The organism is Streptomyces monticola (genome assembly GCF_042665355.1).
In the GTDB taxonomy this organism is placed as follows: domain Bacteria; phylum Actinomycetota; class Actinomycetes; order Streptomycetales; family Streptomycetaceae; genus Streptomyces; species Streptomyces monticola.
The window spans coordinates 1-113,391 of sequence record NZ_JBHTCF010000024.1 but is presented as its reverse complement, the minus strand read 5'-3'; the positions used below and the strand labels follow the sequence as shown (position 1 = coordinate 113,391).

Annotated in this window: 98 protein-coding genes (1 of these 98 only partly in view); 42 read left to right on the top strand and 56 right to left on the bottom strand. The window is 71.6% G+C overall.

The genetic code is table 11. The features are described from left to right. A protein-coding gene (locus ACFQVC_RS36965) for a PhzF family phenazine biosynthesis isomerase (RefSeq protein ID WP_381839081.1) crosses the window boundary here: on the bottom strand, nucleotides 1-288 show its 5' portion. Its footprint begins 582 nt before the window's first position; the window shows 288 of its 870 coding nt (coding positions 1-288); the start codon lies at nucleotides 286-288; its stop codon lies beyond the left edge, outside the window. A 235-nt stretch (nucleotides 289-523) separates the two neighbouring features. Further along, the gene (locus tag ACFQVC_RS36960) at nucleotides 524-1,288 is read right to left on the bottom strand and encodes an SDR family oxidoreductase (RefSeq protein ID WP_381839078.1); all 765 of its coding nucleotides are present in this window, start codon (nucleotides 1,286-1,288) and stop codon (nucleotides 524-526) included. Between the two features lie 133 nt (nucleotides 1,289-1,421). On the opposite strand from ACFQVC_RS36960, the gene ACFQVC_RS36955 reads away from it, so the two are divergent. Further along, nucleotides 1,422-3,101 carry an alkaline phosphatase D family protein gene (locus ACFQVC_RS36955; RefSeq protein ID WP_381839075.1) on the top strand — a complete coding sequence of 560 codons (1,680 nt, stop codon included), beginning with the start codon at nucleotides 1,422-1,424 and terminating at the stop codon, nucleotides 3,099-3,101. 58 nt (nucleotides 3,102-3,159) lie between these two features. Here ACFQVC_RS36955 and ACFQVC_RS36950 read toward each other — a convergent pair whose 3' ends face one another. Beyond that, nucleotides 3,160-4,143, bottom strand: coding sequence for a Gfo/Idh/MocA family protein (locus ACFQVC_RS36950; protein ID WP_381839072.1), 984 nt, complete (start codon nucleotides 4,141-4,143; stop codon nucleotides 3,160-3,162). 180 nt (nucleotides 4,144-4,323) lie between these two features. Between ACFQVC_RS36950 and ACFQVC_RS36945 the strand changes: the two genes are divergently transcribed. The 3 genes from ACFQVC_RS36945 (at nucleotide 4,324) to ACFQVC_RS36935 (ending at nucleotide 7,810) form a co-directional block, all read left to right on the top strand. Beyond that, nucleotides 4,324-5,622, top strand: a complete 1,299-nt coding sequence (locus ACFQVC_RS36945) for a Bcr/CflA family multidrug efflux MFS transporter (protein ID WP_381839123.1) — start codon at nucleotides 4,324-4,326, stop codon at nucleotides 5,620-5,622. Then, nucleotides 5,541-6,728, top strand: a complete 1,188-nt coding sequence (locus tag ACFQVC_RS36940; RefSeq protein WP_381839069.1) for a serine hydrolase domain-containing protein — start codon at nucleotides 5,541-5,543, stop codon at nucleotides 6,726-6,728. The genes ACFQVC_RS36945 and ACFQVC_RS36940 overlap by 82 nt, the downstream gene beginning before the upstream one ends. 80 nt (nucleotides 6,729-6,808) lie before the next feature. Then, nucleotides 6,809-7,810: a small ribosomal subunit Rsm22 family protein gene (locus ACFQVC_RS36935; RefSeq protein WP_381839066.1), complete on the top strand. Its 1,002-nt coding sequence runs from the start codon at nucleotides 6,809-6,811 to the stop codon at nucleotides 7,808-7,810. Between the two features lie 195 nt (nucleotides 7,811-8,005). Here ACFQVC_RS36935 and ddaH read toward each other — a convergent pair whose 3' ends face one another. Then, nucleotides 8,006-8,845 carry a dimethylargininase gene (gene ddaH / locus ACFQVC_RS36930; protein WP_381839063.1) on the bottom strand — a complete coding sequence of 280 codons (840 nt, stop codon included), beginning with the start codon at nucleotides 8,843-8,845 and terminating at the stop codon, nucleotides 8,006-8,008. A gap of 125 nt (nucleotides 8,846-8,970) precedes the next feature. Then, entirely contained in the window at nucleotides 8,971-9,153 is a 183-nt protein-coding gene (locus tag ACFQVC_RS36925) for a DUF6243 family protein (RefSeq protein WP_381839060.1), read from the bottom strand. 141 nt (nucleotides 9,154-9,294) lie between these two features. Here ACFQVC_RS36925 and ACFQVC_RS36920 point away from each other — a divergent pair, with 141 nt between their 5' ends. Further along, the gene (locus ACFQVC_RS36920; protein ID WP_381839057.1) at nucleotides 9,295-9,930 is read left to right on the top strand and encodes a TetR/AcrR family transcriptional regulator; all 636 of its coding nucleotides are present in this window, start codon (nucleotides 9,295-9,297) and stop codon (nucleotides 9,928-9,930) included. 38 nt (nucleotides 9,931-9,968) lie between these two features. Here ACFQVC_RS36920 and ACFQVC_RS36915 read toward each other — a convergent pair whose 3' ends face one another. Continuing rightward, nucleotides 9,969-10,847, bottom strand: a complete 879-nt coding sequence (locus tag ACFQVC_RS36915) for a glycerophosphodiester phosphodiesterase (RefSeq protein ID WP_381839054.1) — start codon at nucleotides 10,845-10,847, stop codon at nucleotides 9,969-9,971. Nucleotides 10,848-11,000: 153 nt separating this feature from the next. Between ACFQVC_RS36915 and ACFQVC_RS36910 the strand changes: the two genes are divergently transcribed. Further along, nucleotides 11,001-11,732, top strand: a complete 732-nt coding sequence (locus ACFQVC_RS36910; protein WP_381839051.1) for a bifunctional DNA primase/polymerase — start codon at nucleotides 11,001-11,003, stop codon at nucleotides 11,730-11,732. A 200-nt stretch (nucleotides 11,733-11,932) separates the two neighbouring features. Here ACFQVC_RS36910 and ACFQVC_RS36905 read toward each other — a convergent pair whose 3' ends face one another. From ACFQVC_RS36905 to ACFQVC_RS36875, 7 genes are all read right to left on the bottom strand, one after another. After that, nucleotides 11,933-12,910, bottom strand: coding sequence for an SCO2278 family lipoprotein (locus ACFQVC_RS36905; RefSeq protein WP_381839120.1), 978 nt, complete (start codon nucleotides 12,908-12,910; stop codon nucleotides 11,933-11,935). After that, nucleotides 12,798-13,763: an iron uptake transporter permease EfeU gene (gene efeU / locus ACFQVC_RS36900; protein ID WP_381839048.1), complete on the bottom strand. Its 966-nt coding sequence runs from the start codon at nucleotides 13,761-13,763 to the stop codon at nucleotides 12,798-12,800. The genes ACFQVC_RS36905 and efeU overlap by 113 nt, the downstream gene beginning before the upstream one ends. 9 nt (nucleotides 13,764-13,772) lie before the next feature. Beyond that, nucleotides 13,773-15,029, bottom strand: a complete 1,257-nt coding sequence (gene efeB / locus ACFQVC_RS36895) for an iron uptake transporter deferrochelatase/peroxidase subunit (RefSeq protein WP_381839045.1) — start codon at nucleotides 15,027-15,029, stop codon at nucleotides 13,773-13,775. A gap of 60 nt (nucleotides 15,030-15,089) precedes the next feature. Further along, nucleotides 15,090-16,250: an iron uptake system protein EfeO gene (gene efeO, locus ACFQVC_RS36890; protein WP_381839042.1), complete on the bottom strand. Its 1,161-nt coding sequence runs from the start codon at nucleotides 16,248-16,250 to the stop codon at nucleotides 15,090-15,092. 318 nt (nucleotides 16,251-16,568) lie between these two features. Further along, complete coding sequence (locus ACFQVC_RS36885) at nucleotides 16,569-17,420, bottom strand: heme ABC transporter ATP-binding protein (RefSeq protein WP_381839039.1); 852 nt, start codon at nucleotides 17,418-17,420, stop codon at nucleotides 16,569-16,571. Next, complete coding sequence (locus tag ACFQVC_RS36880) at nucleotides 17,417-18,520, bottom strand: FecCD family ABC transporter permease (protein WP_381839036.1); 1,104 nt, start codon at nucleotides 18,518-18,520, stop codon at nucleotides 17,417-17,419. The genes ACFQVC_RS36885 and ACFQVC_RS36880 overlap by 4 nt, the downstream gene beginning before the upstream one ends. Further along, on the bottom strand, nucleotides 18,517-19,548 hold the full coding sequence (locus ACFQVC_RS36875) for a heme/hemin ABC transporter substrate-binding protein (protein WP_381839033.1): 1,032 nt from the start codon (nucleotides 19,546-19,548) through the stop codon (nucleotides 18,517-18,519). Before ACFQVC_RS36875 ends, ACFQVC_RS36880 begins: the two co-directional genes overlap by 4 nt. A gap of 164 nt (nucleotides 19,549-19,712) precedes the next feature. Between ACFQVC_RS36875 and ACFQVC_RS36870 the strand changes: the two genes are divergently transcribed. The 3 genes from ACFQVC_RS36870 (at nucleotide 19,713) to ACFQVC_RS36860 (ending at nucleotide 23,343) form a co-directional block, all read left to right on the top strand. Beyond that, on the top strand, nucleotides 19,713-21,140 hold the full coding sequence (locus ACFQVC_RS36870) for an HtaA domain-containing protein (RefSeq protein ID WP_381839030.1): 1,428 nt from the start codon (nucleotides 19,713-19,715) through the stop codon (nucleotides 21,138-21,140). Nucleotides 21,141-21,142: 2 nt separating this feature from the next. Further along, a complete protein-coding gene (locus ACFQVC_RS36865) occupies nucleotides 21,143-22,597 on the top strand; it encodes an HtaA domain-containing protein (protein WP_381839027.1) in 1,455 nt (484 codons plus the stop codon). Between the two features lie 80 nt (nucleotides 22,598-22,677). Next, nucleotides 22,678-23,343 (top strand): PhzF family phenazine biosynthesis protein, encoded by a 666-nt coding sequence (locus ACFQVC_RS36860; protein WP_381839024.1) that lies wholly within the window; start codon nucleotides 22,678-22,680, stop codon nucleotides 23,341-23,343. Between the two features lie 25 nt (nucleotides 23,344-23,368). Here the strand turns inward: ACFQVC_RS36860 and ACFQVC_RS36855 are convergent, their stop codons facing one another. Continuing rightward, nucleotides 23,369-24,025 carry a biliverdin-producing heme oxygenase gene (locus ACFQVC_RS36855; RefSeq protein WP_381839021.1) on the bottom strand — a complete coding sequence of 219 codons (657 nt, stop codon included), beginning with the start codon at nucleotides 24,023-24,025 and terminating at the stop codon, nucleotides 23,369-23,371. A 113-nt stretch (nucleotides 24,026-24,138) separates the two neighbouring features. Then, nucleotides 24,139-24,996, bottom strand: a complete 858-nt coding sequence (gene map / locus ACFQVC_RS36850; protein WP_381839018.1) for a type I methionyl aminopeptidase — start codon at nucleotides 24,994-24,996, stop codon at nucleotides 24,139-24,141. Nucleotides 24,997-25,064: 68 nt separating this feature from the next. Here map and ACFQVC_RS36845 point away from each other — a divergent pair, with 68 nt between their 5' ends. Then, entirely contained in the window at nucleotides 25,065-25,295 is a 231-nt protein-coding gene (locus tag ACFQVC_RS36845) for a hypothetical protein (protein WP_381839015.1), read from the top strand. Between the two features lie 116 nt (nucleotides 25,296-25,411). Here the strand turns inward: ACFQVC_RS36845 and ACFQVC_RS36840 are convergent, their stop codons facing one another. Beyond that, nucleotides 25,412-26,029, bottom strand: coding sequence for a hypothetical protein (locus ACFQVC_RS36840; RefSeq protein ID WP_381839012.1), 618 nt, complete (start codon nucleotides 26,027-26,029; stop codon nucleotides 25,412-25,414). Nucleotides 26,030-26,309: 280 nt separating this feature from the next. On the opposite strand from ACFQVC_RS36840, the gene ACFQVC_RS36835 reads away from it, so the two are divergent. The 3 genes from ACFQVC_RS36835 (at nucleotide 26,310) to ACFQVC_RS36825 (ending at nucleotide 28,426) form a co-directional block, all read left to right on the top strand. Then, on the top strand, nucleotides 26,310-27,386 hold the full coding sequence (locus tag ACFQVC_RS36835; protein WP_381839009.1) for a sialidase family protein: 1,077 nt from the start codon (nucleotides 26,310-26,312) through the stop codon (nucleotides 27,384-27,386). A gap of 36 nt (nucleotides 27,387-27,422) precedes the next feature. Continuing rightward, the gene (npdG, locus tag ACFQVC_RS36830) at nucleotides 27,423-28,133 is read left to right on the top strand and encodes an NADPH-dependent F420 reductase (RefSeq protein ID WP_381839006.1); all 711 of its coding nucleotides are present in this window, start codon (nucleotides 27,423-27,425) and stop codon (nucleotides 28,131-28,133) included. 104 nt (nucleotides 28,134-28,237) lie between these two features. Beyond that, nucleotides 28,238-28,426: a hypothetical protein gene (locus ACFQVC_RS36825; protein ID WP_381839003.1), complete on the top strand. Its 189-nt coding sequence runs from the start codon at nucleotides 28,238-28,240 to the stop codon at nucleotides 28,424-28,426. A gap of 9 nt (nucleotides 28,427-28,435) precedes the next feature. Here the strand turns inward: ACFQVC_RS36825 and ACFQVC_RS36820 are convergent, their stop codons facing one another. Next, a complete protein-coding gene (locus ACFQVC_RS36820) occupies nucleotides 28,436-29,230 on the bottom strand; it encodes a site-2 protease family protein (RefSeq protein ID WP_381839000.1) in 795 nt (264 codons plus the stop codon). Between the two features lie 645 nt (nucleotides 29,231-29,875). Here ACFQVC_RS36820 and ACFQVC_RS36815 point away from each other — a divergent pair. Further along, nucleotides 29,876-33,322: an AfsR/SARP family transcriptional regulator gene (locus ACFQVC_RS36815; RefSeq protein WP_381838997.1), complete on the top strand. Its 3,447-nt coding sequence runs from the start codon at nucleotides 29,876-29,878 to the stop codon at nucleotides 33,320-33,322. Between the two features lie 58 nt (nucleotides 33,323-33,380). Here the strand turns inward: ACFQVC_RS36815 and ACFQVC_RS36810 are convergent, their stop codons facing one another. From ACFQVC_RS36810 to panB, 3 genes are all read right to left on the bottom strand, one after another. Beyond that, entirely contained in the window at nucleotides 33,381-34,214 is an 834-nt protein-coding gene (locus ACFQVC_RS36810; RefSeq protein ID WP_381838994.1) for an ABC transporter permease, read from the bottom strand. Next, entirely contained in the window at nucleotides 34,211-35,239 is a 1,029-nt protein-coding gene (locus ACFQVC_RS36805) for an ATP-binding cassette domain-containing protein (protein WP_381838990.1), read from the bottom strand. Before ACFQVC_RS36805 ends, ACFQVC_RS36810 begins: the two co-directional genes overlap by 4 nt. A 119-nt stretch (nucleotides 35,240-35,358) precedes the next feature. Then, on the bottom strand, nucleotides 35,359-36,249 hold the full coding sequence (gene panB, locus ACFQVC_RS36800; protein WP_381838987.1) for a 3-methyl-2-oxobutanoate hydroxymethyltransferase: 891 nt from the start codon (nucleotides 36,247-36,249) through the stop codon (nucleotides 35,359-35,361). A 367-nt stretch (nucleotides 36,250-36,616) separates the two neighbouring features. On the opposite strand from panB, the gene ACFQVC_RS36795 reads away from it, so the two are divergent. Next, on the top strand, nucleotides 36,617-37,636 hold the full coding sequence (locus ACFQVC_RS36795; protein ID WP_381838984.1) for an endonuclease/exonuclease/phosphatase family protein: 1,020 nt from the start codon (nucleotides 36,617-36,619) through the stop codon (nucleotides 37,634-37,636). 289 nt (nucleotides 37,637-37,925) lie between these two features. Continuing rightward, on the top strand, nucleotides 37,926-39,128 hold the full coding sequence (locus ACFQVC_RS36790) for an MFS transporter (RefSeq protein ID WP_381838981.1): 1,203 nt from the start codon (nucleotides 37,926-37,928) through the stop codon (nucleotides 39,126-39,128). 91 nt (nucleotides 39,129-39,219) lie between these two features. Here the strand turns inward: ACFQVC_RS36790 and ACFQVC_RS36785 are convergent, their stop codons facing one another. The 4 genes from ACFQVC_RS36785 to ACFQVC_RS36770 form a co-directional block, all read right to left on the bottom strand. After that, a complete protein-coding gene (locus ACFQVC_RS36785) occupies nucleotides 39,220-40,974 on the bottom strand; it encodes an NAD+ synthase (protein WP_381838978.1) in 1,755 nt (584 codons plus the stop codon). A gap of 242 nt (nucleotides 40,975-41,216) precedes the next feature. Continuing rightward, a complete protein-coding gene (locus ACFQVC_RS36780; protein WP_381838975.1) occupies nucleotides 41,217-42,158 on the bottom strand; it encodes a DUF4190 domain-containing protein in 942 nt (313 codons plus the stop codon). Nucleotides 42,159-42,371: 213 nt separating this feature from the next. After that, nucleotides 42,372-44,033 carry a multicopper oxidase family protein gene (locus tag ACFQVC_RS36775; RefSeq protein WP_381838973.1) on the bottom strand — a complete coding sequence of 554 codons (1,662 nt, stop codon included), beginning with the start codon at nucleotides 44,031-44,033 and terminating at the stop codon, nucleotides 42,372-42,374. A 128-nt stretch (nucleotides 44,034-44,161) separates the two neighbouring features. Further along, nucleotides 44,162-44,833 (bottom strand): hypothetical protein, encoded by a 672-nt coding sequence (locus ACFQVC_RS36770; RefSeq protein WP_381838971.1) that lies wholly within the window; start codon nucleotides 44,831-44,833, stop codon nucleotides 44,162-44,164. Between the two features lie 85 nt (nucleotides 44,834-44,918). Between ACFQVC_RS36770 and ACFQVC_RS36765 the strand changes: the two genes are divergently transcribed. The 4 genes from ACFQVC_RS36765 (at nucleotide 44,919) to ACFQVC_RS36750 (ending at nucleotide 49,124) form a co-directional block, all read left to right on the top strand. Next, nucleotides 44,919-46,346 (top strand): glutamate/gamma-aminobutyrate antiporter GadC, encoded by a 1,428-nt coding sequence (locus ACFQVC_RS36765; protein WP_381838969.1) that lies wholly within the window; start codon nucleotides 44,919-44,921, stop codon nucleotides 46,344-46,346. A 193-nt stretch (nucleotides 46,347-46,539) separates the two neighbouring features. Continuing rightward, complete coding sequence (locus ACFQVC_RS36760; RefSeq protein WP_381838967.1) at nucleotides 46,540-47,241, top strand: DUF998 domain-containing protein; 702 nt, start codon at nucleotides 46,540-46,542, stop codon at nucleotides 47,239-47,241. Further along, nucleotides 47,238-48,068, top strand: coding sequence for an alpha/beta fold hydrolase (locus ACFQVC_RS36755; protein WP_381838966.1), 831 nt, complete (start codon nucleotides 47,238-47,240; stop codon nucleotides 48,066-48,068). The genes ACFQVC_RS36760 and ACFQVC_RS36755 overlap by 4 nt, the downstream gene beginning before the upstream one ends. A gap of 54 nt (nucleotides 48,069-48,122) precedes the next feature. After that, a complete protein-coding gene (locus ACFQVC_RS36750; protein WP_381838964.1) occupies nucleotides 48,123-49,124 on the top strand; it encodes a hydroxyacid dehydrogenase in 1,002 nt (333 codons plus the stop codon). 249 nt (nucleotides 49,125-49,373) lie between these two features. Here the strand turns inward: ACFQVC_RS36750 and ACFQVC_RS36745 are convergent, their stop codons facing one another. Both ACFQVC_RS36745 and ACFQVC_RS36740 read right to left on the bottom strand, forming a co-directional pair. Beyond that, nucleotides 49,374-49,997, bottom strand: a complete 624-nt coding sequence (locus tag ACFQVC_RS36745) for a DUF305 domain-containing protein (protein WP_381838962.1) — start codon at nucleotides 49,995-49,997, stop codon at nucleotides 49,374-49,376. Nucleotides 49,998-50,017: 20 nt separating this feature from the next. After that, the gene (locus ACFQVC_RS36740; RefSeq protein WP_381838960.1) at nucleotides 50,018-50,710 is read right to left on the bottom strand and encodes a DUF3105 domain-containing protein; all 693 of its coding nucleotides are present in this window, start codon (nucleotides 50,708-50,710) and stop codon (nucleotides 50,018-50,020) included. Between the two features lie 189 nt (nucleotides 50,711-50,899). Here ACFQVC_RS36740 and glnA (ACFQVC_RS36735) point away from each other — a divergent pair, with 189 nt between their 5' ends. Continuing rightward, nucleotides 50,900-52,261, top strand: a complete 1,362-nt coding sequence (gene glnA / locus ACFQVC_RS36735) for a type I glutamate--ammonia ligase (protein WP_381838958.1) — start codon at nucleotides 50,900-50,902, stop codon at nucleotides 52,259-52,261. Between the two features lie 109 nt (nucleotides 52,262-52,370). Here glnA (ACFQVC_RS36735) and ACFQVC_RS36730 read toward each other — a convergent pair whose 3' ends face one another. After that, nucleotides 52,371-52,793 (bottom strand): VOC family protein, encoded by a 423-nt coding sequence (locus ACFQVC_RS36730; protein WP_381839117.1) that lies wholly within the window; start codon nucleotides 52,791-52,793, stop codon nucleotides 52,371-52,373. A gap of 191 nt (nucleotides 52,794-52,984) precedes the next feature. On the opposite strand from ACFQVC_RS36730, the gene ACFQVC_RS36725 reads away from it, so the two are divergent. Next, nucleotides 52,985-55,993: a bifunctional [glutamine synthetase] adenylyltransferase/[glutamine synthetase]-adenylyl-L-tyrosine phosphorylase gene (locus ACFQVC_RS36725; RefSeq protein WP_381838956.1), complete on the top strand. Its 3,009-nt coding sequence runs from the start codon at nucleotides 52,985-52,987 to the stop codon at nucleotides 55,991-55,993. Nucleotides 55,994-56,054: 61 nt separating this feature from the next. Here the strand turns inward: ACFQVC_RS36725 and ACFQVC_RS36720 are convergent, their stop codons facing one another. From ACFQVC_RS36720 to ACFQVC_RS36710, 3 genes are all read right to left on the bottom strand, one after another. Then, nucleotides 56,055-56,939 (bottom strand): phosphatase PAP2 family protein, encoded by an 885-nt coding sequence (locus ACFQVC_RS36720; RefSeq protein WP_381838954.1) that lies wholly within the window; start codon nucleotides 56,937-56,939, stop codon nucleotides 56,055-56,057. Nucleotides 56,940-57,032: 93 nt separating this feature from the next. After that, nucleotides 57,033-58,058 (bottom strand): LacI family DNA-binding transcriptional regulator, encoded by a 1,026-nt coding sequence (locus tag ACFQVC_RS36715; RefSeq protein WP_381838952.1) that lies wholly within the window; start codon nucleotides 58,056-58,058, stop codon nucleotides 57,033-57,035. A gap of 25 nt (nucleotides 58,059-58,083) precedes the next feature. Further along, on the bottom strand, nucleotides 58,084-59,691 hold the full coding sequence (locus ACFQVC_RS36710; protein ID WP_381838951.1) for a glycoside hydrolase family 13 protein: 1,608 nt from the start codon (nucleotides 59,689-59,691) through the stop codon (nucleotides 58,084-58,086). A gap of 322 nt (nucleotides 59,692-60,013) precedes the next feature. On the opposite strand from ACFQVC_RS36710, the gene ACFQVC_RS36705 reads away from it, so the two are divergent. Next, entirely contained in the window at nucleotides 60,014-61,645 is a 1,632-nt protein-coding gene (locus tag ACFQVC_RS36705; RefSeq protein ID WP_381838949.1) for a SpoIIE family protein phosphatase, read from the top strand. Between the two features lie 38 nt (nucleotides 61,646-61,683). Here the strand turns inward: ACFQVC_RS36705 and ACFQVC_RS36700 are convergent, their stop codons facing one another. The 6 genes from ACFQVC_RS36700 to ACFQVC_RS36675 all read right to left on the bottom strand — a co-directional run bounded on the left by ACFQVC_RS36700 (nucleotide 61,684) and on the right by ACFQVC_RS36675 (nucleotide 70,503). Then, on the bottom strand, nucleotides 61,684-62,205 hold the full coding sequence (locus ACFQVC_RS36700; protein ID WP_381838947.1) for a GNAT family N-acetyltransferase: 522 nt from the start codon (nucleotides 62,203-62,205) through the stop codon (nucleotides 61,684-61,686). 63 nt (nucleotides 62,206-62,268) lie between these two features. Beyond that, nucleotides 62,269-62,967: a TetR/AcrR family transcriptional regulator gene (locus ACFQVC_RS36695; RefSeq protein WP_381838945.1), complete on the bottom strand. Its 699-nt coding sequence runs from the start codon at nucleotides 62,965-62,967 to the stop codon at nucleotides 62,269-62,271. Between the two features lie 114 nt (nucleotides 62,968-63,081). After that, a complete protein-coding gene (locus tag ACFQVC_RS36690; protein ID WP_381838943.1) occupies nucleotides 63,082-64,158 on the bottom strand; it encodes a PDR/VanB family oxidoreductase in 1,077 nt (358 codons plus the stop codon). Between the two features lies 1 nt (nucleotide 64,159). Then, on the bottom strand, nucleotides 64,160-65,092 hold the full coding sequence (locus tag ACFQVC_RS36685; protein ID WP_381838941.1) for a metal-dependent hydrolase: 933 nt from the start codon (nucleotides 65,090-65,092) through the stop codon (nucleotides 64,160-64,162). A gap of 90 nt (nucleotides 65,093-65,182) precedes the next feature. Then, a complete protein-coding gene (locus tag ACFQVC_RS36680; RefSeq protein WP_381838940.1) occupies nucleotides 65,183-67,117 on the bottom strand; it encodes a hypothetical protein in 1,935 nt (644 codons plus the stop codon). A 260-nt stretch (nucleotides 67,118-67,377) separates the two neighbouring features. Next, entirely contained in the window at nucleotides 67,378-70,503 is a 3,126-nt protein-coding gene (locus tag ACFQVC_RS36675; RefSeq protein ID WP_381838938.1) for an alpha-N-acetylglucosaminidase, read from the bottom strand. Between the two features lie 114 nt (nucleotides 70,504-70,617). Here ACFQVC_RS36675 and ACFQVC_RS36670 point away from each other — a divergent pair, with 114 nt between their 5' ends. Then, nucleotides 70,618-71,052: a hypothetical protein gene (locus ACFQVC_RS36670; protein ID WP_381838936.1), complete on the top strand. Its 435-nt coding sequence runs from the start codon at nucleotides 70,618-70,620 to the stop codon at nucleotides 71,050-71,052. 47 nt (nucleotides 71,053-71,099) lie between these two features. Here ACFQVC_RS36670 and ACFQVC_RS36665 read toward each other — a convergent pair whose 3' ends face one another. The 4 genes from ACFQVC_RS36665 to ACFQVC_RS36650 all read right to left on the bottom strand — a co-directional run bounded on the left by ACFQVC_RS36665 (nucleotide 71,100) and on the right by ACFQVC_RS36650 (nucleotide 75,614). Then, entirely contained in the window at nucleotides 71,100-72,524 is a 1,425-nt protein-coding gene (locus tag ACFQVC_RS36665) for a DUF1996 domain-containing protein (RefSeq protein WP_381838934.1), read from the bottom strand. A 64-nt stretch (nucleotides 72,525-72,588) separates the two neighbouring features. Beyond that, nucleotides 72,589-73,239 (bottom strand): response regulator transcription factor, encoded by a 651-nt coding sequence (locus tag ACFQVC_RS36660; RefSeq protein ID WP_381838932.1) that lies wholly within the window; start codon nucleotides 73,237-73,239, stop codon nucleotides 72,589-72,591. Beyond that, nucleotides 73,224-74,492 carry a sensor histidine kinase gene (locus ACFQVC_RS36655; RefSeq protein ID WP_381838930.1) on the bottom strand — a complete coding sequence of 423 codons (1,269 nt, stop codon included), beginning with the start codon at nucleotides 74,490-74,492 and terminating at the stop codon, nucleotides 73,224-73,226. Before ACFQVC_RS36655 ends, ACFQVC_RS36660 begins: the two co-directional genes overlap by 16 nt. Nucleotides 74,493-74,624: 132 nt before the next feature. Next, nucleotides 74,625-75,614, bottom strand: coding sequence for an NAD-dependent epimerase/dehydratase family protein (locus ACFQVC_RS36650; RefSeq protein WP_381838928.1), 990 nt, complete (start codon nucleotides 75,612-75,614; stop codon nucleotides 74,625-74,627). A 209-nt stretch (nucleotides 75,615-75,823) separates the two neighbouring features. Between ACFQVC_RS36650 and ACFQVC_RS36645 the strand changes: the two genes are divergently transcribed. Further along, nucleotides 75,824-76,615 (top strand): hypothetical protein, encoded by a 792-nt coding sequence (locus tag ACFQVC_RS36645; protein ID WP_381838926.1) that lies wholly within the window; start codon nucleotides 75,824-75,826, stop codon nucleotides 76,613-76,615. A 161-nt stretch (nucleotides 76,616-76,776) separates the two neighbouring features. Continuing rightward, entirely contained in the window at nucleotides 76,777-78,216 is a 1,440-nt protein-coding gene (locus tag ACFQVC_RS36640; protein WP_381838924.1) for a PepSY-associated TM helix domain-containing protein, read from the top strand. A gap of 69 nt (nucleotides 78,217-78,285) precedes the next feature. On the opposite strand, the gene ACFQVC_RS36635 is transcribed toward ACFQVC_RS36640, so the two are convergent. After that, nucleotides 78,286-78,915, bottom strand: a complete 630-nt coding sequence (locus tag ACFQVC_RS36635) for a winged helix-turn-helix domain-containing protein (protein WP_381838922.1) — start codon at nucleotides 78,913-78,915, stop codon at nucleotides 78,286-78,288. Nucleotides 78,916-79,302: 387 nt separating this feature from the next. Beyond that, complete coding sequence (gene glnII, locus ACFQVC_RS36630) at nucleotides 79,303-80,334, bottom strand: glutamine synthetase (RefSeq protein ID WP_381838920.1); 1,032 nt, start codon at nucleotides 80,332-80,334, stop codon at nucleotides 79,303-79,305. Nucleotides 80,335-80,594: 260 nt separating this feature from the next. Between glnII and ACFQVC_RS36625 the strand changes: the two genes are divergently transcribed. Continuing rightward, nucleotides 80,595-81,524, top strand: a complete 930-nt coding sequence (locus ACFQVC_RS36625) for a Gfo/Idh/MocA family protein (RefSeq protein WP_381838918.1) — start codon at nucleotides 80,595-80,597, stop codon at nucleotides 81,522-81,524. A 116-nt stretch (nucleotides 81,525-81,640) separates the two neighbouring features. Here the strand turns inward: ACFQVC_RS36625 and ACFQVC_RS36620 are convergent, their stop codons facing one another. Then, complete coding sequence (locus ACFQVC_RS36620) at nucleotides 81,641-82,111, bottom strand: hypothetical protein (RefSeq protein WP_381838916.1); 471 nt, start codon at nucleotides 82,109-82,111, stop codon at nucleotides 81,641-81,643. Nucleotides 82,112-82,304: 193 nt separating this feature from the next. Beyond that, nucleotides 82,305-82,673 (bottom strand): arsenate reductase family protein, encoded by a 369-nt coding sequence (locus tag ACFQVC_RS36615; protein ID WP_381838914.1) that lies wholly within the window; start codon nucleotides 82,671-82,673, stop codon nucleotides 82,305-82,307. Between the two features lie 174 nt (nucleotides 82,674-82,847). Between ACFQVC_RS36615 and ACFQVC_RS36610 the strand changes: the two genes are divergently transcribed. The 8 genes from ACFQVC_RS36610 (at nucleotide 82,848) to ACFQVC_RS36575 (ending at nucleotide 90,692) form a co-directional block, all read left to right on the top strand. Beyond that, on the top strand, nucleotides 82,848-83,132 hold the full coding sequence (locus ACFQVC_RS36610; RefSeq protein ID WP_381838912.1) for a hypothetical protein: 285 nt from the start codon (nucleotides 82,848-82,850) through the stop codon (nucleotides 83,130-83,132). Between the two features lie 156 nt (nucleotides 83,133-83,288). Continuing rightward, nucleotides 83,289-84,341, top strand: a complete 1,053-nt coding sequence (locus ACFQVC_RS36605) for a fibronectin type III domain-containing protein (RefSeq protein ID WP_381838911.1) — start codon at nucleotides 83,289-83,291, stop codon at nucleotides 84,339-84,341. Nucleotides 84,342-84,413: 72 nt separating this feature from the next. Continuing rightward, the gene (locus tag ACFQVC_RS36600) at nucleotides 84,414-85,445 is read left to right on the top strand and encodes an asparaginase (RefSeq protein ID WP_381838909.1); all 1,032 of its coding nucleotides are present in this window, start codon (nucleotides 84,414-84,416) and stop codon (nucleotides 85,443-85,445) included. A 315-nt stretch (nucleotides 85,446-85,760) separates the two neighbouring features. Next, nucleotides 85,761-86,543, top strand: a complete 783-nt coding sequence (locus tag ACFQVC_RS36595; RefSeq protein WP_381838907.1) for an MHYT domain-containing protein — start codon at nucleotides 85,761-85,763, stop codon at nucleotides 86,541-86,543. 208 nt (nucleotides 86,544-86,751) lie between these two features. Continuing rightward, nucleotides 86,752-89,235, top strand: coding sequence for a sensor histidine kinase (locus ACFQVC_RS36590; RefSeq protein ID WP_381838905.1), 2,484 nt, complete (start codon nucleotides 86,752-86,754; stop codon nucleotides 89,233-89,235). After that, nucleotides 89,232-89,687, top strand: coding sequence for a roadblock/LC7 domain-containing protein (locus ACFQVC_RS36585; protein WP_381838903.1), 456 nt, complete (start codon nucleotides 89,232-89,234; stop codon nucleotides 89,685-89,687). Before ACFQVC_RS36590 ends, ACFQVC_RS36585 begins: the two co-directional genes overlap by 4 nt. Then, nucleotides 89,684-90,130, top strand: a complete 447-nt coding sequence (locus tag ACFQVC_RS36580; RefSeq protein WP_381838901.1) for a DUF742 domain-containing protein — start codon at nucleotides 89,684-89,686, stop codon at nucleotides 90,128-90,130. Before ACFQVC_RS36585 ends, ACFQVC_RS36580 begins: the two co-directional genes overlap by 4 nt. Then, nucleotides 90,111-90,692, top strand: a complete 582-nt coding sequence (locus ACFQVC_RS36575; protein ID WP_381838899.1) for a GTP-binding protein — start codon at nucleotides 90,111-90,113, stop codon at nucleotides 90,690-90,692. The genes ACFQVC_RS36580 and ACFQVC_RS36575 overlap by 20 nt, the downstream gene beginning before the upstream one ends. Nucleotides 90,693-90,904: 212 nt before the next feature. Here ACFQVC_RS36575 and glnA (ACFQVC_RS36570) read toward each other — a convergent pair whose 3' ends face one another. Further along, entirely contained in the window at nucleotides 90,905-92,314 is a 1,410-nt protein-coding gene (glnA, locus tag ACFQVC_RS36570) for a type I glutamate--ammonia ligase (RefSeq protein ID WP_381838897.1), read from the bottom strand. A gap of 235 nt (nucleotides 92,315-92,549) precedes the next feature. On the opposite strand from glnA (ACFQVC_RS36570), the gene ACFQVC_RS36565 reads away from it, so the two are divergent. Then, complete coding sequence (locus tag ACFQVC_RS36565) at nucleotides 92,550-93,017, top strand: RDD family protein (RefSeq protein ID WP_381838895.1); 468 nt, start codon at nucleotides 92,550-92,552, stop codon at nucleotides 93,015-93,017. A gap of 159 nt (nucleotides 93,018-93,176) precedes the next feature. Here the strand turns inward: ACFQVC_RS36565 and ACFQVC_RS36560 are convergent, their stop codons facing one another. The 4 genes from ACFQVC_RS36560 to lipB all read right to left on the bottom strand — a co-directional run bounded on the left by ACFQVC_RS36560 (nucleotide 93,177) and on the right by lipB (nucleotide 96,322). After that, the gene (locus ACFQVC_RS36560; RefSeq protein ID WP_381838893.1) at nucleotides 93,177-93,875 is read right to left on the bottom strand and encodes a DUF4191 domain-containing protein; all 699 of its coding nucleotides are present in this window, start codon (nucleotides 93,873-93,875) and stop codon (nucleotides 93,177-93,179) included. Nucleotides 93,876-93,905: 30 nt separating this feature from the next. Further along, nucleotides 93,906-94,109: an SCO2195 family GlnR-regulated protein gene (locus ACFQVC_RS36555; RefSeq protein ID WP_381838891.1), complete on the bottom strand. Its 204-nt coding sequence runs from the start codon at nucleotides 94,107-94,109 to the stop codon at nucleotides 93,906-93,908. A 296-nt stretch (nucleotides 94,110-94,405) separates the two neighbouring features. Beyond that, the gene (gene lipA, locus ACFQVC_RS36550; RefSeq protein ID WP_381838889.1) at nucleotides 94,406-95,371 is read right to left on the bottom strand and encodes a lipoyl synthase; all 966 of its coding nucleotides are present in this window, start codon (nucleotides 95,369-95,371) and stop codon (nucleotides 94,406-94,408) included. 144 nt (nucleotides 95,372-95,515) lie between these two features. Next, a complete protein-coding gene (gene lipB, locus ACFQVC_RS36545) occupies nucleotides 95,516-96,322 on the bottom strand; it encodes a lipoyl(octanoyl) transferase LipB (RefSeq protein ID WP_381838887.1) in 807 nt (268 codons plus the stop codon). Between the two features lie 253 nt (nucleotides 96,323-96,575). On the opposite strand from lipB, the gene ACFQVC_RS36540 reads away from it, so the two are divergent. Continuing rightward, the gene (locus ACFQVC_RS36540) at nucleotides 96,576-98,018 is read left to right on the top strand and encodes a regulator (protein WP_381838885.1); all 1,443 of its coding nucleotides are present in this window, start codon (nucleotides 96,576-96,578) and stop codon (nucleotides 98,016-98,018) included. 28 nt (nucleotides 98,019-98,046) lie between these two features. Here ACFQVC_RS36540 and ACFQVC_RS36535 read toward each other — a convergent pair whose 3' ends face one another. Further along, a complete protein-coding gene (locus tag ACFQVC_RS36535; RefSeq protein WP_381838883.1) occupies nucleotides 98,047-99,423 on the bottom strand; it encodes an NAD(P)/FAD-dependent oxidoreductase in 1,377 nt (458 codons plus the stop codon). 276 nt (nucleotides 99,424-99,699) lie between these two features. Then, on the bottom strand, nucleotides 99,700-100,605 hold the full coding sequence (locus tag ACFQVC_RS36530) for a TIGR01777 family oxidoreductase (protein WP_381838882.1): 906 nt from the start codon (nucleotides 100,603-100,605) through the stop codon (nucleotides 99,700-99,702). 203 nt (nucleotides 100,606-100,808) lie between these two features. Between ACFQVC_RS36530 and ACFQVC_RS36525 the strand changes: the two genes are divergently transcribed. Next, nucleotides 100,809-101,303, top strand: coding sequence for a GNAT family N-acetyltransferase (locus tag ACFQVC_RS36525; protein WP_381838880.1), 495 nt, complete (start codon nucleotides 100,809-100,811; stop codon nucleotides 101,301-101,303). Nucleotides 101,304-101,494: 191 nt separating this feature from the next. Further along, nucleotides 101,495-102,601 (top strand): PP2C family protein-serine/threonine phosphatase, encoded by a 1,107-nt coding sequence (locus ACFQVC_RS36520; RefSeq protein WP_381839114.1) that lies wholly within the window; start codon nucleotides 101,495-101,497, stop codon nucleotides 102,599-102,601. A gap of 172 nt (nucleotides 102,602-102,773) precedes the next feature. On the opposite strand, the gene ACFQVC_RS36515 is transcribed toward ACFQVC_RS36520, so the two are convergent. Beyond that, nucleotides 102,774-103,298, bottom strand: a complete 525-nt coding sequence (locus ACFQVC_RS36515) for a DUF4240 domain-containing protein (RefSeq protein WP_381839111.1) — start codon at nucleotides 103,296-103,298, stop codon at nucleotides 102,774-102,776. A 131-nt stretch (nucleotides 103,299-103,429) separates the two neighbouring features. Here ACFQVC_RS36515 and ACFQVC_RS36510 point away from each other — a divergent pair, with 131 nt between their 5' ends. Beyond that, on the top strand, nucleotides 103,430-104,350 hold the full coding sequence (locus ACFQVC_RS36510) for an SDR family oxidoreductase (protein ID WP_381838878.1): 921 nt from the start codon (nucleotides 103,430-103,432) through the stop codon (nucleotides 104,348-104,350). On the opposite strand, the gene ACFQVC_RS36505 is transcribed toward ACFQVC_RS36510, so the two are convergent. From ACFQVC_RS36505 to ACFQVC_RS36495, 3 genes are all read right to left on the bottom strand, one after another. Next, nucleotides 104,341-105,321 (bottom strand): helix-turn-helix transcriptional regulator, encoded by a 981-nt coding sequence (locus ACFQVC_RS36505; RefSeq protein ID WP_381838876.1) that lies wholly within the window; start codon nucleotides 105,319-105,321, stop codon nucleotides 104,341-104,343. The genes ACFQVC_RS36510 and ACFQVC_RS36505 overlap by 10 nt on opposite strands. A 114-nt stretch (nucleotides 105,322-105,435) precedes the next feature. After that, complete coding sequence (gene aceE / locus ACFQVC_RS36500; protein ID WP_381838874.1) at nucleotides 105,436-108,132, bottom strand: pyruvate dehydrogenase (acetyl-transferring), homodimeric type; 2,697 nt, start codon at nucleotides 108,130-108,132, stop codon at nucleotides 105,436-105,438. A gap of 422 nt (nucleotides 108,133-108,554) precedes the next feature. After that, nucleotides 108,555-109,178: a GntR family transcriptional regulator gene (locus ACFQVC_RS36495; RefSeq protein ID WP_381839108.1), complete on the bottom strand. Its 624-nt coding sequence runs from the start codon at nucleotides 109,176-109,178 to the stop codon at nucleotides 108,555-108,557. A 268-nt stretch (nucleotides 109,179-109,446) separates the two neighbouring features. Between ACFQVC_RS36495 and ACFQVC_RS36490 the strand changes: the two genes are divergently transcribed. Both ACFQVC_RS36490 and ACFQVC_RS36485 read left to right on the top strand, forming a co-directional pair. After that, nucleotides 109,447-110,511, top strand: a complete 1,065-nt coding sequence (locus ACFQVC_RS36490; protein ID WP_381838872.1) for a hypothetical protein — start codon at nucleotides 109,447-109,449, stop codon at nucleotides 110,509-110,511. Continuing rightward, entirely contained in the window at nucleotides 110,508-112,181 is a 1,674-nt protein-coding gene (locus tag ACFQVC_RS36485) for an ABC transporter substrate-binding protein (RefSeq protein WP_381838870.1), read from the top strand. The genes ACFQVC_RS36490 and ACFQVC_RS36485 overlap by 4 nt, the downstream gene beginning before the upstream one ends. A gap of 153 nt (nucleotides 112,182-112,334) precedes the next feature. Here ACFQVC_RS36485 and sucB read toward each other — a convergent pair. Continuing rightward, a partial coding sequence (gene sucB, locus ACFQVC_RS36480) for a 2-oxoglutarate dehydrogenase, E2 component, dihydrolipoamide succinyltransferase (protein WP_381838868.1) occupies nucleotides 112,335-113,391 on the bottom strand: 1,057 nt, incomplete at its 5' end.

The window sequence follows — 113,391 nt, the reverse complement described above, 5'->3', positions numbered from 1 at the left end:
CTTGAGCTGGGCCAGCGCGACGGCCGTGGCCACGGTGGCGTGACCGCAGAAGTTGACCTCGTCCTTCGGGCTGAAGAACCGCAGTGTGTACGCCCGTTCGCCGCCGGCCCCCGCGGGCGGCGGGGTCAGGAAGGCGGTCTCGCTGTAGCCGAGCTCGGCGGCGATCGCCAGCTGTGCGGCGTCATCGAGCCCGCCGGCGTCGAGCACCACCCCGGCGGGGTTGCCGCCCGCGGGATCGGCGGAAAAGGCGGTGTAACGGAGGACCCCGGAGCGGGTGCTTTGGTTCATGTCGCAGGTCAACACAGCCGCCCCGGAGGGCATTCCCGGGGAGCCCGGGGATCCGCCCGGACCCGGACCCGGTGCCGCTCGGCTGAGCGCCGCGGGCAGTCCGGTGCATCATCTGCGGGTGCGTCGTGGCTGGCCGCGCAGTTCCCCGCGCCCCTTTGGGGCACGACCACAGCGCACCGGCCCCGGCCCAGGGCTGCTCGCCGAGCAGAGCCCCCCGCCCCCGCCCCGCGCCCCCTCAACCCCGCCCGATATACGGCATGTTCGTCGCCAGTACCGTCGCGAACTGCACGTTCGCCTCAAGAGGCAGCTCCGCCATGTGGCGTACGGTGCGGGCCACGTCGGCCACGTCCATCACCGGCTCGACCGCCAGTTCTCCGTTGGCCTGGAGGATTCCGGTCTGCATCCGCTCCGTCATGTCCGTCGCGGCGTTGCCGATGTCGATCTGGCTCGCGGCGATCCGGTACGGCCGTCCGTCCAGGGACAGGGACTTCGTCAGACCCGTCATGGCGTGCTTGGTCGCGGTGTAGGCCACCGAGTGCGGGCGCGGCGTATGAGCGGAGATCGAACCGTTGTTGATGATCCGCCCGCCCTGCGGCGACTGGCCCTTCATCTGCCGGAAGGCGGCCTGGGCGCACAGGAACGCGCCGTTGAGGTTGGTGTCGACGACATGGCGCCAGGCGTCGTAGGCGAGCTCTTCGAGCGGCACCCCGCCGGGGCCGAACGTGCCCGCGTTGTTGAAGAGCAGATCGAGCCGGCCGAAGCGCTCGTGGGCGGCGGCGAAGAGGGCCTCGACCTCGCCCTGCCGGGCCACGTCCGTGCGTACGCACAGCGCCTCGGCCCCCTCCGCCACAGCGGCGGCGGCCGTCTCCTCCAGGGCCTCGGCGCGGCGGCCCGCCAGCGCCAGCGACCAGCCGCCGCGCGCCAGCTCCACGGCGACCGACCGGCCGATGCCGGAGCCCGCTCCCGTCACGATCGCGATCTTCGTTTGCACCTCGTTCATGGCCCCGCAGCGTACGGGACGCATGGCAACACAGCGCTCATCCGTCCGCCATACGACTGTTGTGTACGCGACAGTCCAGCGTCGTCCCGCGCCACTCCAATGCATCTGACAGCAACCGTCAGGGGAGGGGCCGATGACACCCGCAGCCATGGTCACAGCCAAGGGCGCAGTCCACCCGGTAGCCGGCCGAGCAGCCGGGCACGACCACGAACTCCGCGCCGCCGCCCGCCACTTGGGCCGCCGCCGCTTCCTCACCGTCACCGGCGCGGCCGCCGCCCTCGCCTTCGCCACCAACCTGCCGGGCACCGGCGCCGCGCACGCCGCCGAACTCGACGCCCAGCGCATCGCCGACGACCCGTTCACGATGGGTGTGGCCTCGGGCGACCCGCAGCCCGGCAATGTCGTCCTGTGGACCCGGCTCGCGCCGAAGCCGTACGAGGCCGACGGCGGCCTGCCCGCCGAGCGCGTCAGTGTGCGCTGGGAACTCGCCCACGACGCCCGCTTCCGCCGGATCGCCAGACGCGGCACGGCCACCGCGCACCCCGAGTTCGGCCACTCCGTGCACGTCGAGATCGACGGTCTGGAGACGGCCCGGGTCTACTACTACCGCTTCCGCGCCGGGAGTTGGATCAGCCCGGTGGGCCGCACCAGGACCGCCCCGGGCCGCGGCGCCCGGATATCGGCGCTCAAGCTCGGCGCCGTCTCCTGCCAGGCGTACCACGACGGCTACTTCACCGCGTACAAGCACCTGGCCGACGAGGACCTCGATGTCGTCTTCCACCTGGGCGACTATCTCTACGAGTACGCCGTGAACTCCGCCGGCGGCGCCCGCAACTACACCGACCGCGTGCTGCCCGCGCACTTCAACCGCGAGACCGTCACGCTCGACGACTACCGGATGCGCTACGGCCTCTACAAGTCCGACCCCGATCTGCGGGCCGCACACGCCGCGCACCCCTTCGTCGTCACCTGGGACGACCACGAGGCCGAGAACAACTACGCCGACGACATCCCCGAGGACGGCGGCCCCTCCGAGACGTTCCTGATCCGCAGGGCCGCGGCCTACCGCGCGTACTGGGAGAACCAGCCGCTGCGCCGCCCGCAGCGGCCCGAGGGCCCCGATATGCAGCTCTACCGGCGGCTGCACTGGGGCCGCCTGGCCCAGTTCGACATCCTCGACACCCGCCAGTACCGCTCCGACCAGGCCTACGGCGACAAGGCGCACGCGCCGGGCCCCGAGTCGGACGACCCGGCGCGCACCATCACCGGTGCCACTCAGGAGCGCTGGCTGCTCGACGGCTGGCGCACCTCGGACGCGCTGTGGAACGTCGTGCCCCAGCAAGTCGTCGTATCGCAGCGGAAGCTGGACCTGACCGCCGAGGCCAAGCTGTCCATGGACGCCTGGGACGGCTACCGCGCCTCCCGCACCCGGGTCCTGGACGGCGCCGCCGCGGCCGGGGCCGACAACCTCATGGTCCTCACCGGCGATGTGCACGTCGGCTATGCCTTCGACATCAAGAAGGACTTCGACGACCCGGACTCCAGGACCGTCGGCACGGAGATCGTCGCGACCTCCATCGCCAGCGGCAAGGACGGTGCCGAGAAGCCGCCCACCTGGGACACGTATATGAAGGCCAACCCGCACCTGAAGTTCTTCAACGGCCGCAGGGGCTATGTGACGGTGGCCCTCGGCACGGACGCGGCCCGCGCGGACTTCAGGACGGTGTCCGCGGTGACGACGCCGGGCGCGCCGGTCGCCACGGCGGCGTCCTTCGTGACGGAGGCGGGGAACCCGGGCCTCGAACCCGTGTAGCCGAACCGGTCGCCGCTCGTACGGTCACCGCCGCCTCGTACGGTCACCGCCGCCGCGGCTACTCGCCGGGATAGCGGACGCCGATGCGCTCCCGTACCGCATCGAGCGTCCGCATCACGGCGAGCGAACCGTCGAGCGGCACCAGGGGTGACTCCTTCTCGCCCGCCCGCAGACAGCGCATCACCTCCGCCGCCTCGTGCTTGAGGGAGTCGCGCAGCCCCTCGCCGACGAACTGCTCGGGCTCACGGCCGGGGCGGTGCAGGACGAAACGGTCCGGATAGAAGAAGCCGTACGGAATGTCGATGCGGCCCTGCGAGCCGGTGACGGAGGCGGTCACCGGGGTGGCCGCGTTGATCGAGCAGTGCAGCACGGCATGAGCACCGCTCTCCCAGGAGAGCAGCATGCCCGTCTGGAGATCGACGCCCTCCTCCGAGAGCTGTGCTCGCGCCGTCACACCCGACGGCTCCCCGAGCAGCAGCTGCGCGAACGACACCGGATACACCCCGAGGTCGAGCAGCGCGCCCCCGCCGACTGCCCGGTCGCGCAGCCGGTGCGAGGGCGGAAAAGGTCCGGCGAGCCCGAAGTCGGCCTGTACGGTGCGGACTTCACCGATCGCACCGTCCGCGATCAGATCCGCGAGGCGCCGCATCAGGGGGTGGCAGTACATCCACATGGCCTCCATCAGGAAGCCGCCGCGCGCGCGGGCGAGGTCCACGAGTTCCACGGCCTCGCGGGAGTTGAGCGTGAACGCCTTCTCGCAGAGCACCCCGCGGCCCGCCTCCAGGCAGAGCCCGGCCGCTTCCCGGTGCGCGGAGTGCGGGGCGGCAACGTACACCACGTCGACGTCCTCGTCCGCGGCGAGCGAGGCCCAGTCGCCGTACGCCCGGGGTATCCCGAACTTGTCGGCGAAGGCCTTCGCGGACGCGTCGGTGCGCGAGGCGACCGCGACCACATCGGCGTCCGACGGCATATCGAGCAGATCCGCCGTGAAGCGCTCGGCGATCCAGCCGGTCGCGAGGATTCCCCACCGCACACGTTCCATGTCGCACCTTTCGTGCTGTTCGTACCGTTCGATCCGGACCGTTCAAGTGGTCTCGCGTACCGCACGACTGGTCTTGACCACGCCGACGAGCTGAGAGCATAGAGAGCAGACGTGAACGAGCGGGAGGGGTTGAGGCACGTGACCGTGGTGGGCAGACGTTCCGGGGAGCGGAAGGGACGGATACCGGCCACGGTGGCGGGTGCGGGCACGGCCGGCGCCCGGCGCACCGGGCTCCTCACCACCTTCGTCCTGGGTGGCCTCACCGCCGTACCCCCGCTGTCCATGGACATGTATCTGCCGGCGCTGCCGGAGGTCACCCGCGCGCTCTCCGCACCCGCGGCCACCGTCCAGCTGACCCTCACCGCGTGCCTGGCGGGCATGGCGCTCGGGCAGCTCGTGGTCGGCCCGATGAGCGACAAGTGGGGGCGCCGCCGCCCCCTCCTCATCGGCCTGCTGATCTATATCGTCGCCACCGCGATCTGCGCCTTCGCCCCCAACGCCGAGCTGCTGATCGCCTTCCGGCTGCTCCAGGGCCTGGCGGGCTCGGCCGGGATAGTCATCGCACGGGCCGTGGTCCGCGACCTCTACGACGGCGTGGAGATGGCCAGGTTCTTCTCCACCCTGATGCTGATCTCCGGGGTCGCGCCGATCGTCGCGCCGCTGATCGGCGGCCAGGTGCTCCGCTTCACCGACTGGCGCGGCATCTTCGTCGTCCTCACCGTGATCGGGATCGCGCTCACCGCCCTGGTCTGGCGCCGTCTGCCCGAGACCCTGGCGCCCGAACGCCGGCACTCCGGCGGGGTCGGCGAGGCCCTGCGCACCATGCGCGGACTGCTCGCGGACCGGGTGTTCACCGGCTACATGCTGGCGGGCGGCTTCGCCTTCGCCGCGCTGTTCGCGTATATCTCCGCGTCGCCCTTCGTGGTCCAGGAGATCTACGGCGCGTCCCCGCAGACCTTCTCGCTGCTCTTCGGACTCAACTCCGTGGGCCTGATCACCGTCGGCCAGATCAACGGCAAGGTCCTGGTCGGCCGGGTCAGCCTCGACAAGGCCCTGACCGTCGGCCTGAGCGTGATCACGCTGGCCTCGGTGGCCCTGCTCCTGATGGCGTCCGGTGTCTTCGGCGACGTGGGTCTGGTCCCGATCGCGGCCGGACTGTTCGTCCTGATGTCCGCGATGGGCCTCGCGATGCCCAACACCAACGCGCTCGCTCTGATGCGTACCCCGCACGCCGCGGGCTCCGCCTCCGCGCTGCTCGGCACCTCGTCCTTCCTGGTCGGAGCGGTCGCCTCACCGCTCGTCGGCATCGCGGGCGAGGACACGGCGGTGCCGATGGCGGTCGTCCAGCTGGCCTGCGCTCTGGCAGCCGTCGGCTGTTTCGTGGGACTGTGCCGTCCTTGGCAGGTACGGCAGGCGGGCCAGGCGACCGGTACCGGGACCGGACGCGGCGGCGGGAGCGCGGAGGGAGCGGAGCACTGAGCCCATCAAGGCTGCGTACCGGCCCGCCCGAAAGGGCCGGACTCGACCCCGAGGAACTCTCCCTGCTCGTCGCTGAAGTGAGCGCCCTGCCGCAGTCGTGGTGCGCGGGCGCCGTCGTGCTCGCCGGACGCGGCCCCGTGATCGCCGTCGAGGAGACGGTGGGCTGGGCGGTACGGCATGTGTCGTACGAGGAGGAGCTGCCCGTGCACCGGCGCGTCCCGATGAGCGTCGGCACGCCCTTCGACCTGGCCTCGCTCACCAAGCTGTTCACCTCGGTCGCCGCGGTGCAGCAGATCGAGCGCGGCACCCTGGGCATCGACGCCCTCATCGGGGCGTACGCCCCGGAACTCACGGCCGCCGCCGCGCACCGCATCACCGTGCGCCAGCTGCTCACCCACACCTCGGGCCTGCGCCCCGAACTCCCGCTCTACGACTGCCCGGACGACGCCGCGCGCCTGCACGCCCTGCGTACGGAGGAGCCCGTCGCCGAGCCCGGCGGAACGTATCTCTACTCGGACCTGAACATGCTTCTGCTGCAGCAGGTCCTGGAGCGCATCACGGGCCGCCGTCTCGACCAGCTGATCCGCGAGGGCATCACCCGTCCGCTCGGCATGCGCAACACCGGCTTCGGCCCCTGTCCGTTCGCGGCCGCCACCGAGGACCAGCGAAGACCGTGGGGCAAGCTCGACCGGGGCATGGTCAGGGGAGTGGTGCACGACGAGAACGCCTACGCCCTCGGCGGTGTGGCCGGGCACGCGGGCCTGTTCTCCACGGCGCGCGACCTCGCGGTGTTCTGCCGCACGCTCCTGAACGGCGGGGCGTACGGCACCGCGCGCATCCTCGGGCCCGACTTCGTGGAGCTGCTCCTGCGCCCGCCGGGGCTCGGCTTCCGGGTCGACCAGGCCTGGTTCATGGGCGAGTTGGCGGGCCGCGGCGCCGCGGGGCACACCGGCTTCACCGGTACGTCCCTGGTCATGGACAAGGCCACGGACACGTTCCTGGTGCTCCTCGCCAACACCGTCCACCCGCGCCGCACCCCGCCGGACAACGCTCCACGGGCGGCGCTCGCGACCCATCTGAGCCGCGCGGTGACCAGGGCGGGGTGACCGGGGCGGGGTGAGCAGTGCTGGGGGAGCGGCCGTGAGGTGTGGCCGTGGCGCCGCCACCGGCAACCTAGAATCTCCGGGTGAACGCCCCCGCCTCCTCCGCCTCCTTCTCCCCGGCCGACGCACTCCGTGCGGGCCTCGCGGGACTGCTCGACGGGCTGCCGCCCAAGCAGGCCGCCCAGGCCGTGGACCGGCTGATCGCCAACTACCGGGGCCGGACCCCGACCGACGCCCCGGTCCTGCGCGACCGCTCGGACGTCGCGGCCTACGCGGCCTACCGGATGCCGGCCACGTTCGAGGCGGTACGGTCCGCGCTCGACGCCTTCGCGGACGCGGCCCCCGACGGCTGGGAGCCCGGCAGCCATGTCGACGTCGGCGGCGGCACGGGGGCGGCGACCTGGGCGGTGAGCGAGGTCTGGCGGCGGGAGCGGCCGGTCACCGTGCTCGACTGGGCCGAGCCCGCGCTCGCCCTGGGGCGTGAACTGGCCGCCGCCAACCCCCTGTTGGGTCAGGCGCGCTGGCAGCGCTCTCGTATCGGAGCGGCGCTCGACATCGAGAGCACCGACCTCGTGACCGTCTCGTATGTCCTCGGAGAGCTGACCGAGGCGGACCGGGCCTCGGTCGTCGAGGCCGCGGCCCGCGCCGCGCAGACCGTCGTGGTGATCGAACCCGGCACCCCCGACGGCTACACCCGGATCATCGAGGCCAGGGACCGCCTGATCGCCGCGGGCCTGCGGATCGCGGCCCCCTGCCCGCACAGCGCGGCCTGCCCCATCGAGCCCGGCAAGGACTGGTGCCACTTCTCGGCCCGGGTCAGCCGCTCCTCCCTGCACCGGCAGGTCAAGGGAGGCTCCTTGGCGTACGAGGACGAGAAGTTCAGCTATGTCGCCGCGACCCGGCTGCCGGCCAGGCCCGCCGAGTCACGCGTGGTGCGCAGGCCGCAGATCCGCAAGGGTCAGGTACTCCTCGACCTGTGCCTCACGGAAGGCGCCCTGACCCGCACCACGGTGACCAAGCGCCAGGGCCCCCTCTACAAGGCGTCCCGCGACGCCGACTGGGGCGACGGGTGGCCACCGGCCTGACGGTTTGCGCCGAGCCCCGAAGGGGCGCGGGGAACTGCGCGCCCAGCCACGACGCACCCGCAGGTGGCGAGGATGCGTGACGGCCGGGGCTGGTCGTGCCCCGTAAGGGGCGCGGTGAACTGCGCGCCCAGCCACGACGACGGGCCTGCGGGTGCCGGTCGCGACGCACCCGCAGGCCCGCACCCGCAGGGTGACTTACCGGGCTCCCCGCAGCGCGCCCCGCAGTTCCTGCGTACAGCACTTCACGCTGCCACCACCCTTCAGCAACTCGCCCAGGTCCATGCCGATGGGCTCGAAGCCGCGCTCCCTGAGAGGGCCGAACAGACCCACCGCGCCCTGTGGCAGCAGCACGTGGCGGCCGTCGGAGACCGCGTTGAGACCGAGCGCGGCGGCATCCGCCTCCTCGGCGATCAGGGCGTCGGGGAAGAGCCGGCGCAGCACCTCCCGGCTGCCGGGGGAGAAGGCGCCGGGGTAGTACATGACCTCGTCGGTCGCGTCGTCCAGAACGGCGAGGGCGGTGTCCAGGTGGTAGTAGCGGGGGTCGACCAGATCGAGCCCGATCACGGGGCGGCCGAAGAACTCCTGGGCCTCGCCGTGGGACAGCGGGCTGGCGCGGAAGCCGCGTCCGGCGAGGATCCAGGACGCGGTGACGGCGAAGTCCCCCTCACCTTCGTTGATGTGCGCGGGCTCATGCACCGCGGCCCCGGAAAAGCCGTGCGCACGAAACCAGTTGAGATGTTCCTCGGCCTCGGGGGCGCGCTCGCGGTAGGCGAAGCGGGCGCCGAGCACGAGGCCGTCGATCACGGTCGCACCATTGGCGGCGAAGACCATGTCGGGCAGTTCGGGGCGGGGTGTGAGCTCCTCGACGGTGTGGCCGAGCGAGCGATAGCGCTCCCTCAGGTCCTCCCACTGCGCGACGGCGAGCGGTACGTCGACGGGCTTGGCGGGATCCATCCACGGATTGATGGAGTACGTGACCTTGAAGTGTGCCGGTGGGCACATCAGGTAGCGCCGGGGTGTGGCGTGACGAGGCAATGAGGGCTCCTCACGGTCGGCAGGGGCTGCAGGGATTCAGCTGCCCGTGTGCTGCCCATGGTCCGACGTGAGGAGCCCTTCTGCGCGGTGGCGAACGGGTTGTTTTCCAGCCCGCTCACGCGCGTTCACGTGGTGCTGTCGGTCGTACGTCCTTCCTGCAGCCTGCGCAGCAGCTCACGCTTCTGCGCCTGCGGGCTGAGCCCGCTGCCCACCCGGCCGCCGCGGCCGCCGCCGCGCATCGCCTTGCGGGAGAGATTGCGTCGCGTACCGCCGACGCCGAGCATGTTTCCCGATCCACCACGGGTCATGGCGTTCTCCTTGAGTGAGGCGAGACGGTTCGTCTCGCTGACGTGGGCTCGACTATCCGCGAGACGATCCGTCTTGTCAAGGGGTTGGGGAGGGGTTGGGAGACGATACGTCTCGGCTCATTCCGCTGCTACATTCGACCCATGGCGACCAAGACAGCCCCCGACTCATCGCGGCGCAGCGAACGCTCCCGCCGCGCGATCTACGACGCGGCCCTCGCCCTCATCAGCGAGATCGGCTACTCCAAGACCACCATCGAAGGCATCGCCGCCCGCGCGGGCGTGGGCAAGCAGACGATCTACCGCTGGTGGTCGTCGAAGGGGGAAGTGCTGCTCGAAGCCTTCCTCGACCTCGGCGAGCGGAACGCCGCAGCCGCCGCGGAGGCGGCCGGCGTGGACCCCGCCGACGCCCGGCACATCCCCGACACCGGCGACCTGGCGGCCGACCTCAAGTACGTCCTGCGGGCCACCGTCGACGAGCTCAGCGACCCCGCCTTCGAGGCCCCCTACCGCGCACTCGCCGCCGAGGGCATGGTCAACCGCGAGGTGAGTGAGCGGTACGTCGAGAAGCTCCTCGAACCCGGCCTCCAGCTGTACGCCGCCCGGCTGCGCGCCGCCCAGGAGGCCGGTGACGTACGCGCCGACGTCGACCCGCGGATCGGGCTCGAACTCTTCGTCTCGCCGCTCGCGCAGCGCTGGCTGCAGGGCACGGGCGAGCTGACGCACGCCTACGTCGACACGCTCGTCGACTACGCCCTCAACGGCCTCAGCCCCCGCTGAACGGCCACGGCCTCAGCCCCCGCTGAGCGCGCACGGCCTCAGCCCTCGCTGAGCGGCCGCACCGGGACCGGGCCCCTGACCGGGGTGCGGGCGAGCAGCCCCGGGGCGTTGGTGATCACGCCGTTGCAGCCGAGTCGCAGCACCCGGTCGCGCTGCTTCGGGGTGTTCACGGTGTGCGCCCAGATCCGCGGAATGCCCGAGTTCACGGCCCGTACGAGATCCTCGTCGCGGGCCTTGTAGTCCACGTCGAGGACGTCGACGAAGCTCCGCCACCGAGCGGGCCTGTCGGTCCTCATCTCCTTGGCGTTACGCCAGAGCTGCGTGTTCAGGCCCAGGCGGTGCGCGCGCTTCGCGACCCAGGGGAAGTGCGTGTTCACGAACACCGACCGCTCCAGGCCGCGCTTGCGCAGCAGCTTCGCCAGCGGCCGCAGGCTGTCCGGGTCCTTGGCTTCCAGGATCATCACGGTGCGCCCGCCGAACCGCTCCAGGACCTCCGCGACCGTCGGCGGCCGCTCGGCACGCCACCGGCTCCGGAGCCCGGGCGGGGGCACGAGCCTGACCCGCTCCCAGTCCGTCCGGGTCAGGTTCCGCACCGGCCCCTTCATGTTGGTCGTACGGTCGAGGTGCTCGTCGTGGAAGGCCACCAGCGTGCCGTCGCGCAGCATCCTCGTATCCACGTCGAGCACCTGGGCCGTGCCGCGCTCGAAGGCGGCCATCAGTCCGGACATGCTGTTCTCCGGCACTTCCAGGGCGCCGCCGCGGTGTGCCGTATAGACGACCTCGGGGAGCGCGTCCACCGTGAGCGGGCCGCCGCTGCTCCACTCCAGGGGCGCGGCCGTCCCGGCCTGCCCCGCAAACGTCAGTTGTCCCGATAGGGCCAGCGCGGTCAGAACCGCGGGCGCAGCCAAGGTGACCATGGGGCCCAAGGTAGGCCGATAAATCATCACTTGCCCGGCAATGACACCCAAGGCCTTGCATCGTCGCAGGTACCCCGCTTGAGGACTGCGGCCACCCGAGGCGCAGGATGGTGGCACCATGGACGGACGGGACGATGCAAGGTGAGGGGATAGATGGGCGCGGAGTTCGGCCGCCGGTCCGGCGGACAGAGCAGGATTTCCCAGTGGCTGCGCACCCGCCGTCCCAAGGACACGGATGACGAAGGCGGCCGTGAGGCCCTGCTCCTGGCCGCTGCCGCGGCGGGACTGCCGCTCGCACCGGCCGCGTATCCCGCCGGGTACCGCTGCTCCTGCGACCGCATCGGCTGCCCCACCCCCGCCAGGCACCCCGTCTCCTTCGCCTGGCAGACCCAGTCCACGACCGACCGCGGCCAGATCGAGCGCTGGGCCAGGCACCAGACCGAGGCCAACTTCATCACCGCGACCGGCATGGTGCACGACGTTCTCGATGTGCCGCAGAGCGCCGGGCGCATCGCCCTTGAGCGGCTCATCGCCGCCGGGATCGAGGTCGGGCCCGTCGCCGAGTGCGGCGCCGACCGGATGCTGTTCTTCACCGCGACCCGGGGCACGCCCGAGGACGAGGACGAGTGGTGGCCCTGTGAGCTGGACTGCCACCCCGAGACGATGGACGAGCACCCCGGCCTGCGCTGGCACTGCCGTGGTTCCTACGTCCTGGTGCCGCCGGCCCGGCTGCCGGGGGACTCCGGTGGAGTGCGCTGGGTGCGGGGCCTCGAGCACCCGCTGCCGGACCCGCTGACACTCCTCGAAGTCCTCACGGACGAGTGCGCGCAGTACGCGGGGCTCGCGCCGGAGCATGAGGGTGCGGGCTGGCCGACCCGCGGTTAGCGCTCCGCGGGGGTTCGGTAGGCATCTGCGGGTGCGTGTGTGCCATCTGCGGTGCGTCTGTCCAGGGCATCTGCGGGTGCGTCGTGGCTGGGCGCGCAGTTCCCCGCGCCCCTTACGGGGCACCAGTCGCGCCCGCGCGGCGGAGCCGCATATCGGCACCGCCCCGCGCCCCTATCGGGGCACGACCAGCCCCCGCTCCGCTACTCGCCCTTCGCGCCCGTCAGGCCCTGGACCCGGTTCAGCATCGACACCTGGGAGTTCGAGGTTCCCTTCGCGGGCACCTGGGCCGTCTGGCCGGCGGCGTACTCCAGGGTGACCGAGCTCTTCGCGTCGCCGCGCATCAGGGCCCGTACGTCGTCGCCGATGCGCAGGTTCAGGCCCTCCGCGGCGGTGCGCTTCTCGAAGTGGCGGGTGGAGAAGAAGACGAGCGCGCCGCCGTCCTCGGTGCGCAGGCCGGCCGGGGCGAAGTCGCCGGCGTTCTGCGACTCGTCGATGTACTGCGTGGCCAGGCCGAGGCGCTTGGCGTTCTTCTCGCGCTCGGTACGCCAGCCGGAGGTCAGCGCGCCGGGGGCGAAGGTCTCGCCGCCGTCCTTGAGGTAGGAGACGTACTCCTGGCTCAGGTCCTTCGGCGCGACGGCGAGCTTCGGGTCGTCCGCGGACACCGGCTCGGCCCAGCCGTCCTTGTCCTTCTTGAACTCCGGCATCTTGCCCGGCGCGACGAACGCCAGGTACGAGGCCTCCCACTGCTGCGCGGCACTGCCCTTGGTGAAGACCATCACCCAGCGGAACTTGCTGTTGGTGTCCTTGTTGCTGTCCGTGTCGGCGACGAACCACCGCGGCCAGCCGGCCTTCTTGGGAATGGAGAACTTGGCGTCCGTCAGCTTCAGGGGCGAGTAGCCCCCGCTCTTGCCGCCGTTCTTCTTCCGCTGGGCCGCGTCCGCCTTCAGAGCGGCCTGGTTGACCGCGCCGAACGGGCCGGTGATCCGGCTCGCGTCCGCGCCCGGATCGGCGTTCTTCTCCGCCTTGTTGTAGGCGTCCGTGAAGTCCTTCAGCGCTTCGGCGGCCTCAGCCTTGGTCGCCGACGGAACGATCTCCCGCTCCCCGTGCACCGTCACGCACCCGCTCGCCGTCACGGTCAGCACCGTCGTCAACGCTGCCGCCGCGGCCGGCCGACTCAGCCTGCTCATCGCTTGCCTTCTGCTCACTCGCTCCAACTGCCCCCACTGACGCTCGGAACCCTACCGGGGACAGGAACAGCACAAGCGTCGGGATCAGATACAGAGCCCACACCGTGACCTGGACGACCGTCGGATCCGGCTGGAAGTTGAAGATCCCCTTGAGGAGGGTCGCGTACCAGCTGTCCGGCGGGAACGACTCACTGATGTCGAAGGCCTTGTTCGTCAGGCCGGGCACGAAGCGGGCCTCCTGCAGATCGTGGAAGCCGTACGCGAGTACGCCCGCGGCCACGACGACCAGCATGCCGCCGGTCCAGGTGAAGAACTTCGCCAGATTGATCTTCAGGGCGCCGCGGTAGAACAGCCAGCCCATGACGACCGCGGTGAGCAGTCCGAGCACCGCACCGGCCAGCGGCCGCCAGCCGTCGTCGGCCGCGTCCACGGACCGCCACACGAAGAGCGAGGTCTCGATGCCCTCACGGCCCACGGCGAGGAAGGCCGTCGCGACCAGGGCGCCGGTGCCCATGGTCAGGGCGGCGTCCAGCCTGCCCTGCAGCTCGGCCTTGAGATGCCGGGCGGTGCGCCGCATCCAGAAGACCATCCACGTCACCAGGCCCACCGCGACGATGGACAGGCTCCCGCCGATCAACTCCTGTGCCTCGAAGGTGAGTTGCTGGGTACCGAACTGCAGCCCCGCGCCGAAGGCGAGGCTGATGCCGACCGCGACACCCACCCCGAGCCAGATCGGGCGCAGCGCCGCGCGGTTGTCCGTCCTGACCAGATACGCGACGAGGATGCAGACGACGAGAGAGGCTTCGAGGCCTTCGCGAAGGCCGATCAGATAGTTGGCGAACATGCCCGTCCCTCACGCCTTCCCGGTGAACAGCTCACGGCCCCACCAGGAGCCCTTGTCCGCCACCCCGGGCGGAATCGCGAAGACCGCCGAACCGACGTGCTGGATGTACTCGTTGAGCACGTCGTTGGCCGCCAGATTCTGCTGGACCGGGATGAAGGCATCGCGTACGTCGCGCTGGTACGCGAGGAAGAACAGGCCCGCGTCCAGGCGGCCCAGACCGTCGGTGCCGTCCGTGAACGAGTAGCCGCGGCGCAGCATCATCGCCCCGCCGTTGCTGTCCGGATGGGCGAGACGGACATGTGCCACCTCGGGCATGGCCTTCAGGTTCGGCTCGTCCCGTTCGTGTTTCTTGCCGTACGGGGCGCCCTCGCCCTTCGTCCGCCCGAAGATGTCCTCCTGCTCCTTGAGCGAAGTCCGGTCCCAGGTCTCGATGTTCATCCGGATCCGGCGGGCGACGAGATAGGAGCCGTCCGTCATCCACGCCGGGCCGTCCTTCTCGCTCACCCACACATGCTTGGCGAGGTTCGCGGTGTCGGTGCCGGCGATATTCCGGGTGCCGTCCTTGAAGCCCATCATGTTGCGCGGGGTCTGCGCCTCGGGCGTCGTCGAGGAGGTCTTGCCGAAGCCGAGCTGGGACCAGCGCACCGCGACCTTGCCGAAGCCGATCCGGGCGAGGTTGCGGATGGCGTGCACGGCGACCTGCGGGTCGTCGGCGCAGGCCTGTACGCACAGGTCGCCGCCGCTGCGTGCGGGGTCCAGATTGTCGCCGGGGAACTTCGGCAGATCCACAAGTGCCTTGGGGCGCTTGCTCTTCAGGCCGAACCGCCCGTCGAAAAGCGAGGGCCCGACACCGAAGGTGAGGGTGAGCCGGGACGGCTTGAGGCCGAGGGCCTCGCCGGTGTCGTCCGGCGGTGCCTCGGCGAGCCCGCCGAAGGCGCCCTCGCCGACGGCGTGCCCCGCGGTGAGCAGGGCCGCCGCGGCGGTCCACTCCTTGAGCAGCTCGACGAGCTCCCCGCGGTCCTCGGTCTTCACGTCGAAGGCCGCGAAGTGCAGCCGGTCCTGTACGGCACCGGCGATACCTGCCTGGTGCCGGCCGTGGAAGGGCACGGCCGCGCCCGAATCGGCGACCGGCGCGGTCTCGTCGCCGGTGCGCAGGGCGGTCACCGCGCCCGCTCCCGCGGCGGCGCCGAGCGCAAGGCCCGCGCCGCCGACGGTGAGCAGGGAACGCCGCGAGGGAGCGGTGGCTTTCCTGTCGTCGTCAGTCATGGTCAACCCCCAACTGGCCGGGTATCACCCGTACTTGCCGCACTTTCCGGACCCGCCCCGCTACTTGGTGACGACGGCGGCGGCGAGCTTGGAGAGCGGCTCGGCGAGCGCGTTCACGCCGTCCGAGAGCTCCTTGCGCTGGTCCTTGCCGACCTTGTCGTACGAGGTGAAGTCGTAGGAGTCCTTGTCCTCGCGGTACTGGTCGAGCAGCTTGTCGAGCGCCGCGAACTGCTTGTCGAGCTCCGCGGTGAGCTTCGGGTCGTTCTTGGCGGCGACCGGCTTGAGGAGTTCGTACGACTTCTCGGCGCCCTCGACGTTGGCCTTGAAGTCGACCAGGTCGGTGTGGGAGTAACGCTCCTCCTCGCCGGTGACCTTGCCGGTGGCGACCTCGTCGAGGAGCTCCTTGGCGCCGTTGGCCATCGAAGTCGGCGTGATCTCGGCCTCGTTGACCTTGTCCTGCCAGTCCTCGAGGTCCTTGATCAGGACGTCCGCGAGCTCCTTGTCGCGGTCGGTGAGCTTCTTGTCCTTCCACAGCGAGCGCTCGATGCGGTGCCAGCCCGTCCAGTCCTTCTCCGGGTCCTGGTCGCTCTTGAGGCCGTCCTCGCGCAGGTCGACCTTGGGGTCGATGTCACCGAAGGACTCGGCGACGGGCTCGGTGCGCTCCCAGCCGATACGGGAGGGGGCGTACGCCTTCTTGGCCGCCTCCAGGTCCCCGGCCTTGACGGCCTCGGCGAACTTCTTCGCCAGCGGCAGCGTCTCGTCGGCCTGCTGCTGTGCGTACTTGCGGTACGCGGCCACGGCCTCGTCCAGCTTCGGGTCCCGCTCGGCGGCGCTGCCGCCACCGGTCGCCTTGACCTGCTGGCGGTAGCCCTCGCCCTTCATGCCGGGCTTGCAGGCGATCTGGTAACTGCCCGCCTTCACCTCGGCGGTGACCTTCTGGCTGGTGCCCGGGCCGATGTTCTCGCGCTCGGTGACGATCCGGTCGTCCGGGTAGAGGACATAGACCTCGGTGACCTTGGATCCCTTGTTCTCCACGTCGAGCTGGATATGCCCGGCGGGGAACTCCTTCTTGGACACCTCGCAGCTGTCGTCGGCGGCGGTCACCTTGATGACGTGATCGCCACCGCCGCTCTTGGCGTCGCTCTTCTCGGTGCAGCCCGCGACGACGGCGGCGAGTGCCACTGCCGTGGCGGAGGCGAGGGTGACACGGACGGCGCGCATGCGGGCTCCAGGGCTCCAGACAGGATATGGACCAGGTGAGGTCGACCTAACTTATCTGAGCCTTACCTCAGCGCTACCCGCTCGTCCAGTGATTCGTCTCTCATGGACGGTGTATGGGCGCGGGGCGATAACGGGGCGGTTATGCGGGCGCCATGGACGGGTCAAGTTCGGGTCAAGCACGGCGGCCTTCTTCCCCAGTCCCGCCCCTTCCCGAACCTCCTCAATCGCCGGAGGGGCTGAAAATTCAGCCCCTCCGGCGATTGAGGAGCGGGGTCTGGGGCGGAGCCCCAGTTACGGGAAGGGGCGGGACTGGGGAAATCACCCGCGGAGCGGCAGCACCAGCGGCGTACCCGTACGCGGGTGCGGAACGACTTCCACCGGCTGGCGGTACACCGTGGACAGCAACCCCTCCGTGAACACCCGGCCCGGAGGGCCGTCCGCAGCCACCAACCCCCCCTCCAGCACCGCCACCCGATCCGCATACCCCGCGGCCAGCCCCAGATCGTGCAGCACGACCACCACCGCGTCCCCCGCCGCCGCCCGCTCCCGGCAGATCCGCAGGACCAGTTCCTGGTGGCGCAGGTCGAGCGCGGCCGTGGGCTCGTCGAGGAGCAGCAGCGGCGCGGTCTGGGCGAGGACGCGGGCCAGGGCCACCCGGGCCCGCTCACCGCCCGACAGCGCGGAGAAGGGCCGCGCGGCGAACTCCGTGACCTCGGTCGCCGCCATCGCCGCGGCCACCGCCACGTCGTCCTCGTCCGCCTGCTCCGTCCCGGCCCAGGGCGCCCGGCCCATCCGTACGACGTCTTCGACGGGGAAGGGGAAGGAGAGCGTCGCGGACTGCGGCAACACCGCACGCCGCAGGGCGAGTTCGGGTGCGGGCCAGTCGGACGAGGGCCGGCCGCAGATGTGCACCGTGCCGGCCGCGGCGGGCAGATCCGCCGCGAGGGCGGCCAACAGCGTGGACTTTCCCGCCCCGTTGGGGCCGACGAGCGCGAGCACCTCGCCCGCGCGGGCCGTGAGGTCGACCCCGGCCAGGACCTCGCGCGCCCCGAGCCGTACCCGCAGGCCGCGCGCCTCGGCGACCGTCTCGCCGGCGGCGAACGGCTCGGGCGGAGAAAGGCGACCCCGGGCCCCGAAGCCCCCGAAGCCCCCGAACGGAGACCTGATCATGCCCAACCTCCTTGCTTGCGCCGGGTCCTGCGCAGCAGCCAGAAGAAGAACGGGCTGCCGAAGAGCGCGGTCAGGACGCCGAGCGGCAGCTCGGCGGGCGCCGCCACCGTACGGGCCGCGAGATCCGCCGCCACCAGGATCACCGCGCCGCCGAGCGCGCTGCCGGGCACGAGGAAGCGATGGCCGGGCCCGGCCGCCATCCGCAGCAGATGCGGTACGAGCAGACCGACGAAGGTGATGATCCCGGCGACGGCCACGGCGGCGGCCGTGAGCAGCGCGACCACCAGGACGAGCGCGATCCGCAGGCGCTCGACATCCACGCCCAGGTGCCGCGCGGGCCGCTCGCCGAGAGCCAGGAGGTCCAGCTTGCGGGCGTAGAAAGGCGCCACGGCGAGCCCCGCGAGCGCGCACGGCAGCACGGCGAGCACCTTCGGCCAGGTCGCCTGGGACAGGGAGCCCAGCTGCCAGAAGGTGATCTGGGTGATCTGGGCGTTGTCGGCGAAGAAGATGAACAGGCCGATCAGGGCGCCCGCGAAGGCGTTCACGGCGATACCGGTGAGGATCAGGGTGACGACCTCCGTACGGCCGCCCGAGCGGGACAGGACGTAGACGAGCAGCACGGTCGCGAGCCCGGCGATGAACGCGCAGGCCGTCACCGTCCAGTTCCCGAAGAAGCTCAGGCCGAACGCGATCGACGCGACGGCACCGACGGCCGCGCCCGCGGAGATGCCGATGACACCGGGCTCGGCGAGCGGATTGCCGAACACGCCCTGCATCAGGGCGCCCGCACAGCCGAGCGCGCCGCCGACGAGCAGCGCGAGCGTGACGCGCGGCAGGCGTACGTTCCACAGCACGCTCTCACCGACCCGGTCGAGGGCCGTGCCGCCGAGGCCGATGCGGTGCTGCACGGAGGAGAGGACATCGGCGACCGGGATCTCGTACGCCCCGATCCCCGCGGAGAGCAGACACAGGACGAGCAGTACCGCCGTCATACCGGCGGTGAGCAGCCAGGCGGCGCTGCGGCGCCGTGGTGCCTCCGCGGGGCCTGGGGCCGGGGGAGCGGTGTCCCGTTCGGGTTCGGGCTCGGTGCGGACGCTCACTTGGCGTCTCCGTACAGCTGCCGCACCAGGGACTTGAGGACCTGGTCGGTGCGCGGGCCGTAGTTGAGGAGTACGCCGTCGTCGATGGCGACGACCCGGCGGTCCATGCCCGCCGGGGTCTCGGCGACACCGGGGATCTTGACGAGGCCCTCGATGCCGTCGACGGACTCAAGTCCCTTGCGCATCACGAGGATCGCGTCGGGGGCCGCCTTCGCGAGCGCCTCGCTGGTGATCGCCGTGAAGTCCTTCTTCAGGCCCGACTCCTTGCCGGCGTCCACCGCGTGCGCGGCCTCCAGGAGCGAACTCGCCCCGGAGTCACGGCCGCCGAGCAGATAGACGGAGGCCGAGCCGCGCAGATAGAGGAAGGCGACGCGCGGCCGGTCCCCGCCACCGGAACCGCCACCGGAACCGTCCTGCGGGATGTCCTTCTGGACGGCGGCGATACGGCTCTCGGTGCGCCGGGTCAGCTCGGCGCCCGCCTTGCCGACGCCGAGGGCGTCGGCCACCGCTTTGATGCGGGGGCCGACATCGGCGAGGCTCTTGGCGGGCTTCATGACGATGAGCGGGATGCCCGCGTCGCGTATCTGGTCGATGGCCTCGGCCGGTCCCGTGGTGGTGTCGGCGAGGACGACCGTGGGCTTCAGGGAGAGCACGCTCTCCGCCGAGACATCGTGAGCACGTGTCACCACGGGCAGGTCCTCGGCCTGTTCGAAGGTGGCGGTGATGTCCCGGGCGACCACATGCCTGCCGAGGCCGAGGGTGAAGACGATCTCGTTGAGGCTGCCGGAGAGGGGCACGATCCGGTCGGTGGACTTCACCGTCACCTTGCGGCCGTCGGCCGATTCCACGGTCACGGGGAGCTTGGGCTCCGGCTTGGTGGCCAGGGGCTCGACCCGGTCGGGCGCGGCCTTCGCCGCGGGTGCCTTCGGCTCGCCGCCGCCCGCGGCGCCACCGCCGCAGCCGGCGAGGGTGAGGCAGAGGGCGGCGGCCAGAGCGCCGGCCCACCGTTTCCTACGCACCGGGGCCACTCGAATTCCACCGTCCTGTCGTGCAGTTGCTGGTTGCCGGGTTGCTGCGGTCGTCGCCGCAGTTGCTCGGGGAGTGCTTCCTGAGGCTCGAGAGGGGTTCCCGACCAGGTCGCGCATAGTTTAGGTTAGCCTTACCTCAATAGCCAGACCCTGGAGGGGGACGGATGTTCTCGTCGAGACGTGCTGCCCGCGCGGTCGCCACCGCCGGACTCACGGCCCTGCTGGGTGCGCTGCTCCCGGTGGCCGCCGCCCATGCGGAGAGCCGCACCGTCAAGGGAGGCAGGCTCGACTGGGGCATCAAGTCCTCGTTCCAGAGCTATGTCACCGGGCCCATCGCCAAGGGCAGTTGGACCCTGCAGGGCGGGGCCGCGACCGTCGGCGGCAGCCAGTTCCGCTTCCACTCCGCGAAGGGCGCGTACGACCCGGACAGCGGCGCCTTCGACGCCGCCTTCTCCGGCGGGGTGCGCTTCACCGGCCACCGCAAGCCCGACGGCGGCAACGAGCTCGACCTCACCGTCAGCCGCCCCACCGTCCGTATATCCGGCGGTTCCGGAACGCTCTACGCGGACATGGTCAGCAAGGACAAGGGCACCGGCAAGGTCACCTCGCGCAGCCAGGTGCCGCTCGCCGCCCTCAATCTGTCCGGCGTGAACATGAAGGGCGGATCGAGCCCGATCGGCCTCAGCTCCATTCCGGCGACGCTCACTTCGCAGGGCGCCCAGGCCTTCGCCGGGTACTACACGGCCGGCACCGCGCTCGATCCGGTCAGCCTGTCCGCGGACGTGGCGGCGGGCGCGGCGTCCGGGGAGCCCTCGAAGGACCCCGCCGACGGCAAGGGCGACAAGGACGGCAAGGGCGGCGAGAAGGACAAGGGCAAGGACAAGCCCGGTGCCGGCGGGCGCATCGAGGACGCCGCCGTCGACTGGGGTGTGCGCCGCACCTTCCGCGAGTACGTCAGCGGCTCCATCGCGAAGGGCAGGTGGCAGCTGTCCGCCGGTGCCCAGGACGGCGGCGCCCTGTTCCGCTTCCCCAAGGGCTCGGGGACGTACGACGAGAAGAAGCAGCAGCTCGACGCCTCCTTCGCCGGCGCCGTCCGCTTCACCGGCAAGCACGGACTCGACATCGCCCTGAGCAAGCTCACCGTCAAGGTGCGCGACGGCAAGGGCACGCTGTCCGCGGACGTGAAGAGCCCGAAGCTCACGGCGGAGAAGACTCCCCTCGTCACCTTCGCGGCCAGGGAACTCAAGCCCGACAAGGGCCTGTTGGCCGTCACCGAGGCCCCGGCCGAACTCACCGCCGACGGCGCCAAGGCCTTCAACTCGATGTACAAGGCGGGCACCGAGATGGACCCCGTCTCGCTCGCCGTCGCCCTCACCGCCGACGCGCAGCTGCCCGCGCTGCCCGATCTGGGCTCGTCGGCGAGCCCCGCTCCCAAGCCCGACGCCTCACCCGAAACCGAGAAGGCCGCGGCCTCGTCCACCTCGCCCGCCGTCCCCGTCGGGATCGGTGTCGCGGTGCTCGTCGCCGCGGGCGCGGCCTTCGCCGTCGTACGCAAGCGGCGTACGCCCAAGGATCCTGAAGGAGAACACTGACCATGGCAGCCCTCCGCCGCCCCATAGCCCTCGCCGCCGCGACCGCCGTCGCCCTGGGCGCCACGGCTCTCGCGGTCGCAGGCCCCGCGTCCGCAGCCGAAGTCCCGCTCAAGGACTACGAACTGACCTGGGGCATCAAGGAGTCGTACCGCTCCTACGTCACCGGCATGGCGGCGGGCGAGATCAAGACCGCCGACGGTGCCGAGCAGGCCGCGGACAACGGGCCGTTCACCTTCACCAAGGGCGAAGGAACCTATGACTCCGGCAGTCATACGGTGGACCTCGCCTTCAAGGGCGGCGTCACCTTCACGTCGAAGCTGCACGGCTTCGAAGTCGCCCTGTCCGACGTGCAGTTCGACAGCGCCGCCAAGAAGGTCACGGCGGATGTCACCAAGGGCGGCAAGACCCAGCAGGACGTGCCGTTCGCCGAGGTCACCGTGGACCGGGCGATGAAGGACATGCCCACCAAGCTGACCAAGGAGGCCGACGAGGCCCTCGGCGGCGGCGGCCGCTACACCGGCGCCGACGGCGACCCGCTGACCGTCGCGCAGCACACGCCCGCGCCGAGCCCCACGGCCGAGCCGACCGACGAGCCCACGGCACCGCCGACCGGCAAGCCGACCGGGAAGCCCACCGCGACCCCCTCGGCCTCCGTGACCCCGTCGGCGTCCGCGTCCCCTTCGACGCCCTCGGCCTCCGCCCCGAAGCCCTCGTCCGGGACCGGCGCGGTCGTCGACGGCTCCCTCTCCTGGGGCCTGAAGGAATCCTTCCGCAAGTACATCGCCGCGGGCGGCGAGGTGCGGACGGCGGGCGGTGCCAAGCAGCTCTCCGGCGGTTCGGGTTATGAATTCCCGTACGCCAAGGCCGACTTGGACAGCGGCGCGAAGAAGCTCGACGCGTCCTTCGGCGGCAGTGTGCGGTTCCTGTACAAGGCGCACGGCATCGACATGAAGTTCGGTGACATCAAGGTCGAGACGAACGGCGCCAAGGGCACCCTGCTCGTCGACGTCACCACGCCCAAGGGCACCAACGACGATGTCGCCTTCGCCACGCTCGACCTGTCCAAGGCCTCCTACACGGCCAAGGACGACGTGGTCCTGCTCGACAAGGTGCCCGCGAAGTTCACGGCGGCGGGCGCCGAGCAGTTCGCCAACGAGACCACCGGCTCCATGTACAAGGCGGGCGACCCCATCGACCCGGTCACGGTCGCGCTCTCCCTGTCCGAGGGCGCGCAGCTGCCCGGCGGCGGCTCGGGTTCGGGCACCGGCGGGGGCACGGGTTCCGACGGGGGCACGACGGGCGGCGGCAGCGTCGGCGGATCCGTGGGCGGCGGCTCCGGCTCCCTCGCGGCCACCGGCTCGGACGTGCCCACGGGTGCGCTGCTCGGTGCCGCCGGTGCGGTGGTCGCCGCGGGCGCGGGCGTCGTGTACGCGGCCCGGCGCCGCGGTACGGCCTGAGCCGGCGGTCGGGCGCCGGGCCGGCGGTCGGACCTGCGCCGACTACGGCCCGGCACCCGGCCTGATGCTTCAATGCGCGGGTGACTTCGGCGACTGAACTCGATGTACTCCGCGTGTTCTGCGGACCCGACGGGCGCTACGGCAACGCGCTCGGCGTGGTCCGCGACGGGACGGCAGTGGTGGGCGAGGTGGCGCGTCAGACTCTGGCGCGTCGCCTCGGCTACAGCGAGACCGTGTTCGTCGACGACGACGAGCGCGGCGCCGTCGACATCTACACCCCCACCACGCGCCTGCCCTTCGCCGGACACCCTTGCGTCGGTACGGCCTGGCTGCTCGACCTGCCCGAACTCCGGGTCCCCGCCGGGGTGGTGGAGGCCCGCCAGGACGGTGAGTTCAGCTGGATCACGGCCAGACCGGAGTGGGCACCGGGCCGCACGCTGCGCCAGTACGCCTCGGCTCTCGACGTCGACACCCTCGTCGTACCGCCGCCCGGTGAGTGGATCTACGCCTGGGCATGGCAGGAGGAGGCCGCGGGCCGGATCCGCGCCCGTGCCTTCCCCGGCCGCGGCGACGGAATCGACGAGGACGAGGCCACGGGCGCGGCTGCCTTGCTGCTCACACGTGAGCTGGGGCGGGCCCTGAACATCAGCCAGGGCGCCGGCTCCCAGATCCTGACGGCCCCCAACCCGGACGGCTCGGTGGAGATCGGTGGCAGGGTGGTCCTGGAGTCCACGACGGTGGCGTGATGAACAGGCCGTCCGTGGGCGCCGGCTACGCGCTCAGCGGGAACTCCTCGCCCAGAGCGTGGAACACGGAAGTGTTCAGGGCGAACGCCCGCTTGCACTCGTCCACGATCCGCATCTTCTCCAGGTCGTCGACCGCCACCGCGTCGAGCAGCTCCCGGTACCCCCGCTTGAACGCCGCGGGATTCCGGATCTGCTCGAAGACATAGAACCTGACCCCGTCACCACGGCGCGCGAAGCCCCAGGTCTTCTCCGCCTTGTCGCGGATGATCTGGCCGCCGGAGAGATCGCCCAGATAGCGGGTGTAGTGGTGGGCGACATAGCCGCCCGGCCAGGTGCGCGCGCACTCCTCGACCCGGGCGGCGTACGCCGCGGTCGCGGGCAGCGGACGCACCCGCTCGCGCCAGCCGTCGTCACCGCCGTGCAGATGCGTCAGATCGCGCTCGAGCTCGGCCACGCGCATCAGCTCGGGCTGTATGAACGGGCCCGCCACGGGGTCGTTCCGCAGCCGCTGTGCGGCGTCCTCCATTGCGCGATACACGAACCAGAGCTGCTCGGTGTAGCGCGTGTACGCGTCCACACCGAGCCTGCCCCCGAGCAGGTCGCTCATGAAGGTCGAGGTCTCTGCCTCGGTGTGCGCCTCGTGCGAAGCGGTACGGATGAGCGTCGAGAACGGCGTGTCCACGGGGACCTCCGGTGCCGAAGGGGTTGGGAACCACCACTGATCCTTCTACTTAGGCATGCCTAAGTCAATGGGTTCCCGACGGCCTGTCGGTAAAACGCTATTCCCGCACCGGGTCAGGGGAGCGTAAGGATCTCCGACCCGGTGTCGGTCACCACCAGTGTGTGCTCGAACTGCGCGGTCCGCTTCCTGTCCTTGGTCACCACGGTCCAGCCGTCGTCCCACATGTCGTACTCATGCGTACCGAGCGTGAGCATCGGCTCGATGGTGAAGGTCATGCCAGGCTGCATCACGGTGGTCGCGTGCGGGCTGTCGTAGTGCGGGACGATCAGGCCCGAGTGGAAGGACGAGTTGATGCCGTGACCGGTGAAGTCACGGACGACGCCGTAGCCGAAGCGCTTGGCGTACGACTCGATCACGCGGCCGATGATGTTGATCTGGCGGCCCGGCTTGACCGCCTTGATCGCCCGCGCGGTGGCCTCGCGGGTCCGCTCCACCAGGAGCTTCGACTCCTCGTCGACGTCGCCGCACAGGTAGGTGGCGTTGTTGTCGCCGTGTACGCCGTTGATGTACGCGGTGACGTCCAGGTTCACGATGTCGCCGTCGCGCAGGACGGTCGAGTCCGGGATGCCGTGGCAGATGACCTCGTTCACCGAGGAGCACAGCGACTTCGGGAAGCCGCGGTAGCCCAGGGTGGAGGGGTAGGCGCCGTGGTCGCACATGAACTCGTGCGCCACCTCGTCCAGCTTGTCCGTGGTGACGCCCGGCGCGATGTGCTTGGCGGCCTCAGCCATCGCCTGTGCGGCGATACGGCCCGCGATCCGCATCAGCTCGATGGTCTCCGGGGTCTGCACCTCGGGCCCGGTGTACGGGGTGGGCGCGGGCTTGCCCACGTACTCGGGGCGCCGGATATTGCCGGGAACGGAACGGATGGGAGAGAGCTCCCCTGGTACGAGCAGCGACTGGCCAGACATGCCAGTGAGTGTATCCAGCGCTCTTGGGGGACGATGGCGACGGAACTTCCAACAGAGGGAGCGCGGCCATGGCCCTGTTCAAGAAGCGCACGGTCGGCAAGCCGGGGGAGTGGTTCTACTGCCTCGAGCACAAGAAGGTCGAGGAGGGCCCGGAGTGCCCGGCCAAGGACCGCTTCGGCCCCTATGCCACCCGGCAGGAGGCGGAGCGCGCCATGCAGACGGCGGCCGACCGGAACCTGGAGTGGGACACCGACCCGAAGTGGCACGACCGCGCGGGCCGTCCCGACGACACCGAGTGAGCCGCCTGCCGGGCTCTGATGCGGCTCATCACCGGTCCTGACGCGGCTCACCGCCGGGTCCTGACGCGGCTCACCGCCGGGTCCTGACGCGGCTCACCGCCGGGTCCTGACGCGGCTCACCAACGCGACGGCGGCGGCTCCGTCAGCTGATCCGCCAGGCGGGAGAGGCGGTCCCGGAACGTACGTCGGCCACGGGGCGCGGGGGCGGGCAGGGAATTCTCCCCCGCCGCCGCGCTCACCAGGTGCTGCACGGTGTCCAGGTCGAGATCGGGTGAATCGGGCCCCTCGGGCACCGTCAGCGCCTCATGGGCCAGCGCGTTCAGGTCGTGGTCGCCGGCGTCGAGGGCCAGGACCGTCGCCCCGGCGCGACGGGCGTCGTGCACACGCTCCAGGAGGCCCGCGCCCGGGTCCTGCGGCGCCACCACGAGCAGTGTCTCGCCGCGCCGTGCCGCCTCGATCCGGCCGAGGCCCACCGACAGATGCGCGGGGTCGCCGGGGTGCACCTGATGGCGCACCAGCGTCGGTGTCAGCTCGGGTGTGCCCGACCACGCGGCCTCGTCGACGAGGTGCGCCGCCAGATGCCACGGCTCGTACTGCCGGGTGCCCACCAGGAGCAGCCCGCCGCCGTGCGGCACCACGGAGGTGCGCAGCGTGCCGGCGAAACGGCGGGTGGCGCGGGGCCACTCCGTTCCGGCGAGCACTTCGCGAAGGAGCGCGACCCTTACGGCGTCCATGGCCGCATCCTGCCTCCGGCGCACGCCCCATGCCCGCCGGTTCGGTCAACTCGTGGGCGTGGAGCCCGAAACGGGTCCCTCCGCGAGCGGCCTGCCCGTACGCCTGTGTGGTTCTCGTACGGCGGGCCGCCGCCTGCGAGTCGCCGTGCAACCGGGCCGCGGAACCCTCGTGTTGAGGTCGCGTTCACCTCGATTTCGGCCGGACTCGCGACAGTTGGTGGCCGTTCGGCGGCCCGCGGAGCACGTTCCGTACTGAACACCCCCGGCCCAGGAGGCAACCGTGAGCGAGACTTCAGTGCCGTTCCGCGCGGGGCGCGAAGGGTATGCCAGCTTCCGGATCCCCGCCGTGGTGGTCAGCGGGCGCGGCACCGTCCTGGCCTTCTGCGAGGGGCGCGTGGGCTCGCAGGAGGACTTCGGCAATATCGACATCGTCCTCAAGCGCTCCACGGACGGCGGCCGCACCTGGGGCCCGCTCCAGGTCGCCGCGCAGCACGGCACGAACCTCGCCGGCAACCCCGCCCCGGTCGTCCTCGACACCGGCCGCATCCTCCTCGTGCATGTACGCAACGCCGCCTCCGCCACCGAGGACCGGATCCGCCGCGGTCTGGTCGCCGCCGCCGACGGCCGCCGGATCTGGGTCACCCACAGCGACGACGACGGGGCCACCTGGTCCTCGCCGCGCGAGATCACCAGCCAGGTGAAAAGGGCGAGTTGGCGCTGGTACGCCACCACACCAGGACACGGTCTGCAGCTCAGTGGCGGCGGCCGGGTCGTGGTCCCCGCGAACCACTCGCTGCCGCCCACAGGCTCCGACAGCGGGACCGAGGGCAAGTACAACGGCGGTCACAGCCTGCTCAGCGACGACCGCGGCCAGACCTGGCGGATCGGCTACGTCGACGACAACACCGACGGCTACATCAACGTCAACGAGACCACCGCCGCCGAACTGCCCGACGGGCGGCTCTACTTCAACACCCGCAACGACTCGCCGGCCCCCGGCACCCGCGCCGACGCCCACTCCGCGGACCGCGGCGCGAGCCTCATCAAACCCTTCCGCCCGCAGGCGGGCCTCACGGGACCCGTCGTCGAGGGCGCGCTGCTGCAGCTCCCCGGCGGCGGGCCGCTGCTGTTCTCCGGGCCCGCGGACCCCGGTTTCCGAGCCCTGATGACGCTGCGCGCCTCGGCCGACGCGGGGGTGACCTGGCGGGTGGCGCACACGGTCGACGGCCTGCCCGCCGCGTACTCCGACCTCGTGCTCACGGACCCGGGCACCGTGGGCCTGCTGTACGAGACGGGGGACTTCAGCGCCTACGAGACGATCACGTTCCGCAGGGTTCCAATAGCAGCGCTCAGCTGAAATCGACAGCGCTTTACCGGCGAGTATCGTCACCGTATGACTTCCTCTGATGACGTGACGAAGCCCAAGCCGCCCGCCAAGGACCCCTGGGCACTCCCGGATGTGTCCGGCCTGGTGGTCGGCGTCCTCGGCGGCACCGGCGACCAGGGCCGCGGCCTGGCCTACCGGCTCGCCCGCGCCGGGCAGAAGGTGATCATCGGCTCCCGTGCCGCAGAGCGCGCCGAGACCGCCGCCGCTGAACTCGGCCTCGGCGTCGAGGGCGCCGACAACGCCGAGTGCGCCCGCCGCAGCGACATCGTGATCGTCGCCGTGCCGTGGGAAGGCCACGCCAAGACCCTCGAGTCGCTGGGCGAGGAACTGCGCGGCAAGCTCGTCGTGGACTGCGTCAATCCGCTGGGCTTCGACAAGAAGGGCGCCTACGCCCTCAAGCCCGACGAGGGCAGCGCCGCCGAGCAGGCCGCCGCCCTGCTGCCGGAATCCCGGGTCACCGCGGCCTTCCACCATCTGTCGGCGGTGCTGCTCCAGGACGAGGCCGTCGAGGAGATCGACACCGATGTGATGGTGCTCGGGGAGTCCCGCGCGGACACGGACATGGTGCAGGCGCTGGCGGGCCGTATCCCCGGCATGCGCGGGGTGTTCGCCGGCCGGCTGCGCAATGCCCACCAGGTGGAGTCCCTGGTCGCGAACCTGATCTCGGTGAACCGCCGCTACAAGGCACACGCGGGCCTGCGCGTCACCGACGTATGACCGACCGGACGGCGTGACCGTCCGAGCGCCCGACCGCCGACGAGTGCAAGCGGGACATGGGGGACACTTGTCCGGAACACCCCAGCCGAACAGGAGCCGACCCCATGCCCCGCCTCGCTCTGTACGCCCTCGTCGTCTGCGTCCTCGCCGTGGCCGCTGCCGTGGTGTCCTTCGTCCAGGGCAGCTGGCTGGGAATCATCTGGGTCCTGCTCGCGGGGCTCTCCTCCAACATGACCTGGTACTACCTGCGCAAGGCGAAGGCCGAGCGGAAGAGCACCCCGGTCACGGGCTGACGGCCGCCGTCACCTGCTGACGCACAGCGGGTTGTCCGCCTGCCAGAAGCGGTACAGGTTCTGGCCGCAGTACGACTCCAGCTCCTCGATGCCGAGGCCGCGCAGGATCGCGTGGATGGCGTCGAAGAACCAGATGTTCACCTCGGGGATCCACAGGATGCCGAACACCGCGAGCAGCCCGAACGGTGCGAACGGCTCCACCTGACGACGGATCCGGTACGAGAGCCAGGGCTCGAGCACGCCGTAGCCGTCGAGGCCCGGGATCGGCAGGAAGTTCAGGAGCGCGGCCGTCACCTGCAGCAGCGCCAGGAACGCGAGCGCGTACCGGAACGTGGGCGGCACTCCCTGCAGTGCGTCCAGCCAGAACGGGGCCGTGCACACCACCGCGAACAGCACGTTCGTCAGCGGGCCCGCCGCCGAGATGAGGCTGTGCTTCCAGCGGCCCCGGATGCGGCCCCGCTCGATGAACACGGCGCCGCCCGGCAGGCCGATCCCGCCCATGATCACGAAGAGCACGGGCAGCACGATGCTCAGCAGGGCGTGCGTGTACTTCAGCGGGTTGAGCGTCAGATAACCCTTCGCGCCCACCGAGATGTCGCCGCTGTGCAGGGCGGTGCGTGCGTGCGCGTACTCGTGCAGACAGAGCGAGACGATCCACGCGCCGGTGACGAACAGGAACACCGCGAGCCCCGTGTTGTCCGCGAAGCCCGTCCAGACGGCCCATCCGGCGACCGCCGTGACGGCGGCGATCCCGAGGAAGACCGGGCTGATACGCCGGTCGCTGCGCTTGATGGCGGTGGTCATGCGGCAGTGGCTCCAGGGGGTGGGCAGTGCGTGCGGATCGACCGTACCGGTGATGCACCAAAGGGGCGCGGAGAACGACGCGACACCAGCCAGGTCAGACCGGTGCCTCCAAAGGGGCGCGGGGAACTGCGCGAGGTCAGCCACGTACGGCCTGCGGGTTAGGGCTGAGGGTTTCGGATAGGGGCGCGGGGAACTGCGCGAGGTCAGCCACGTGCTGCCCGCGGGTCAGGGCTGAGGGTGAGGGGTGGTAGCCCCGAAGGGGGCGCGGGGAACTGCGCGCGGTCAGCCACGTACGGCCTGCGGGTTAGGGCTGAGGGTTTTGGATAGGGGCGCGGGGAACTGCGCGAGGTCAGCCACGTACGGCCTGCGGGTTAGGGCTGAGGGTTTCGGATAGGGGCGCGGGGAACTGCGCGAGGTCAGCCACGTGCTGCCCGCGGGTCAGGGCTGAGGGTGAGGGGTGGTAGCCCCGAAGGGGGCGCGGGGAACTGCGCGCGGTCAGCCACGGACGGCCTGCAGGTCAGGGCTGGGGGTCACGGGTGGTAGCTCCGAAAGCAGGCGCGGGGAACTGCGCGACGTCAGCCACGTACGGCCCGCAGGCACCAGTGGGCAGGCCAGAGTCTCCCCGCCCCCCGCGCTCCGGGGACAATGGGTGCCGTGCGGTACTCGATCCTCGGCATCACCCAGGCGCTGCGCGCCGACGGCAGCCCCGTCCCCGTCGGCGGCGCGCGACTGCGTGCGCTGCTCACCGTGCTGGCGCTGCGCGCGGGACGCACGGTCCCCGTCGGCCAGCTGGTCGCCGAGGTGTGGGACGGCGACCCGCCCGCGGACGCCAACGGCGCGCTGCAGGCGCTCGTGGGCCGCCTGCGCCGCTCACTCGGGCACGAGGCGGTCGCGTCCGCCGACGGCGGCGGCTACCGGCTGACCGCCACCGCGGACGACGTGGACGCCCACCGCTTCGAGCGGCTCGCCGCGGGAGGCGCGCGGGCGCTCGCGGACGGCGACCCGGCCACGGCCCGCGCCCTCCTCGACGACGCCCTCGCCCTGTGGCGCGGCCCCGCACTCGCCGACCTGCCCGACCGCGCCACCGAGGCCGCCCGGCTGACCGCCCGCCGCCTCGACGCGCGTCGCGCCCGCCTCACCGCGGGCCTGGCCCTCGGCGAGGCCGAGCGGATACTCCCCGAACTGGCCGCCCTGTGCGACGCCCACCCCCTCGACGAGCCGCTGCAGGCCCTGCGCCTGCGCGCGCTGCGGGACGCGGGCCGCCCGGCGGAGGCCCTGGCCGCGTACGAGAAGGTGCGCAGCGCTCTCGCGGCGCGGCTCGGCGCCGACCCGGGGACCGAACTGCGCGCCCTGCACGCGGAGTTGCTCAACCAGGAGACCCACGGCCCGTACCGCACTTCCGCAGACCGCACCCCCGTAGACCGCACTCCCGTAGACCGCGCCCCGGCGGGCCGCGCCCCGGCGGGCCGCGCCCCGGCGGAAACCGCGTCCGCCCCCGGCAACCTCCGTACCCGCCTCACCAGCTTCGTCGGCCGCGAGGCGGACATCGAGGCCATCCGTGAAGACCTGACCGGCGCCCGCCTCGTCACCCTCCTCGGCCCCGGAGGCGCCGGCAAGACCCGGCTCTCGCAGGAGGCCGCCGAGACCCTCGCGGGCACGGACCGCGCACCGGACGGCGTATGGCTCGCCGAACTCGCGCCCGTGGACGCCGCCGCCGACCCGGACGCCGTCCCCGAAGCCGTGCTCACCGCACTCGGTGCCCGCAGGACCGTGCTGTACGGCGCGGGCGCCGAGCAGGCGCGCGCCGCCGACGACCCCCTGGCGCGCCTGACCGAGCACTGCGCGCCCCGCCGCATGCTGCTCGTCCTGGACAACTGCGAGCACGTCGTGGAACCGGCGGCCCGCGTCGTCGACCACCTTCTGGCCCACTGCCCCGGCCTGACGATCCTCGCCACCAGCCGTGAACCCCTGGGCGTGCCGGGCGAGTTGGTGCGCCCCCTGGAGCCGCTGCCGGAGCCGGTGGCGCTGCGCCTGCTCGCCGACCGGGGCGCCGCCGCACGGCCCGGCTTCCGTACCGACTCCGACGCGGAGACCGCGGCGGCCTGCGCCGAGATCTGCCGCCGCCTCGACGGTCTGCCCCTGGCCATCGAACTGGCCGCCGCCCGGCTTCGCTCGCTCACCGCGCACCAGATCGCCGAGCGGCTCGACGACCGCTTCCGGCTGCTCACCTCGGGCAGCCGCATCGTGCTGCCCCGGCAGCAGACCCTGCGTGCGGTCGTCGACTGGTCCTGGGACCTCCTCGACGAGGCGGAGCGTGCCGTCCTGCGGCGGCTCTCCGTCTTCGCGGGCGGCTGCGAACTGGACGCCGCGGAAGCCGTCTGCGCGGGCGCGCCCACGACGCCCGCGGCGGCCGCCGAGACATCCGGTGCCGAGCCGGCCTGCACCCTCGGCCTGCATGTCGACCGCCGCGACATCACCGACCTGATCGGCTCCCTGGTCGACAAGTCCCTTGTGGTGGCGGCCCCTTCGGCGGGCGGCGTGATGCGCTACCGGCTCCTGGAGACCGTCGCCGAGTACGCCGGTGAGCGCCTGGACGGTGCGGGCGACCGCGCCGCCGCCGAGCGGGCGCACCTGGTGCACTACCGGGAGCTGGCCCGCCGGGCCGACCCGGAGCTGCGCGGCGCCGGGCAGCGGGCCGCGATCGAGCGGATCGAGATCGAGTACGAGAATCTGCGCACCGCGCTGCGCCGGGCGACCGGCGCGGGCGACGAGCACGAATCGCTGTGCCTGGTGCTCTCGCTGTGCTGGTACTGGGAGATGCGCGATCTGCGCAGCGAGTCCCGGCACTGGTCGACGCTGGCCGGCGCACTCGGCCCCGACCCGTTCGTACCGCCCGTCGAGCCCGCACCGCCGCTGATCGAACGGTGCACCGCCAAGCCGCCGCCCATGGCCCCCGACCAGCTGGCCGAGGCCCGGCGCGGAGCGCAGCTGATCCGGCTCGCCTCCATGGACCACACCAAGGACGAATGGTCGCTGCCGGAGAACATGGAGCGCCTGCACGGCATCGTCGCCACCTACCGGCCCGGACTGCCGCAGACCTGTCGTACGCCGGGCTCCTTCTGGTTCTTCGCGGTGCTGCTCACCGGCGCGGCGGGCGGCATACGCCCCATCCTCGACCGGACGGTCGCGGCCTGCCGGGAGCTCGGTGACGACTACCGCTGGGAGCTGGCCGCCGCCCTGCAGATGCGCGCCAACGTCCTCGCCAACCGCAGCGACTGGTCCGGCGACGCCGACCGGGACGCCGACGAGGCGCTGCGGATCTTCGGTGAGCTCGGTGACGTCTGGGGGACGGCCGAGTCGCTGTCCGCGCGGGGCGAGGCCCGGGAGCGGCGCGGTGAATTCGCCCGCGCGGGCGAGGACTTCCACGCCGCCATCGGGCACGCCGAGGCGCTCGGCGCGCCCACACAGGTCGCGGTACTCAAGGCGCGCTACGCCGGCGCCCTCCTGGAGTGCGGCGAGGCCGACGAGGGGGAGCGAATCCTGCGCTCGGTGATCGCCGACGACGGGCACACCGCGGGCAGCGAGGCACTGCCCGCGGCCCGGCTCTATCTGTCGCTCTGGCTCGGCCGCACCGGCCGCCGTGACGAGGCCAGGAAGCAACTCGCCCTGCTGCGCGCCCAGTTCAGCTCGGGCCCGGCGGTTATGTTCGAGGGTTTCACGCGCGGTGTCCTCGCCTGGCTCGACAATCAGGACGGCCGTCACGACGAGGCTCTCGGCCATGTGCGAGCGGCACTGGAACGGGCCGGTGACCCGCTGTCCCGGGTGATCGCGCCGCAGATGCCCGCGGTCCATCTGGCCACCGCGGCCTGGGCGTTGGCCGGCAGCGATCCGCGCCGGGCCGAGGCCGCCGCACAGCTGCTCGGCGCCTCGGCCGCGCTGCTTCCCGAGGGGCACTTCGCCCCGCCGCAGGAGCGGGAGGTGCGGGCGGCGGCCGAGGCCACGATACGTTCGCTCCTCGACGGCGAGGCGTACGAGCGCGCGTACGCAAAAGGCGGCGGCCTCTCCTTGGAGGAGGCCACCGCCCTGCTCTGACCCGAAAGCCGCCGCGGACGCGATCCGGTGCGGCCGGATCAGTCCTGGGGACCCAAGGTCAGCTCTTCTTCGTGAACTTGTGGATGGCGATCGGCGCCATGATCACCGTGAGGCCCACCGTCCAGGCCAGCGTCACCCACAGGCCGTGGGTGATGGGATGGCCGCTCGTCATCAGGCCGCGGGCCGCGTCGGCGAGGCCCGACATCGGGTTGTACTTGGTGAAGCCCTGCAGCCAGCCCGGCATATTGCCGGTGGGCGCGAAGATCGACGAGCCGAACTGCAGCGGCATCATGACCAGGAAGCCCATCGCCTGCACGGACTGGGCGTTCTTCATGGTCACACCGAGGACCAGGAAGATCCACATCACGGCGGAGCCGAACAGCGCCGACAGGCCGACGGCGGCGAACAGACCGCCCCAGTTCTCGATGTCGAAGCCGACCAGAACGCCGACGATCATCACGATCGTGGTGGCGATCAGCATGCGCACGAGTTCCACCGAGATCTTGGCGATCAGGACGGAGCCGCGGCTGATGGGCAGGGACCGGAAGCGGTCCATGATGCCCTTCTGGAAGTCCTCGTTGAAGCCGGTGCCCACGGCCTGGGCGATGTTCATGCTCATCATCGCCAGCATGCCGGGGATCACGTACTGCACATACGCGTCCTGGCCGCCGCCCATCGCCTTGCCGATGGAGCCGCCGAAGACGTACACGAACAGCAGCGTGAACACGATGGGCATCAGGACCGCGTCGAACATCGACTCCGGGTCCTTCTTGATCCACAGCAGATTGCGGCGGACGAGGGCTCCGGTGTGCCGGAGGTTGGCGCGCAGACCGATATGGCCGTCGGCCTCGCCGTGCTTCAGAGCGGGGGAGTCAAGGGTTGCGGTACTCATACGGCGACCTCCTCGAGTTCACGGGGGGCGTCCTGCGGGGCACTGGCCTTCTGGCCGGTGATGGACAGGAACACCTCGTCCAGGCTGGGCAGTTCGGTGGCGATGTCGGCGAGGGCGAAACCGCGGGCGGCGAGGGCGCCGACGATCGCGGTGAGCTGCTCGTCGCTCTGGATGGGCACGATGACCGTGCCCGTCTCGGCGTCCACGGTGGCCGTGGCGAGCCCGGTCAGACCGGAGCCGTCGAGCTCCGCGGCCATGGAGCGCAGCTGCAGCGGGTCGGCCGGGCGGATGCGCAGGGTGCGGCCGCCGATCTTCGCCTTCAGGTCGGCGATCTGGCCGCCCGCGATGATCCGGCCGCGGTCGATCACGGTGAGCTCGGAGGCCAGCTGTTCGGCCTCCTCCATGTACTGGGTGGTGAGCAGCACGGTGACGCCCTCGCCGACCATGCGCTTCACCTCGTCCCACACCTCGTTGCGGGTGCGCGGGTCGAGACCGGTGGTGGGCTCGTCCAGGTAGAGGACGGCGGGCTGCCCGATCATCGAGGCGGCGAGGTCGAGCCGGCGGCGCATACCGCCGGAGTACGTCCCCGCCGTGCGCTTGGCGGCCTCGGTGAGCGAGAACCGCTCGAGCAGCTCGTTCGCGCGGCGCTTGGCCTCGGCCCTGGACAGGTCGAGCAGCCGGCCGATCATGTAGAGGTTCTCGAAGCCGGAGAGCTTCTCGTCGACCGAGGCGTACTGGCCGGTGAGGCCGATCTTGCGGCGCAGCTGCCGGGGCTGGCGCAGCACGTCGTAGCCGGCCACGAAGGCCGAGCCGGAGTCGGGGGTGATCAGGGTGGACAGGCAGCGTACGAGGGTGGTCTTGCCGGCGCCGTTGGGGCCGAGGACACCGAGGACGGTGCCCTGGCGGACATCGAGGTCCACACCGTCCAGGGCTCGTGTTCCCTGGGGACCGCCGTAGTGCTTGACCAGCCCCCGTACCTCCACGGCGTTGCTGCCGCTGCTGGGGTTCATGTCGGATCGCGTCATGCCGTCCACGGTCCAGGACCCCGCCGACAAACCACCGACAGACGGCCGACAGCCACCGACAAGCGGCTACAGCCCGCCGATGGGGGAGGTCGGCGGGCTGTAGGTGGTGCCGCGGTGGCTCAGTGGAAGGCGTGCTCCGCCTGCGGGAAGCCCCCGCCGACGACATCCTCGGCGAAGGCCTTGGCGGCGTCGCCCATGACGGTGCGCAGCTGCGCGTACTGCTTCACGAAGCGCGGCAGCTTGCCGCTGGTGAGGCCCATCATGTCGGTCCACACCAGGACCTGGGCGTCGCACTCGGCGCCCGCGCCGATGCCGATGGTGGGGATGTGCAGGGAGCGGGTGACCTCGGCGGCGAGCTCCTCGGGGACGAGTTCGAGCACCACCGCGAAGGCGCCCGCGGCCTCGGCGGCCTTGGCGTCCCGCAGGAGCCGGTGGGCGTCCTCGTCGCCACGGCCCTGGACGCGGTACCCCATGGTGTTCACGGACTGCGGGGTCAGGCCCAGGTGCGACATCACGGGGATGCCGGACTGCACGAGCAGCTCGGTCTGCGCGAGGGAGCGTTCGCCGCCCTCCAGTTTCACGGCGCCCACGCCCGCCTCCTTGACCAGGCGGGTGGCCGAGCGCAGCGCCTGCACGGGCCCTTCCTGGTACGAGCCGAACGGCAGGTCGCCGACGACGAGCGCCCGGCTCGTGCCGCGTACGACGGCGGCGCTGAGGAGGGCGATCTCGTCGAGGGTGACGGGCACGGTGGTCTCGTACCCGAGGTGGCAGTTGCCCATGGAGTCACCGACGAGCAGGACGGGGATGCCCGCCTCGTCGAAGACGGAAGCGGTCATCGCGTCGTACGCGGTGAGCATGGGCCACTTCTCGCCGCGCTCCTTGGCGCCGGTGAGATCGCGAACGGTGATGCGGCGTGTGCTGCTCTTGCCGGGAATGCCCCCGTACAGCGCCTTGCTGCTGTCGGCCGCCTGCGTCTGGGCAGGCTTTTGGGCAGCCGAAATCTGCGTCATTGCAACGGCTCCTTCAGTCATCTCGAGGCGCCCTGACGGCGTCCCCGGATCACCACCCATGGTGGCACTTCGTGTCAGGGCCGCGCTAGGGCGACCCTGGGGAATCGCATCGGACGGGGCCGCCGGAAGGTCCTCGACGCGGCGCCGCGTGCGCAGATGAACCGGGTCTGAACCCGCGCCCCCGAACCTCCGCCGAATATGCGCGTTTCGTCACAGGAGCCGCTGGCCTGCGCCGATACGGAACTCCGTGCTCTCCTCCGTCGTCCTCGACCTCGTACGGCCGTCACAGGCGGCAAAGGCAGACACCGGTATCGCCTAGGGTTCTGGGACGGGGACGGTGTGCACGGCAGGGCAGTGAGGCGACGGTATGGCGCAGGCGTACATGACGGAGACGGGGAACAGCTCGGGGCCCGAGCACTCGGGGTCCCGCTTCCGGCGCCTGTTCGACGGCTGGCGCGGTGACCGGCGGATCTGGCGCCGTGGCATCGCCCTCGCGGTCTTCGCGGTGCTCCTCGCCCTGGTGATGCTGCTGCACGCACACATCCCCAACACCGTCGGCAACCTCGGCAGCCTCATCGAGACCTTCCTGCCGTGGCTCGGCCTCGGCGTCCCGCTGCTGCTCGTCCTGGCGCTCGTACGGAAGTCGGCCACCGCCCTGATCGCGGTCGTGCTGCCCGCGATGGTGTGGGTGAACCTCTTCGGCGGCCTCGTCTTCGACAAGTCGGGCAGCGGCGGCGACCTCACCGTCGTCACGCACAACGTGAACGCCGAGAACCCCGACGCCGCGGGCACCGCCCGCGAGCTCGCCGCCTCCGGCGCGGACGTCGTGGCTCTCGAGGAGCTCACCCAGGAGGCCGCGCCCGCGTACAAGCAGGCCCTGGCGCAGACGTTCAAGTACCACGCGGTCGAGGGCACGGTCGGCCTGTGGAGCAAGTACCCCATGAGCGACACCCGGCCCGTGGACATCAAGCTGGGCTGGACCCGCGCCCTGCGCTCCACCGTCGACACCCCGAAGGGCCAGATCGCGGTGTACGTGGCCCATCTGCCGTCGGTCCGGGTCAAGTTGAACGCGGGCTTCACGGCCGGACAGCGCGACAACAGCGCGGAGGCGCTCGGTGTCGCCATCCGGGACGAGCCGATCAAGAACGTGGTGCTGCTCGGCGACCTCAACGGCACCATGAACGACCGCGCCCTGTCCCCGGTCACCTCGCAGCTGCGCTCCACGCAGGGCGCGGCGGGCGACGGATTCGGCTTCAGCTGGCCCGCGGCGTTCCCGATGGCGCGGATCGACCAGATCATGGTGCGCGGCATGGAGCCGGAGTCGTCCTGGACACTGCCGCAGACGGGCAGCGACCATCTGCCGCTCGCGGCGTCGGTCAAGCTCTGACATCCGGGCGCCCGGCATCCGCTGTCTGACGCCCGCTGTCTGACGCCCGCTGTCTGACGTCCGCTGTCTGACGTCCGCTGTCTGACGTCCGCTGTCTGACGTCCGCTGTCTGACGTCCGCTGCCCGACGTCCGTGCTCGGACATCCGCGCTCTGACATCCGCCGTTAACCGGCAGGAATACATCGCCTGAGAGACTTTGTTCCGTACGAGAACTAATGCGGGTGCCCTTGCCGCCTGCCTCGTACCTCGTACGTCCCTGACCTCCTGCTGCACTTTTGAAGGGTCTCTCATGCCTGTGGCGCTGCTGGCGCTTGCCGTCTCCGCCTTCGGTATCGGCACCACCGAGTTCGTGATGATGGGCCTGCTGCCCAATGTCGCGGACGACCTGGGCACCTCCGTGCCCACCGCCGGGTACCTCGTCTCCGCGTACGCCATCGGCGTCGTCATCGGTGCCCCGCTGCTCACCGCGCTCGGCTCCCGGGTCCCGCGCAAGAAGATGCTGGTGCTGCTCATGGCCGTCTTCACGGTCGGCAATCTGGCCTCCGCGCTCGCCCCGAACTTCGCCTCGCTCGCCGCGGGCCGTGTACTCGCCGGGCTTCCGCACGGCGCGTTCTTCGGCGTCGGCGCGGTCGTCGCGGCCCGTCTCGTCCGCGAAGGGCGCCAGGCCAGGGCGGTGGCGACGATGTTCCTCGGCCTGACCGTCGCCAATATCGTCGGCGTCCCGGCCGCGACCCTGCTCGGTCAGCACCTCGGCTGGCGGGCCACCTTCCTGGTCGTCGCCGCCATCGGCCTGGTCGCCATGGCCGCGCTCGCCAAGCTCGTGCCGTACGTCCCGATGGACGCCACCCAGAACCTCCGCCACGAACTGCGCGCCCTCGGCAACCGCCAGGTGCTGCTCGGCCTGCTCACCGCGGTCTTCGGCTTCGCCGGTGTCTTCGCCGTCTACTCCTACCTGGCCTCCATGACCACCGAGGTCATGGGCATGTCGGAGTCCTCGGTGACGCTGGTGCTCGCGCTCTTCGGTATCGGTATGACCCTCGGTGCCCTGGTCGCGGGCCCGCTCACCGACCGCGCCCTGCGGCCCACCCTCTACGGCTCCCTCGGAGCGCTCGCCGTGGTCCTGCTCGCCTTCGACTTCACGGTCCATGTGCGGTGGGCGGCGCTCGTGACTGTCGTGATCCTCGGCGCGGTCGGCTTCATGACGACCACACCGCTGCAGATGCTGGTGATGCGCAAGGCCGCCCACGCCCCGACCCTCGCCTCCGCCTCCAACCACTCCGCCTTCAACCTCGCCAATGCGGGCGGCGCCTGGGCCGGCGGCGCGGCCATCGCGGCCGGCTGGGGCTGGATGTCCCCGACCCTGGTGGGCGCGGTACTGGCGGCGGTGGGCCTGGGGATCGCGGTGCTCGCGGGGCTGCTCGACCGTGGCCCCGAGCCCTCGCGGGTGGTCGCGGGCAGCGGCGCCAAGTCCGTGCGGGAACACGTGAGCTGAGCTGGGTTGTGCGGCTTGGCTGTTCAAGCTCCCCCGGCTGCCGAGGCACCGCCGGGGGAGCTTGGGGGAGAGCCCCAAGGGTGATGGGCGGTCAGCCCGACTCCCGCCACCGATTCGTGATCGGCAGCCGCCGGTCCTTGCCGAAGCCCTTCTCGGAGATCTTCGTGCCCGGCGGGTACTGGCGCCGCTTGTACTCCGCGGAGTCCACTAGCCGCAGCACCTTCGTCACCGTCTCCTGCTCGTACCCGGCGGCGATGATCTCGTCCGCGCCCTGGTCCCGGTCGACGTACATCGCCAGGATGCCGTCCAGGACCGGGTAGTCGGGCAGCGAGTCCGTGTCCACCTGGTCCGGGCGCAGCTCCGCGCTCGGCGGCTTGGTGATGGAGTTCTCCGGGATGGGCGGCGTCTGGCCGCGCTCTTCGGCCGCACGGTTGCGCCACTTCGCGAGCCGGAAGACCGCGGTCTTGTAGACGTCCTTGATCGGGCCGTACGCGCCCACCGAGTCGCCGTAGAGCGTCGAATAGCCCACCGCCAGCTCGGACTTGTTGCCCGGGGCGAGGACGATATGGCCCTCCTGGTTGGAGAGGGCCATCAGCGTCGTGCCGCGCAGCCGCGACTGCAGATTCTCCTCCGCGAGCCCGGTGAGCCCGAGCGAGTCCATATACGCGTCGAACATCGGCGTGATGGCGACCGTACGGAAGTTGAGCCCCGTACGCCGGGCCAGCTCGGCGGCGTCGCCCTTGGAGTGCTCCGAGGAGTACTTCGAGGGCATCGAGATGCCGTACACGTTCTGCGCGCCGAGCGCATCGCAGGCGATGGCCGCGGTGAGCGCCGAGTCGATGCCCCCGGAGAGACCGATCAGCACGGACCGGAAGCCGTTCTTCGCGGCGTAGGCGCGAAGGCCGACGACGAGTGCCGAGTAGACCTCCTCGTCGTCGTCGAGCCGGTCCGCGTAACCACCGGTGAGCTCCGGCTCGTACGCGGGCAGCGGGTCGGCGCAGAGGACGACATGCTCGATCCGCAGCCCGTCGTCCACGGTGCCGGCGGGCGGCTCGGCCGCGGCGGCCGGCAGATCGAGGTCGAGGATCACGCTGCCCTCGGCGAACTGCGGGGCCCGCGCGACCACTTCACCGCCCGCGTCGACGACGATCGAGTCCCCGTCGAAGACCAGCTCGTCCTGCCCGCCGATCATCGCGAGGTACGCGGTGGTGCATCCGGCCTCCTGCGCCCGCTTACGGACCAGTTCGAGCCGGGTGTCGTCCTTGTTCTGCTCGTACGGCGAGGCGTTGATGGAGATCAGCAGGCCCGCCCCGGCGGACCGGGTGGCCGGTACGCGGCCGCCGTCCTGCCACAGGTCCTCGCAGATGGCGAGGGCGACGTCGACGCCGTGGACGCGTACGACCGGCATCGTGTCGCCCGGCACGAAGTAGCGGAACTCGTCGAACACGCCGTAGTTGGGCAGGTGGTGCTTGGCGAAGGTGAGCGCCACCCGGCCCCGGTGCAGTACCGCGGCCGCGTTCTGCGGGGAGCCCGCGGGCTGGCCGTACTTGGGCTGCGCGGTCTCGCACCGGTCCAGATAGCCGACGATCACCGGGAGTTCGCCCAGGCCCTCGTCGGCGAGGCGCGCCGCGAGCGCCCGCAGCGCGCCCCGGGACGCCTCGACGAAGGACGGGCGCAGGGCCAGGTCCTCGACGGGGTAGCCGGTGAGGGCCATCTCCGGGAACGCCACGAGGTGGGCGCCCTGCTCGGCGGAGTGCCGGGTCCAGTGCACGATCGACTCGGAGTTGCCGGCGAGATCGCCGACGGTCGAATCGATCTGATTCAAGGCGAGGCGTAGTTGAGGCACGCCGCTCAGTGTAATCGTCAGAGCGACGCGATGTCGTGGCGGGGAAATTTGGCCCGGCCCACGCGGAAGCGCGAGGGCGCCCCGGGGGCGCTCGCCCGGGGCGCGTCCGGGACCGAGGGCTCAGGGCTCGGGGGCTCGGGGCTCAGAGCGGAGGGCAGGGTTCAGAGCTGAGGGCTCGGGGCTGCGGGGGTGGGCCGGTGGTGGCTCACCCCCGGCCCGCCCTCGGCCGGGGTGCGCGGGCCCTACTGCGCCGAGCCCGCCCATATGCGGTCTTCGTACCGCATGACCTCCGGGCCGAACGTCAGCTGGATGTCCTTCGCGGCATCGGCGGGTACGGAGAAGGCGAACTGGGTCACGGCCCGCTTGCCGGCGAGCACCTTGCCCTCGAACGGCTTCGTGGCATTGCTGCCATCGAAGATCATTTCGACTTCCGCGCCCTTGGCGTCCCGCATGGAGGGCAGGGCGGAGGTGATGTCCATGGGCTTCTTGCTGCCGTTGATGATCGTGATGGTGAGCTGTACGGCCCTGTGGCCCTTCTTGTGGCCGTAGGCGAACTCGTCCGGGCTGTATGCCCTGGGCTTGCTCACGGTGACCTTGACTCCGTCGTCGTAGCCGAAGGTCTCGCCGAACTTCAGCGGCTCGGCGCTGCCGTCGTCCGCCCCGCTGCCGTCGTCCGCTCCGGCGCCCTCGGGGTTGTCGGAGCCGTCCGAGTCGTCGGAGGAGTCCGTGCCCGGGGTGGGCGTGGACGCGTTGTGCCGGTCCGTGTCCTCCCTGATGTCGTCGGCCACGTCCTTCACCGCCATCACGATGACCGCGGCCCATATGGCGGCGAGCGCGATGGCGACCACGCCGAGGATCGCACCGGCGAGGGCCATGCCCTTGTTCGTCGCCTCGCCCCTGCGGCTGCGGGCATGCCCCACCAGGCCGAAAATCAGGGCCAGTACCCCGAGAACGCCCGCGAGCCAGAACAGGAACGGCACGACCCCGGAGAGTGCCCCGACGAGTCCGACCACCAGAGCCGCGACCCCCAGGCCGTTACGCGGCGGCTGCATCGGGTGCATATGCGGCGTGTGCGGCATCTGCTGCATCGGATACATGGGCGGCGGGGGTGCCATCGGCCGGCCGGCGGGCGGCGGGGCCCAAGGATTGGGCGGTTCGGGGTTGTTGTCGCTGGGCGCGGTCATGTCTGGTCCTCGTGGAAGAGCGATGGAGGCGGGGTCACCGCACGGTGCGCGGGCTTTCCTTCGCATCCCGTTCCCTGATCCCGCGCCTGAAGGACATCCGGATGGCGCCCAAGGTTGTACGCGAGGGGCACGGCTTCGCAGTCCGGGACGAGGCGGGGCCGGGCGTGGGCGGGGAGTGGGCAGGGCGTGCCCACGCCCGGCGTCGGGCCGTCGTCAGGAGCGGTAGCCGAGGACCGTCATCATCCCTGCTTCCGAGTGGTAGACGTTATGGCAGTGGATCATCCACAGGCCCGGGTTGTCCGCGTCGAAGTCCACGCTCAGCGTGCCGTTCGGCAGGATCACCGCCGTGTCCTTGCGGGGGCCGCCCGCCGTGTTCGCCAGGGCGAAGGTGTGGCCGTGCAGATGGAGGGGGTGCCACATCGTCGTGGAGTTGGCGAAGACGAGGCGGACACGCTCGCCGGACCTGACGGGGTGGCGGACCGACGGGTCGTAGGGCTTCTTGTCGAAGGCCCAGTCGTACTTGGCCATTCCGCCGGTGAGCCGGAGCTTGATGGTGCGGTCCGGCTTGCGCGAGGGCAGGGCGGCGGACTCGGCCGCGGTCAGCTTGTCCGCGGTGAGCAGCTTGCCGGAGAGCTCCTTGGGGCGGACATCCGGCTTCGGGGCCGCGCCGCCGGCGGTGCGCAGCAGGGCGAGGGCCGACTTCTTCTTGCCCTCGGCGAGCGCGGTCAGCGGGAAGACGCCGTCGCCCGCGGTCACCAGGACGTCGTACCGCTCGCCCATGCCGAGGAGGAGTGCGTCCGTCTCGGCGTGCCGCACGGGGAAGCCGTCGGTGTGCGTGACCGTCATCCGGTGGCCGCCGAGCGCGACCCGGAAGGCGGTGTCGCCGCCGGCGTTGATGAAACGGATGCGGATGCGGTCGCCGGGCTTGGCGCGGAACTCCGAAGGGGCGTCCGCCGTCCGGCCGTTGACCAGATAGTGCGGGTATGCCACATCGCCCGCGTCACCTCCGAGCAGATCGCTCTTGGCGCCCATCATCATCCGGGAAGGGCCGGAGGGGCCGGACGGCTCGGGGCCGGGGGACTGGGGCCGGGCCTTCCCGGTGCGGGGGTCCAGCGCCATCGACATGTTCGACATGTCGTGGCCCTCGTGCCCGCCACTGCCGTCGGTGCCTTCGCCGCTGCCGCCGCTGTCACCGCCCATGTCGTGGCCGCCGCCCATGCCGCCCTTGAGCTCGGCGAGCACGCCGTCCGGGGTCGAGCCGTCCACGCCGTCGACCCAGTCGTCCAGGACGACGACCCACTCCTTGTCGTACTTCAGGGGCTCCTTGGGGTCCTCGACGATCAGTGGTGCGTAAAGCCCGCGGTCCTGTTGGGTGCCGGAGTGGGGGTGGAACCAGTACGTCCCCGGGTGGGGGACCGCGAAGCGGTAGGTGAAGTCGGCGCCCGGGGCGATGTCCTTCTGGGTGAGGCCGGGGACGCCGTCCATGTCATTGCGCAGGGCCAGGCCGTGCCAGTGCAGTGAGGTGGCCTGCGGCAGGTGGTTGGCGAGGGTCAGGGCGAGGGTGTCGCCCGCGGTGACACGGACTTCCTTGCCGGGCAGGGCGTCGCCGTACGCCCAGGACGTGACCGTGCGGCCGCCGAGGTCGAGCTTGGTCTTCGTGGCGGTGAGGCGGACCTCGCGGACCGGGCCGGTGCCGCGCTTCTTCTCCGCGGCCTCGACCTCCTTGCCCGCGGGGTCGACGAAGCCTTCCGGTGCGGCCGAGCCTCCGTGCCCCGAGTGGGACCCCGGCCCGGAGCCCGAGCAGGCGGCCAGGACGCCGGTGCCGACGGCGGCGATGGAGGCACCGAGGACGGTGCGGCGCGTGGGTGTGCGCATGACTGTGTAACACCTCGTCATCTGCTGGTGTGCTTGCGGCTGGTCGCGTCTGCTGCTTCTGGTACACCGCTCGCCGCCCGGAGGTTCCACTCCTGGGCACAGCAGTTCGAAGCAGCCTGGGCGTCGGCCTAAATCCGCAGCACGGAGAGACGAGAGAGCAGGGTTCTCGGCGGGGGAGGCGCGGGCCACCGCAGACGCAGCGGCGGTGCGCGCGGCGCCGCTGGCGCGGAGGGCGTCCCCGGGCGCAGTACGGCGGCGATCAGGAGCGCGAGCGTGAACGCGCCGAACAGCACGGCCAGGCAGACGGCCATCGGGTTCATGCCGTGCGCGGGATCCCCGGGTCCGGTGACATCCGGTCCGGTGACATCCGGTCCGGAGGCATCCCCCGCGGTGACATCCGGCCCGGTGGCATGCGGTCCGGCGGCTTCTGTTCCGGTACCGGTACCGGCACTGGTGCCGCCCATGCCGAGCGGAGCGGCGGCCGCCTCATGTCCGGCCGAGCTGCCGTACACCGGGCCCACGGCCACGGCGGCTTGGTCCACGCCCACGGCAGCTTGGCCCACGCCCGTGACGGCGTGGCCGCCGCCCGTGACAGCGTGCTCGCCCACCGGTCCCATACGTTCACCGGCCGGCATCCCCGTGTGCTCGCCCGCGGACATCCCTGTGTGCTCGTCTGAGGACATCCCCGCGTGCTCGCCCGCCGGATGCCCCAGCGTATGCATCGTGACGATCCCGAAGAGCAGCGCGGCGAACAGCAGCAGCCGTCCGCACCGCGCTCGCGCGCCCCTCGAAAACGTCATGGCCGCACCTTACCCCTGGCGGGTATAGGGGGCGCGGCCGGGTTCCGGCGTGCGGGAAGCCGGAGGCGCGTTGATCATGGAGTGCATGACGACCAGCGAGCAGGTCGGGGACACCGCCGACGACGGTACGAAACGCCAGTTCATCTCGTGGGTGACGCTCGCCCTGATGACGACGGCGTCGGTGGCGAGCCTGCGGCCCTCGCCCTCGATGGCGATCTACGGGCTGGCGGCGGTCTTCCTCTACCTGCTGCCCGCCGTCGTCTTCCTGCTGCCCACGGCCCTGGTCGGCGCCGAACTCGCCTCCGGCTGGACGGGCGGCATCTACCGGTGGGTCAGCGAGGCGCTCGGCAAGCCGCTCGGCTTCCTCGCGGTGTGGTGCCAGTTCGCGATGACCATCGCCTACTACCCGAGCCTGCTCGCGTATGTCGCCTCGACCTTCGCGTACGTCATCCACCCGAGCCTCGCCGAGAACGGCCTCTACGTCGCGATCGTCATCATCGTCATCTACTGGACCGGCGTATGGGTTTCCTCGCGCGGCACCAGGACCGTCGCCGGCCTCTCCAGCATGGGTCTGGTCATCGGCACCCTGATCCCCGGTGTCGTCCTGGTCGCGCTCGGCATCGTCTTCCTCGGCCAGGGCAATCCGTCCGCCGCGTCGATGAGCCCCGGCCACTGGCTGCCGCCCTGGACGGGCCTGGCCAGCCTGGTGCTGATCGTCAACAACTTCCTGTCGTACGCGGGCATGGAGATGAACGGCGTCCATGTGTCCTCGCTGCGCAGCCCGCGCTCCGAGTACCCGCGTTCGATCTTCCTGGCCACCGGCCTTGTGCTGCTGATCTTCATCCTCCCGGCCCTGGCGATCAGCTGGGTGATGCCGTCCGGGCAACTGAGCCTGACGGCCGGTCTGATGCAGGCCTTCGAGGCGTTCTTCGGGCACTTCGGGGTCGGCTGGCTGACGAAGGTCGTCGGGATCATGCTCGTGACGGCCGCGCTCGGCGGCATGCTCACCTGGCTCGCCGGGCCCGCGAAGGGGCTGGTCCAGCTGTCGCGGCAGGAGGGCTATCTGCCGCCGTTCCTGCAGCGCCTCAACAAGTACGGCGTACCGCAGAACATCATGGTCGCGCAGGGTGTGATCACCACCCTGATCGGTGTCCTGTACGCGTTCAGCTCGGATGTCTCGTCCGCGTACTGGATGTTCTCGGTGATCACCGTGCAGATCTATCTCATCGCGTATCTGCTGATGTTCATCGCCGTCGTCCGCCTCCGCAAGACCCAGCCGGACCGGCCGCGTGGCTTCTACGTGCCCGCCGTGCGTGTGGTCGCGGCCGTCGGCTTCGTGGCCTCGCTCGCCGCCATGGTGATCGGTTTCGTGCCGCCCGACCAGTTCGGCGGCGCCCCGCTGTGGCGGTACTTGCTGATCGTCGGCGGCGGTCTCGTGCTGCTCGGCCTGGCCGCGCCGCTCGCCTTCCTGAAGTTCCGCAAGCCGGGCTGGATCCATCCCGAACATCGCTGACCCGAACATCGCTGACCCGAACACCGATGAACACCGCTGACCCCGAATGCCGCCGACCCCCGGCGCCTCCGGCTCCGGCTCCGGAAAACCGCCATGAGCGGCGCTTGTGGGTACACGTAAGCTTTGCCCCACTATGTCCGCGCCTCAGCCATCTCGCCCGTCCCGCCTGTCCCGCACGCCTCACCCCCGTGCCGTGCGGGCCGTCGCCGTGCTGCTCGGGCTCGGTGCCGTCGCGTACACCGCGTGGGTCCTCGAAGTCGTCATCTCCACGGGTCTCGACCCGATACGCACCTACGTCAGTGAACTCGCCGCCGAGAGCGAGCCGCTCGGCGGGCTCTTTAGGGCCACCGATCTCGCCGCCGGGCTCCTGGTCCTCGCCGGCGCCCTGTGGGGTCTCGTCCGGCTGCGGCCGCACCGGGCCTGGGCGCGGGCCGGCTGGGCGGGGCTGCTCCTGTTCGGCGCCGCCACCGCGACCGACTCACGGCTGCCCCTGAGCTGCACCCCGACCGCCGATCCGGAGTGCGCCGCCAGGGAGACCGCGGGCCTGGTCCCCGCCACCCACGCGGCACACGCCGTCAGCAGCTCCCTCGCCGTCACGGGCGCTCTGGTCGGCATCGTGGCCCTGACCGTGGCCGCGCGCCGGTATGCGATGTGGGCACCGCTCGCCCGGTTCGGGCCCTGGCTCGTAGGGCTGCAACTGGCCGTCACCGTATGGACCCTGGCCTCCGTCGCGGCCTTCGAGGCGGGCAAGGGGACCTGGCTCCTGGGGCTCGGGCAGCGCTCGCAGGTGCTGATCATCGCGGTATGGCTCGGCCTCTTCGCGTTCGCCCTCCTCCGTCGTCCGGAGCCCGCCCGCCCCGCGCGCCGCCCCATGGCCGATCATGGAGCGCGATGACGACTTCCTTCGTACGTATCGGTGGAGTGCCGCACCACGTGGTGGTCGAGGGCTCGGGTCCGGTCTGCGTGCTCTCGCCGGGGCTCGGCATGGCCTGGTACGACTGGGACGCCGTGGCCGCGCTGCTCGCCCCGCACCGCACCGTCGTCCGCTTCGACCGGCCGGGGCTCGGGCTCAGTGCCCCCGCGCGCGTGCTGCCGTCCCTCACCGGCGAGGCCGACCGGATCCGCGGCGTCCTGGACGCCTGCGGCCTGAAAGGGCCCGCCACTGTGGTGGGCCACTCCCTGGCCGGCTTCCACTGCGAGGCGTTCGCCCGTCTCCACCCGGCGCGTACGCAAGGGCTGGTGCTCGTCGACTCCAGTGTCGAGGAGGACGCGAGGCCGCGCCCCGCGCCCGCCCTCAGAACCGGCGCCACGCGCGCGTGCGCCCTGGTGCTGAGCGCCGCGGGGATGCCGAACGCCTTCGGCCCGCTGCTGCGCCGCGCCTCGGTGCGGCTGTCCCGTACGGGCGGCGGCGACCCCGCCCCGTACGACCTGGTGCGCAAGGCGTACGGCACCAGCCGTTCCCTGCGCGCCGTGTTCGACGAGCACGCCACCTATCTCGACGAGGCGGCGCAACTCATCTACGTACGACGCCAGTTCCGCCTTCCGGCCGGTCTTCCCGTCACCGTGCTCGCGGCGGGCGCGGACGATCGCTGGCTGACCCGGCAGCGGGGCCTCGCCGGGCTGCTCGGCGCGGAGTTCCGGTGCTCGCCGGACGCGGGGCACCTGGTGATGCTCGACCGGCCGCAGGACGTGGCGGAAGCGGTGCTCGACCAGGCCGCCTGAGGCCGTGGCGGGCCGTCTACTGTTGCCGCGTACCTCCGAGAAGGGTGACGCCGAGTGGCAGAAAGACCGAGTACGGCCTTTGCGATGGGCGGCGAGGTGCTGGACCTGGCGTTTCCGCCACAGCTCCGTGAACGCCTGTGCGCCTGCGCGGAGTTGGCCGCCGAGCCGCTGACCGGCCCGCTCACCGATGCGGCGGCGCGCGCGGTGCTCGCCGGTACGGAGATCCTGGTCACCGGCTGGGGGTGTCCGCCGCTCACCGCCGAAGTGCTCGCGTGCGCACCGCACTTGCGTGCCGTCGTGCACGCCGCGGGCTCGGTCAAGCCGCTGGTCACCGACGCGGTCTGGGAGCGGGGCATCGTGGTCTCGTCCGCGGCGGAGGCCAACGCGGGTCCCGTCGTCGCCTTCACGCTCGCCGCGATCACCTTCGCCGCGAAGGACGCACTGGGGGCGGCCGCCCGGTACTCCGGGTCCTGGCCGGCCTTCGCCGAGCGGCCCGGCCTGGACGGCCGCGTCATCGGGGTCATCGGGGCGTCCCGGATAGGCCGCCGCGTCATCGCGGCACTGAGGGCGTCCGACGCCGGGCACGGGGTGCTGCTCGCCGACCCCTACGTCGGGCGGGCCGAGGCCGAGGGACTCGGGGCGGATCTCGTATCGCTCGGGGAACTGTGCGCCCGCAGTGGCATCGTGACGGTCCACGCCCCCGAACTTCCGGAAACACAGGGCCTGTTGAGCGCCGAGCTGCTGGCCTCCATGCCCGACGGGGGCACGGTGATCAACACGGCGCGGGGCGCACTCGTCGACACGGACGCCCTGACCCGCGAGTGCGCGACGGGCCGCCTCTCCGCGTACCTCGACGTCACCCACCCCGAACCCCTGCCCCCGGAGCACGCGTTGCTCTCCCTGCCCAACGTCCAGGTGACCCCGCACATCGCCGGCGCACAGGGCACAGAGGTACGCCGCCTCGGCGCGTACGCCGTGAGCGAGGTGGAGCGGTTCGTGGCGGGCGAGGATCTGCAGGGCCAGGTCACGCGCGCGCAGTTGGCACGCATGGCATGACGCGCGCAGTTGGCACGCATGGCATAACCGGCACCCGCGCGGTGTCGGACCGCGTAACCGGGCACCCGCGCGGTGCCGGACCGCGTAACCGGGCACCCGCGCGGCGTCGGACCGCGTAACCGGGCACCCGCGCGGCGTCGGACCGCGTAACCGGCACCCGCGCGGTGCCGGACCGCGTAACCGGGCACCCGCGCGGCGTCGGACCGCGTAACCGGGCACCCGCGCGGTGCCGGACCGGACGCCCCGGCCTCAGCGCGGGCCCGAGCCCCGCTTGCGCAGCAGCTCCGCCATCAGCTTCAGCTCCGACTCCTGGGCCGCCACCATGCCGTCGGCCAGGTCCCGCTCCACGCGCACGTCGCACTTCTCCACGCAGCCGCGGGCCATATGCACCCCGCCCTTATGGTGGTCGGTCATCAGCTGCAGATAGAGGATCTCGGCGCGCTTGCCCTCGGCCTTCGTGAGGCGGGCGAGCTCGGTCCTGGTGGCCATGCCGGGCATCAGCGCCCCGTCGTGCCCTTCGTCCATGTCGTGCGCCATGCCCATCCACGCCATCGGCGGCTCGCCCGACGCCTTCGGAAGGCCCCACAGATCCAGCCAGCCGAGCAGCATGCCCCGCTGGTTGGCCTGGGTGTTGGCGATGTCGTAGGCGAGCCTGCGGATCTCCTCGTCGTCCGTGCGGTCGCGCACGATGAAGGACATCTCGACGGCCTGCTGATGGTGGACGGCCATATCGCGCGCGAAGCCCGCGTCCGCGGAGTCCGTGGCGGGCTTCGCGGACGCCGACGGGCGCGGGGCGGGGCCGGGCTCCGCGCCGTTCGCGAGCGCGGCCGTCACCCCGCCGCCGGCGGCGGCGAGGACGATCACCGCGGACACGGCGGCCCACCCCGCCCGCCTCACTGCGCGATCCCGCCCGTGCAGGCGGCGCCCGGCTCGGGGGTCTGCTTGCCCTGCACGTACTTGGCGAAGAAGCTCGCCACCCGCGGGTCCTTCGCGCCGTCCACGGTGACCTGCTTGCCCCAGGCGCTGAGCATGATCGCGCCCTTCTGCTCGTTCACCGGGCTCATCAGGGAGTACGGCGTCGCCTTGACCCTGGTCTCCAGCTGCTTGAGATCGGCGTCCGCGGCCTTGCCGTTGTACGTGACCCACACGGCGCCGTGCTCAAGGGAGTGCACGGCGTGCTTCTCCGGGATCGGCTTGGTGTAGACGTCGCCGTTGCAGTTCATCCACACCTGGTCGTGGTCACCGCCGACCGGGGGCGTCATCGGGTAGGTGACGGGCTTGGTGACGTGGTTGCGGCCGAGCTTCTTCGCGTCCCAGTTCTTCTCGTCCGCGATGGGCCGCGCCGCCGCCTCCTTGCGCTCCTTCTCCTGCTTCTTCTGCTGGGCCTCGACCCGGGCCTCTTCCTTCTGCTTCTCGTCCCTGTCCTTGATGAACAGATACGAGCCGAAGCCCACGAGCCCCGCGACGACGGCGGTGCTCGCGGTGATGGCGATGATCCGGTTGCGGCGCTCACGTGCGCGCTCGGCCCGGCGCATCTCCTCTATTCGGGCCTTGCGCGCGTTCGAAGGGGACTTGCTGGAACCCATGACGTTGTCCTTCTGCGGAAAGGTACGGGGAACGGGTACGGGCGGGGCCTGCTGATCGTAGTGGTCACCGGGATGTCGTACGCCACAAGGGACCCGTAATCTGGCGGAAACCCCTGGCCCTGATACTGAAGGCCCAAACCGTTGCCGGGGCGGTGGTGCACAGACCGTCTGAACTGCAAGGATGTAGCTATGGACAAGCAGCAGGAATTCGTGCTCCGCACGCTCGAGGAGCGCGACATCCGCTTCGTACGCCTGTGGTTCACGGACGTCCTCGGCTTCCTGAAGTCGGTCGCGGTGGCCCCGGCGGAGCTGGAGCAGGCGTTCGACGAGGGCATCGGCTTCGACGGCTCGGCCATCGAGGGCTTCGCCCGGGTCTACGAATCGGACATGATCGCCAAGCCGGATCCGTCGACCTTCCAGATCCTGCCGTGGCGCGCGGAGGCCCCGGGCACGGCCCGGATGTTCTGCGACATCCTGATGCCCGACGGCTCCCCGTCCTTCGCGGACCCCCGCTTCGTACTGAAGCGCGCCCTCGCCAAGACCTCGGACCTCGGCTTCACCTTCTACACCCACCCCGAGATCGAGTTCTTCCTCCTGAAGGACAAGCCGGTCGACGGCTCGCGGCCCACCCCCGCGGACTCCTCCGGCTACTTCGACCACACCCCGCAGAACGTCGGCATGGACTTCCGCCGCCAGGCCATCACCATGCTCGAATCCATGGGCATCTCGGTCGAGTTCAGCCACCACGAGGGCGCACCGGGCCAGCAGGAGATCGATCTGCGGTACGCCGACGCGCTCTCCACGGCGGACAACATCATGACGTTCCGCCTGGTCATGAAGCAGGTCGCCCTGGAGCAGGGCGTACAGGCCACGTTCATGCCGAAGCCGTTCTCGGAGTACCCCGGCTCGGGCATGCACACCCACCTCTCCCTCTTCGAGGGCGACCGCAACGCGTTCTACGAGTCGGGTGCCGAGTACCAGCTCTCCAAGGTGGGCCGCTCCTTCATCGCGGGCCTGCTCAAGCACGCCGCGGAGATCTCCGCCGTCACCAACCAGTGGGTCAACTCCTACAAGCGCATCTGGGGCGGCTCCGAGCGCACCGCGGGCGCCGGCGGCGAGGCCCCCTCGTACATCTGCTGGGGCCACAACAACCGCTCGGCCCTGATCCGCGTGCCCATGTACAAGCCCGGCAAGACGGGCTCGGCGCGCGTCGAGGTCCGCTCCATCGACTCGGGCGCCAACCCGTATCTGACCTACGCCCTCCTGCTCGCCGCCGGCCTCAAGGGCATCGAGGAGAGCTACGAGCTCCCGCCGGGCGCCGACGACGACGTCTGGGCCCTCTCCGACGCCGAGCGCCGCGCCATGGGCATCGAGCCGCTGCCCCAGAACCTCGGCGAGGCCATCGCCCTGATGGAGCGCAGCGAACTGGTCGCCGAGACCCTGGGCGAGCACGTCTACGACTTCTTCCTGCGCAACAAGAAGCAGGAGTGGGAGGAGTACCGCTCCGAGGTCACGGCCTTCGAGCTGCGCAAGAACCTGCCGGTCCTTTAAGAGTCTGCGGGACCCCTCGGGAGCCTTCGAGCCTTCAAGAGGCTCCAAGAGCCCCTAAGAGCCGAAGAACCTGCCGGTCCTCCAAGAGGAACCGGCAGGTTCCGGTCGCTCAGATCGCCGACCGCAGCGGGGTCTCCGCGCGCACCCGGTACTCCTGGACGCCCCAGCCGTTGCCGTCGGGGTCCTTGAAATACATGAACGTGCCGCCGTCCTGTTCCGCGTGGACCACCGGCTCGGTGATGTCCAGGCCGCGGGCGACCAGTTCCTTGTGGGCCTCCTGGATGTCCGCGACGCAGAGCTGCATGCCCTGGTAGGAACCGGGGGTCGGGGCGGGGGTGACGCCGAGGGCTTCCAGGTTGTCGCTGAGTGCGATGGAACAGCCCGAGCCCGGCGGGGTCAGCTGCACCACGCGTACGCCGGGCATCGCATCGCCGTCGAAGTCGACGCTGAACCCGGCCTTGTCGCGATAGAAGTCCCTGGCGCGGTCCACGTCCGAGACGGGGATCACGACGACTTCGAGGGTGTACTCCATGATCTGCTCCTTCGGGTGCCGAAGAGGCCGGTCGCCGCGGGACGTGCTGCTCGGCATGGACTGACGGCCTCCCGGTGCCGATACTGCCTGCCGGCCGCAGTCCGCGCAGCAGTGCGGAACTCATCGGTGGGCCCGGTTGTGGCCGCTGCGGATAGGCTCGTGACGGACCTTGATCGGACAGGAGGCCGAACATGACCGCGCCGGGCCGCAGAAGCAGTACCTTCACTCGGCTCCTTCGGCACGGCTTCACCGATCCCTCCGCCGCCGAACGCCTCCTCGACAGCCCGGAGCTCGCCGCCGTCCGCGCCGACCCGGTGCTCCTCGACGCCCTGGGCGCCACCGCCGACCCGGATCTGGCGCTGCTCGGCCTGGTGCGGCTCGCCGAGGCGCAGCCGGACGCCGAGCGGCAGCTGCTGCTCGACACCCTGCTGTCCGCGAAGCCGCTGCGCGACCGGCTGCTCGGGGTGCTCGGCGCCTCCGAGGCGCTCGGTGACCATCTGGCCCGCCACCCCAGGGACTGGCAGGCCCTGGTGACCTACGAGGCCGCCGATCTGCACCCGGGTGTGGAGGAGTTCGAGGGAGAGCTCGCCGAGGCCACCGACCCCGACTCGCTGCGCGTCGCCTACCGCCGTTGTCTGCTGTCCATCGCCGCCCGCGATGTGTGCGGCACCACCGATGTCGCCCAGACCGCCGCCGAACTCGCCGATCTGGCCACGGCCACGCTGCGGGCCGCCCTCGCCATCGCCCGTACCGCCGCGCCCGACGACGACGCGGTGTGCTCCCTCGCGGTGGTCGCGATGGGCAAGTGCGGTGGCCACGAGCTGAATTACGTCTCGGACGTCGATGTCATCTTCGTCGCCGAGCCGGCCGGTGAGGCGCAGGGCCGGGAGGACGCCGAGGCCAAGGCCATGCAGGCCGCCACCCGGCTCGCCTCGCACATGATGCGGATCTGCTCCGACACGACCGTCGAGGGCACCATCTGGCCGGTCGACGCCAATCTGCGGCCCGAGGGCAGGAACGGGCCGCTGGTGCGCACCCTCTCCAGCCACCTGGCGTACTACCAACGCTGGGCGAAGACCTGGGAGTTCCAGGCACTGCTGAAGGCCAGGCCCGTCGCGGGCGACCCGGACCTCGGCGAGGCCTACGTCGAGTCCCTCGCGCCCCTGGTCTGGAAGGCCGCCGAGCGCGACAACTTCGTGACGGACGTGCAGAAGATGCGCCGCCGGGTCATCGCGGGCATCCCCGCCGCGGAGATCGAACGGGAGCTGAAGCTCGGCCCTGGCGGCCTGCGCGACGTCGAATTCGCCGTACAGCTGCTGCAGTTGGTGCACGGCAGGTCCGACGCGTCGCTGCGCAGCGGCTCCACCCTGGAAGCCCTGAAGGCCCTCGCCGCGGGCGGCTATGTGGGCCGCGCGGACGCCGCCCAGCTCGACGAGGCCTATCGCTTCCTGCGGGCCATGGAGCACCGCATCCAGCTGTACCGCCTGCGCCGTACGCATCTGGTGCCCGAGGACGAGCGGGATCTGCGGCGCCTCGGCCGGTCCCTCGGCCTGCGCACCGAGCCGGTCGCCGAGCTGAACCGGTCGTGGCGACGGCACGCGTCCGTCGTACGGCGGCTGCACGAGAAGCTGTTCTACCGGCCGCTCCTCGACGCCGTCGCCCAGCTCGCCCCGGGCGAGATCCGGCTCTCCACGGACGCCGCCCGCGAACGCCTGGTCGCCCTCGGCTACGCGGACCCGGCCGCGGCCCTGCGCCACCTGGAGGCCCTGGCCTCCGGGGTGAGCAGGAAGGCCGCCATCCAGCGCACCCTGCTGCCGGTGCTGCTCGGCTGGTTCGCGGACTCCGCCGACCCCGACGCGGGCCTCCTCGGCTTCCGCAAGGTGTCCGACGCGCTCGGCAAGACCCCCTGGTACCTGCGGCTCCTGCGCGACGAGGGCGCCGCGGCCGAGAACCTCGCCCGGGTCCTGTCCGCCGGCCGCCTCGCCCCCGACCTGCTCCTTCGCGCCCCCGAAGCGGTGGCCCTGCTCGGCGACCAGCGGGGCCTCGAACCGCGCGACCGGGCCCACCTGGAACAGGAGATCCTCGCCGCCGTGAAGCGCGCGAGTGACGCCGAGCAGGCCGTGACGGCGGCCCGCGGGGTGCGCAGACGCGAGCTGTTCCGGACCGCGGCCGGCGACCTGATCGGCTCGTACGGCACCGAGGAGAGCCCGGCGGAGGCGGACCCCGGCGCGCTGGTGGACCGGGTCGGCGACGCCGTGTCCGACCTCACCGCGGCCACGCTCGCCGGGACCCTGCGCGCCGTCGTCCGCGACACCTGGGGCGACGAGCTGCCCACCCGGTTCGCGGTCATCGGCATGGGCCGCTTCGGCGGCCACGAGCTCGGCTACGGCTCCGACGCGGATGTCGTCTTCGTGCACGAGCCGCGCGAAGGCGTCGACGAGCAGGAGGCCGCGCGGGCCGCGAACACCGTGGTCTCCGAGATGCGCCGGCTGCTGCAGCTGCCCACATCCGATCCGCCGCTGCTCATCGACGCCGATCTGCGGCCCGAGGGCAAGAGCGGCCCGCTGGTGCGCACGCTGCGGTCCTACGAGGCGTACTACCGCCGCTGGTCGCACGTCTGGGAGAGCCAGGCCCTGCTGCGGGCCGAACAGGTCGCGGGCGACGAGGACCTCGGCCGCCGCTTCATCGAGCTGATCGACCCGCTGCGGTACCCGGCCGAGGGCCTTGGCGAGGACGCGGTGCGCGAGATCCGGCGCCTCAAGGCCCGGATGGAGGTCGAGCGGATGCCCCGCGGCGCCGACCCCACGCTCCACGCCAAGCTGGGGCGCGGCGGGCTCTCCGACGTCGAGTGGACGGTGCAGCTCCTGCAGCTGCGGCACGGCTGGGCCGAGCCGGGTCTGCGCACCACCAGGACCCGGACGGCCCTCGCGGCGGCCTGTGCCGCGGAGATCGTCTCCACGGAGGACGCGGCGGTCCTCGACGAGGCCTGGGTCCTCGCCACCCGGGTGCGCAACGCCGTGATGCTGGTACGGGGCCGGGCCGGCGACACTTTCCCGTCGGACGGGCGCGAGGTGGCCGCGGTGGGGCGCTATCTGGGGTACGGGCCCGGCACGGTCGGCGAGATGATCGACGACTACCGGCGGATCACCCGGCGGGCCCGGCAGGTGGTGGAGGAGCTGTTCTACGGCGCGGCCACCTGAGCCCGGCTCCGGGGCACGGCTCCGCCTCCCGGCGTACTCGGCCCCGCGAGGCGCGGCGGCGCTATGGCGTGGGCAGCTGGGGCTCGGCGCGTGGGGCCAGCGCGGCGTGCTTCGCCGGCACCCACCGCGGCAGGCGGTAGGGCAGCGCGCCGTACCAGAGGGCCGCGAACCCGAAGCCCACCGTCAGGCACACGACGCCGCCCACCGCGTCGAGCCAGAAGTGGTTGGCCGTAGCGATGATCACGACGAGCGTCGCCGCCGGGTACAGGAGTCCGAGCAGCCGCACCCACGGCACCCGGGCGAGCGCGAAGATCGTCAGGCCGCACCACAGGGACCAGCCGATGTGCATCGACGGCATCGCCGCGTACTGGTTCGTCATGTGCTTCAGGTCGCCGGACGCCATCGAGCCCCAGGTGTGGTGCACCAGGACCGTGTCGACGAAGCCGCCACCCTCCATCAGCCGTGGCGGGGCCAGCGGGAACAGGTAGAAGCCGACCAGGGCGATGCCCGTCGTCACGAACAGGGCGGTGCGCACGCCCGCGTACCGTCCCGGGTGGCGGCGGTAGATCCACACCAGGACGCCGATCGTCACGATGAAGTGCAGCGTCGCGTAGTAGTAGTTCATGCCGACGATGAGCCAAGTCACCGAGTTCACGGCGTGGTTGACGCTCTGCTCGAAGCCGAGGCCGATGGCGTGCTCGGCCCGCCAGATCCAGTCCGCGTTCCGCATCGCCTCGGCCTTCTGCTCCGGGACGGCGTTGCGGACGAGGGAGTACAGCCAGTAGCTCACCGCGATCAGGGCGAGCTCGTACCAAAGACGGGGCCGCCGGGGAGTGCGCAGACGCTGCACGAAAGAGCGGGCGGAACGGGTCTCGGCGTCTCCCTCGATGGGTGATGCGCCGGCCGCTGTCCGGCCCTCCAATGTGCTCACAGTCGTCTCACCCATGGAGAAGAAGTCTGCCAGATTCCCACCTTCGACCGATCATCCCTTGGGTGGGTCCGCGGCGCATTCTCTCAGCCCTGAGGACGATCTACGGGGTCAGCGCGCCCTAGGGGCGGAAGCGGTTGAACCGCGTACCACCAGCTCCGGCATGAACACGAACTCGCTGTGCGGCGCGGGCGTGCCGCCGATCTCCTCGAGGAGGGTGCGGACGGCCGCCTGGCCCATGGCCGGGACCGGCTTGCGCACCGTGGTCAGCGGCGGGTCGGTGAACGCGATCAGCGGGGAGTCGTCGAAGCCCACCACCGAGATGTCGTCCGGCACTTCGAGGCCGCGCTGCCGCGCCGCCCTGATCGCGCCGAGCGCCATCATGTCGCTGGCGCACACGACGGCCGTGCAGCCGCGGTCGAGGAGGGCGCCGGCCGCCGCCTGACCGCCTTCCAGGGTGTAGAGCGAGTGCTGTACGAAACGGTCGCAGATCTCGTCGTCGGTCAGGTCGAGCTGCTGCCGCATCGCGCGTACGAAGCCCTCGATCTTGCGTTGTACGGGCACGAACCGCTTCGGGCCCAGGGCGAGGCCGATGTCCGTATGACCCAGGGAGACGAGGTGGGTGACGGCGAGCTGCATCGCCGCGCGGTCGTCGGGGGAGATGAACGGCGCCTGCACCTTCGGCGAGAATCCGTCCACGAGTACGAACGGCACGCCCTGGGCGCGCAGCTGCTCGTAGCGCTCCATGTCGGCGCTGGTGTCGGCGTGCAGACCCGAGACGAAGATGATCCCGGCGACACCGCGGTCCACCAGCATCTCGGTCAGCTCGTCCTCGGTGGAGCCGCCCGGGGTCTGGGTGGCGAGCACCGGTGTGTAGCCCTGGCGGGTCAGGGCCTGGCCGATGACCTGCGCGAGCGCCGGGAAGATCGGGTTCTCCAGCTCCGGCGTGATCAGGCCGACCAGGCCCGCGCTGCGCTGCCGCAGGCGTACGGGCCGCTCGTAGCCGAGCACGTCGAGTGCGGCGAGCACGGACTGGCGGGTGGTCGCGGCGACGCCCGGCTTTCCGTTCAGCACCCTGCTGACCGTGGCCTCGCTGACCCCCGCCTGGGCTGCGATGTCGGCAAGCCTCGCGGTCATGGGTGTGGACTGTACCCGGCGGATCTCAGACTGCCCACCAGACGCACGTCTCGGCCGGTACGCGCACCGTGGGGCCCGCGCACTCCACGGGCCCGGTCGAAAGCACCGGCCGTCCCGGAACCGGTACTTCGGCCTCCGCCGCCAGGGTGTTCAGGGTGCAGACGAATCCCTCGCGCGCGAAGGCGAGCACCCCCTCCGGCGCCGGCAGCCACTCCATCGTGCCGTCGCCCAGGCCCGGCAGCTCCCTGCGCAGGGCGAGCGCCGAGCGGTACAGCTCCAGGGTCGAGCGCGGGTCACCGGACTGCGCCGTCACGCTCAGCTCCTTCCAGCTCTCCGGCTGCGGCAGCCAGGAGCCGCCGGGACCGAAGCCGTACGGGGCGCTCCCGCCGGACCACGGCAGCGGCACCCGGCAGCCGTCCCGCGTCCCGTCCTGCCCGGCACCGCGGAAGAACGCCGGGTCCCGGCGCACCTCGTCCGGCAGATCCACGACCTCGGGAAGCCCGAGCTCCTCGCCCTGGTAGAGGTACGTCGAGCCGGGCAGGGCGAGCATCAGCAGCGCGGCCGCGCGGGCCCGGCGCAGCCCCGTGTCGCCGCCGCCGTAGCGGGTCACATGGCGTACGACGTCATGGTTGGAGAGCACCCAGGTGGTGGGGGCGCCCACGGAGGTGGTGGCCCTGAGCGAGTCGTCGATGACCTCGCGCATCGCGGCCGCGTCCCAAGGGCAGTTCAGGAACTGGAAGTTGAAGGCCTGGTGCAGTTCGTCGGGGCGGACGTACAGGGCCAGACGCTCAGGGGTGGGGGCCCAGGCCTCGGCGACGCCGATACGGTCGCCGTCATAGGAGTCGAGGAGCGCCCGCCACCAGCGGTGGATCTCGTGGACGCCGTCCTGGTCGAAGAACGGCAGCACCTGGTCGCCGATCATCCTGGCCTGCTCGCGCCGGCCGATGTCGGGCATCCCGGCCGCCTTGACCATGCCGTGCGCCACATCGATACGGAAGCCGTCGACCCCGAGGTCGAGCCAGAAGCGCAGCACCGAGTCGAACTCGGCGCGCACATCGGGGTGTTCCCAGTTGAGGTCCGGCTGCTCGGGCGCGAACAGATGCAGATACCAGGCGCCGTCGCGCGTCCTGGTCCAGGCGGGGCCGCCGAACACCGACTCCCAGTCATTGGGCGGCAGTTCCCCGCCCGTGCCGCGTCCGGGGCGGAAGTGGTAGAGCTCCCGCTCGGGGCCTTCGCCCGCCAACGCCGCACGGAACCAGGGGTGTTGGTCGGATGTGTGGTTGGGCACGATGTCGACGATCACGCGCAGGCCGAGCCGGTGTGCCTCGCGCAGCAGCTCGGCGGCGTCATCGAGGTCGCCGAACAGCGGGTCGACGGCACGGTAGTCGGCCACGTCATAGCCGCCGTCGGCCTGCGGAGAGGCATAGAACGGCGTGAGCCACACGGCGTCGACACCGAGCCGCGCCAGGTAGGGCAGACGGTCGCGGACGCCGCGCAGATCGCCGATGCCGTCACCGTCGCTGTCGGCGAACGAGCGGACGTACACCTGGTAGATGACGGCGTCCCGCCACCAGCGGGTCGCTCCGGGGGCGTCCGTACGGTCACGGTGGGCGGGCGCGATGTCCTGGGTCATAGGGGAGCATGCCTTCACGGATAGCTGCCGGGCCCCCGGGTGAGGCCGCAGACGCGTAAGAACGGTGTCACTCCAGTCAACGCGGACCGTGTCCGGCGGTTGCGCCGATGAGCCGCACTTCACCGGCGTAAAGGCAACAACGTATCCCTGACAGGGGCTTCAGCGGCTGATGTTGCCCCATGTTCACTGTTCCGAGGGGGGTGTGTCCGAGGCGCTCCCGGAGCGGGGAGCGAGGCGCTAGCGTGAACGGCGCGGGGGCCGGCACGGCTTTGCCCGCAACGGCGCGGGGGCCGGCCGACGCTGCCCGCCCGAGGGGGCCCCAGTGAACGTCACAGGTGAGACCACGGTCCTCGTGGTCGACGACGTCGCCGCCAACCGGTACGCCATGGGTGCCGTCCTGCGCCGCGCAGGGCACCGCGTCGTACCTGTCGCCAGCGCGGGTGAAGCACTGATCGAGCTGGACGTCCGGATGCGCAGCGGGGCCCTGCCCGACGTGGCGCTCGTCGACATCGGCCTGCCCGACATGAGCGGTTACGAACTGTGCCGCCGCATCAAGTCACTTGAGCCCATCGCGACCATCCCCGTGGTGCACTTCTCCGCCAACGCCCTCAGCCCCTGCGACCGCTCGCGCGGCCTCGACGCTGGCGCCGAGGCGTACTTCGCGGTGCCCGCCGAACCCGAGGAGATCCAGGCCGTGGTCCGCGCGGCGGTCCGCGGGGCCAGGCGCCGCAGCGTCGCCGAGGCGGAGGCGGGCCGGCTCACGCTCCTTGCCGAGGCCGTCCTCACCGTGCAGGCGGCGCGCTGCCCGCAGGAGCTGGCCACCGCGGCCGCGGGTGGTGCCGCACGGCTCACCGGCGGCCCTGCGGCGGCGTTCGTGCTCGGCGAGGGCGGCCTGGTGTACGGCCTCTCCCGGCACCGTGCCGCCGCGACCGGGCCCGACGCGGGGGCGCGCGAGGCCGTGGCCCGGCTGATGAACACCCTGGGGAGCGGGCGGCCCGGCGTACAGACCACCGTCGTACCCGCGTCGCTGTGGCCGCCCGGTTACTTCGGCGCCGCCGGTGAGCAGGGCGCGCGGCTCGTGCTCGCCCGTGGCGGCGACGGCAGGCGGCCGGTGTGCCTGGCGACACCCGCGTACCACGAAGCGCCCACCGAGACAGGGCTGTTGGTCGGTCGCCTCGCCCATGCCACGGCGCTCGCCGCCGAGCCGCTGCTCATGTACGAGATGGAGCGGCACATAGCTCTCACGCTGCAGCACAACTTCCTGCCCAAGCGGCTGCCCGAGCTGCCCGGCACCGAAGTCGTCGTGCGGTACGCCCCCGCCTCACGGCACACCGAGATCGGCGGCGACTTCTACGCCGCGCTCAACACCCCCGACGGCATCCTGATCGGCGTCGGCGACGTGGTCGGGCACTCCCTCGACGCGGCGACGCTCATGGTGGAGATCCGGCACGCCCTGCGGGCCTACTGCGTCGACGAGTCCGACCCGCGCGTGCTCGTCGGCCGTCTCGACCGGATGCTGCGGCGCTACCACCCCGAGGCCACGGCCACGGTGTGTCTGGCCCTGGTCGCCCCCGGGAGCGGCCGCACCCTGATCGCCAACGCGGGCCATATCCCGCCCCTCGTGATCCGGGACGAGGGCACGGCCGACTTCAGCACGGCGGCCGGTCCGCTCCTCGGTATCGGTCTCGACCCACCGCCGCCGACCGAGCTGTTCCTCACCCGCAGCGACCGGTTCCTCATGGTCACCGACGGCCTGATCGAGAGCCGGGGCACGGATCTGGCGGTCTCCCTCGAACAGCTCCGCACGGTCGCGGCGGACGCGCCGAAGGGCACGGCGGCCCTCTGCGACACGCTGCTGCGCTGCTTCGGGGACGAACGCGAGGACGACATCGCGCTGTTGGCGCTGCGGCTCGTGGACGACAAGCCCGTGGAGGACGTGGAGGAGGCGTTCTGAGGCGTACGGGCGGGCCTCCGCCGAGGTCTTCAGCCTCTTCAGCCGAGCCGCTTCTCAAGGAGCGTCACGCCGTACCTGCTGCCGCCCGCGCCCTCCTTGAACGGCTGCTCGCCGACCACGGTGTAGCCCGCCGACTCGTAGTACGCGCGCAGCCGGGGATTGGACGAGACACAGTCGAGGCGGCTCCAGGTGCGGCCGCACCCGGCGATCCGGTCCTCGGCGGCGGCGAGCAGGGCACGGCCGGTGCCGGCGGGGGCGCCGCGGGACACCATCAGGCGGTGGACATATCCGGCGACCGGCTCCCGTACGCCCCACGCCGGGATGTCCTCCCACCACAGCTCCCAGGCCCCCACGACCGTCTGCTCGTGCTCGGCGAGCCAGACCTCGCCCTCCTTCATCCGGAGCCGGAAGTGGTCCGCGCCCTTCTCGCCGGGCTTCCACTGGTCGACGCCCTGTTCGAGCATCCAGCGGGCGGCGCCGTCGTACAGGCCGACGAGGGCGGTGAGGTCGCCGTCACAGTCCGAGGCGAGCCGGAACACGAGGTCCATGGGGTCGTTCATGGTCGGCATTATGCGGGGGCGGGTCCGGGCGTACGCACGCCGGGTTCAGCCCGCACGCCGGGTTCAGTCCGCCTGCGGCGCCAGGGCGATCAGGCGTTCCATGAGGTCGCCGAACGGGCCGTCCGCGGGTTCCGCCGCGAGGACGGAGCGCAGGATGGCCGCCATCTCGGTGTCGTAGGCCGCGCTCACCGCCGTGAGTGCCGCGAAGTCGTGCACCAGTTGCAGTTCCAGCTCGGTGCGCGGGATGCGGCGGCCGTCCAGCCAGATCAGTGCCGTGGACTCGGCGAGCGACACCCAGGAGCGCACCACGAGTTCGAGGCGTGCGGGCGGCTCGGTGATGCCCAGGTGCGCGAGGATCTGTTCGTACGCCGCCTGCCGGACCGAGTCGATCAGGGCGTTGGTCGCCGACGAACCGACCGCGGGGCCGCCGCGCATCAGGGCCGAGAAGCCGGGCCCGTGCTCGTCCACGAAGTCGAAGAAGCGGCCCATCACACGCAGGAGCCGGGCCCCGAGCGGGCCTTCGTGCGGCTCCACGAACCGGCCCGCCAGATCCTCCGCGGCCTTGCGCAGGGCCGCTTCGTACAGGCTCAGCTTGCCCGGGAAATAGTGGTAGACCAGCGGCCGGGATATCCCCGCCGCGGCTGCTATCTCGTCGATGGACACATCGTCGGGGGAGCGGTGGCTGAACAGCTCGAGCGCGACGGCGATCAGCTGCTGCCGCCGCTCCTCGACCCCCATCCTGCGGCGCACCCCGGTTGTCATACGAACACCCTAACGGGCCCTGGTGCGTTCACCGCCCCGAAGGTGCCACCCGGGCCCGTTCGCAGCGGACTCACAGCGGAGTCGCAGCGGACCCTCGGCGGGCTCACGGTGGTCTCACAGGTCCAGAGCGATGCGCCGGCCGCGGGCCCGTGAGACACAGATCAGCATCGAGTCGGCGCGCTCCTCGTCCGTGAGCAACTCGTCCCTGTGGTCGATCTCGCCCTCCACCACCCGCTGTTGGCAGGTGCCGCAGAAGCCCTGCGCGCAGGAGTACGCGGTGTTCGGCAGCTCCCTGCGCACCGCCGTGAGCACCGTCTCGTCGGCGGCAACGGCCACCGTGGTGCCGGTGCGCCGCAGTTCGACCTCGAACGGCTCGTTGCCCTCGGTGGACGCCGTGGGCGTGAACCGCTCCAGGTGCAGGGTGCTGCCCGTGGGCAGGGCCGCGGCCACCGCGTCCATCAGGCCTTCGGGGCCACAGCAGTAGACGGCGGCGGCAGGCGGCAGACCGGTGAACAGCGCGGGCAGATCGGGCAGGCCGTCCTCGTCCTGCGCTACCACCGCCACCCGCTCGGGACCGCCGAGCTTCTCCACCTCCTCCAGGAACGGCATGGAGGCCCGCGTCCGGCCCCCGTAAAGGAGCCGCCACTCCGCGCCCGCGGCCTCGGCGGCCCGAAGCATCGGCAGGACCGGAGTGATGCCGATGCCGCCCGCCACGAAGACGTACGCGTGCGAAGAGCGCAGCGGGAAGCGGTTCCTGGGGCCGCGGACCTCGACCTCCGTGCCCTCGCTCAGCCGCTCGTGCACCTCGCGCGAGCCGCCGCGGCCGTCCTCGATGAGCCGGGCCGCCACGGTGTAGGAGGTGCGGTCCGCGGGGTCGCCGCACAGGGAGTACTGCCGCACGGCGCCCGACGGCAGCACCAGATCGAGGTGCGCGCCCGGCTCCCACTCCGGCAGCTCCACCGCGGCGCCCGCCAAGTCGCGCCGCTCCAGGCGCAGTTCGACCACGCCGTCGGCGGGCGTGGTCCGCCCGGCGACCGTCAGACGCTGGGCACGCCCGCGCGGGCGCCCCGATATGGGCCGGCTCAGGGCGGGCATCGGCCACAGCGGGGAGCGCTCGATACGGCGGCGCACGGCCCGCTTGGCGAGCAGCGCCGCTCCCGTGACGGCTACGACGGTGCGGATCCGGGGCATCTCAGGCGGCACCCTTCTCACGGGCCTCGGCGGCGAGGGCGGCGGGCGAGGACGCGAGGTAGGCGACGGCCTGCGCGGTGGAACCCTCCTGCGAGGGGTGGTAGGCGCGGTGGAGGTAGCGCGGGATGGAGCGCACCATGGCGCCGGTGCTCGGCAGCACGCCCTGGCGGCCCTTGGAGTGGAAGTCGCGCCAGGTCGCCCGGCCGTCGGTCAGCGTCGGGTCGTTCTCCATGAAGAAGCGGGCGCCGCGCTGCCACAGGAAGACCAGGGCCGAGAACGCGGTGGCCCAGGTGCGCACGCGCCGGGCGTAGCCGCCGTCGACATGCATGAACAGCTCGAAGGCGACCGAGCGGTGCTCGACCTCTTCGGCGCCGTGCCAGCGCAGCAGATCCAGCATGGTCGGATCGGCGCCCTGCTTGTCCAACTCGTCCGCGTTCAGCACCCAGTTGCCGAGGAAGGCGGTGTAGTGCTCGATCGCCGCGATGATCGCCACCCGCTCCATCAACCACCACTTGCGGGCCTTGCCGGGCGGCAGGGTGCGGTCGCCGAGCAGCTTCTCGAAGAGCCAGTCGACCTGCGCGGTGTACGGGGTCGGGTCGAGGCCCTGCTCGCGCAGATGCGGCAGCACCTCGTCGTGCGCCTGCGAGTGCATGGCCTCCTGGCCGATGAAGCCGATCACGTCCGCGCGCAGCTGCTCGTCCTTGATGTACGGCAGCACCTGCTTGTAGACGTGCACGAACCAGCGCTCGCCCGCCGGAAGCAGCAGATGCAGGACGTTGATGGTGTGCGTGGTGAAGGGGTCCTCCGGGATCCAGTGGAGGGGAGTCGTCTCCCAGGAGAAGGAGACCTTCCGTGCCTTCAGCGCTATCCGCTCGGACTCGATCGGTTCGGGCGCCCGGGCGGCCGCCGCCCGGGCCTGCGGCGTATTAGACATGGCGTCAATGTACTGACGGGTACGGCTCGGGTGTACCCCTTGTACTGAGCTTTCTTACGCCGGGGTCAGGTGGGTCCGCGGCGCGGGCGGCTACCGGAGTGACGAGATCGAGGTGCCGTCGGCCAGCTTGCCCGTGAGCTCCGCCCGCGCGCCCTTCTTCGCCGGAGCGTCGAGGACGTTCCCGCGCGCGGAGCCCGGGGCGCCGCCGGTCGCGGTCACCGAGGTGATGTCCTTGCTGCCCGCCGCGAGGACATGCCAGCTGCCCGCGCGTGACTTCCACAGCACCCCCGCGAGCACCCGCGGCTCACGCACCCCGCAGGCCGGTGAGTCCTGTGCCTTGGCGGCGATGGCGCCGGTCCGCTTGCCCGGCGCCTGGAACTGCGCGAGGACCCGGCTGCCGCCGCCACGCCAGGTCTCGGCGCGGGTGCACACCCAGGTGGCGGTGCCGTTGGACTCGGGCAGGCGCTGGTTCGCGAACGCCCAGGAGTTCACGGACCGTACGCCGTGCGAGCGCACCGCGGGCAGCAGACAGGCCGTACGGGCCCAACTCGCCCGCGCCGACTGCCCGGAGACCTCACGCGGCGCGTCCGGGCGTCCGGCGGTCAGATGCGCGGGGGTGAGCTCGCCGAGGTCGGTGAGGAGCCGGGTGCCGCCCGCGTCGCGCAGTTCGAGGGAGGAGACCGAATTGCAGATCGTGGCGGACGCGGCGGTGGGCAGCGGATCGGTCACCCCGTCCTTGGAGCGGCGCAGCGTGCGCGGTCCGTCGGCGGGCTTGAGGAGGTCGCGCACCGCGGCGTCCCGCACCCAAGGTGCCGTCAGATAACGGACGTTGCCGTCAACGCGGTCCACCACCACCGCGCTCGACGAACCGGCCTCCGCGCCGTCCACGCGCGCGAAGTCGAGGGCGGCGCCGCCCTCGCCGTCCCGGGGTTCCGCGTACCGCACGATGCGCAGGCCGTCGTGGAGCAGGACGACCCGGGCCTCGTCGACCTCGCCCGCGTACAGCAGCTGGGCCGGGCCCGGGGGTGCGCCCGCGGGGGTGCCGGGGGTGGCCGAGACCTGCACCGATTCGCCCGGCCGCGCCCACACCGCGAGTGCCCTGCGCAGCAGTTCGCGGTCGCCGGTGAGGGAGCCACGCGCGGGCCACACGGAGAAGTCGGTGCGCGCCGAGCGCTGCCACGTCTGAGGTGCCGCGCGGGTCAACTTGCCCGGGTCCAGGGCGGCTTCGGCCGCCGGGTTCTTCGCGTACGGCGGTGCCGCCGCGCCGTCCGGACCCCAGCCGTCACCGGGCAGACCGAGGAGCGCGCCGCACACCAGGGCCGCGGCCGCCGCGGCGAGTGCGGCCCTGGTGTGCTGCCTGCGCCGCATCAGGTCGGTGGGCCTGGCCTGCAGCGAGCAGGGGTCGAACTCGGGGGAGTCGAGCAGGCCGTGCTCCATGGGGACGCCGTCCGCCTCCGCGAGCGCCGCGTGCGGGTCCTCCACCCCGGCCGCGGCGAGCACCTTGCGCACCTCCGCGTCCGGGAGGCGCTCCAGGCCGCGCAGGACGTACGCGGCGCGTGCCGGGCCGCCGAGGGCGGAAAGGCGCTGGTCCAGGGCGAGTTCATCGGCGCCGCCGGAGCGCGGGAACAGCCTGAGGCCCCAGACCTGCGGCAGCAGCGGCGGCAGCTGGGAGCGCTTGGGCCAGGCCTTGCGCTTCAGCGGGAGCCCGGCCTCCAGGGCGCTGCGCAGCACCCTGAGACGCACATATCCGTATCCCGGGTCGCCGTTGCGCCCCTCGGTGCCGCGCTGGGCCGGGATGACGGCGCGGTCACCGGCGGTGCGGCCGCGGGGCAGCGCGCGCTGGGTGATCGAGTGCGCGGTCAGCACGCGGCGGTTGCGGCCGAGTGACGGCGGCAGGACCAGATAGCCGAGCCGCACCAGTCGCGGATAGTGCTCGACCAGTGCGGCCTCGGCTTGCTCCACGTCGACGACGGGGGAGGAGCCGGGTTCGGGGGCGGGGCGGGTGGCGACATCCGGTGAACTCACGTTCAGCAAAACGAGCGAATCGTCGGATGGTCACGAGAACCCTGGTTGGACCCGCGCGTCTTCTGGCTCGCCCAGCCCGGGCCGGGGTCGCGGGGCTCTGCCCCGGACCCCGTTCTGGTATGGCTCGCCCAGTCGGCGCTGAGGACACGGGGCTCTGCCCCGGACCCCGCTCCTCAAGTGCCGGAGGGGCTGATTTGCTGACCCCGCTCCTCAAGTGCCCGAGGGGCTGGGTTTGAGCCGGTGCTGAATTTGCTGGCCCCTCATTGGATGCCGAACCCGCTGAATTCCACCGTGCCCCGTGCCCCGCTCCCTCCATGCGTGGCCGTCATGAAGATGCCGACGTCCTGGGTGGGCGCGGCTCCGGGGACGGGTATTGTCGCGACCGTTTGCCAACTGGTGCCGTCGTCCGTGGAGCACTCGCCGCGGAAGGTTCCGGACGTGCGGGTGAGGCGCAGGAGTACCGGGGCCTTGATGCCGGTGATGCGCTTGTACGTGTCCAGGGTGCCGTCGCCGTTGGTGTCGTAGGAGAGCACGACGCCGTTGGCGGGGGTGACGGACAGGTTGAGGAAGCCCGGGGAGCCGGGCGTGGTGAGGGAGTTGCGGGCGATGATGCCGGCGCGGGCCCAGGGGCCCGTGGCGGCCTGGGCGGCCACGCGTACCGTCACCGAGACCCCGTCCCTGAGCGCGCCCTCGCGATACGCCGTGCCGAACTCGCTCGTGGCCCGCCACAGGTCCTGGCCGCCGCCGTTGATCGCGTACCGCTCGCCCAGCTGCCCGAAGACGGCGCCGTTGTTGGTGTAGGTCTTCCAGGCGGAGTCGAGCGGCCCCGCGACGTAGAGGCTGTCCTTGAGGACCGTGGTGACGCGGGCCTCGCCCTGTGGCCCGTACTGGACGCTCAGTTCGTAAGGGAGCGGCTTGAGCGGGCTTGTCAGCGGCTCGTCGGGGGCCTTGGCGCGCCAGCTGACCGTGCCCGTACCGGCCGCGGGCACCGACGGCAGTGATGTGGGGCCCTCGGGCTCGGCGTCGAGGCCGGTGAGCGCGAAGTCCACGCGGCCGGTGGCGCGCAGCCCGTTGACGTTGGTGAAAACCGCCCGCACGCGCGCGTGCCCGCCGGGCGGGAAGGCGGGCGGCTCGGCGGAGACGGTGACGGTGCCCTGGTAGGGGGCGGCGGCCAGGACGTCGTGGGCGCGCTTGGCCGTGCGGTAGGGGTCGTTGAGCGGCCGCAGCGGGTAGGCCTTGCGCTCGCGGGTCCAGGGCTCCTCGATGGTGTACCAGTCGAAGGTACGCGGATCGCGGCCCGCCGCCAGGGCGTCCTCCAGCTCGTCCAGGTACAGCTTCCACTGCGGCAGATGGAAGTCCCCGATCAGGCCCTGCCAGTCGCGGTTGGCGTAGTTGGCGAGGCGCCCGCCGTCCGCGGTGACCTTGTCGGCCCATGTGGTGATCAACACCCGCGCGGTGCGCTCCAGTTGGGCCTCCTCGTCGGCCGACGACGCCATCCGCCTGGCGTCGTCGAGCCAGGGGCCGAGCAGGAAGGCGCGGTGCGCCCCCGTGACGTCCTCGCTGAGCTGCATCAGCTGCAGCCACAGCCGGTTCAGGGCGCGGAAGGTGTCCAGGTCCTTCCTGCCGTAAGCCGCCTTCATCTGCGGGATCAGCTGCCAGGAGCGGTTGGCGAGGGCCTGGCGTGCCAGGTCGGTGAGGTCGTAGCGGTAGGCGTCCGAGCGGCGCAGCGGTGTCCGCACCCCGAGCAGCGCGGCGAAGGCCTTGTCGAAGTCGCCGGGTGAGAAGGCCGGGGTGTGCGTGGCGTAGTACGTACCGGAGTTGGCGGACAGGCTCGGCCGCGCGGCGAAGATCGAGTCGTGCGGGCGGCCGTCCCTGCTCGTGATCTTGTACGCGGTGTCGCGGAGCGCCGCCATCGCCTCCCGGGCGTTGCGGTCCCGGCCGCCGTAGCGAAGATCGGCGTACTGCGCGAACCACTCGGCGCGGTCGACCGCCTCCTCGCGCCAGGCCAGTTCGGTGAACAGCTCAAGGGCGGCCGGGTCGCGCTCGGCGGCCTCCGGCATGTACGCGGTGCCCGCGAGCGTCGAGCCCTGCTTGTCCCGCCACACCGTGAACCGCTCGGTCCACATATGGGTCTTGGCGCCGATGGTGGTGCGGCCGCCGAAGTTGGGGATGGTGCCGAAGGCGTAGGGCGCGCCGCCCCAGTCCTTCTCGCGGTCGGTGACGGTCTCCAGGTCGGACAGGCCGTCGACGACCAGGAGGTGCTTCTTGTCCAGGGCGTCGATCAGATCGCGGCGCGGATTCTCCTGCCAGCCGAGGATCGTCCAGATCGCGCCGGGCCGCGCCGTCTGCAGGGCGCGTTCGACGGCGCGGGCCGCCTCCGGCACCGGCACGTCGCCGGCCGATCCGCCCTCGTGCAGGAGGTCCATCTTGAACAGGTCGATGGCGCCGAAGAGTTCGGCCTGGTGACGGTAGAAGGCCGCCGCCACCTGGGCGAAGGACTCGGTGCGCGGGTCCAGCCAGTCCGGGCGCTTCAGGCCCGCCCAGTCGCCCTGCGGGATCGTCCGTGCGCCCGGGTTGCGGGCGGCGAAGCCGTCGGGGACGGTGCCGAAGTAGCCGGGGAGCACCGGCTTCATGCCGAGCTCGCGCAGCCGGTCGCAGATCCTGCGGCCCAACTCGGTTCGTTTGGCGATGAGTTCGGGGCTCATCGGCCCGCCGTACGCGCTCATGTTCTGCAGTAGCCACCACGGCTGGTGCGAGGGTGCGGGCAGCCAGGTGCGGGCCTCGGTGTCGGAGTAGCCGAAGTCCTGCAGCAGCCGGTGGTAGACGGCCTCCTGGCCGGAGGTGATCAGCACCTCGTTGCAGCCGTGCAGCGCCAGGACGTCGATGAGCCGCTCCCAGCGGGCCCAGTCGGCGTACGGGGCGGTGTAGCCGTCGTGGGTGTCGTTGAAGGCGAACCGGTGCGGCACCGTGGCCGCCCGCTCCAGGCGTTTGCCGGGCGAGGGAAGGCGCTCGGGCAGATCCAGCTGGGAGCCCGACCAGGAGATGTGCGCCCCGCAGACGTACTTCAGATACCAGTGCACACCGGTGAGTACGGCGAGCGGGCCGGTGCCCGCGACCGTGATGCGGCCGGTGGAGCCGGTGACACGGAAGCGGTCGCCCTGGCCCGGCAGCGGCTTGAGGGTGAACTGGTCCGCGTGGTCCGGGAGCAGCCGGTTGAGCGCTGAGCGCACGGCATCCGTATCGAAGGCGGGGTCCTGCACGGGGTCCTGCGCGGGGTCCTGAACGGGCCGTCCCACGGCGAAGGACGGGACGGCGGTGCCGAGGACGGAGCCGACGCCTACGGCGCCGGCTGTCCCCAGGAGTCTGCGACGTGACGGACCGGTCATGTGGTGCCCCCCTCTGTCGTCTTGTGCGGCGCACGCTAACCGGACAGTCGGCGGTGCTCAACGGTGCCTGCGGAGCTGGCGCGTTCGCGTCGCCGGACGGGAAAGGAGCAAACGATGAGGTGGATTCGGCCGGTATGGGCGGCGGGTGCGGCGGTACTCGCCCTGGCGGCCTGCGGCGGCGGGGGCGACGAGATGCCCGGGACGGCCACGGGGACCTTGGAGGAACTCGCGGCGCGGGCCGGCTGTACGCCGGACATCCAGACTGACGCGCACGAGATCCGCCAGGCCAAGTGCGGGGCGAAGAGCGGTGGTTATGTCCTGGCGACCTTCGCCACCGACCGCGGCCGGGCCGAATGGCTCGATGAGGCCGACGACTACGGCGGCAGCTATCTGGTCGGGCGCAAGTGGGTCGTCGTCGGCGAGAAGGCGCTCCTGGAAAAGCTGCGCGGCCGGCTCGGCGGGACCGTGAGGGTCTCCTCGCACCACTCGGGAAACAGTGGTGGCAGGGGGAACGAGGAGGATCACCACTCAGGTCACCACGCGAGCTGACCGCGCAGCAGCTGGGGGGGAAGGGGCCAGGGGGGAGGGGGTGGGGCTCAGCGGCAGCGGTCGCCGCGGTTGATGCAGCGGACCACCCGGTCCATCAGGCGCTCGTCGAAGACGTTGATGAAGTCACCGTGGTCGGTGACCGGCTTGTGCAGCTGCTCGGGGAAGGAGTCGACCGCGAAGTTCGGCTCGGGCGCCACGTCGTAGACGATCCGCTGCACCAGTTGCGGAATGGCCCGGAACCCTTGCGGGCAGCGGCCGTTGCGGTCGGCGAACGCCACATGCGTACGGTGGTTGGCGCTGTCGGTGTTCCGGCCGTCCCAGCAGCTCTGGAAGCGGAACGTCCGCACGACGCTGCTGCCCGCGGGGCACAGCGGGTACTTGTCCGCCAGCTGGCGGTTCTCGAAACCGGTGCAGCTCCAGGACGCGTTGGCGTTCGCGTCACCATTGGTGAAGGCCTTCGCGTCACCGGTGATGACCCGCAGGAAGCGCGGCATCTCCACGACCTTGCCGACCGGGCTGCCCACGAACTTCAGGCTCACGGTGGCCGGTGTCCTGATCTCGCCGACGTTCTGGTCCTTGCCGCCGCCGTCGGCCCCGGCGTCCTGCTCGTCCGTGCCGTTCTGCACGCGCAGGACCGGCCAGTAATAGGTCGAACGGTCGCCCTGGTTACGGCAGGTGGTGGCGCCGGCCGCGAGATCGTCATCGCTCGCGAAAGCGTCGTTGGCCTGATTTCCCACGTAGTCGTGCATATGGTGCGCGCCATTGCTGACACCCGGCGCGACGATGACATTGTCCGGATTGCGTTTGCCGTTCTCGTTCGTGCCGCATTTCGTGGTGAACGTGCCGCGGGAGGCGCCGCGTTGATTGCGCGGGAGATTCACATTCGGCCGTACGGATTCGATGTCGACGAAGTCATCGGCGGCGGGGCCGTTCCCGGCCTGGCCGCCGTTGCCCCCGTCCTCCGTGCCCTCTTCGGCGTCCCCGCCCTCCTGGCCACCCTCAGGACCGCCGTCCTGGTCGCCTTCCCGGCCGTCCTCCTGGCCGCTCGCGCGTGCCGTGCAGGGCGCCAGGCTGTCCAGGTTCTCCGGGGCGGTGCCGCCGGACTGCTCGATGGCGCCGATGACGGTGCCGATGGAGGCGCGGCGCTGCTCCTCGAGCGAGCCGAGCAGGGCGGCCGGGTCCTGGCTCCGGTCCTCGGCCAGCCGCTCGTACGCCGCGGTGATCTGCCCGTCGAGGGCCGCGAGTTCGGAGTCGACCCGGGAACGGGCGCTCTCCGGGACCTCCTGGAGCTCATTGCCCACTTCCGGGCAGTCGATGGTGGCCATGACCGGAGCAGTGGGCCGGTCGTCGCCCTCGCCCGCGGAGGCGTTGCCGTTCAGCACGGCAAGCCCGCCGGCACCGAGGATCAAGGCGGCCGAGGCGGCTATCGCCCGGCCGGCCGGCGTCGATCGTTTTCGTGAGGTGCGTCCCATGGGATTACGTACGCAACACGAGACCACTCCGTTCAATGCGGCCCGTGATTCCCCCGGAGAATCTTCAGCGTCCCTGGTCGAGATAGGCGATGACCGCGAGCACCCGGCGGTTGTCGTCGTCGGAGACCGGGAGATCGAGCTTGGCGAAGATATTGGAGGTGTGCTTGGCGACCGCGCGCTCGGTGACGAACAACTGGCCCGCGATGGCCGCGTTGGACCGCCCCTGCGCCATCAGTTCGAGCACTTCGAGCTCGCGCGGGGTGAGCCCGCCGAGCGGTTTGTCCGCCGCGCGCCGCGAGAGCAGCTGCTGAATGACCTGCGGGTCCATCGCGGTGCCGCCCGCGGCGACCCGGCGTACCGCGTCGATGAACTGATCCGCCTCGAAGACCCGGTCCTTGAGCAGATAGCCGACCGCGCCGTTGCCGTCGGCGAGCAGCTCGCGCGCGTACAGCTGCTCCACGTGCTGGGAGAGCACGAGCACCGGGAGCCCGGGCCTTTCCCTGCGGGCCGCGAGCGCGCACTGCAGCCCCTCGTCGGTGTGCGAAGGCGGCAGGCGTACGTCGACGACGGCCACGTCGGGCCGCAACTCGGCCAGCGCCTTGGTGAGTTCGGGCCCGCTCTCCACGGCGGCCGCGATCTCGAAGTCGAATGCCTCCAGCATCCGTACCAGTCCGTCGCGGAGCAGGAAGAGATCTTCGGCTAGGACAACTCGCAAGGGATCTCCATCGTCACCATGGTCGGGCCGCCCGCCGGGCTGCTGACGGCCAGGACGCCGTCGAATGTACCGAGTCGCCGTTCGAGGCCGCTCAGCCCCGAACCCGCGCCGATGCGCGCACCGCCGCGGCCGTCGTCGGTCACGGCGATCCGCAGCGAGCCGTCGGCGTACCGCAGATCCACCCACACCCGGTCGGCCTCCGCGTGCTTCACGGCGTTGGTGAGGAGCTCGCTGATCGCGAAGTACGCCGCCGACTCCACCGACGCCCCGAGCCGCCCCGGCAGCTCCGCGTCGACGTCGGTACGCAGCGGAAGGCGAAGCACCAGGGCCTTCACCGCGTCTCCGAGCCCGCGCTCGGCGAGCACCGGCGGGTGGATGCCGCGCACCAGGTCGCGCAGCTCGGTCAGGGCCTCGGCGGAGGACTTACGGGCCTGTGCGAGCAGCACCTTGGCCTGGGCGGGGTTCCGCTCGATCAGGGCTTCCACGGTGCCGAGATCCATGCCCATGGCGACCAGGCGGGCCTGCGCGCCGTCGTGCAGATCGCGTTCGATACGGCGCAGTTCGGCCGCCGACGCGTCGACCGCTTCGTGCCGGGTCTCCGTCAAGTGGTCGATACGGCGGGCCAGTTCGGCGTCACGTCCGGGCGCGAGCACCGACTTGGCGATCAGGAAGTGGGCCCGCAGGACCAGCGGTGCCGCGTAGAGACCCACGGCGAGGATGACGAGTCCGAGCGCGGCGGCGGCGAACCCGGATCCCTGGCCGCTGATGGGAACGAAGCCGTACCAGTAGCCGCCCCCTTCGAAGACCCGCCACAGGCCGGCGGCGAGCGCGAGCCCTTCCAGGGGGTAGAGCAGGAGCGCCGCGGTCAGCACCGCGGTGGCGAACCCGAAGATCATGTCCACGGGCAGCCAGAGGAGGTCACGCCAGGTCGCCGGGTCCTTCAGGAGCAGCGAGCAGCGCTGCACCTGCCCGGGGAGGCCGGAGCGCAGATCGGCGGGGAACGGGCGGTAGGACGCGGAGATCCGCACGTCCGACCACTCGGCGGCGAGCAGCCGCCGCCGGTTGGCCTGCTCCTGCACCAGGCGCAGGACGGGGGGAGTGGTCAGGAGCCCCACGCCGAGCACGACGAAGACGAGGGACAGGACGGAGAGCACGAAGAGGAGCAGCGAGCCGACGAGCGAGACCACGGCGAGCACGAGCCCCCGCCCTCCGGCTGCCGCGGCCGCCCGCAGCCGGGCTTGTATGCCGTCCATGTGTCCTCCTCGCCGTGCCGTGACTCCCAGTCTCCCCGGTGAAGGGCCCGCGGGACATGGGGCTCCGCCCAGGGCCGAGGGTGTATCCAGCACCACCCGAGGCGTCGGACGCCGGCGAGGACGGCGCGGGCGTCAGATGCCCAGGACCTTCGCCTCCACCGCCGGGTCGAGCCCCACCGCCGGGCGGTCGGGCCGCTGTGGTGCCACGCCGCCGATCGACCGCAGCCAGGCCCAGGTGTCGGCCACCGTCTCCTCGGCCGGACGGCAGCGCAGACCGGCCGCGAGGACCTTGGACACATCGGCCCCGTGCAGGGCGTCGTGCATATCGGTGCCCGGCGGTACCCAGATCGGCAGCTGCGTCCACGGCTCGATGCCCGCGGCGGCGATCTCGTCGGGCGAGGTCCAGCGCAGCTCCGCCGTGCCTCCGGTGACCCGCACGCAGGCCTCCAGGAGTTCTCCGACGGTGGTGTGGCCGCGCGGGGCGAGGACGTTGTACGGCCCGCCGGCTTCGGCCCCGGCGGCGTCCAGGATCCACTCCGCGAGGTCGCGCACGTCGACGAACTGCAGCGGCAGCTCCCGCGGACCGGGCGCGAGGACGGGGCCGCCGCGGGCCGTACGGGTGAGCCACCAGGGCAGCCGCCCGATGTTCTCGTACGGCCCGATGATCAGGCCCGCACGGGCGAGCAGTGAGCGCTCCGCACCGAAGGACTCCAGGACCGCCAGCTCCCCGCCCCGCTTGTCCTGCGCATACGTGCTCTGCTCGGCGTCGGCCGCCCCGTCCGTCAGCTCCGCGCTCTCGTCGAATCCGGCCGGAGGAGCCCAGGTGTAGACCGAGCCGCTGGACACGTAGACATAGCGGCCGGCCCGCTCCGCGAGCAGCCGGGCGCTTTCGCGTATGACGCGCGGCGCCGCCGACCAGGTGTCGACGACCACGTCCCACTCGCCGTCGGCCAGGGCCGCGAGTCCGTCGGGAGCGGTGCGGTCGCCGTGCAGCGAGCGGACACCGGCCGGTGGTTCGTGCCGGCCGCGGTGGAAGACGGTGACGTCCGCGCCCCGCCGGACGCCCGCCTCTGCGACGGCGCGGCCGACGAATTCCGTACCGCCGAGGATCAGGAGATTCATGACGCCGACTCTGCCCTCTGGGCGGGCCGCGGCGGAATACGGTTCTGCTACCAGAAGAACGGGGACCAGGAACGGGAACCGGGCGGGACCAGCAACGGGAACCGGACGGGACCAGGAACGGGAACCGGGACGGACACCGGTGCCGCGGCTTGAACTGGAATTGCCCCCACCGTTTCCCGCCGGCCGCGGGGATGGCACGATGTGCGGCCATGACGGATGCCCGGTCGCCGCTGCGCGCCTTTCGGGCCGCGCTCTTCGCGGCGGTGTGCGTCGCACTGGCGGCGTTGGGGCATTCGTACATGTCCGGCCATGACATCCCGTTCGGTGCCCTCTTGGGGGCATTCGGCATCACGGCGGGCCTCGCCTGGTGCGTGGGCGGAAGCCGTCGCGGCGTTCCGTCGATAGCGGCCGGACTCCTCGCGGTACAAGGCGCTCTGCACCTGATCTTCGCGGGGTCGCAGTCGCACGCCGGTGCCGCGGCGCACGGTGCGGCGGCGCACCAGGGCAGCGTGATGTCCCATGGGCCCACGCCGCACGACGGTGCCTCCATGCCGCACGGCGGCGCGATGGCGTACGAGCACACCGGCGCGATGTCCGGGCACACCACCGCCGCGTACGAACACTCCACCGCGATGTCCGGGCACACCACCGCCGCACCGTCCATGGCGGACGACGACGCCCTGATGAGCCTTCTCGCGGGCCACAGCTCCGCCGGCATGCTCGCCGCGCACCTCGTCGCCGCCCTGGTCTGCGCCCTGTGGCTGGCGCGTGGCGAAGCGGCGTTCTTCCAGCTCGTCGCCGCGCTCGGCGCACTGGCCTTCACGCCGCTGCGGCTGCTGCTCACGGTGGTGCGGCTGCCCGAGGCGGCGCGCACCGTGCGGCGGCCGCGGCGCCGGCCACGCTCTGCCCGGCCGCGTGCCGCCGCACTGGCGTACGCCGTGACCCGGCGCGGCCCGCCCGCCGTGGTGCTCCTTCACCGTTACGCACCCACGGCGGCCTGAGCCCTCCGGGACCTCCCGGATCCAGAGCCCTTCGCGGCTCTTCGGGACCTTTACGACCCTTCGGGACCTTCGCGACCCTTTGGGGCTTCGCGACCCTTCGAGGTTCGAGCCGACGCCGTGGGTGTGCTTCCCCTGCCGTTGCGCGAACTCCGAAGGACATCATGGCCATTGACGACCGGCCCAAGCCGGACATTCCCGAATCGACCCCAGTAGAAGGGGGCGCAATACAGCGCCCCGGCGTCTGGGCCGCCCTGCGCCCGCTGCTGCTGCGCCTCCACTTCTATGCCGGGGTGCTCATCGCCCCGTTCCTGCTCGTCGCCGCCACGAGCGGACTGCTCTATTCGCTCTCCTTCCAGGCCGAGAAGGTCATCTACGCGCATGAGCTGGAGGTCCCCGTCGGCGACTCGGCACTCCCGCTGAGCGAGCAGGTCGCCGCCGCCCGCAAGGCACACCCCGAGGGCACGGTCACCGCCGTGTGGCCCGCGCCCGCAGCGGACCGCAGCACCCGTGTCCTGATGTCCACCCCGAAGGTGCCCGACGACCGTGAACTCGCGGTCTTCGTGAACCCGTACGACGCCGAGGTGCGCGGCGAGCTCACCAGCTACGGCAGCTCGGGCGCCCTGCCCCTGCGCACCTGGCTGGACGAGCTGCACCGGGATCTGCACCTGGGCGACGTGGGGCGCAACTACAGCGAACTGGCCGCCAGTTGGCTGTGGGTGGTCGCCCTCGGCGGTCTCGCCCTGTGGTTCGGGCGCCGCCGGGCGAGGCGGCGCGACCTCGTCGTACCCGCCAAAGGGCAGTCCAAGGGCCGTGCCCGCACCCTGTCCTGGCACGGCACCGTCGGCCTGTGGGCCGCGCTCGGCCTCATCGCGCTCTCCGCGACCGGCCTGACCTGGTCGAACTACGCGGGCGCCAACATCGACACCCTCAAGTCCCAGCTGGGCGGGGCCACTCCGGTCCCCGACGCCACGCTCGCGGGCGGCGCCGCGTCCGGCGGCGGCCACGAAGGACACGAGGGGCACGGAGGACACGGCGGCGCCCACGAAGGCGCGGACATCGGTATCGACCGGGCCCTGGAGATCGCCCGCAGCCAGGGCGTCGACGGCCAGGTCTCGGTGATCCTGCCCGTCGACGGACAGGGCTATGTGGTCAAGGAGACCGACGCCGAATTCCCCGTCCACCTGGACTCGGTGGCCATCGACCCGGCCGGCGGACAGGTCCTGGACACGGTGGCCTTCGCCGACTATCCGCTGCTCGCCAAGCTCACCCGGGTCGGTATCGACGCCCACATGGGCGTCTTCCTCGGCCTGGCCAACCAACTGGCCCTGGCCGCACTGATGCTCGCCACGGTCCTGCTGATCGTGTGGGGCTACCGCATGTGGTGGCTGCGCCGTCCGACCCAGGGCCGCGCGCTGAGCTTCGGACGGCCGATGGCACGCGGCGCCTGGCGCAAGGTGCCGCTGCCGATGGTGCTGCCGCTCGCGGCGGTCACGGCCCTCGTCGGCTGGTTCGTGCCGCTGCTCGGCATCAGCCTGCTCGTGTTCCTGGCGGCCGATGTGCTGCTCGGCCTCGTGGCGCGCCGCCGGTCAAGGGCGCAGTGAAGGCTCCGGGGGCCGCACCTGTACGGAGGGTGGGTGCGGCCCCCGGTATCCCCGGGTCCGTGGCGGGGCTCAACGCCCCGTCGGCGGCGCGTACTTGTAGCCCACCCGGCGCACCGTCCGGATCGTGTCCCGGCGCTCGGCGCCCAGCTTGCGGCGCAGCCGGGCCACATGGACGTCGACGGTACGGCCGTCGCCCACGTGTCCGTACCCCCACACCGTGGTCACCAGCTGGTCGCGGGTGTGCACCCGGTGCGGGTGGGCCACGAGATGGGCGAGCAGCTCGAACTCCAGGTACGTGAGGTCGAGCAGCCGCCCGTCGACCTCGGCGGTGCGCCGTACGGGGTCGATGCGTACGACCTCGTCGGCGCCGGAGGCCTGCGCGGTCACCGGTCCCGCCGGTTCCGTCGGTCCTGCCGGTCCTGCCGGTCCTGCCGGCACCGCGGGCGGTGCGGGCAACGGGCCAGGCTGCTGGTCGGCGGGTACGAGGACCAGATAGCCGACCATCGGCGGCTGTCCCGGCAGCGCGGGCACGGTGTGCTGCGGCGCGGGCAGCCAAGTGGCGCCCGGCGGCAGGAAGTCGGCGACGTCCACCACCTCGTCACGGCCGATGGCGCGCAGGCGGTGGCGCTTGGCGTTCAGGGGAGTGGGCGTGGAGGCGTTCTGGGGGTGGGGAGCGTTCCGGGTGTGGGGACGAGGCATGAGAGGTCAGCTCATTTCGCGCGAGAAGCCGTCAGGAAATGTACGGATCTGCACGCCGACCGAAGGCCGTGGAAAGGTGAACGGCTTTAGAGGGCCGGCGCGTTCGGCGCGCGGCAACACACCCGGTCGAAGTCGTGGTGCTGACGGGAGGGCCAGAACGGCTCGAGGTCATGACGACCCGGCACGGTGTTCTGAAGGCTGGCCATGTCCCCATTGAAGCAGATGGCCGCGGCGGACAGCAGAGACCGCCCACAGGGTGGACCGGCGCGTGGACCGGCCGGAACGCGAAAGGGCGCCCGCCGGGTCGAGATGACCCGGCGGGCGCCCCTTGCTGAACGTGTCCTGGATCGCGTCCTGGAACGCGTCCTGTGCGTGTGAGCGGAAGGCTCAGACCTGGCCGGCCTTGTCGAGCGCGCCGCAGCAGGTGTCGACGATCAGACGCGTCACCACGTACGGGTCGACGTTCGCGTTCGGGCGGCGGTCCTCGATGTAGCCCTTGCCCTCCTGCTCGACCTGCCACGGGATACGCACGGAGGCACCGCGGTTGGAGACTCCGTAGCTGTACTCGTTCCACGGGGCGGTCTCGTGCAGACCGGTGAGACGGTCGTCGATGCCCGCGCCGTAGTTCTTCACGTGGTCGAGCGGCTTGGAGCCCTCACCGAGCGACTCGCAGGCGGTGATGATGGCGTCGTAGCCCTCACGCATGGCCTTGGTGGAGAAGTTGGTGTGCGCGCCCGCGCCGTTCCAGTCGCCCTTCACCGGCTTCGGGTCGAGGGTCGCGGAGACCTCGAAGTCCTCGGCGGTGCGGTAGAGCAGCCAGCGGGCCACCCACAGCTGGTCCGAGACCTCGAGCGGGGAGAGCGGGCCGACCTGGAACTCCCACTGGCCGGGCATGACCTCGGCGTTGATGCCGGAGATGCCGAGCCCCGCCTTGAGGCAGTTCTCCAGGTGGGCCTCGACGACATCCCGGCCGAAGATCTCGTCGGCGCCGACACCGCAGTAGTAGCCGCCCTGCGCGGCCGGGAAGCCGCCCTCGGGGAAGCCGAGCGGACGGGCGCCCTTGAAGAAGGTGTACTCCTGCTCGATGCCGAAGATCGGCTCCTGGTTCCCGAACCGCTCCGCGACCTCGGTGAGCTGGGCACGGGTGTTGGACGCGTGCGGCGTCATGTCCGTGTTCAGGACCTCGCACAGAACGAGGATGTCGGCGCCGCCGCGGATCGGGTCCGGGCAGGAGAAGACCGGCTTGAGCACGCAGTCGGAGGCGTGGCCCTCGGCCTGGTTGGTGCTGGAGCCGTCGAAGCCCCAGATGGGCAGCTCGGCGACGCCCACGGCGGAACCCGTCATGATCTTGGTCTTGGAACGCAGCTTCGCCGTCGGCTGGGTGCCGTCGATCCAGATGTATTCGGCCTTGTAGGTCACGGGCGCCATCCTTTGCGGGCTTGCGGGGGCTGCAGGCTGTGCGGGCTCTGCGGTGGCGACGCGGCAGGTGGTGTCGCGCAGTACGCGCAGCTTGGCAACCGGCGATTTCCCGTCCGTTGCCCGACTGTGAACCCCATGTAACGCAGGCCGCTCGGGGGGCCCACGGGTCCCGTGCGTCGTATACGTGACGCACGCGCGCCGGTCGCGGAGCCGCCCGGCCGGCCGGACGCGCCACTGCCGGACATGATGGACTGGTCCCCATGGCCACTCGGACGACGACCTCGAAGAACTCCCAGGCCGCGCCCCTGCGCGTGGGTCTGCTCGGCACGGGCCCCTGGGCGCAGCGCGTCCACGGGCCCGCGCTCGCCGCGCACCCCGGCGTGGAGCTCGCCGGAGTGTGGGGGCGCAGGCCGGAGGCAGCGGGAAAGCTGGCGGAAACACTCGGCACGCGCGCGTACGCCGATCCGGACGCCCTCTTCGCCGAGGTGGACGCGGTGGCGGTGGCGCTGCCGCCAGACATCCAGGCGGAGCTCGCCGCGCGCGCCGCGCGTGCGGGCCGTCATCTGCTCCTGGACAAGCCGGTGGCGACGGCACCGGAGGCCGCTCGCACGCTGCTCGAAGCGGCCGCCGATGTCGCCTCGGTCGTCTTCTTCACCCTGCGCTTCTCCACGGCGACCGAGCCGTGGATCGCCCAACAGGCCGAGGCGGAGGGCTGGTTCACCGGCCGCGCCGAGTGGCTGGGCACCATCTACGCGCCGGGTGCGCAGAGCGCGTACGCCGCCTCGCCCTGGCGGCACGAGAAGGGCGCGCTGTGGGACGTGGGCCCGCACGCCCTCTCGGTGCTGCTTCCGGTACTCGGCGACGCCACGTCCGTGACGGCGGCGCGGGGCCCCAGGGACACCGTCCATCTGCTCCTGCGCCACACCTCCGGTGCTTCGTCGGCGGCCACGGTCAGCCTGACGGCACCGGAGCGGGCAGGCGGTGTCGCGGTCGAGTTCCGCGGCGAGACCGGCGCCGCGATGATGCCCGAGGTGTGGGGCGAAGGACCCGTCGTGGCGTACGGCCGCGCCGTCGACGCGCTTCTGACCGCGGTCCGCACCGGCACCCCGCACCCGTGCGACCTCCGCTTCGGGCTGCGCGTCACGGAGATCCTGGCCGAGGCGGAACGCGGCCTGCCCGCCTCCGCGTGAACGTGGCTCCCGGCCCTGCCTGAACGGGCGTCAGGCGCTGCCTGAACGGGCCGGGCTTTCCGCCTACTTGAACGCGGCGCTCTTGTTCGCCTACGTCAACGGGCCGGGCTTTCCGCCTACTTGATGAGCGCGTTGGCGCCCGCTATCAGGATGCCTATGGTCGCGTCCGCCGAGCCGATGGCCAGCGCGGAACGGCGCCGGTAGCCGACGCGCAGCGCGGCGACGGTGCCCCAGGCGAACAGGAGCGCCGCGTTCAGGGCCAGGCCCGCCGTGGTGACATCCTCCTCGGGCCACCCGGCGGCCCCGGCCGCAAGGAGCAGCAGCACCGTGGGGAGACAGGCGACCACCACGGGCCACTCGTCGGCGAGGGTGCCCGCGAGCTGCCGCCACCGGTGGCTGCCGGAGCCCTCGGTGTGCGTGGACATGTGGTGCGCGTAGCCGTGGGCGAGGGCGGCGGTGCCGGCGGTGACCAGGACCCAGGACGCGTCGTAGTACGGCGTGTAGTGACCGCCGGTCCGCTGCAGGGCGGCGAGCAGAGCACTGGCCAGGACGGTGCCGTACACGCCCCCGAACATCCAGTTCCGCATGGGGGCGCTCCTTTCGGTCCACGGTGAGGTGCTTCGTCGGGTGGTGAAGCACCCAACGATATGTCCGTGAACAGGACGTTTTGCTCCGCAGTGAGGACTATTTGCCCTGCCCGAGTCCTGGCCGAAAGGACGAGTTCCCAGGTCTGGTGCGGTGGCAGCCACCCGTCGAGGGGGAGGCGGCCGGGGGAGACGGCTACCGGCCCATGGCCTCCCGTACCGCCTCCTCCGAGCGGGCCACGAGCGCGGTGCCGTCGTCGGCGGTGATGATCGGGCGCTGGATGAGCTTCGGGTGGGCGGCGAGCGCGGTGACCCAGCGGTCACGGGCGGCGGGGACGCGGGGCCAGGCCGTACGGTCCGACAGGCCGAGCTCCTTGGCGGCGGCCTCCTGGGTGCGTGTGATGTCCCAGGGTTCGAGGCCGAGCCGGTCGAGAACGGCACGGATTTCGTCCTCGGACGGTACGTCCTCCAGGTAGCGGCGCACCGTGTAGTCGGCGCCCTCCGCGTCGAGCAGGTCGATGGCGCTGCGGCACTTCGAGCAGGCCGGATTGATCCAGATCTCCATGGCGCAAGCGTAGTTCAGGGCTCCGCTCGGGAGGGGGTCTGGAGGTGCTCAAGGCCCTTGTGGCCAGGGGCTTTTGTCAGTGGGCGGCAGTAGAATAGAAGCAGTGTTCGAGACGGGTCGGGTGCTGCCGTCACCACGGTTCACCGCACCCCCGACCACCCCAGGAGGATGCCCATGGCCGCTGCCGTACTGTCCGCCAAGCCGTTGCCGATCGACCTGCCGTATATGCCTCTGGTGAAGAAGCCACTGCCCGCGGGCCGCCCCCGCGAGTGGTACATCACGCACAACCGCCGCCTCAAGGCCATGCGCCTCGCCATCGCCCTGCTCGACTCGGGGGTGTACCGCGCGGAGCAGGCGGACAACCGAAGGATACGAAGCACCGCCGAACTCGTCGGCGTACACCCGCCGTCGGAGATCACGTGCCACATGGTGCGGGCGCTGATGCGCTACAGCCGCTGACCCGCGCCGCGGTGAGGAGGTGGGGCCACCTCCTCACCGCGCACGGCTGGTTGGGACGGCGGTCCGTGAACTGCCCATGCGTGCCGCCCTCTTGAAGTGCACCGGTCACTGTGCCAAATATGTCCAGACCAATGCTGTCGAACGGAAGGCCCCACCGTGCGACGCACCTCACCCCCGCAGAGGCGCCCGGCATGCCGCACGCTCGCGGTGCCGGTGCTGCTCGCCGCCCTGGCCCTGCCCCTCACCGCCTGCTCCGCGGAGACCGGGGCCGCCGCCCAGGAGCTCCCGCCGCCACGCGGCCTCACCGCCCAGGCCTCCAGCGCCACTTCGGTGCATGTGATGTGGACGAAGGCCACCACGACCACTGCCTCCGGCGGGAAGGCCTCCGGCGGGAAAGCCGGCGAAGAGGGCGAACTGGCCGGATATGAGATCTACCGCGGCCGCACCCGCGTCAAGTCCGTGCCCGCCGACCAGTACATGGTCGACATCACCGGGCTCAAGCCCGGGACCGCGTACTCCTTCACCGCCCGCGCCAAGGACACCGCGGGCAACCGCTCGCCCCTGAGCCGCAAGGTCACCGTCACCACCCGCCCCCGCACCACGGCCGACCACAAGCCGCCCACCGCGCCCACGAAGCTGCGCGCCCGCGCTTCGGGAGCCCGCGCGGCCACCCTGTCCTGGGGTGCGGCCGAGGACAACGAAGAGATCACCTCGTACGACATCTACCAGCGCGACTCGAAGATCCACAGTGTCAACGGCGACTCGACCGCCGCTCTCGTCACGGGACTTCGCCCCGGCACCGACTACACCTTCACGGTCAAGGCGCGCGACGCCGCGGACAACATCTCGAAGCCCAGCGAAGCCGCGGGCCTGAGCACACCCGAGGGGCCCGACGACACGGGGAACACCGCGCCCGCGGACTTCCGGGTCGCGACGCACAAGGACGGCGACGGCGCGCACTACCTCGACCTGTCCTGGCGGGCGCCCGACACCGGCGGGGAGGTCGCCGAGTACCAGATCCATCTCAACGGCAAGCAGGCCACGACCCTCATGTGGGGCGCGGCCGCACCCGAAGGCCGGGCGAAGCACAGCTTCTTCATCTCGCGGCAGACGGGCCAGAGCTACCGCGTGAAGCTGCGCGCGAAGCTGCCCGACGGCAACTGGGGCGCGTTCTCGGCCGAACGGACCGTGGTGACGGGGGAGGGGTAGTAGGGGGAGGGGTCGTACGCACGGCTCGGTGCGGCAGGCATGGTCACGGCCCGCTGTTGGTAGGAAGTCCCGGTGACCGTAGCCCTCTTCACCCTCGGCGGCACCATCGCGATGGCGGGCACCTGCGCCGGTGACCGCGACGGCGGCGACGACCGCGATGGCAGTGACGCCCGCAGCGCCCCCGTCGTGACCCGTCTCACCGGCGCCGATCTGACCGCCGCCGTACCGGGCCTCGACGTACCCCTCGAAGTGCACGACACCCACGCCGTGCCCAGCGCGGACCTCACCTTCCGCCAGCTCCTCGATCTGGTCGACGAGGCCTCGAAGGCCGTTCTTGCGGGCGCCGCGGGCGTGGTCGTGACCCAGGGCACCGACACCCTCGAAGAGAGCGCCTTCCTCGCCGACCTGGTCTGGCCGCACCCCGAGCCGTTCGTCCTGACCGGCGCCATGCGCAACCCCACCCTCGCGGGCCCGGACGGACCGGCCAATCTCCTGGCCGCCGCCCGTGTCGCCGCCGCCGACGAGGCCCGCGGCCTGGGCGCGCTCGCCGTCCTCAACGACCAGATCCACTCGGCCCGTCGGGTACGCAAGGCGCACGCCACCAGCACCGCCGCCTTCATCTCGCCGGACACCGGCCCCCTCGGCCATGTCATCGAGGGCAGGGTGCGCATCCTGACCCGCCCGCCCCGCCGGGCCCCGCTCGGCACCGGTGAGTGCGAGAACATCCGGGTCGCCCTGCACACCGTGACCCTCGACGACGACGGCGCCCAGCTGGCCGGTCTGGCCGACACCCACCAGGGCCTGGTGGTCGCCGGATTCGGTGTCGGCCATGTCCCGTCCGCCCTCGCCCCCGTCCTCGGCGCGCTCGCCACCCGTATCCCGGTGGTCCTCACCTCCCGCACGGGCGGCGGCTCGGTCCTGAGCCACACCTACGGAAGTGTCGGCTCGGAGACCGATCTGCAGCGGCGCGGCCTCATCAACGGCGGCCTGCTCGACCCGTACAAAGCACGCGTCCTGCTCCGCCTCCTCCTCGCGAACGACGCGAACGACGCGAACGACGCGAACCAGAACGCGATCGCGAAGGCCTTCCTCCTGCACGGCTGAAGGAACCCTCCGTATGCGTAACCGGCGGAACCTCCGCTTCTGCGGCTGAAAGTCGACCCCGCGGCAGCTCTGCCCGAGATGTCCGGAACGCTACCGAGTCCGGGATGTCCGAAGCACCCCGAGGCGCGGCGTGACAAGAGTCGCACCGCTGTCGGCGGCGGTTAAGTGCCCTGTGCCCGCACGCCCCTTGAACTCGGGGTTTACCGATCGGTAGCCCTCGGCGTGGCCGGATTTCGCGCCCCGGAGCGAGGAATCGACTGCGTGTTAGCGTCCCGGTCGACCGGGGGGCCGACCGCGCAGAGCGAGAGGAAAACCGTGGGTCACATGCACCACATGGCAGGAGGCTGGGCCACCCCAGTCCTGTCGTACGCCATGGCCGTAGTCGGCGCCGCGCTGGGATTGCGCTGCACCGTGCGGGCCCTGGCCGCCGGGGGGCGGTCCAAGAGGAACTGGCTGATCACCGCGTCGGCCGCCATCGGCGCCGGGATCTGGACGATGCACTTCATCGCGATGCTCGGCTACACAGTCGACGGCACCGCGATCCGCTACGACATCCCGCTCACCCTGCTGAGCCTCGTCGTGGCCATCGCCGTCGTCGGCGCCGGAGTCTTCATCGCCGGTTACGGCGGCTCCCGTGTCCGCTCGATCCTGCTCGGCGGCCTCGGCACCGGGCTCGGCGTCGCCGCGATGCACTACATCGGCATGGCGGCCGTCCAGCTCAACGGCACGATCTCGTACGACCCGGCCGTGGTCGCGGGCTCCGTCGGCATCGCCGTGATCGCCGCCTCCGCCGCGCTGTGGGCGGCGCTGTCCGTGCAGGGCGCCGTGGTCGCCGCCGTCGCCGCCCTCGTGATGGGGCTCGCGGTGAGCAGCATGCACTACACCGGCATGGCCGCGGTCAAGGTGTCCGTACACGCGAGCACGGCGCCCCTGGAGGGCGCGAGCGCCACCGCGTTCATCCTGCCGCTCGCCGTGGTCCTCGGTTCCTTCCTCTTCCTGACCTGTGCCTTCGTGGCCCTCTCCCCGACGGCGCGGGAGCGCGCCGAGAGCGAGGCCGCGGCCCGGCCGCTGCACGAGGTGGAACTGCCGGCCACGTGAGCCGACTCCACCGGAGCTGTCGGCCGCCCGCCTGAGCCGACTCCACCGGAGCTGTCGGCCGCCCGCCTGAGCCGCGCCCGCCTCACCCCTCCTTCCTTCCCCTTTCTTCCTTTCCCTTTCACGTCACCCTGGGCCGTCCCCGTTCCCGCGCCCTCCCCGACACTCCTGCACCGGCGCCCGCCAAGTGCACTGCCTAGGAGACCCCGTCATGCCCGCACGCTTTCCGCTGCCAGAACGGCTGCGCCCCAAGTCGATCAGAGCCAAGGTCGTCACCCTCCTGACCCTGCCGGTCGTCTCCCTGATGGCGCTGTGGGGCCACGCCGCGGTCACCACCGCCTCCCAGGTCTCGGCCACCGAGCAGCTGAAGCAGGTCAACTCGTCCCTGGTGCAGCCGATCTCACGGTTCACGGCCGCCGTACAGGACGAGCGCGCGGCCGCCCTGAAGTACCGGGCCACCCCCGACCCCGCCGCCCGCAACGGCTATGACGCCGCCAAGTCCCGTACGGACAAGGCGGTCACCGACCTGCGCGCCGGTGTCCACTCCAGCAGCACCGACATCGCGGCGCTCGACTCCACGCTGCCCGGCCGGATCAAGTCCCTCCTCAAGAGCGCCGACTCGCTCCCCGAGCAGCGGGAGTCCACGAGTGGGCCCGCCGCCGTGCTCTCCGGCTACGGCACGGCCGTCGAGCGGGCCTTCGCGGTACGGTCCGGGCTGGCGGGGGCCGACCTCACGGACCGTACGTCCGACACCCGCACCGTCATCGAACTGGCCCGCGCCCGCGAGGCGTTGAGCCGCCAGGACGCCGTACTCGGCGCGGCCCAGGCCGCCGGCAGGATGACCCCGTCCCAGTACCGGGGCTTCGTCGGCGATGTCGCCCTGCAGCGCGGCCTCACCAAGGGCGCCGTGTCCGATCTGCGGCCCGAGGACGCCGCGGCCTACCGCAAGGTGCTCGACTCCGCGGGCGCCACCGATCTCGCCACCGCCCAGGACGCCGTGCTCGGCGCCGGTGCCGCCAAGGCCGCGGCCGCCGTCCCCGGCACCCGCTGGCACTCCGCCGCCGGGCACACCCTGACCGGACTCGCCGAAGCGGAGGACGGCGCCACCGCGGCGGGCACCGAGGCGAAGCCGTACTCCCTTGCCACCCTGGGCAGTTCGGGCCTCGCGGTGATCCTCGGCCTGTTCGGTGTGGCGCTGTCGCTGCTGCTCTCCGTACGCATCGGCCGCGGCCTCGTCGCCGACCTCACCGGTCTGCGCAACTCCGCACTCGAACTGGCCGCCACCCGCCTGCCCGCCGCGATCCGCCGGATCCACAACGGCGACGACCTCGATCTCGACACCGAGGCCCCGCTCGCCCGCACCCCCATCCGCGACGAGGTCGGCCAGGTCGGCGCGGCGCTCACCACCGTGCAGCGGGCCGCCCTGCGCGCCGTCGCGGGCCGCGCCGCGGTCCTCACCGGAGTCTCCGGTGTGTACGTCAGCCTCGCCCGCCGCAGCCAGGTGCTGCTCCACCGGCAGCTGGAACTCCTCGACACGATGGAGCGCCGCACCGAGAACCCCACCGACCTCGAAGACCTGTTCCGCCTCGACCACTTGACGACCCGGATGCGCCGCCACGCCGAGTCGCTCCTGATCCTCTCCGGCTCGGCCCCGGGCCGTGCCTGGCGCAACCCGGTCCCGCTGATCGACGCCGTCCGCGCGGGCATCGCGGAAACCGCCGACATCGACCGTGTCCAGCTGCACGAGATCCCGGACCTGCGCCTCGCGGGTACGGCGGTGGCGGATCTCGTCCACCTGGTCGCCGAACTCGCCGAGAACGCCGCGCAGTTCTCACCGCCGCACACCCCTGTGGTGGTACGCGGTGAAGAGGTCGGGGCCGGCGCGGTCCTGGAGTTCGAGGACCGCGGCCTCGGCATGGGCGACGAAGCGCTCGCCGCGGCCAACGAGAAGATCCGCGCCACCGACATCGACCTCCTCGACTCCCGTCAGCTCGGCCTGTTCGTGGTGAACCGCCTCGCCGAGCGCCAGCGCGTGGACGTGACCCTGCGCCGCTCGGTCTACGGCGGCATCACGGCCGTCGTCTTCATCCCGAAGGAACTCCTGGAGGCCCCGCACCCGGGCCTGCGACCGCTGCCCGAGCCGGAGTCGGAGGCCGCGCCGGAAGCGCCCCCGAAGCCGCAGCTCGCCCCGGCCCCCGAGCCCACGCCGGAGCCCGAGGCCGGCCCCGAGCAGCCGCATCCGTACCCGGAACCCACCGAACTCCCGCGCCGGGCCCGCCACGCGGCACCGCAGCGCACCCAGGAGGAGAACCGGCCCCCGCTCCCCACGGAGCCCCCGGCGCAGCGCACCCCGGAGCCGCAGCCCGCCCCCACCCCGGACCCGACTCCGGCTCCGTCCCCCGTTCCCGACCGCACTCCCGACCCCGGCCCCGTCCCCACCCCCACTCCCACTCCCACTCCCGAGGACGGCCTGCCGCGCCGGGTGCGCCAGGCCAGCATCGCCCCCGAACTGCGCAAGCCCGACGACGGTGAGGAGACCCCGGAGCCCGCGAAGGCCCCAGTCCGCCGCTCCCCGGAGGCCGCCCGCGCCACGATGGCCTCCCTGCGCTCCGGCCGCCGCCGCGCCTCCGCGGCCCGGGACGAACCCCACGCCGCGCCCCATCCCCACGCAGCGACCGAAGAAGGAACCCGATGACCCCGACCTATACCGTCACCAACCTGGGCGGTAACGCCGAACAGCCGGGCGCGGGCGGCCCCGGCGGTATCGACTGGCTCCTCGACGACCTGGTCGACCGTGTCTCGGAGGTCCGGTACGCGGTGATGCTCTCCAGCGACGGCCTGTGCGTCGGCGCCTCCGCGGGCATGGGCCGCGACGAGTCCGAGCGCTTCTCCGCCATCGCCTCCGGCTTCCACTCCCTCGCCAAGGGAGCGGGCCGGCACTTCGACGCCGGCGGTGTCGTCCAGACGATGGTCGAGCTGCAGGGCGGCTTCCTCTTCGTGGTCTCCGCGGGCGACGGCTCCTGTCTCGCCGTGTTCACCGACGGGCATGCCGACATCGGCCTGGTCGCCTACGAGATGGCCCTGCTCGTGGAGCGCGTACGCGAACACCTCGACGTCCCCACGAGGTCGGACGGCGAGGCCCCATGACGGACACACCCCGGGGCCGCCGCCCGGCGGGCCCGCCCGACCGCGCCCGGCCACCCGAAGCCGACGCCTGGACCGACCGCTACGACGAAGAGGCCGGCCCGCTGGTCCGCCTGTACGCCATGACCTCGGGCCGCGCCCGTACGGACAACGGCGCCGAACGCGTCGACCTGATGGCGATCGTCAGCCCCACGGCCGCCACGCCGCGCGCCCCGCTCCCGCCGGAACAGCGGTCCCTCCTGGCCCTGTGCTCCCAAGGCCCGCGCCCGGTGGCCGACTTGGCGTCGGACTCCGATCTCCCCCTCGGCGTCGTCCGCGTCCTGCTCGGCGACCTCACGGCCCATGGACTGGTCGACATCACCCCGCCCGAGTCCACCGCCACCAGGAACGCCCGTCCCGACGCCCACCTCCTGCGAGAAGTGATCAATGGCCTCCGCGCACTCTGAGCCCCCCGCCACCTTCACCGCCCTGAAGCTCCTGATCGCCGGCGGCTTCGGCGTGGGCAAGACGACCCTGGTGGAGTCGGTCAGCGAAATCCGCCCGCTGCGCACCGAGGAACACCTCACGGAGGCCTCCCGCCCGGTGGACAGCCTCCACGGCGTGGCCACCAAGACGACCACCACGGTGGCCATGGACTTCGGCCGCATCACCCTGCGCGACAACCTGGCCCTCTACCTCTTCGGCACCCCGGGCCAGGACCGCTTCTGGTTCGTCTGGGACGAGCTGACGACGGGCTGCCTGGGCGCGGTCGTCCTCGCCGACACCCGCCGCCTGGCGGACAGCTTCCCCGCGGTCGACTACTTCGAGAGCCGCGGCATCCCCTTCATCATCGCCGTCAACTGCTTCGACGGCGTCCGCTCCCACACCCCCGAAGCAGTCGCCCGAGCCCTCGACCTGGCCCCCGACACCCCCGTACTCCTCTGCGACGTACGCGACCGGGAGTCCGGCAAGGACGTCCTGATCTCCCTCGTGGAACACGTCCTGACCCAAGAATCAGCCCTGGCCTGACCCCCGACTCCACCCACAACTACGGCGAGGGCCACCACCCCACTCGGGGCGGCGGCCCTCGCCGTCGAACTACGCACTCGGCACCGGTGCGCGGCCGTGCAGACGCCCCGCCCAACGACCGTGGGCCGTGCCTTCCCCCTCGACGGGAAGGCACGGCCCACGGCCCAAGTACGGCCCAGAGCCCTGGAAACCGGCTCTGGCCTGTGCGTTCTTTAGATGTCGAAGTACAGCTCGAACTCGTGCGGGTGCGGCCGCAGCTGGATCGGGGCGATCTCGTTCGTGCGCTTGTAGTCGATCCAGGTCTCGATCAGGTCGGAGGTGAAGACGCCGCCCTGCTGGAGGTACTCGTTGTCCGCCTCGAGCGCGTCGAGGACGGCCGGCAGCGAGGTCGGGACCTGCGGGACGCCCGCGTGCTCCTCGGGGGCGAGCTCGTAGAGGTCCTTGTCGATCGGCTCGGCCGGCTCGATCTTGTTCTTGACGCCGTCGAGGCCCGCGAGCAGGAGGGCCGAGAACGCCAGGTACGGGTTCGAGGACGGGTCCGGGGCGCGGAACTCGACGCGCTTGGCCTTCGGGTTGGAGCCCGTGATCGGGATACGCATGGCCGCGGAGCGGTTGCGCTGCGAGTAGACCAGGTTGACCGGGGCCTCGAAGCCGGGCACCAGGCGGTGGTACGAGTTCACCGTCGGGTTGGTGAAGGCGAGGAGGGAGGGGGCGTGCTTGAGGATGCCGCCGATGTAGTAGCGGGCGGTGTCCGAGAGGCCCGCGTAACCCTGCTCGTCGTAGAAGAGCGGGGAGCCGCCCTGCCACAGCGACTGGTGGACGTGCATGCCCGAGCCGTTGTCGCCGAAGATCGGCTTCGGCATGAAGGTCGCGGTCTTGCCGTTGCGCCAGGCGACGTTCTTCACGATGTACTTGAAGAGCATCAGGTCGTCGGCCGCGGCGAGCAGCGTGTTGAACTTGTAGTTGATCTCGGCCTGGCCCGCGGTGCCGACCTCGTGGTGCTGGCGCTCGACCTGGAGGCCGTTCTTGTCCAGCTCCAGGGAGATCTCGGCGCGCAGGTCGGCGAAGTGGTCGACCGGCGGGGCGGGGAAGTAACCGCCCTTGTAACGGACCTTGTAGCCACGGTTGTTCTCGACCGCGCCGGTGTTCCAGGCGCCCGCCTCGGAGTCGATCTCGTAGAGCGAGCGGTTGGCGGAGGTCTCGAAGCGCACCGAGTCGAAGACGTAGAACTCGGCCTCGGGGCCGAAGTACGCGGTGTCGGCGATGCCGGTGGAGGCGAGGTAGGCCTCGGCCTTCTTCGCCACGTTGCGCGGGTCGCGGCTGTACTGCTCGCCCGTGATCGGGTCGTGGATGAAGAAGTTGACGTTCAGCGTCTTGTCACGGCGGAACGGGTCGACCCGGGCGGTCGACAGGTCCGCGCGCAGCGCCATGTCGGACTCGTGGATGGCCTGGAAGCCGCGGATCGACGAACCGTCGAAGGCGAGCTCCTCGGTCGGGTCGAACGCCGCAGCCGGCACCGTGAAGTGCTGCATCACACCGGGCAGGTCGCAGAATCGGACGTCTACGAACTTCACGTCCTCGTCTGCGATGAACTTCTTGGCATCGTCGGCGTTCTGGAACATCCAGCTCCTCCTACTCCCGGTCCGGGGTGGAGCCGGGGATGTCTCGCTCTTGGTGCGGCCAGTGCGGTGGCACACGCTGGACCCGACCATAGGGACGGGGGGTTTCTCAAGCATGACCCATTTGTTTCGCCGAAGTTAACCGGCGTCGGGGTGAGAGGCGTCTCAAAGCCCCTCGCGCGGCCTCTCTCCGACCCCGGACCTGTGGGTGCGTAAGGGGGCGCAGTACCGTGGACGGGTGGACAACAGACAGGCAATCGGATCGTGGCTCTCCGGCCCGCGTCAGGCGGCCGAGGACATGGGTGCCGACTTCGGTTACCGGGGCCAGCAGTTGGGCCTCCCCAAGGAAGGCCCCGGCGCCATCGCCCCGCTCGGCCGGCGCTTCGGCGCCGTCGCCGTCGACTGGGCCCTGTGCATGCTCATCGCATACGGGCTCTTCGCCCAGGGTGACCGCCAGGCCATGGGCAACTGGGCGCTCGCGCTCTTCTTCGTGCTGAGCCTGCTCACGGTCGGCACGGTGGGCTTCACCCCCGGAAAGCGCCTGTTCGGCCTGCGCGTGGTCGCCGAGGGCGGCGGCCGTCTCGGCCTCGGCCGTGTCTTCGTCCGCAGCCTGCTGCTGTGCCTCGCGATCCCCGCGCTGATCTGGGACCGCGACGGCCGCGGCCTGCACGATCGCCTGGCCCGCGCGATCCAGGTCCGGATCTAGCGGGCCAGAGGAAGCCTCCGAAATCCAGCGGTCCGGGGGGAAGCCCCCGAAGGGGCCGCTCACCGTATGACGATGGGGCGCGGGAACTGACCAGTTCCCGCGCCCCATCCGCGTATCACCACGTATCGACAGCCGCGCGTCGGCGCAGCCGGCGCCGTGTCACATCTTCGGGCCGCCCTTGGGCATCCGCATTCCCTTGGGCATCGGGCCCTTGGGCAGCGGCATGTTGCTCATCAGGTCGCCCATGGCCTTGAGCCGGTCGTTGGTCTGCGTGACCTGGGGGCCGGCGAGCACGCGCGGCAGCTTCAGAAGCGTGGTGCGCAGCTTCTTCAGCGGGACCTGGCCCTCGCCGTTGCCGATGATGAAGTCGTGGACCGGTACGTCGACGACGATCCGGGCCATCTTCTTCTTCTCGGCGGCAAGGAGGCCCTTGACGCGGTTCGGGTTGCCCTCGCCGATCAGCACGATGCCGGCCTTGCCGACGGTGCGGTGCACGACGTCCTGGCCGCGGTTCATCGCGACCGCGGGGGTCGTCGTCCAGCCGCGCTTCATGTTGTCGAGTACCGCGGCCGCCGCACCGGGCTGGCCCTCCATCTGCCCGAAGGCGGCTCGCTCGGCCCTGCGTCCGAAGATGATCGCCATCGCGAGGAAGGCGAGCAGGAATCCGAGGATGCCCAGATAGACCGGGTACCCGATCAGGAAGCCGATTCCGAGGAGGACACCAAAGGTGACGATTCCCACCGCGGCAATGACGAGACCGATCTTTGGATCGGCTCGCCGGGTCATCTTGTAAGTGAGGGCGATCTGCTTGAGCCGCCCTGCGTTCGCAGCGTCCGCTGCGTCGTCCTTCCTCGCCATGCCCAGAAGTTTACGTGCCCGGCGATCCGGCTACGACGTGCGGGCCGAGCTAACCGCTTCGAGTACGCGCTGAGCCTCTACCCGGTCCTTGGCACGGCGCCGGTCCTCGAGCACCGAGGACCACGCGTTACGGCGGGCGGTGCGCTGGCCGCTGCTCATCAGCAGCGACTCGACGGCGCGCAGAGCGTCGGTGACGGACGGGATGGCGGTGGCGCGTACGGGCGCGGCCTGCATGTCGGGGGTTCCCCTCTGGACGACCGGATGAGAGTGGAAGTGCGGGGGTGGTACAAGGCGTACTAGCAGGGTCACTGATTGGTGTTACCAGCGCGTGACCGACCGGTCAAACACCGATGAAACCCTGACGAGGAGCCCGGAAAGCCTGACGCGGCCCATGCGGCGCCCCTACCTGCGGGGACCCCATGGGCCGCGTCGTCGTGGCCATTACTGGCCAGTAGTCACTTGTGCGGGAATTCACACGCGCTCGGCGGCCCCGGTGAGGCCGGCCGGTGGCGGCGCGGTCCCGCGCCGCCTCACACCGCCTGCGAAGCCACGTACTCGCCGCGCTTCTCGACCGCCATCTGGAAGAGCCGGCCCGCGCGGTACGAGGAGCGCACCAGCGGACCCGACATCACACCGGAGAAGCCGATCTCCTCGGCCTCCTCCTTCAGCTCCACGAACTCCTGCGGCTTGACCCAGCGCTCCACGGGGTGGTGGCGCACGGTCGGGCGCAGGTACTGCGTGATGGTGATGAGCTCGGTGCCCGCGTCGTGCAGCTGCTGCAGCGCGTCGCTGATCTCCTCGCGGGTCTCGCCCATGCCGAGGATGAGGTTGGACTTCGTGACGAGCCCGGCCGCGCGGGCCTCCGAGATGACCTTGAGGGAGCGCTCGTAGCGGAAGCCGGGGCGGATCCGCTTGAAGATCCGGGGCACCGTCTCGACGTTGTGCCCGAGCACCTCGGGGCGGGACGAGAAGACCTCGGCCAGCTGGTCGGGCTCGGCGTTGAAGTCGGGGATGAGCAGCTCGACCTTCGTGTGGCCGCCCTCGCGCCCCGCGGTCTGCGCATGGATCTGGCGCACGGTCTCGGCGTACAGCCAGGCGCCGCCGTCCTCCAGGTCGTCGCGGGCGACGCCGGTGATCGTGGCGTAGTTCAGGTCCATCTTGACCACGGACTCGGCCACGCGGCGCGGCTCGTCCACGTCGAGCGCCTGCGGCTTGCCCGTGTCGATCTGGCAGAAGTCGCAGCGCCGGGTGCACTGGTCGCCGCCGATGAGGAAGGTCGCCTCGCGGTCCTCCCAGCACTCAAAGATGTTCGGACAGCCCGCCTCCTGGCACACGGTGTGCAGGCCCTCGCTTTTGACGAGGTTGTGCAGGTCCTTGTACTCGGGGCCCATCTTCGCCCGGGTCTTGATCCACTCGGGCTTGCGCTCGATGGGGGTCTGGCTGTTCCGGACCTCCAGGCGCAGCATCTTGCGTCCGTCGGGTGCGACAGCGGACACGTCCGGCTCCCTACAGCTTCGATTCTTCGGCGCCCACCAGGGTACGCCCGTTGTTTGTACGGTCCTATGTCCGGCCCAACCCGTGGACGGCGGCCCGCATTCCCCGGAGGAGCAGGCGGCCCGCCCCGGTCCCAGGGCCCGGTCTCAGGCGGCGGGCTCCGGCTGTGGCTCGCGCACGATCTCGCGCGCCTTGGGCTCGGCGTTCTCCAGAACGTCCCGCAGATGCTTCTCGACCACCGGCAGCACCTCTTCGATGGTGATGTCGCGGCCCAGCTCGTCGGCGAGGGACGCGACGCCCGCGTCCCGGATGCCGCAGGGCACGATCTTGTCGAACTCGGTGTTGTCCGGGTTCACGTTCAGCGCGAAGCCATGCATCGTGACGCCCTTGGCGACGCGGATGCCGATGGCGGCGAGCTTACGGTCCTCACGGCGCTGGCCCGCGTTGGAGGGCGCGTACTCCGGGCCGTTGAGCCGCGGGTCGAACTCCTCGTCCTGCAGCCGCGGATCGAAGTCGAGGGAGAGCCCGCCGAGGCGCTGCTCCACCGGGTCGCCGAGGACCCATACGCCGCTGCGGCCCTCGACCCGGCTCGTCTCGAGGCCGAACTCCGCGCAGGCGCGGATCAGTGCCTCTTCGATACGGCGGACATGCGCGACCACGTCCACGGGGCGCGGCAGCTTGAGGATCGGATAGCCGACCAGCTGCCCCGGGCCATGCCAGGTGATCTTGCCGCCGCGGTCCACGTCGACGACCGGGGTGCCGTCGAGCGGCCGCTCGCTGTCCGCGGTGCGCCGCCCCGCCGTGTAGACGGACGGGTGCTCCAGGAGCAGACAGGTGTCGGGGATCTCGTCGGCGAACCGGGCGGCGTGCACCCGGCGCTGCTCCTCCCAGGCCTCCACGTACTCGACCTTGTCCCGGCCGAAGCCGAGGCGGACGAATCGCAGCTCACTCACGGCAAGCGCCTCCCTGAAAACTTTCACCGTGCACGTTTTGCGCCCCAAGCCACTGTACGGGCCCGCCCGTGGCCCGTACGAGGGACCCGTGCCGGGCCGTATTCGTCAGCCCCGCGCCGGATCCTTCCGGGATCACTCACACGATCGGATGAATGCGGGGCCAAGGCCGCTATGAGAGCGGCCTTGGCCGCTACATTCACGCCGTTCCATGAGGGCTGCACCAGGGCCCGGAAGGCAGGAGACCGCAGAGCTGATGACGGAACGACCCCCGCAGCGCACCCCCAACCGCCAGCTCGCCGGGCTGATCGCCGAGGCCGGGTTCTCCAATGCGGGGCTTGCCCGCAGGGTCGACCAGCTGGGCCTCGAACACGGTCTTGATCTGCGCTACGACAAGACCTCGGTGACCCGATGGCTGCGCGGGCAGCAGCCCCGCGGCACCACACCCGCGCTGATCGCCGAGGTCTTCACCCGCAGACTGGGGCGCCGTCTGTCCGCACAGGACCTGGGGCTCGACGCCTGCGCTCCGGTCTACGCGGGCCTGGAGTTCGCGGCCTCGCCCGAAGAGGCCGTCGACATCGTCAGCGGCCTCTGGCGCAAGGACTCCGGCAGCCATGCCGAACTGCGGAAGATCGCCTTCACTCCGGCGGGACTCGTCGTGCCGAGCCGTGACTGGCTGATCGGCCGGGCCGACGAGCGCGTGGGCCGTGGCGATCCCACTCCGGGCGCCCGGGTGCCCGCGCAGGGGCGGCCCTCCGTGCCACGGCAGCGCACACAGACCGAGCGCGGCCCCGGCCAGAAGGTGACCGGTGGCGACATCGCGGCGCTGCGCTCGGTGGGCGAGCTGTTCCGCGCTCTCGACCACGCCTATGGCGGAGGTCATGCCCGCCAGGCCCTCGTGCGGTATCTGGAGCACGAGGCCGAGCCGATGCTGCGCGGTGTGTACGGCGAGCAGACCGGGCGGCGGCTCTTCGCGGCGGCCGCCGACCTGACCCGGCTCGCGGGCTGGACGTCGTACGACATCGCGGCCCACGGCCTGGCCCAGCGGTACTTCGTACAGGCGCTGCGGCTCTCGCAGGCCGCCGGCGACCGGGCGTACGGCAGCTATGTGCTCGTCACCATGAGCCGTCAGGCGGTCTATCTCGGGCACGGCCGTGAGGCGGTGCAGCTGGCGCGGGTCGCCCAGCAGGGTGTGGGCTCGTCGGCGCCGCCGGTGGTGCAGGCCCTGCTGCATTCGGTGGAGGCCCGCGGGCACGGTGTGCTCGGCGAGGTGCGCGCGAGCACGGCCTCGCTCGTACGGGCCGAGCGTGCCCTCGAAGCGGCCAGGCCGGGTGACGAAGTGCCGCACTGGGCGCGGTTCTTCGACGAGGCGCAGCTCGCCGACGAGTTCGGGCACTGCCACCGCGATCTGCAGCAGTACCGCGCCTCCGCGCAGCACGCGGAGCGCTCCCTGCAGCTGCGGGCGCCCGGCTATGCGCGCTCCCGCCTCTTCTGCCGCGTCGTGCTCGCCTCGGCCCGCCTCGGCCTCGGCGAACTCGACCAGGCCTGCGCGCTCGGCGCCGAGGCCGCGCACCAGGCGTCGGAGATGCGCTCGGCGCGCGCTCTTGAGTACGTACGCGACTTCGAGCGGCGCCTCGAGCCGTACCGGGACGCGGGGCCGGTGCGCGGCTATCGGGACCGGGTGGCGACGTTGGGCTGAGCGAGCCCGAGGGAGCGCCTGTCCGCTGCTACGCGGCCACGGGCACCGTCCGCAGGTCGTTGCGGGGGGCGAGGCCGAAGTCGTCCAGGACCGCGTGGGCCGCGCGCCGCCCCGAGTGCAGGGCGCCCTGGACCGTACTGGTGTCGCGGTGGTCGCCGCACACGTACAGGCCCGCCAGCAGGCGCACTTGGCGTCGCGGGTCGTGCGGCGCGGGCATCGAGGGGACCGCCTCCTGGTCGTGGTGGACGGCGAGCAGCTCCCAGTTCGCCGTGGACGTGCCGTACAGGCCGGACAGATGGGCGCGTACGTCGTCCTCGTCGGGCGGCGGGCCGAGCACCACGGACGAGACGAGCGCACGGCCGGCGGGGGCGCGCGTGGGGTCGACCTCGCTCATCACCGCGGTGTGCGCGACGGGGCCGCCGCGGTCGGCGTCGAGCAGCAGCGCGGGCTCGGCGAGCGGCGGCCGTGGCGCGCTGTGGTGCAGCACGGTCACCGCGTGGAAGGACGGCATCCGCAGGCCGGGCAGGAGCTCCGCGGCCTGCCGGGCGCCGGTCGCCAACACCACGGAGCGGCACGGCAGTTCACCGTGGTCGGCGGTGCGTACGGCGGTGGTGGCGATCTCCACGGCCTTGACCCCGGTGTGCACCGTGCCGGGCGGCAGCGCCGCCGCGAGGAGCGCGGGCAGGGTGCCCGCGCCGCCCTCCGGTACGCACATACGGCCGCGGGCGTAGCTGCGCAGGGCGAGGTCGGCACAGCGGCTCGACGTGTCGAGGCCGGGGTCGCAGAGCAGTGCGGCAAGCAGCGGGCGCAGCAGGCCGTCGACGGTCCTCGCGGGCAGGCCGCGCGCCAGCAGGGCCTGTGCGGCGGGCAGTTCGGGCCGCTTCAGGAGCCGCTCCACGGGCGTGACCGCGAGCCGGGTCAGCGCGGCGCCGAGCCGGGCCTGGTCGAAGGCGCTGCCGAGGAAGGGGCGCTGCGGGCGGGAGACCAGCGGCACCCTGGGGGCGCCTGCCAGAGTGCGCGCCGCGGTGAGCGCGCTCCGTGCGCTCCGTGCGCCCCTCGCGCTCCGGCGGGTGGCCGGGGTGGCACCCCGTGCAGTTCCCGGCTCCCAGGTCCGGTGCACCCGGCCGCCGCTGTGGACCAGGACGCCGGGCGCGAAAGCGCACAGGGGGAGGCCCTCGAGGCCCGGTGTGCGGCGCAGTTCCGGATACGAAGTGGAGAGCAGCCGGCCGATCCGGTCGAGCCGGAATCCGTCGACCTGCTCGGTCGTCATCCGGCCGCCCACATGGGGGGCCGCTTCGACGACGGTGGTGCTCACCCCCGCCCTGGTGAGCTGGAGAGCTGCGGAGAGCCCGGCCACTCCGGCTCCCACGATGACGACGTCCGCCTGTTCCGCGGGCTCAAGCACGTGCCCCTCCCGAGGTTGCGCGGCTGCTGGGGACGTGATGCCCCGACAGGGCCCAGGAATACCCGAGTTCGGCACGAGGGTAGGAGCCAAGTCGGTCAGGAGCAGTCGCGCATTGACCGTGCACGGTCGCACGCGGTCGCACGGGGGGGGGGGGAGTCGGTGGGGGACGGGCGGGGATCGGCCGGGGGCGGCCGGGGGAGTGGCCGGTGGCGGAACGAGGGCCGGAACGAGGACCGAAACAAGGACCGGAACGTAGCCGGGCCGGGCCGCCGGGGGTCAGCGCAGCGCCGCGCGTACCGCCTCGTCGATCGTCGGGAACGCGAAGCGGAACCCCGAGTCCAACAGGCGGGCGGGGAGCACGCGTTGGCTGCCGAGCACATCGCCCGCCATCTCCCCGAGCACCACGCGCAGGGCGGGGGCCGGGGCGGGCAGCAGGGCCGGCCGGTGCAGCACGCGCCCCATCGAGGCCGTCACCTCACGGTTGGTCACGGGGTGCGGCGCCGTCAGATTCACCGGGCCCGACAGCTCCTCCGTGTCGAGGAGATGGCGCAGCGCGGCCACCTCGTCGTGCAGCGCGATAAAGCTCCAGTACTGGCGGCCGTCCCCGAGCCGGCCGCCGAGCCCTGCCTTGAACAGCGGGAACATCCGCCCCCACGCCCCGCCTTCGCGCGCCACGACCAGACCGGAGCGGGCGAAGACGGTCCGCACCCCCGCCTCGACGGCCGGGCCCGCGGCCTCCTCCCACTCCACACACATGGACGGCAGAAAGCCGTCGCCCGCGGGCGCGCTCTCGTCCACCGCGCGCTCCCCGGTGTCGCCGTAGTAGCCGATCGCGCTGCCGCACAGGAACACCCGCGGCGGCTCGTCGAGCGCGGCGACCGCCTCCGCGAGTGCCGCGGTGCCGAGCACCCGGCTGTCCCGCAGCTCCTTCTTGTACGCCGCCGTCCAGCGGTGGTCACCGATACCGGCCCCGGCCAGATTGACCACGGCGTCGCAGCCGGCGAGCGCCGCGGTGCGGACGTACTGCCGCTTCGGATCCCACTCGATCTCGTCGTCGCCCCGGGCCGGGCGGCGCACCAGACGCAGCACCTCGTGCCCGTCATCGGCCAGGGAGCGGGTGAGGGCCGTGCCGATGAGGCCGGAGGCGCCGGCTACGGCGATGCGGTGCGCAGGCTTGTGCATGGACCCATGGTGCCCTCAGTGGGGTGCGCCGTCATGGGGGCTGGCCCCAGCCCCCCCCGAGAGGCGGTCTGATCGATGCCGGGGCGGGCTGATGGAGACCAGGCTGTCTGATTGAGGCCGGGGCTGGCTGATGGAGACCGGGCTGTCTGATTGAGGCCGGGCGGGCTGATTCACGGGGCGACGGGCTGATTAGGGTGGCCCGCATGTCCAACCGTCCCCTCATACGCCACGCCGTTCCCGCCGACGAGGCCGAGCTCGCGCGGCTCGACCGGGAGACCTGGTCGCGGCTGCACGCCGTGCTGCCGAGGCCCGCGCCGAACGCGCCGTTCTTCGACGAGCGGCACGCTCCGGGGGACTATCTCGTCGCCGAGACCGAGGGCCGTATCGCCGGGTACATCCGGCTCGTCGCGCCCACGCCGCTGGCCGCGACCGCCCATGTCCGCCAGATACAGGGCCTCGCCGTCGCCGACCGGGCGCGCGGCCGTGGCATCGGCCGGGCGCTGGTCAGGGCGGCCGGCGCGGAGGCCCGCAGACAGGGCGCCGAGCGGCTCACCCTGCGGGTGCTCGGGCACAACACCCCCGCCCGCAAGCTGTACGAGGCGGAGGGGTTCGTGGTCGAGGGCGTACTGCCGGGCGAGTTCCTGCTCGACGGGGTGTACGCCGACGACGTGCTGATGGGCCGGGCCCTGCACGACTGAGCTCTGTTGTCGGTCGCTTCCCGAAGCCGCCCCCGCGCCGGTCACCTGACCGAGCGGCCCGAGGTGCGGTGTCCCGGCCCGCACAGGAGGGTTGCCGTTATGAGGTCCCCGCTGCCCCCTGCCCCGCACCGGTGCCAGCCCGGAACGCAGGCGTGACCGGCAGCCAGGGGCGTCGCGGGTTCGCCCGGCCGCTGTACAGCGACCGGCGCGGCAGCGACGAGAAGGAGGCGCACTGGAAGCGCGGCGCCCCGCCGCCCAGGTGGGCCCGCTGGCTGCCGACCGTGCTGCTCATCGCCTTCGCCACGCTGCAGGAGCTCACCCCGACCGAGATCGAGCTGAGCTTTCTGCTCGCCGCGACACCACCGCTCGCCGCGCTCGCCTACGGTCCGGTGGCCACCGCCTGCTACGGCATCGCCGTGGTGATCCTCCTTTCGGTGCCCGGCATGCGCGGCGGCCACCCCGGCAGCGGCGACGCGGCCATGGTCGCCTTCGTGGGGCTGCTCAGCGTCGTCATCTCCGTCGTACGCCGCCGTCGCGAGGCCCAGCTGGTGAGCGTGCGCTCCGTCGCGGAGGCCGCCCAGCTGGCGGTGCTCCCACCGCTCGCGCCGCAGGTGGGGCCGGTGCGCTGCGCGGGCCTGTACCAGGCGGCACAGCGCGGGACGCTCGTCGGCGGCGACCTCTACGACGTACGCCAAGGCCCTTACGGGGTCCGGGCGTTGATGGCCGATGTGCAGGGGCACGGGCTCGCCGCCGTGGGCACCGTGGCCGCGCTGCTCGGTGCCTTCCGGGAGGCGGTGCTCGACGAGCCCTCCCTCGAAGGCGTCGCCGCCAAGCTCGACCGGCGCCTGGTCACGGACTCCGCCGACGTGCAGCACGCCGAACTCTTCGCCACCGCGGTGCTCCTGGAGTTCCCGCCGGACACCTCGGTCGTACGGATGCTGTCCTGCGGCCACCCGCCGCCGCTGCTCCTTCGCGGCGGGGCCGTGACGGAACCGGAACCGGAGTCGGGCCCCCCGCTCGGGCTCGGCCTGGCGCATTACGCGGCGCCCCGGGAACTCGTCCTCGCGCTCGAACCCGGTGACCGGCTGCTCGCCCACACCGACGGTGTGACGGAGGCGCGGGACGCGACGGGCTCCTGCTACCCGCTGGTGCGGCGGCTCGCGGCGCTGCCCCTTGAGGTGCGGGAGGGGGAGCCGGCCGTGCTCGCCGATGCGGTGTGGCGGGATCTGCGGTGCTTTGCGGGCGAGGTGGGGGACGACGTGGCCCTGCTGGTGCTCGCACCGTCCCAGCTGCGCTGAGGGGGAGCCGGGAGTCCGGGGGAGCGACCGGCCGCGACGCACCCGCAGGCGGCAGACCGGACTTCCCGCGGACCGGGCTTCCCGCGGAGCGGACTTCCCGCGGAGCGGACTTCCCGCGGACCGGGCTTCCCGCGGACCGGGCTTCCCGCGGACCGGACTTCCCGCGGAGCGCCTAGTCCGCAGGGCCGAAGCGGTCCCACAGTCGCGGGTAATAGCGCGCGAGCGCCGACTCGTCCTCGAAGTCGATCGGCGTGCCCTGCGGCTCCGCGGGCGCGGGCGGGATGCCCAGATCGGGGGCGACCACACCGGTGAGCTGCTCGTAGGCCTCGTCCGCGGCGAACCCGAGCTCCTCGCCGTCGCCGTCGATCTCGTCGTCGAAGTCCTGCACGAGCTCCGCGAGGGAGTCCGGTTCGTGCAGGGCGCCCTCGAAGACCTCCCGGCCCTGGCCGATCAGCCAGCACCGGAAGTAGTCGAAGGCGTCGTCGCTCGCCCCGTCGAGGAGCACGGCGGCCGCGCCCCACAGATCCCAGCGGTAGGCACGGTTGTAGCGGGCCTCGAAGTGCCGCGCGAAGTCCAGGACGGAGTCGGGATCGAGCTGTACGAGCCGCTCCACGAGCAGGTCGGCATGGTCCTCGGGGTCGCCGTCGGCGGCCGCGCGGGTGCTGTCGATGAGCTCCCAGAACTCCGTCTCGTCCATCACGGGACAAGCATCGGCCCTATGGCACACCGGCGCACGCGGAGTGCCGCTCTTGTTACCCGTACGCGCGCAGCCGAATTCGTCGCGCTTACCCGACAGCAGGTGTCGGGTATCGGTGCGAATCTCGACGTATGGAGAAGAAAGCACTGCACGGGAAGATCGCCTTGGTGGCGGGTGCGACACGGGGCGCGGGCCGCGCCATGGCCGTGGAGCTGGGCCGGGCCGGGGCCACGGTGTACGCCACGGGACGTACGACACGGGGGCGGATCAGCGAGGTCGGGCGCGCCACCGAGACCATCGAGGAGACCGCGGAGCTGGTGACGGCGGCGGGCGGCACCGGCATCGCCGTACCCACGGACCACCTCGACGCCGAGCAGGTGCGCGCCCTGGTCGGGCGTATCGACCGGGACCACGGCCGGCTCGACATCCTGGTCAACGACGTCTGGGGCGGTGACATCCACGTCGAGTGGGGCAAGAAGATGTGGGAGCACGACCTCGACAAGGGGCTCAGGGTGCTGCGCCTCGGGATCGAGACCCACATCGTCACCAGCAGCATCGCCCTGCCGCTCCTGGTCAGAAACCCGGGCGGTCTGATCGTCGAAGTCACCGACGGCACGGAAGAGTCCAACAAGAGCTATCGCGAGCCGTTCTACTACGACCTGGCCAAGGCGGCACCGCTGCGGATGGCCCGCGGCCTGGCCGGTGAGCTGGAGGAGTACGGCTGTACGGCGGTCTGTCTGACGCCGGGCTGGCTGCGCTCGGAGGCCATGCTCGACACCCACTTCAAGGTGACCGAGGAGAACTGGCTCGACGGCTGTGAGCAGAACCCGCACTTCGCGATCTCGGAGACCCCGACCTTCGTGGGCCGTGCCCTCGCGGCGCTCGCCGCCGACCCGGACGTACACCGCTTCAACGGACAGTCCCTGTCCAGCGGCGGCCTCGCGAAGGAGTACGGCTTCACGGACGTGGACGGCTCAGCCCCCGACGCGTGGCGCTACATCGCGGAAGTCGAGTCCGTGGGCAAGCCGGCGGACGTCACCGGCTACCGGTAGAGCGCACCGAGGCGCGCCGCGGTGTCGGCGAACCGCTCGCGCAGGGAGGCCGGTTCGAGCACCTCGCACTCCGGGCCGAGGGAGAGCAGCTGCGCGTACGCCACCTCGTCGGACTCGACGGGCAGGGTGATCCGCACCCAGCCCTGTCCGTCGGGCGCCTCGGCACCGTCCAGGGCCTCGCGGACGGAGACCGCGTCGGTGGCGTGCGGCAGTCTGCGCACCCCGGCGGGAGAGAGCCGAAGGACGACCTCGGAGCGCAGGATCGAGCGCGCGAACTGGGCGGCCCGCTCCTCCCAGAAGCCCGGCAGGTCGAAGTCCTCGTCGCGGGCGAAGCGCTCCTCGCCCGCGGCGACGGCCGTGAACCGGTCGATCCGGTACACCCGGTGGTCCGCGTCCGGCACACGGGCGCACAGATACCAGACGCCCGCCTTGAGGATCAGGCCGTACGGCTCCAACTCCCGCTCCACCTCGGCGTCCTGGCTTCCCGCCCCGCGCCGGTATCGGGCCGTGATGCGGCGGTCGTCCCACACCGCGTCCGCGACCGCGGGCAGCAGCTCGGGTGTCTCGGGCTCCCTGAACCAGGCCGGCGCGTCCAGGTGGAAGCGCTGCGACGCCGTCTGCGAGGCGTCCCGCAGGCTGGGCAGCAGCGCCGCGGACACCTTGAGGCGGGCGGCGGACGAGGCGTCCTCCAGGCCCATCTCCCGCAGGGCGCCCGGCACCCCGGACAGGAACAGCGCCTCCGCCTCGCTGCGGGCGAGGCCGGTGAGGCGGGTGCGGTAGCCGCCGATCAGCCGGTAGCCGCCGAGCCGGCCGCGGTCGGCGTACACGGGCACACCGGCCTCGGACAGCGCCTGGGCGTCCCGGGTGACGGTGCGCTCGGACACTTCGAGTTCCTGCGCGAGTTCGGCGGCGGTCATGGACGGCCGGTTCTGCAGCAGGAGCACCATCTTGATGAGGCGGGCGGCACGCATACGGGCATTGTTTCCCCACCCCGCCCCTCCCCGTAACGGGGGCTCCGGCGCAGACAACGGCCCCCGTCGCACCGAAGCGCGGCGGGGGCCGGTCACTCAACGGGAGCCAGGGGCTCAGAGCCCGTACTTCTCCCGGGCCTCCTTCACGGCCGAGGCCGAGACCTCACCGCGGCGGGCCAGCTGCGCCAGCGCGGCCACCACGATCGACTCCGCGTCCACACCGAAGTGGCGTCGCGCGGCGTCGCGCGTGTCGGACAGACCGAAGCCGTCCGCACCGAGCGACGTGTAGTCCTGCTCGACCCACTGCGCGATCTGGTCCGGCACCTGCCGCATGTAGTCGCAGACCGCGAGCACCGGCGAGGTGACACCTTCGAGCGCCTCGCGGATGTACGGCGTCCGCTCCTCACCGCGCAGGAGCGCCGCGTCGGCCTCCATCGCGTCGCGCCGCAGCTCCGTCCAGGAGGTCGCGGACCACACGTCCGCGCCCACGCCCCACTCGGAGGCGAGCAGCTGCTGCGCCTTCAGCGCCCAGTGGATGGCCGTACCGGCCGAGATCAGCTGGGTGCGCGGGGCGTCGTCGGCGACCGAAAGCCCGGCGGACTCGGCGGTGTTGAAGCGGTACAGACCCTTCACGATGCCCTCGTCGACGCCCTCGGGCTTCGCGGGCTGCGGCATGGGCTCGTTGTAGACGGTCAGGTAGTAGAAGACGTTCGAGTCCACACCGGGGGTGGGCTCCCCGTACATCCTCTTCAGACCGTCCTTGACGATCGCCGCGACCTCGTACGCGAACGCCGGGTCGTACGACAGCGCCGCCGGGTTGGTCGCCGCGATCATCGGCGAGTGGCCGTCCGCGTGCTGCAGACCCTCACCGGTCAGCGTCGTACGACCGGCCGTGGCGCCGACCAGGAAGCCCTTGCCGAGCTGGTCGCCGAGCTGCCACATCTGGTCGGCCGTGCGCTGCCAGCCGAACATCGAGTAGAAGATGTAGAACGGGATCATCGTCTCGCCGTGCGTGGCGTACGCGGTCGACGCGGCGATGAAGTCGGCCATCGAACCGGCCTCGGTGATCCCCTCGTTGAGGATCTGGCCGTCCTTGGCCTCGCGGTAGTACATCAGCTGGTCGCGGTCGACCGGCTCGTACGTCTGGCCCTTGGGCGAGTAGATGCCGAGCGAGGGGAACAGCGACTCCATGCCGAAGGTGCGCGCCTCGTCGGGGACGATCGGCACCCAGCGCTTGCCGGAGGTCTTGTCCCGCATCAGGTCCTTGGCGAGGCGTACGAAGGCCATCGTGGTCGCCATCGACTGCGAGCCCGAGCCCTTGTCGAAGGCGGCGAAGGCCTTGTCCGCCGGGGCGGGCAGCGGCTCGACCGCGTGCGTACGCCGGGCCGGGGCCGGGCCGCCGAGCGCCGCGCGGCGCTCCTGCAGGTAGCGGACCTCGGGGGAGTCGGCGCCGGGGTGGCCGTAGGGCACCACGCCGTCGACGAACTGGCTGTCGCTGATGGGCAGTTCAAGAAGGTCACGCATGTTCTTGAACTCGTCGGTCGTCAGCTTCTTCATCTGGTGGTTCGCGTTCTTCGACGCGAAGCCCTCACCGAGCGTGAAGCCCTTGACCGTCTGGGCCAGGATCACCGTCGGGGCGCCCTTGTGCGCGAGAGCGGCCTTGTACGCGGCGTACACCTTGCGCGGCTCGTGGCCGCCGCGCGACAGCTGGAAGCACTCCAGGATCTTGTCGTCGCTGAGCAGCTTGCCGAGCTCGACGAGGGCCGGCTCGCCCGCGAAGAAGTGGTCGCGGATGTAGGCGGCGTCACGCGTCTGGTACGTCTGGATCTGCGCGTCCGGCACCTGGCGGATACGGCGGACCAGGGCGCCGGTGGTGTCGAGCTGGAAGAGCTCGTCCCAGGCGTTGCCCCACAGGGACTTGACGACATTCCAGCCGGCGCCGCGGAACTGGGCCTCCAGCTCCTGCACGATCTTGAAGTTGGCGCGCACCGGGCCGTCGAGGCGCTGCAGGTTGCAGTTGATGACGAAGGTCAGGTTGTCCAGACCCTCGCGCGAAGCCAGGGCGAGTGCCGCCGTCGACTCGGGCTCGTCCATCTCGCCGTCGCCGAGGAACGCCCAGACGTGCGAGTCGGAGACGTCCTTGATGCCGCGGTTGGTGAGGTACCGGTTGAAGCGGGCCTGGTAGATCGCGGAGAGCGGGCCGAGGCCCATCGACACGGTCGGGAACTCCCACAGCCACGGCAGGCGGCGCGGGTGCGGGTAGGACGGCAGGCCGTCGCCGCCGGACTCACGGCGGAAGTTGTCGAGGTGCGCCTCGGTGAGGCGGCCGTCCAGGAAGGCGCGGGCGTAGATGCCGGGCGACGCGTGGCCCTGGATGTAGAGCTGGTCGCCGGAGCCGTCCTGCTCCTTGCCGCGGAAGAAGTGGTTGAAGCCGGTCTCGTAGAGCCAGGCTGCGGAGGCGAAGGTGGCGATATGGCCGCCGACGCCGTACTTGGAGCCGCGGGTCACCATGGCCGCCGCGTTCCAGCGGTTCCATGCGGTGATCCGGCGCTCCATCTCCTCGTCGCCGTCGATGACCGGCTCGGCGGAGGTGGGGATGGTGTTGACGTAGTCCGTCTCCAGGAGCCGGGGCAGGGCGAGGCCCGCGTCCTCGGCGTGCTGGAGGGTGCGGCGGAGCAGGTACTCGGCGCGATGCGTACCGGCGTGCTCGCTCACGGCGTCCACGGACGCCGCCCACTCGGCGGTCTCTTCCGGGTCGCGGTCCGGCAGCTGGTCGAGCTGGCTCGGAAGCTTGCCTACGGGGTCGGTCATGATCGACGCCTTCCGGACAGGTTCTCCCGCAGCGGCGCGGAAGAGGGGGTGGAGATGGCCCTATCTGGCAGGACAGGGTGGTGGGCTGGGTGCAGCCCGCCGTCGACTGTAAGCAACTGATCGATGATCGATCAAAGGGTTGAAGGGAGAAATTTGTCTACGTCGAGAAATTGGCACCGCGTGCCGTGGCTTTGGGCACGCGGTGTCGCCTAAAGCGGGGCAAAGTGGACGCTACTTTGGGGCGGGTGGGGTGCATGTGAGCGTCACTTGTGCATGTGGACGTCGGCCCGCGTGCCCGGCGATCGCGCTCCGCGCTCGTCCTCAAACTCCCCCAGCTACCGCTGGTGGTGCCCCCAGGGCGGGCTCAATTCAGGTAATCGCCGGGCGAGCTCGCATTGCGCCACCGACGGGCAGACCGACGGTCAGGCCCGCGGCGCGCAGCCGAGCACGTGCACCTTGACCAGCTCGCCGATCCGCGGATCGCGGCGCCGGAACGCGGCCACCAGCTCCTCGTGCTCCTCCGCGTACGACTGCTGCTGGGTGCCGAGCCACCTGATCGACAGGGCCGTGAACACCTCGATGCCCAGACCCTCCCAGGTGTGCAGGAGCACCGAATTGCCCGCGGCGCGCACCAGCTCACGGTGGAATCCGACGGTGTGCCGCACCTGGGCCGTGCCGTCGGCCAGACGGTCGGCTTCGTAGAGGGCCGAGACATGGGGTTCGAGCGCCGAGCAGTCGTCGGCGAGACGGTCCGCCGCGAGTTCGGCGGCGATCTGCTCCAGGCCGGCCCGTACCGGGTAGCTCTCCTCCAGATCGGCGGCGGTCAGATTGCGTACCCGTACGCCCTTGTTGGGGGCCGACTCGATCAGCCGCAGCGATTCGAGCTCGCGCAGCGCCTCCCGCACCGGGGTCTGGCTGACCTCGAGCTCGACCGCGATCCGCCGCTCCACGATGCGCTCGCCCGGCTTCCAGCGGCCGCTGACGATCCCCTCCACGATGTGCTCGCGGATCTGCTCGCGCAGCGAGTGGACGACGGGCGCGGTCACGGCCGGCCCGGGGCTCGGACTCATCGGTGGTGGCTCCTCACGCAGGTGCGATGCCATGACGATACGCGTAGCTCTTTGTCCGGGTCCTACCGCATCGTGAGGCATCGGTCACGTAGCGGTGCCGGGTGGCGTCGGGGAGGAGGGCGAAACACGCGGATCAAGCCAATCCTGAAGGCGCTCGGGGCAACCTCAACGTATCTGTGGCCAGGGTCACTTGAGGTTCGTATATTCGGCGCCCACCTGCACCGTGGACCGACGGGGGGACGGAGTGTCCGGGTTCGAGCCGCTGAACTATCTTGTGTCCGAACTGACCTTGGAGGACAGGCTCGCGCTGCGCTCCCTGCTCGGTGCCCGGCTGCGCCGGCGAGGCGGGCCCCCGGTGATCGAGCTGGTCGGCGTGCGGCCGGCGGAGGCGGACCGGTTTCTGAATCGTCTGTACCGGCGTCATCTGCGCCTTATCCCGGTGAACGCGCCGACGCTGCCGTTCGAGGCGACGGACGAGCGCGACAAGCAGGCCCTGCGGCAAGACGTCGTGAACTGTCTCTGGTATCTGTCCACGCGGGCACAGGGGCTCGGCTGCTATGTACGCAACCGCCCGCAGATCAAATTTCCGCGGTTCACTCTGGGCTTCCTCGTGTACCAGTGGGCGCAGAACCGGGACGTGAAGGAACTGGCGACCATCGCCAAAGGGCTCCAGACCGTGCGACAGGTGCAGGACGCCCCGCAACCCGCCCCGGAGGGGATCTCCGCCGCACTGCTCGGCCTGGGGACGCCGGGTGCGCTCGCCGCGCTCGGCCTCGAGCTCGCCTATCTCCTCGTACCGGGCAACCGGCACCGCAAGGGCGTGCGGTGGTGGGGCAGGACTCTGGACTCGCCGTCCCGCTGGCTGCACCGGCCGCGCGGTGGCGTTCTGGAGTACATGTACAACCTTGTGGCGGCCGGCGTCGACGACCGCGACCGTCCCCTGGAGGCGTTGCTCGCGGCAGCGCTCCTGGCCGATCTGGACGCCTACTACAACGCCTTGCGCAGATGGAATCGCGACCGGCTGCCGCTCGTCCTGGTGCCCGGCTCGCACACCCCCGGGGGCAAGGCGCTCCTGCGGGCCTTCCGGGGCGCCTATCAGCGGGTGTACGACCCGCTCAACGCGCGGTGGTACCGGCCGGTGACCCGCCCTGTCGTCATTGCCGTCGGCGAACAGGCCGGCGTGGGCGCCGAGAGCCTGAGCACGGTGGAGCAGCGGCTGAAGGAGTGGGCGCCGCGGCCCGGCCAGAGGGGACCCGAGCGATGGATGCTGCGAGCGGTGGTTCCGCCGCAGCGTGAGGGGGAGCAGTGAGCAACGCAGGCAATGGAGCGGACCGACGTGCGCGGCCCGCGGTGGGCCCGCTGGGGCTCCTCCTGATCGTCGTGATCGCCGGGTTCGGCCTCTACCTCCTCATACGCTTGCTGGTGGACTGGCTGCAGCCACCACCTCCCTGCAAGGACGGACTCTTCGACGTCCATGGCGAGTGCGTGGGTGTCACGGACAACGCCGACCGGTTCAAGCGGGACCCGGACCACTTCCCCGAGGGGCTGTCCGAAGTCTCCGAGCGCATCCGGGAGCAGAACGCCAGGGCGGAGCAGGGGCTGCACGCCACCATCGCCCTGGAGATCCCGATGACCTCGCCGTACGAGCGCAGGCAGCGGGAGATTCTGCATCAGGTGCAGGGCGCCTACCTGGCGCAGTACCGGGCCAACCAGGAGAGCGGGCAGATCGCCGGGCCACCGAAGATCCGCCTTGTGTTCGCCAACATCGGTGAGGACCGCAAGAGTTGGGACGTCGTCCACCCGAAGCTGGCCGAGCTCGCCAAGTCGGGTGAGGACAACCTCCGGGTGGCCTTCGGTTTCGATCTGAGCGTGCAGGAGACGCGTGACGCGCTGGCCGACCTCACCACGAAGCACCGCATACCGGCCGTGCTCGGTCCTTCCACGGCCGACTCCGTGTCCAACGCGCGCACCGGCGAACCGGAGTTCCCCGGCCTCGCCCGGGTCGCGCCCACCAACTCCGAACAGGCCGCCGCCCTGGTCAACTTCGACCGGGAACTGCGCGTGGAGAAGCGGCTCAGCCTGGAGAAGGCCGTGCTCGTCGCGGACACGGTGGAGGGCGACGACTACGTCGCGAGCTTGCGCGAGGCCTTCCGCGCTTTGCTCAGGAAGTCGCCGCACCCGGAGAAGACGTACAAGTCCACCGGGTCCGACGCGGACGGCGTCCTCGGCGGCGAGTTCCGGCGCTTCGCCAACAACATCTGCGCCGCGGACCCGGAGATCGACACGATCTACTTCGCCGGCCGGGTGGTCCAGCTGCAGCAGTTCATCTCGGCGCTCGGCGAACGTGACTGCCCGACCCGCCGGTTCACCCTGGTCAGCGGCTCGGGTGCGTCCACCCTCTATGACGCCAAAGGCCTCGACTGGGATGCGATCAAGGGCGATCCGGAGCGCGGCCGCAAGGGCATCAACGTGCGCTACACCTCCAACGCGCACAAGGACGCATGGACCGCCAAGGGTGCCCCGAAGACCGGGGGTTCGGCGGCCGACGTCGAGGCCCTGGTCCAGCTCGCCGACCCCAGGACCAGGCCCGATGCAGTGGGGCGGATCGGCGAGGTGGACCTGATCGACTCACGTATGTACGTCGTCCACGACGCCGCCCTGACCGCCATCAAGGGCATCAGGGAGCGCATGGCGGACGAAGATCTCATCGACGGCAAGGAGCTGCCGACGGCCGACCAGATCAGGGACGACTGGGACCGGCTGCAGGGGCAGACCATGGTGCGCGGGGCGAGCGGCTGGATCTGTCTGGACTCGTCCGGCAATCCGTACGACAAGGCGGTGGTCGTCGTGGAGCTCGATCCGAGCGACGGCAAGGTCGCGCAGCAGGCCCGGCGCACCCGGTTCCTCGGACTGGCCTGGCCCACCGGGCAGCCGCCGAACGTCGACAAGGCGAAGGGCTGCCAGCCGACGGCCGACTGACGACGGCCGACTGACGACGGCGCACGGCCGCCGTGGCGGGAAGGCACACGGCCGTGCCGTGAACGCCGGAGCAACGGCGAAGGCCCCGCCGGGACGCGATGTCCCGGCGGGGCCTTCGGTGTGTACCGCTTACCGCTGAGCGAGCCAGCAGGTTCAGAGGCCCAGCTCGACCTCGAACTCGCCCGCCTCCAGGATCTCCTTGACCGTGGTCAGGTAGCGGGCGGCGTCGGCGCCGTCCACCAGACGGTGGTCGTAGGAGAGTGTCAGGAACGTCATGTCCCGGATGGCGATGGTCTCGCCGAGGTCCGGGTGGTTGACGACCACGGGACGGCGCACGGTGGCGCCGATGCCCAGGATGCCCACCTGGTTCGGCGGCACGATGATCGTGTCGAACAGCGCGCCGCGCGAGCCGGTGTTGGAGATGGTGAAGGTCGCACCGGACATCTCGTCCGGGCTGATCTTGCTGGTGCGGACCTTGCCCGCCAGGTCGGCGGTGGCCTTGGCGATACCGGCGATGTTGAGGTCACCGGCGCCCTTGATGACCGGCGTCATCAGACCCTTCTCGGAGTCCACGGCGATGCCGATGTTCTCCGAGTCGTGGTACGTGATGGTGCCCTCGTCCTCGTTGATCCGGGCGTTGACGACCGGGTGGGCCTTCAGCGCCTGGGCCGCGGCCTTCACGAAGAACGGCATCGGGGACAGCTTGACGCCCTCACGGGCGGCGAAGGAGTCCTTGGCCTTGGCGCGCAGCTTCATCAGCTTGGTGATGTCGACCTCGACCATGCTGGAGAGCTGGGCCTGGCCGTGCAGCGCCTTCATCATGTTGTCGCCGATGACCTTGCGCATGCGGGTCATCTTGACGGTCTGGCCGCGCAGCGGGGACGCCTCGATGGCCGGAGCCTTCGGGGCGGACGCGGCGGCGGCCGGAGCGGCGGACGGCGCCGCGGCGGCGGCCTTCGCGGCCTCGGCGGCGGCGGTGACGTCCTGCTTGCGGATCCGGCCGCCGACGCCGGTGCCCTTGACGGTGGACAGGTCCACGCCGTTCTCGTTGGCCAGCTTGCGGACCAGCGGGGTGACGTAGGCGCCGTCGTCGGCCGGGGAGGACGCGGGCGCGGCGGGCGCCTCAGCGGCCGGAGCCGGCTGAGCGGGGGCGGCGGGCGCGGGAGCCGGGGCGGCGGGCGTGGCCGGAGCCGGTGCCGGAGCCTCGTGG

Coding starts and splice junctions, on each gene's coding strand:
- ACFQVC_RS36710 (WP_381838951.1), bottom strand. CDS start 59,691: ATGACCCAGGACATCGCGCCCGCCCACCGTGACCGTACGGACGCCCCC.
- ACFQVC_RS36700 (WP_381838947.1), bottom strand. CDS start 62,205: ATGAACGACCCCATGGACCTCGTGTTCCGGCTCGCCTCGGACTGTGAC.
- ACFQVC_RS36515 (WP_381839111.1), bottom strand. CDS start 103,298: ATGGACGAGACGGAGTTCTGGGAGCTCATCGACAGCACCCGCGCGGCC.
- ACFQVC_RS36925 (WP_381839060.1), bottom strand. CDS start 9,153: ATGACCCGTGGTGGATCGGGAAACATGCTCGGCGTCGGCGGTACGCGA.
- ACFQVC_RS36755 (WP_381838966.1), top strand. CDS start 47,238: ATGACGACTTCCTTCGTACGTATCGGTGGAGTGCCGCACCACGTGGTG.
- ACFQVC_RS36715 (WP_381838952.1), bottom strand. CDS start 58,058: ATGACCGCGAGGCTTGCCGACATCGCAGCCCAGGCGGGGGTCAGCGAG.
- panB (WP_381838987.1), bottom strand. CDS start 36,249: ATGACGCAGATTTCGGCTGCCCAAAAGCCTGCCCAGACGCAGGCGGCC.
- ACFQVC_RS36505 (WP_381838876.1), bottom strand. CDS start 105,321: ATGCGTGCCGCCCGCCTCATCAAGATGGTGCTCCTGCTGCAGAACCGG.
- ACFQVC_RS36685 (WP_381838941.1), bottom strand. CDS start 65,092: ATGTCTAATACGCCGCAGGCCCGGGCGGCGGCCGCCCGGGCGCCCGAA.
- ACFQVC_RS36765 (WP_381838969.1), top strand. CDS start 44,919: ATGACGACCAGCGAGCAGGTCGGGGACACCGCCGACGACGGTACGAAA.
- ACFQVC_RS36695 (WP_381838945.1), bottom strand. CDS start 62,967: ATGACAACCGGGGTGCGCCGCAGGATGGGGGTCGAGGAGCGGCGGCAG.
- ACFQVC_RS36870 (WP_381839030.1), top strand. CDS start 19,713: ATGTTCTCGTCGAGACGTGCTGCCCGCGCGGTCGCCACCGCCGGACTC.
- ACFQVC_RS36795 (WP_381838984.1), top strand. CDS start 36,617: ATGGCGCAGGCGTACATGACGGAGACGGGGAACAGCTCGGGGCCCGAG.
- ACFQVC_RS36720 (WP_381838954.1), bottom strand. CDS start 56,939: ATGGGTGAGACGACTGTGAGCACATTGGAGGGCCGGACAGCGGCCGGC.
- ACFQVC_RS36825 (WP_381839003.1), top strand. CDS start 28,238: ATGCCCCGCCTCGCTCTGTACGCCCTCGTCGTCTGCGTCCTCGCCGTG.
- aceE (WP_381838874.1), bottom strand. CDS start 108,132: ATGACCGACCCCGTAGGCAAGCTTCCGAGCCAGCTCGACCAGCTGCCG.
- glnA (WP_381838958.1), top strand. CDS start 50,900: ATGGACAAGCAGCAGGAATTCGTGCTCCGCACGCTCGAGGAGCGCGAC.
- efeO (WP_381839042.1), bottom strand. CDS start 16,250: ATGCGCGCCGTCCGTGTCACCCTCGCCTCCGCCACGGCAGTGGCACTC.
- ACFQVC_RS36640 (WP_381838924.1), top strand. CDS start 76,777: ATGGCCATTGACGACCGGCCCAAGCCGGACATTCCCGAATCGACCCCA.
- ACFQVC_RS36955 (WP_381839075.1), top strand. CDS start 1,422: ATGACACCCGCAGCCATGGTCACAGCCAAGGGCGCAGTCCACCCGGTA.
- ACFQVC_RS36820 (WP_381839000.1), bottom strand. CDS start 29,230: ATGACCACCGCCATCAAGCGCAGCGACCGGCGTATCAGCCCGGTCTTC.
- ACFQVC_RS36915 (WP_381839054.1), bottom strand. CDS start 10,847: ATGGTCACCTTGGCTGCGCCCGCGGTTCTGACCGCGCTGGCCCTATCG.
- ACFQVC_RS36840 (WP_381839012.1), bottom strand. CDS start 26,029: ATGGACGCCGTAAGGGTCGCGCTCCTTCGCGAAGTGCTCGCCGGAACG.
- ACFQVC_RS36920 (WP_381839057.1), top strand. CDS start 9,295: ATGGCGACCAAGACAGCCCCCGACTCATCGCGGCGCAGCGAACGCTCC.
- npdG (WP_381839006.1), top strand. CDS start 27,423: ATGACTTCCTCTGATGACGTGACGAAGCCCAAGCCGCCCGCCAAGGAC.
- ACFQVC_RS36960 (WP_381839078.1), bottom strand. CDS start 1,288: ATGAACGAGGTGCAAACGAAGATCGCGATCGTGACGGGAGCGGGCTCC.
- ACFQVC_RS36645 (WP_381838926.1), top strand. CDS start 75,824: ATGACGGATGCCCGGTCGCCGCTGCGCGCCTTTCGGGCCGCGCTCTTC.
- ACFQVC_RS36620 (WP_381838916.1), bottom strand. CDS start 82,111: ATGCGGAACTGGATGTTCGGGGGCGTGTACGGCACCGTCCTGGCCAGT.
- ACFQVC_RS36585 (WP_381838903.1), top strand. CDS start 89,232: ATGACCCCGACCTATACCGTCACCAACCTGGGCGGTAACGCCGAACAG.
- ACFQVC_RS36625 (WP_381838918.1), top strand. CDS start 80,595: ATGGCCACTCGGACGACGACCTCGAAGAACTCCCAGGCCGCGCCCCTG.
- ACFQVC_RS36635 (WP_381838922.1), bottom strand. CDS start 78,915: ATGCCTCGTCCCCACACCCGGAACGCTCCCCACCCCCAGAACGCCTCC.
- glnA (WP_381838897.1), bottom strand. CDS start 92,314: ATGTTCCAGAACGCCGACGATGCCAAGAAGTTCATCGCAGACGAGGAC.
- efeU (WP_381839048.1), bottom strand. CDS start 13,763: ATGTTCGCCAACTATCTGATCGGCCTTCGCGAAGGCCTCGAAGCCTCT.
- ACFQVC_RS36555 (WP_381838891.1), bottom strand. CDS start 94,109: ATGCAGGCCGCGCCCGTACGCGCCACCGCCATCCCGTCCGTCACCGAC.
- map (WP_381839018.1), bottom strand. CDS start 24,996: ATGTCTGGCCAGTCGCTGCTCGTACCAGGGGAGCTCTCTCCCATCCGT.
- ACFQVC_RS36670 (WP_381838936.1), top strand. CDS start 70,618: ATGAGGTGGATTCGGCCGGTATGGGCGGCGGGTGCGGCGGTACTCGCC.
- ACFQVC_RS36810 (WP_381838994.1), bottom strand. CDS start 34,214: ATGAGTACCGCAACCCTTGACTCCCCCGCTCTGAAGCACGGCGAGGCC.
- ACFQVC_RS36725 (WP_381838956.1), top strand. CDS start 52,985: ATGACCGCGCCGGGCCGCAGAAGCAGTACCTTCACTCGGCTCCTTCGG.
- ACFQVC_RS36510 (WP_381838878.1), top strand. CDS start 103,430: ATGGAGAAGAAAGCACTGCACGGGAAGATCGCCTTGGTGGCGGGTGCG.
- ACFQVC_RS36780 (WP_381838975.1), bottom strand. CDS start 42,158: ATGACCGCGCCCAGCGACAACAACCCCGAACCGCCCAATCCTTGGGCC.
- ACFQVC_RS36575 (WP_381838899.1), top strand. CDS start 90,111: ATGGCCTCCGCGCACTCTGAGCCCCCCGCCACCTTCACCGCCCTGAAG.
- ACFQVC_RS36805 (WP_381838990.1), bottom strand. CDS start 35,239: ATGACGCGATCCGACATGAACCCCAGCAGCGGCAGCAACGCCGTGGAG.
- ACFQVC_RS36560 (WP_381838893.1), bottom strand. CDS start 93,875: ATGGCGAGGAAGGACGACGCAGCGGACGCTGCGAACGCAGGGCGGCTC.
- ACFQVC_RS36540 (WP_381838885.1), top strand. CDS start 96,576: ATGACGGAACGACCCCCGCAGCGCACCCCCAACCGCCAGCTCGCCGGG.
- ACFQVC_RS36775 (WP_381838973.1), bottom strand. CDS start 44,033: ATGCGCACACCCACGCGCCGCACCGTCCTCGGTGCCTCCATCGCCGCC.
- ACFQVC_RS36770 (WP_381838971.1), bottom strand. CDS start 44,833: ATGACGTTTTCGAGGGGCGCGCGAGCGCGGTGCGGACGGCTGCTGCTG.
- ACFQVC_RS36790 (WP_381838981.1), top strand. CDS start 37,926: ATGCCTGTGGCGCTGCTGGCGCTTGCCGTCTCCGCCTTCGGTATCGGC.
- ACFQVC_RS36865 (WP_381839027.1), top strand. CDS start 21,143: ATGGCAGCCCTCCGCCGCCCCATAGCCCTCGCCGCCGCGACCGCCGTC.
- ACFQVC_RS36730 (WP_381839117.1), bottom strand. CDS start 52,793: ATGGAGTACACCCTCGAAGTCGTCGTGATCCCCGTCTCGGACGTGGAC.
- ACFQVC_RS36950 (WP_381839072.1), bottom strand. CDS start 4,143: ATGGAACGTGTGCGGTGGGGAATCCTCGCGACCGGCTGGATCGCCGAG.
- ACFQVC_RS36580 (WP_381838901.1), top strand. CDS start 89,684: ATGACGGACACACCCCGGGGCCGCCGCCCGGCGGGCCCGCCCGACCGC.
- ACFQVC_RS36815 (WP_381838997.1), top strand. CDS start 29,876: ATGGGTGCCGTGCGGTACTCGATCCTCGGCATCACCCAGGCGCTGCGC.
- ACFQVC_RS36650 (WP_381838928.1), bottom strand. CDS start 75,614: ATGAATCTCCTGATCCTCGGCGGTACGGAATTCGTCGGCCGCGCCGTC.
- ACFQVC_RS36910 (WP_381839051.1), top strand. CDS start 11,001: ATGGGCGCGGAGTTCGGCCGCCGGTCCGGCGGACAGAGCAGGATTTCC.
- ACFQVC_RS36675 (WP_381838938.1), bottom strand. CDS start 70,503: ATGACCGGTCCGTCACGTCGCAGACTCCTGGGGACAGCCGGCGCCGTA.
- ACFQVC_RS36665 (WP_381838934.1), bottom strand. CDS start 72,524: ATGGGACGCACCTCACGAAAACGATCGACGCCGGCCGGCCGGGCGATA.
- ACFQVC_RS36615 (WP_381838914.1), bottom strand. CDS start 82,673: ATGGAGATCTGGATCAATCCGGCCTGCTCGAAGTGCCGCAGCGCCATC.
- efeB (WP_381839045.1), bottom strand. CDS start 15,029: ATGACTGACGACGACAGGAAAGCCACCGCTCCCTCGCGGCGTTCCCTG.
- ACFQVC_RS36845 (WP_381839015.1), top strand. CDS start 25,065: ATGGCCCTGTTCAAGAAGCGCACGGTCGGCAAGCCGGGGGAGTGGTTC.
- ACFQVC_RS36740 (WP_381838960.1), bottom strand. CDS start 50,710: ATGGGTTCCAGCAAGTCCCCTTCGAACGCGCGCAAGGCCCGAATAGAG.
- ACFQVC_RS36690 (WP_381838943.1), bottom strand. CDS start 64,158: ATGCCCCGGATCCGCACCGTCGTAGCCGTCACGGGAGCGGCGCTGCTC.
- ACFQVC_RS36610 (WP_381838912.1), top strand. CDS start 82,848: ATGGCCGCTGCCGTACTGTCCGCCAAGCCGTTGCCGATCGACCTGCCG.
- ACFQVC_RS36590 (WP_381838905.1), top strand. CDS start 86,752: ATGCCCGCACGCTTTCCGCTGCCAGAACGGCTGCGCCCCAAGTCGATC.
- ACFQVC_RS36525 (WP_381838880.1), top strand. CDS start 100,809: ATGTCCAACCGTCCCCTCATACGCCACGCCGTTCCCGCCGACGAGGCC.
- ACFQVC_RS36530 (WP_381838882.1), bottom strand. CDS start 100,605: ATGCACAAGCCTGCGCACCGCATCGCCGTAGCCGGCGCCTCCGGCCTC.
- ACFQVC_RS36655 (WP_381838930.1), bottom strand. CDS start 74,492: ATGGACGGCATACAAGCCCGGCTGCGGGCGGCCGCGGCAGCCGGAGGG.
- ACFQVC_RS36885 (WP_381839039.1), bottom strand. CDS start 17,420: ATGATCAGGTCTCCGTTCGGGGGCTTCGGGGGCTTCGGGGCCCGGGGT.